Below are 95,751 nucleotides of genomic sequence, written 5' to 3'. Positions count from 1 at the left end.
CCGACAAAAATACCGACACTCGCATAACCTCCCTCGCGGAAGATTTGGAGCATCTGGTTTTCTGCGACCGCGGCAACCAGACCGTGTGGCCGTTCGCTGCGGTGACACCCCTCTAGGCGGGGTTCGCAGAACCGTCAAACGCAAATTTCAGTTTTGTGGCAATTTTCTCGGCTCCGCGCGTTTAGGACGCCCTTGAGCGGCGAACCCCAGCCTTCACGACGCTGGAGAAAAGTACGATTTTCCCGGGGCTTGTTGTTATGGATGTCGATCCAACGAAGCCTCCCGTTTCAAGACATCGCCTTAATTCGTTGTGAAGGCACATATCGCTACATGACCGACACGATGGATCCTGCGACTCCCGCCCCCCTGCCTACTCCCGTTTCCGCGCTCGTGTCCGCGCCGATATCGGCGGCCGTGCCCGCCGGCGATCAGTCCTCGTTTGCGGTGCAGGTCCGCAGTGCACTGATCTGGCGATCGGGCAGTCAGATCGTCGCGCAGCTGGTGCAGTGGAGTGCCACCTTCCTGGTGATCCGGATCCTTGCCCCCGCGGATTACGGTCTGTTCGCGATGTGCCAGGTGATCCTGACCTTCATGGCGATGCTCAACGGCTATGGGCTGGCAAGCGGGCTTATCCAGCAGAAGGAGATCAGCCACCGCGAAGTACGCCAGCTTTTCGGGATGCTGATCGTGCTCAACGTGGCGCTGGCGATCGCGCAGCTTTCGCTCGCGCCGCTCGCAGCCGCGTATTACCGCCAGCCGATCGTCGGCGACATGCTGCGCGTCCAGGCACTGTTGTATCTGACGACGCCGTTCATCGCGCTGCCCTACGCGTTGCTCTCGCGTGCGATGGATTTCCGCCATCAGGCCAAGGCCAACATTACCGCGTCGATCGCCTCCGCAAGTGCGGCGTTGGGCGGCGCGCTCTACGGGCTCGGCGTGTGGACGTTGGTGATTGCGCCGGTTGTGCTGTTCAGCGTGCGGGGAGCGATGATGACGTGGTCGGCGCGCTCGCTGGTCTGGCCGAGTTTCGACTTTCGCGGTGCCGGCACGATCGCGCGCTATGGCGGGGTGATGGCGGCGAGCCAGCTGTTCTGGTTCCTGCAAAGCCAGGCCGACGTGTTCATCGCCGGGCGCAGCTTCTCCCCGCATATGCTCGGCATCTACACCACGAGCCTGTTCCTGACGCAGATCTTCGTCTCGAAGTTCGTGCCCCCGCTGAACGAGGTCGCGTTCTCGGCCTATGCCCGGATGCAGCACGACCCCGACGCGATCGGCCGGGCATTCGAACGCGGCGTGCGGATGGTGATGATCGTGGCGATGCCGTTCTACATGGGGCTGGCGGCGACCTCCGAACCGCTCGTACTGACGATGCTGGGCGAGAAATGGCGCGAGACGGCACCCGTCGTCCACCTGCTGGCGCTCGCAATGCCGTTCATGACGTTGCAGGTGTTGTTCACGCCGGCATCGGATGCGCGTGGCCGGCCCGGGGTCGGCGTGCGCAACGGCGCGACCGGGGCCGTCATTCTGGCGATCGCGTTCCTGATCGGTGTGCAGTGGGGACCGACCGGGATGGCGATCGCCTGGATCGCCGCCTATCCCTTGTATCTGGCGATCAGCGCTTGGCGGACGTTGCCGGTGATCGGCGTGCGTGCCCGGGATGTAGCCTCCGCGGTCGCATCGCCGGTGTTCGCCGGAATCGCGATGGCGCTGGTGGTCGGACTGGTCGACCGCACCCTGCCGCCGCTCGACGCGCCCTGGCGGCTGGCGATCCTCGTGCCGATCGGCGTCGTGGTCTATGCCGGCTGGATGCTGATCTTCGCCCGCGCGACGATCCGCGAGGTAATCGCGATCGCCCGGAAGCAGCCGCTTCCCGCCTGATCGGGCGCGCTTACGCTACGCCGACTGGATATATTCGCGCATCGCCGCAGCGTCGGCCTCGATCCGGTCGATCCGGTATTTGACGAGATCGCCGATCGACACGAAGCCGACCAAAGTGTCGCCGTCGATCACCGGCAGATGACGAATCCGGCGCTGCGTCATCAGCGACAGCGCACCGATCGCCGATTCGTTGGAGCCGATCGATTTCACCGCGGTCGTCATCACGTCGCCGATCCGACGATCCAGCGCGGCGGCGCCATCGGCCTGCAGGCAGTGAATCACGTCGCGTTCGGAAAATATCCCGACCACCCGGCCGTTCTCGATCACCGGCGCTGCGCCGATCCGCTTCTCCGCAAGCAGCGCCACCGCGCCCGCCACCGTCGAATCGGGATGCAGCGACTGGACGTCCGCTGCCCCTTTGCCGTTCAGGATTGCCGCGATCGTCATCTTCGCCTCTCCATCGCCCGCGTCTTGGTCGCGTGTGGATTGAAGAAACCATGTTTGCGCGGCAATGGGAAGCAATGAGCGATACGCCCCCCGGCCTGGACGACCCGGACTATGCCGCCTTTGCCTGGGCGCGGTTCCGCGGGATCATGGCGTGGATGACGCTGGCCGCCGCAATCCTCGTCGCCGCGATCATCGTCGCTATGGCGCATATCCAGGGGCCGCTTCACCTGGTGACGATGCTCGCGGTGATCGGCGGAGTCGGCGGATCGGTGATGATGGCCGGCCTGCTGATGGGGTTGGCGTTTCTGAGTTCGGGCAGCGGCCATGACGAGGATGTGACCCGGATCGACTGACGGGGCCGGCGTTGAGATTGCTGCCCCCCTTCGGGCGAGGGCTCGGGCTGGGGTGAGCACGCGCTCTCGACCGGTGCGGACGTGGGTGGCGCGAGCCCACCCCCGGCCCCCTCCCGCAAGCGGGCGGGGGAGACGAGAGGCATTGCGCGCGTCCTCCGATCAATGACGCTCTTCAAAGAAAAAAGGCCGGCACCGCGCGAAGCGATACCGACCCTTTTCTTCAGCTATCGGCCGATGCCAGTGCGAGGTTTAGCCCGCCTGCACCTCATCCGGCACTGCGCGAACGCGGCGGCGGCGGGGCTTTTCCTCGGCGGCGGTATTGCTCGGTGCCGAGTCGGGCGCGGGCGAAGGCGCGACCGTTGCCGAGATTCCGAGCGACGGCGGCAGGCGATCCGCGTCGAACGCGGCCGGTGCGGCATTGTCATCGGTCGTCGGCGCATCGAGGCTCCGGTCGCGGCGTGGTCGACCACGGCCACGGCGCGGCGGCTCGTCGGTAGCGGGCGCGACGGTTTCGACGGCTGCGGCCTGCTGTGCGTCGGCCGAGTCGTTCGCCGTCTCAATCACCGGTCGCTGCGCGTCTGCATCCGGGTTCGCGCCGCTCTCGCCAGCCTGCGCCGCGTTGGCACGCGGGGTACGACGGATCGTCTCACGCTGTGACGCGTCGCGCGTATCGCCACGCGGCTCGCGCTGTTGCGTTTCACGGGGCTGGCTGTCCCGAGCCTGATTGTCCCGAGCCTGCGCTTCACGGGCCTGGCCCTGCTCTTCACCATTCTGGTCGTCGCGTGGCTGATTGCGCTGCTGGTTCCGCTGCGAATCCCCGCGAACGCGGTCCTCGCGCTGGCCTTCGCTGCGGGGACCCTCGTTACGCTGACCTTCGTAGCGGTTGTTCTCGTACCGCGGGCGCTCTTCGCGCTGCGGCCGGTCCTCGCGGTTCTGGTTGTCGCGGCTTTGGTTGTCGCGGCTTTGGTTGTCGCGGCTCTGGCCCTCACGATTCTGGCCCTCACGATGCTGACGGGGCGCGTTCTGGTACTGGCCGTTCTGCTGGCCGCCATTCTGTTCGGCCCGGTTCTGATCTGGCGCACCCTGCTGCTCGCCCGAACGGATCGGCTCGCCCTCGTCGCCGTAATCGTCGTCGCCGTCGAGATCGAAGGGCTGCTGGCGGCGCGGCTGCTGCTGCGCCTGGGGCTGGCTCTCTTCGAAGCGGGCGCGGGTTTCGCTCAGGACGCGGAAATAATGGTCCGCGAACTGGAGGTAATATTCGATGTTGACGCGGTCGCCCTGCATCTGCGCGTCGCGCGCGAGATTCTTGTACTTCTCGTACAGCTGGCTCGCGTTGCCGCGCGCGCGGCTGTCGATGCGGTTGCCGGTGTCGCGACCGTTCTGGCCGCCGCCGCCACCCTGGCGTTGACCGCCACCGCCACCACCGCCGCCATTATTATTGTTGCCACGACCGCGACGGCGGCCGGCTTGCCGGTTGTTGATCAAGCTTGTGTCCTCAGTCGTCGAACCAAAATCTGGTCGTGCTCCGAAATGCGGTGCAAACCCCCCGCCGCGCAGCGATGATCCGTTCGAGATCGCTGGTCGGACTTCCCAGGGTCGCCGGACTGCAGCGACTTCAAGGCGAAGGATGCGGGTCAACGCTCAAAACCGACCAATATGTCGAGAGTGCGTGCCCCTGCCCACGTGATAGCGGCCCCGAAGGGCTTACTACAAGCGAAATGTACGTATTCGCGCCATATTCTTCAAGGCGCGGCTTTGGTGGCGACGAGCGTGCGGGGGTTGCCGCCGTAGTCGTGGTGGAGCGCGACGCGAAGACCTTGGGCTTCGAGCAGCGCCGTGACGGGCGCGCCTTGGGTCGATCCGATCTCGATCACCGCTGCGCCACCGGGGGCGATCAGCGCGGGGAGTTGTGCGGCGAGAATGCGGTAGTCGTCGAGCCCGTCGCGGCCGGCGAACAGAGCGGCGTGCGGTTCGTGATCGTGGACTTCGCGCGGGAGCGTCTCGTCGGTGGCGATGTAGGGCGGATTGGCGAGGATCAGGTCGAACTGGCCCGAGATGGCGCTGGCCCAGCTACCGCGGACGAAATGGGTGCGGTCGGTCATGCCGAGGGTTGCGGCGTTAGCTCGGGCGTAGCTGAGCGCTTGGGGGGAATAGTCGACGCCGAGGCCTTCGGCGGGCCATTCGTCGAGGGCAGCGAGGAGCAGCGTGCCGGGTCCGGTGCCGAGGTCGAGCACGGTGGCTGGGGCACGGCCGGCGAAGTGCGCCTGGGCGGCGATCAGGAGCGTTTCGCTGTCGGCGCGGGGGACCAGCGCGCCGGGGCCGATGGCGAGGTCGATCGACCAGAAGCCGCGGGTGCCGGTGATGTAGGCGATCGGCTCGTGGTCGAGGCGGCGTTCGACTAGCGCGGGGAAGGTGTCGGGGACGGTGTAGCGCGTCGGGTCGAGGAGGATGGCGTTGCGCTCGACGCCGAGTGCGTGCGCCATGAGGAGTTCCGCGTCGAGGCGCGGGGTGGCGGAGAAGGCGAACTGCGCGGCGGCGGTGGCGATGGCTGCGCTGACTGCTCCCCTTCCGCTTGCGGGAGGGGTCGGGGGAGGGGCGATCACCGGGCGGTGGCGTTTGTGGAGCGCCCCTCCCCTAACCCCTCCCGCAAGCGGAAGGGGGATGCCGTCGCGGCTGGGGCGGGCTCAGCCATCCAGCTGCGCCAGGCGGTCGGCCTCGTCCTGCGCGACCAGTGCGCCGATCAGTTCGTCCATCTCGCCCGCGACGATCTCCGGCAGGCGGTGGAGCGTCAGGTTGATACGATGATCGGTCACGCGGCCTTGCGGGAAATTATACGTCCGGATCCGCTCCGAGCGATCGCCGGAGCCGACCATCGACTTGCGCGCACCCGCCCGCTCGGCATGCAGCCGGTCGCGCTCCGCCTCGTACAGCCGGGTCCGCAGCACGCGGAGGGCCTTGGCCTTGTTCTTGTGCTGCGACTTCTCGTCCTGCTGGATCACCGTCAGCCCGGTCGGGATATGGACGATCCGCACCGCGCTGTCGGTGGTGTTGACCGACTGGCCGCCGGGGCCCGACGAGCGATAGACGTCGATGCGCAGGTCCTTGTCGTCGATCTTGACGTCGACCTCCTCCGCCTCGGGCAGCACCGCGACGGTCGCCGCCGAGGTGTGGATCCGCCCGCCAGCCTCGGTGGTGGGCACGCGCTGGACGCGGTGGACGCCGCTTTCGAACTTGAGTTTGGCGAACACGCCCTGGCCGGTGACGCTGGCGACGACTTCCTTGAAGCCGCCCGCGTCGGACGACGAGCCGGAAATCATCTCGACCCGCCAGCCCTGCGACTCGGCATAGCGCTGGTACATCCGGAACAGGTCGCCCGCGAACAGCGCCGCCTCGTCGCCACCAGTGCCGGCGCGGATCTCGAGCATCGCCGCGCGCTCGTCGGCAGCATCGCGCGGCAACAGCGCGAGCGCCAGCTTGCGGTCCGCGGTTTCGAGCAGCGTGCGGTTCTCGTGCAGCTCCTCGGACGCCATCGCGCGGAGTTCGTCATCGGCATCGTCGGCCATGAACGCGAGGCTCTCCGCCTCCTGCCGCAACCGGCGCACCTCGGTGGCGGCCTGCGCGACGGGTTCGAGCTCGGCATATTCCTTCGACACCGCGACGAAGCGGTCGGAAGGGAGATCGCCGGTCGACATGAGCGCTTGAAGCTCGTCACGCCGCGCCTCGATCGCGCGGATGCGGTCGGGGGAGATCTGGGTCATGCTTCAGCCACCACACCCGTCATCCCAGCGAAAGCTGGGATCTCATTGGGGCGGGTGCTGCGTCCGCCAACCGGGGTATCCCAGCTTTCGCTGGGATGACGGGTGGGGGGCGAGCCGGCAGACGGGGCGACGTTCAACGCAGCGCCTCCGCCAGATCGGCGAACGCGACCTCGGCTTGCGTTCCTGCGCCGAGCGTCTTTACCGCCGCCACGCCCTTGGCGAGTTCGTCGTCGCCGATGATGATCGCGAACCGCGCGCCGAGCGCATCCGCCTTCGCCATCCGCGCCTTCATCTTGCCCTTGAACGCCATTTCGACCGCCACGCCCGCGCGCCGGAGATCCGCGACGATACCGGTTGCGCGCGTTTCGGCTTCGGCACCCATGGGTACGACGACCGCGTCGATCGTGGCCGCCGTCGGCTCTTCCAGCAACATAGCCAGACGCTCGACACCCGCGGCCCAACCTACGCCGGCCGTCTCAGGCCCTCCAAGCGAGCCGATCAACCCGTCGTACCGGCCGCCCGCGAGCACAGTTCCCTGCGAGCCCAACCGATCGGTCACGAATTCGAACGCGGTGTGGCGGTAGTAATCGAGGCCGCGGACGAGGCGCGCGTTGCGCTCCCACGCGACGCCGGCCGCATCGAGCCCGGCGGTCACCGCCTCGAAGAACGCGCGTGCCTCGTCCGTCAGGTACGCGTCGATGTCCGGCGCGCTGTCGGCGATCGGGCGGTCGCGCGGGTCCTTCGAATCGAGAATCCGCATCGGATTCTTCTCGAGCCGGGTCAGGCTGTCCTCGGAAAGCTCACCGCGATGCGCCTCGAAATGCGCGACCAGCGCCTCGCGCCAAGCCTCGCGCGTCGCCGCGTCGCCCAGCGTGTTGAGCTGCAGCGTCACGCCCTCGGAAATCCCGAGTTCGCGGAGCAACTGGTCCGCCAGCACGAGCAGCTCGACGTCCGCTGCCGGTTCCGCGGCACCGATCACCTCGGCATCGATCTGGTGGAACTGGCGGAAGCGTCCCTTTTGCGGGCGTTCGTAGCGGAATACCGGGCCGCTGGTGGTGAGCTTCAGCGGTGCGAACTGCTGCCAGCCTTCGGTCAGGTACGCGCGCGCGATGCCGGCGGTGAACTCCGGGCGGAGCGTGAGCGAATCCCCACCGCGATCCTCGAACGTGTACATTTCCTTCGACACGACGTCGGTCGTCTCACCCAGCGAGCGCGCGAACACCGCGGTCGATTCGAACACCGGGATATCAACGCGCTGGAAGCAATACAGCGCCCGCACGCGTTCGAAGGTGGCGAGGACGTGCGCGAAGCGGCGCTGCTCGTCGCCGAAAATGTCCTGGGTGCCTCGGATGCGGCGCGGGGTTTCTATTCTTGCCATGATGCGCGCGTATCTAGGCGACGTCCTCCCGAAGCGCTAGCGCTGTGGCATGAGCAATCCCGCCGGATCCGACCGGGCCAGATATTGGGGCCTGGGCCAGCGCATCGCGCCGCCGCGCTTCATCCTGTTCGGCCTGGTCTTCGCGGTCGGGCTGGCGGTGCTGATCCCGATGCTCGGCCTCGGTCGCGGCACGATGGCGGCGTTCGACATCGCCGCGCTCGTCTTCCTGATCGCGGTCTCGACGCTATTCCGCCACGCCACCGCCGATCGCATGCGCCGCGCCGCCGACGAGAACGATGCCAATCGTGGGGTATTGCTCGCGTTCAGCGTGACGATCCTGCTGGTCATCCTGGTCGCCGTAGCAAAGGAATTGCAGGGCAAGACCGACATGCTCGCGATCGTCCTCGCGGTGATGACGCTGGTGTTCGCGTGGCTGTTCTCGAACATGATCTACACACTGCACTACGCGCACCAATATTACAGCGACGCGGGCGAGGACGGCGGTACTGAGGGCGAAGACGCTAAAGGCCTCGACTTCCCCAAGTGCGACGAGCCCGATTACTGGGACTTCGCCTATTTCGCGTTCACGCTCGGCATGACGTTCCAGACCTCGGACATCGACATCACGTCGCGCCGCGTGCGCAAGACCGCGCTGGGCCAGTGCATGGCGGCGTTCGTGTTCAACATCGGCGTGCTGGCGTTCACGATCAACGTGCTCGGAAGCCGGTGAGCGCTACCCGCCGGGTTACTTCGCCGTCCACTTCCCCATCCAGCCGAGCACCTCGCCATACCATTGCCGCGAGTTCTTCGGCTTCAAGACCCAGTGGTTCTCGCCCGGGTTGACCAGCAACCGCGACGGAATCCCGCGCCGCTGCAGCGCGGTGAACGCCGCCAGCCCTTGCGTGTACGGAATGCGGAAGTCCTTCTCGCCGGTGATCACCAGCATCGGCGTCTTCCACTTCGCCACGTAGTTGACCGGGTTCCATTTCTCGAATGCCTGCGGGTCCTCGTAATAGGCCTTCCCGCCATGCTCCCACTCGTCGAACCAGAGCTCCTCGGTCTCGTACGCCATCGCGCGCGCGTCGAACACGCCGTCATGCTGGACGATGCACTTGAAGCGATCGGGCCACTGCCCCTCGAACCAGTTCATCATATAGCCGCCGTACGACGCACCGAGCGCGCAGGCATTGTCGGCATCGAGCGACGCGAACTTGTCGGTCGCGGCCTTCAGCCCCTTTTGCAGATCCTCGAGCGGCCAGCCGCCCCAATTGCTGCTGATCGCGTCGGTGAAGCCCTGCCCGTAGCCGGTCGACCCGTGAAAATCGACCGCGACCAGGCCATAGCCTGCGCCCGCGAACACCGCGGGGTTCCAGCGATACGACCAGCTGTTGTTGCTCGAACCCTGCGGTCCGCCGTGGACCATGTACGCGATCGGCACTTTCCCCGCGGCTCCAAACGGCTTCACCGCATAGCCCCAGACGGTGTCGGCGTTCGCGCCCTTGAAGTTGAACCGCGTGACGGTCGGCATGTCGATCCCGGCGAGCTTCGTCGCGTTGACCTGGGTTAGGCGCTGCGGCGCACCAGTGCCCGCGACGCGGTAGAAATCGGCGGGTGCGGTGAGGCTGTCGATCGCCACCACAGGCCCACGCGGGGTAATCGCAACCGCGCTGACATGGCCCTCCTGGGTCAGCCGCGTGACCGCGCCGCTGGCCGCGTCAACGCGGAACAGCGGGGTTTCCTGCGTGTCGTCCGCCGTCACGTAGAGCGACTTCGAGTCGGGCGCCCACGCAATCGAGCCGACCGACCGGTCCCAGCGCTCGGTCAGCGAGACCGTCTTGCCGCTGGCGATGTCGCGCAGCGTCAGAACCTGGCGATCCGCCTCGAACCCGGGCCGCCGCATCGCGAAATAGGCGAGCATGCGGCCATCGGGCGATACCGTCGGGAGGTTGTCGGTCGCCTTGTTGGCGGCGGTGAGGTTGACCGGTGCGGTCGAGCCGTCCGCAGGCACCGAGAAGATGTCGAGATTGGTCGACAGCGCCTCGATCCGGCCAGCCTCGCGCATCGCGAAATAGACGGTGCGGCCGTCCGGGCTCCACGAGACTTCCTCGCCGCCACCGAACGGCTTGGACGGCGCATCGCCGACCAGCGCACCGACCAGCGGAACGCCGTTGCCGGTCGCGCCTGCGGGGGTCAGCGGCAGGACGAACAGCTGCGAGCGCGTGCCGTCCGCCCACGTATCCCAATGTCGTACGAACAGTTGGTCGTAGGTCCGCCCGGCCCCAGCGTTCGGGTCCTTCTTCACCATCGCCGGTTCGAGGCTCGGCGCACCCGGCGTGCGATCCGCCCAGACGAGCATCTTGTCGCCGGTCGGAGCAACCTTGAAGCCGCTGAACCCGCCCTTGAAAGCGGTCAGCTTGCGCGGCGTGCCGCCGGTGACGGGCACCGACCAGACCGCATCCTCGCCGCCCTTGTCGGACGTGAAATACACCGTGCTGCCGACGATCTGCGGGTCGTTCTCGTTGACCTGCGGATCGGCGAGCAGCTTCACCGGCGCGGCGCCGGGCTTGCTCAGGTCGAGCCGCCAGAGATCGAAGCGCCCCTTGTCGGCGGCAAGATCGGTTTCGCGCTGCGCCCAGACGAGCCAGCGCCCGTCCTGCGACGCAGTCGGCGCGCCGACGCGGCTGAGCATCGTCACGTCGTCGATGGTGAGTTGCCGGGCGGCGGCAGGAACACTCGCAAGGGCGAGCACGGCAAGGCTGGCGGAGAGCATGATCTTCATGGGCCGCTTGATAGAACGCATGCGGGAGCGCGCGCAATCGCCGGGATCTGGCCGGGGCTTGTTTAGCCGGGCCGCGGTTGAAGAGGTTGCCCTAACGCCATCCAGCCACCAGTTTGCGACATCCACCGGTTCGCCCCCCGGCCTCTGCCTGGGTGATGGAATCGTTGGAACGCCATTTTGCGATCGGTGTTCGTGCATGACCCCGCTAGGTCCGCTCCATGCCCCTCAAACACTCCTTCCCCCCGATCGTTTCGCCCGATGCCCGCCTTCTCGTCCTGGGCAGTCTGCCCGGCGACCGCTCGCTCGCCGCACAGCGCTATTACGCGCATCCCCAGAACCAGTTCTGGCAGTTGCTGTCGCCGGTCGTGGGACGCGACCTCGTCGCGCTCGCCTATGACGATCGCCTCGCCGTGCTGCGCGAGCATCGGGTCGCGCTTTGGGACGTGATCGGATCGGCCAGCCGCCCAGGCAGCACCGACGCCGCGATCAACGATATCAAGGGCAACGACATCGCCGGCCTCGTCGCGACACTCCCTCACCTGCGCGCGATCGCGTTCAACGGGGGCACGGCGCTGAAACAGGGCATGAAGCTGTTAGGCCGCGATTTTATCGGACCGGAGATCGTCGCGCTCCCCTCCAGCAGCCCGCTTCACACCGTCGGCATCGCCGCAAAGCAGCCCGCCTGGAGCGCACTCGCCGCGTTCCTGCTAGGCCCGCCCGCCTAGCGCCCCAGCCGAGACGCAGGACCACCCTTTACGACCCCATGGTCCCCGCCTTCCGCCACGGCTTTGCCGACCCGATCTGCACCGCACGAGCGACACGGCCAAGGGGCGCAATGCTTCGGCGCGACGAGCAACCACGGCTGGCTTAACCCCGTGCTCTCCGGCAAGGGCAGCGGATGTCGATCGAAAGCTTCATCGCCCAATACGGCCTTGCCGCGATCTTCCTCGGCGCCGCGTTCGAGGGCGAGACCAGCGTCGTCACCGGCGGCTTGCTGGCCCACCAGCATATGCTGCCGCTGGCCGGCAGCGCGGCGGCGGCGGTGGCCGGATCCTTCTTCGCCGACCAGCTCTTCTTCTTCGCCGGTCGCCGTTACCGCGATACCAAGCTGGTCCGCCGGATCGCCGAGAAACCGACCTTCGCCAAGGCGCTCGACACGCTCGATCGCCATCCGACCCTATTCATTCTCAGCTTCCGCTTCCTCTACGGCCTGCGCACCATAAGTCCGATCGCGGTCGGGACCTCGCATGTTCCCGCACGCACCTTCGTGGTGCTCAATGCGATTTCCGCGCTGGTGTGGGGCGTGCTCTTCACAGGGATCGGCTATGTGTTCGGCGACGGCCTGATCGCTCTGGTCGACCGGATCATGCCACGACAGAAGCTGCTCGGCGTCGCGATCCTGATCGCCGTCATCGCCCTGGTGATCGCCTGCGTCCGGTTCTGGCGCGGGCGGCACGCGCGGAAAACCGCTTCGGGTCAGGCGCGCGCGAACGCCGCGGCATCCTCCACAGTCGATCGATCCGGACGAACGCCCGTATAAAGCACGAACTGCTCCAGCGCCTGCAACGTAGCAACCTCCGCCCCGGTGATGACGCGCTTGCCTGCCGCACGCGCCGCGGCGAGGAACGGCGTCTCGACGGGTAGCGCCACGACGTCGAATGCCACCTCGCACCCCGCGATCGACTGCGCGTCGAACGCCAGCACGTCGGCGTCCGCACCGGCCATGCCGAGCGGCGTCACGTTGACCAGCAGGGGTGCCCCCGCCGCGTCGGGCTCGGCGGCCCAGTCATAGCCATGCGTCTCTGCGAGCGCGCGCCCTGCCCCCTCGTTGCGGGCGACGATCGTTCCGTTCGCAAACCCGGCATCGTGCAACGCCGTCGCCACCGCCTTCGCCATTCCGCCCGATCCGCGCAGGATGAAGCGCATCGCCGGATCGATGTCGTGCGATCCGAGCAAAAGCCGGACGGCCGTATAATCGGTGTTGAACCCGGTCAGCACGCCCACGCCGTCAGCACGATCGTTAACGATCGTATTGACGCTGCTTATCGCCCGCGCCGACGGATCGAGCACGTCGAGCATCGGGATCACCGCCTCCTTGAACGGCATCGACACCGCGCACCCACGAATGGCGAGCGCGCGAATACCGCCGACCGCGCCGGCCAGATCGTCGGTCGTGAACGCCTTGTAGACGTAATCGAGTCCGAGCACCTCGTAGAGGCGGTTTTGGAACCGCGATCCAAAATTGCCGGGCCGCGCCGCCAGCGACATGCAAAGGCGGGTTTCGCGGCCGATCGGAGGCTTGACGCCCACCTGCTTCACATTCGTCAATTGAGATCGTTCTCGCTGATCACGACGATCTCCTGATCCGGGTCGCGGGCGAGCGCAACCACGCCGAGGCCGGCGATCTCGTCAGCGTGTCGCTTGAAAAGCGCCACGGCATCGCCTTCCGGCGCGACCGTGCTCAGCGCTTCGAGCACGTCATATTGCACCGCGAACTGATACCGCTCGTCGCTCACTTCGCCTTCGAACTCGACTTGGCGCAGGTCGCTATTGTCCTCGACGGTCTTCAGATCGATGTCCAACCGGTCTTCGGCCATGCCTATGCACTCCTTGATAGATGGCCGTTAAGCGCGGTTGAACGCTCGATGTTCCGCGATCAGACGTCGAGATTGGCAACGTTGAGCGCGTTGTCCTGGATGAACTCGCGGCGGGGTTCGACGACTTCGCCCATCAGCTGGGTGAAGATCTCGTTCGCACTCTCGGCGTTCAAAGCCGTCACGCGAAGCATCGAGCGTACGGTCGGATCGAGCGTGGTCTCCCAGAGCTGTTCGGCGTTCATCTCGCCGAGACCCTTGTAACGCTGGATCGCGAGACCCTTGCGGCCGGCGGTCAGGATCGCGTCGAGCAGGTGGCTCGGGCGCGACACCTGGGTCGAGCCGCGGGTCGCGACGACCGCGGTGGCGGAGCCGATCACGCCGGCTTCAGGTTCTGCACCCTCTTCAGCCGCCGTCTCGACTTCCGGTTCGTCCGCCTGCGTCGCCTTGCTGACGGGGACAAGGTTCGAGGTCTGCGCGTAGCTCTCGGCCTGTTCGCCCGATAGCGCGTGGAGTTTGCGCGCTTCGGCGGACACCAAGAAGCTCGCTTCGATGATGTGGTGATCGGTGACACCGCGCCACGCGCGCTGGAAGTGGATGCCGCCGTCTTCGGTCAGCACCGCGGTCCAGCGGGCATCGCCGTCATCGAGTTCGAGACGACGCGTCACGGTTTCGAGACCCGAGGTGCGGTCCTCGACCGATGCCTCGGGATCGAACACGCCGCCGAGCGCCAATGCCTCGATCATCCCGGCGTCGTAGCGCTTGGGGACGTAGCGCATCAGCGTCCGCATCCGGCGCGCGTGATCGACCAGGTCCTTGAGCTTTTCGCCGGTGCGCGTGCCGGCCGGACCTTCGAGGACCATCGTCGAGACACCCGCATCGACCAGATACTCGTCGAGCGCGGCGTCGTCCTTCAGGTACATTTCGGACCGGCCCTTGGTCGCTTTGTACAGCGGTGGCTGGGCGATGTAGAGGTACCCGCCCTCGATGATCTTGGGCATGTGGCGATAGAACAGCGTCAGCAGCAGCGTGCGGATATGCGCGCCGTCGACGTCTGCGTCGGTCATGATGACGATCTTGTGGTAGCGCAGCTTGTCCGCGTTGAAGTCGTCGCGGATGCCGGTGCCCATCGCGGTGATGAGCGTGCCGATCTCGCGGCTCGACAGCATGCGGTCTTCGCGCGCGCGCTCGGTGTTCAGGATCTTGCCGCGTAGGGGAAGGATCGCCTGGAAGTGGCGATCGCGGCCCTGCTTGGCCGAGCCGCCGGCCGAGTCACCCTCGACCAGGAACAGCTCGGACTTGGCGGGATCGCGCTCCTGACAGTCGGCGAGCTTGCCGGGCAGCGAGGCGATGTCCATCACGCCCTTGCGCCGCGTCAGTTCGCGGGCGCGCTTGGCCGCCTCGCGCGCGGCGGCGGCGTCGATGATCTTGGCGACGATCGCCTTGCCGTGCGCGGGGTTCTCTTCCAGCCACTCCGCCATCTTGTCGGCCATCAGGCTTTCCAAGGGCTGACGGACTTCGGACGAGACGAGCTTGTCCTTGGTCTGGCTGCTGAACTTCGGATCGGGCAGCTTGACCGAGACGATTGCGGTGAGGCCCTCGCGCATGTCGTCGCCGGTGAGCTGGACCTTTTCCTTCTTCAACATGCCGGATTTCTCGGCATAGTTGTTAAGCGTGCGGGTCAGCGCGGCGCGGAATGCGGCCATGTGCGTGCCGCCGTCGCGCTGCGGAATGTTGTTCGTGAAGGCGAGGACGTTCTCGTAATACGAGTCGTTCCACTGGAGCGCGACGTCCATCGTGACGTCGTCGCGCGTGCCAGTGATCGCGACCGGCTCGGGCATCAACGGCACCTTGGCGCGATCGAGATACTTCACGAACGCGGCGATGCCGCCCTCGTAATAGAGCTCGACGGTCTTCATCTCCTCGTGCCGGGCGTCGGAGAGAAACAGGCGGACGCCCGAGTTGAGGAACGCCAGTTCGCGGTAGCGATGTTCGAGCTTGTCGAAGTCGAAATCGGTGATCTTGAAGGTGGCGGGCGACGGGAAGAAGGTGACGCGCGTGCCCTTCTGGCCCTCGGCCGCGTCGCCGACGATCTTGAGCGGCATCACCGCGTCGCCGAACGCGAAGCGCATGTAATGCTCCTTGCCGTCGCGCCAGATCGTCAGGTCGAGCCACTCGCTGAGCGCGTTGACGACCGAGACGCCGACGCCGTGCAGGCCGCCCGAGACCTTGTACGCATTCTCGTCGTTGGTGTTCTCGAACTTACCGCCGGCGTGGAGCTGGGTCATGATGACCTCGGCTGCGGACACGCCTTCCTCGGTGTGGATGCCGGTCGGGATGCCGCGACCGTTGTCGGTAACGCTGACCGAACCGTCGGCGTTGAGGACGATGTCGATCCGGTCGCAATGCCCGGCGAGCGCCTCGTCGATCGCGTTGTCGCTGACCTCGAACACCATGTGGTGGAGGCCCGACCCGTCGTCGGTATCGCCGATATACATGCCGGGGCGCTTGCGGACCGCGTCGAGGCCCTTGAGGACCTTGATCGAGTCCGCGCCGTAATCGCCCATGTTCGGGACGTTGGGATTATTGGTTTCGGGGTTGGATGCCATGACAAGTATATAGGCACGCAGGGGCCGAAACGGAAGCGAAATGGCCTGCGCGGTGGCGGGGTGGGCGGCGAGCGAAGTGCAGGAAGTGCCGACGCAGGGAGCGTTTTGGCGTGGCTGTGGCGTTCGGGTGTCGGGGGTGTGGGCTTCGAGGGGGTTCGGATCACCATGCAAAGAGGATGACAGGGTCAGGCCGTGCAGGACGACGGCTCGGGCGAACCCGTCACCGCCGATGCACCACCCCGGCGAAGGCGGGGCCCAGATGGAAGGGTCGCGGTAACGACCGACTGCAATTCGCTATCGACGTCCTCCAACTGGGCCCCGGCCTTCGCCGGGGTGGTGGCCAGCGCGGTGGTGGCCGAAGTCCCTCTCCCCTTGGGGAGAGTGAGGGAGGAGTCGCAGGCGACGGAAGGGTGAAGGGGAGTTGGGGCGCGCTCCCGAGCCTCACGCCCCTCACCCTTCCCACCGCAAGGGCGGCGGGCCCCTTCCCTCTCCCCGGCGGGGAGAGGGAGGCCGGCCTCAGAAACGGTCGGCGCGCTGGCCGAGTAGGGTCACTTCGACACGCCGATTGAGGCGCATCCCCGCGGCCGTCGCATTCGTCGCGACCGGGTCGCGCTCGCCGTGGCCGACGACGCTAAAGCGGGCGCGGACGACGTCCATGTCGTCGAACGCCTGGCGAACGCTCGCCGCGCGGCGCTCGGACAGGTCCTGGTTATGCGCGTCGGTACCGCGCGAATCGGTGAAGCCGTCGATCGACACGCGGACGCCGGGGTTGGCGCGCAAATAGCGGGCGAGCGGGCGCAGTTTCTCGATCGCGCCGGGACGCAGCACGGCGCTGTCGGTGCGGAACAGCACGTCCTCCTGCAGCGTCAGCGTGGCGCCGCGCGGGGTCTGGCGGAAGCCGTAGTTGCGCATCGCACCGCGATCCCAGGTGGTCACGGTCTCAACCACCGTGGTCCCGCCGCGGCCGCCGCGATAGCCGCGCGGGTCGCGGCCATAGGCGTCCCAGTCGAACCGGTCGCGACGCGGGCCGGCAAGCCGTGTGAATTCGCGGTTGGCGTCGTCGGCTTCCTGGCGGTTGATCCGGCCGTCGCCGTTCGCGTCGAAGTTCGGCATCACGAACGCACGACCGCGTGGCGTATTGCGCAGCTCGGGGAACAGGATCGGCACGCCGGCGCCGACCAGCCGATACCCAGGCCGGGTCCAGGGCGCCGTGCGCGGGTCGAAGCGTGCCTGGCCCTGCGCCAGCGCAGGCGCGACGGTCGCGGTGGCCATCAGGATACCGAGGGCGGCGCGGGCAAGTTTATGGGACATCGTGAACTCTCCGTGATCTTCGATGGGACGGGCTCTGCCCGCGGCCGCTTGAACGCACAGTGACCTCGATCGACAGCCTGTGTTCAGCCGAAGATTATCTTTTTCTTTCAGTGGTTAGCGTGGCCGAGCGCGATGCGCGTCGCGCCGCTGCCGATCGCGTCGAACAGCGCATCTTCGGTGCCGGTCATCCACACCTGCCCGCGTCCCGATAGCCGCTCGAACAATGCCGCGCGTCGGGCCGGATCGAGATGTGCGGCGACCTCGTCGAGCAGCAGCACCGGCGACTGGCCGGTCCGCTCCGCCACCAGTTCGGCATGCGCGAGGACGATGCCGAGGAGGAGCGCCTTCTGTTCGCCGGTCGACGCGAGCGAGGCTGCGCGCGCCTTGTCGAGATGCGTTACCGCTAGGTCGACGCGGTGGGGTCCGCTGAGCGTGCGACCGGCGGCGGCATCGCGCGCGCGGCCTTGCGCGAGGTCGGCTTGGAGGCAGGTGGTGTCGCCGGCCCAGCCTTCGAGCGTCAGGCCGGCGCGGGGAAACGGGCCGTCGTCCTGATGCGCGAGCCTCGTGCCGAGCAGCGCGACGGTCGCGCGCCGGGCAGCATCGACCGCGTCGCCGTGCTCGGCCATCTGCGCTTCGAGCGCGGAGAGCCAGTCGCCATCGGGGCGGCCTTCGTCGGCGAGCAGGCGGTTGCGCGCGCGCATCGCCGCGTCGTAGCGGGCGGCGTGGTGCGCGTGGGCGGGGGCGAGGGCCAGCGTGAGGCGGTCGAGAAAGCCCCGGCGTTCGCCGGCGGGGGCGACGAAGAGGCGGTCCATCGCCGGGGTGAGCCAGAGGATCGTGAGCCACTCGGCGAGCGCGTTGGCGGTGGTGGTTGCGCCCTGGATGCGGACGATGCGGCGCTCGGGGGCGGAGGCCAGCGTGCCGGTTGCGACGTCGACTTCGGCGGCGGCTTCCTTCTCCCCTTCCGCTTGCGGGAGGGGGCGGGGGAGGGGCGCGTTTTCCTCGACGCCGGACGCCAGTACGTACGTCGCGCCCTCCCCTGACCCCTCCCGCAAGCGGGAGGGGAATTCGGTGGCGCCCTGCCGCTCGCGTTGTGGGGACAAGGTCGCCGCGACGCCGAAGCCGCCCGCCCCGCCCTGCCTCGCCATCTCGCCGAGAGCCGCTCTCCGCAGCCCGCGGCCGGGCGCGAGCAGCGACACCGCCTCCAGGATATTCGTCTTGCCAGCGCCGTTCTCGCCGGTCAGCACGACGAACCCTGAACTCGGCTGAAGCGTCAGGTCAGCATGGTTGCGGAAATCGGTAAGGACCAGGCGCGACAGCATTGCCCCGGCCTTAGAGCAGTTTCGAAAGAGATTGCATCGCCCTTTTCCGTTCGGCCTGAGCGAAGTCGAAGGGCGCGGCTCAAGCTACGGTGCTTCGACTTCGCTCAGCACGAACGGGGTGGGGCATCGATCTGACCACGCCCCGTTAGCGACACGCCCAGTCCGTTATCAAGCATCGCGTCAGGCGGCGATCCGCTCCGGCGCGATCACGGGTGCAGCCGTCGCGGTCGCCGCCTTCTGCATGCTGAGATACGATGCGAGTTCCGGGCCGAGTTCGCGCTGCGCCCGCAGATAGGCGACCGGCGTGACGATGCCGAGCCGTGAGCGCGCGGCCTCCAGCGGTTCGTGGAGCAGTTCGAGATAATCCTCGCCGGAAATCCACTTCGCTTTGCGCCCATTGCGATAGCCTTCCCAGACCGCCTTCGCGAACAGCTTGCTCCCCGTAACACGCATGCTCTTCAGCGCTGCGGCGGAACCGATCAGCGCCCAGCCGAGCCCGCCGACCTGCGCATAGCTGAACGCGACCAGCGCCGCTTCGCCCATGCTCTCGTCCGCCTTGTAGCCGGTCAGCACGTGCCAGATATCGTGCGTATCGCGGACCCGCCGGCCGAACCACGCATAGGGATGCGCCAGATCGTCCTCGGACGGCACGAGCCGCGAGACCTCGACCAGCCCGTCCGCGGAATAGCCCGTCGTCTCGAGGAAAGTGCGATACGCTGCGCCGACCGTGCCGGGCGCGAAGCTCGCGACGAACGCGGGATCGGAGAAACGCTGCGCTAGTTCGACGCGGTCATAGGCGATCCGCCCGCCTTGCTCGGTGGCGATCAGTCGCGCGTAATTCATCGGTGCATTACCGACGTTCAGCGCGCGCATGATCCGGAACACCTGCGTCGTGTCGTCACCGTTCGCGAGCAATTTCTTGATCGCATCGAACGCCGTACGCCAATCGCGACGACCGATCGTACCGGGAAACGGAGGAAGCTTCGCCATCGAGTCGACTCCTTACTGACATTGTTGTTAGTACTGGAGCCAATCCTTGCGGTCAAGCCGGCAGTAGAGCGACAACCTCCACACCATTGTGGCGCGCCGCGCCGGCCAATTGCCTGTCGAACGTCGCGAGGCCCAGCGCTTGGTCGACCACGATCGCCAGATGCAGGGCATCACCTGATCGCAGGCCCTTTGGTGGCGATGAGACGAGTCGCTGCGCGTCGACAAAATGGCCAGTTTCGACCGGTATCGACGATAGCGACGTAAGCAGCACCGCCGCAGCCCGTGTGACTTTTGCATGAGTGACGTCGTCAAGCTCACCAAGCCGACGCTTCAGCGCAAGCGCGCCGGCTAACTCGGTGCCGACCCATGCGCTGGCGAATAGCGCACCCGCCGATTGTTCGCGCATCCAAAGATCCGCGACGATGCTGTGGGTTTCTGGGACTAGGAGGGCGACAAGCAGCGACGTGTCACAATAGATCATGACGGCGCATTTCCTCGACCGTCATGCTGCTATTGATGCCCCCGGCGTGATTGACCGTCGTCGCGCGCAACGCCCTCAGCGCATCGAAATCGATGGGCTGGCGGGGTGGCAGAGGTGGCGCCGCTGGCGTGACGCAGGCGAAGTACTGGCCGTCACGCATGATCTGCACGGCCTCGCCAGCTTCGAGCCGGTCGATCAACGTGTCCAGCTCGTCTTTCAGATCCGCGATATTGATCGAGTCCATGATCCGGCTCCTGCCTGCCGCCCCGCTATACCACGGCGCGACAGGCAGACCGAATCACACCCGCATCGGCATCAGCACGTACAGCGCGGGCGACTTGTCGTTCTCGCGGATCAGCGTCGGGGCGGCGGCGTCGGCGAGGTGCACTTCGACCATGTCGCCGTCGATCTGCGCGAGGATGTCCATCAGATAGCGGCTGTTGAAGCCGATCTCGAACGGGAGCGCGACGTAATCACCGGGGACTTCCTCAGCCGCGGTGCCATTCTCTGGCGAGGTCACCGACAGCGTGATCTTGTCGCGGTCGAGTGCCATCTTCACGGCGCGCGTCTTCTCCGTCGCGATCGTGGAGACGCGGTCGACGCCTTCCATGAAGCTCTTCGGGTCGATCTTGAGGATCTTGTCGTTGCCGGTCGGGATCACGCGGCTGTAATCGGGGAAGGTACCGTCGATCAGCTTCGAGGTCAGGATCGCCTGGCCCAAGTCGAATCGGATCTTGGTCGGCGACAGCGACACGCCGACCGAGCCGTCGACCTCGTCGAGCAGTTTGCGCAACTCGCCGATGCACTTCCGGGGCACGATCACGTCGGGCATCGATTCGGCACCCTCGGGCCGCGGCAGCGTGACGCGCGCGAGGCGGTGGCCGTCGGTCGCAGCGGCCTTCAGCACCGGGTTCGAGCTGTCGCCGTCCGCCACGTGCAGGAAGATACCGTTGAGGTAATAGCGCGTCTCTTCGGTCGAGATCGCGAAGCGCGTCTTGTCGATGATCTGCTTGAGCGTCTCGGCGGGCAGTTCGAACTGGGTCGGCAGTTCGCCCTCGGCGATCACCGGGAAATCGTCGCGCGGCAGCGTGCCGAGCGAGAAGCGCGCACGGCCTGCGACGATGCTCATCCGGCCTTCCGACGCGGCGAGCTGGACCTGCGAGCCCTCGGGGAGCTTGCGCGCGATGTCGAACAGCGTGTGCGCGGACACGGTGGTCGCGCCGGGCTGGTCGACCGCGGCGGCGATCGATTCGTTGATCTGGAGATCAAGATCGGTCGCCATCAGCTTCAGCGTGCCCTCGGCGGTCGCCTCGATCAGCACGTTCGACAGAATGGGGATGGTGTTGCGCCGCTCCACCACGGACTGGACATGGCTCAGCCCCTTGAGGAGCGTTGCGCGTTCGATCGTCGCCTTCATCAAAATTCCCCCCGCCACCACAGCCGGACTCGGGGCTGGGGGCAATCCGCAGATGGCTTACCCAACAACAAAGGGTCGGAGCAAGCGCCCCGACCCTTCTTTGATCACGGTAAACGTCGCGTTAAAACGCGCGCACCGTTTCGATCAGAAGCGGAAGCCGTAGCTGGCGACTACCTGGTGACGATCCGTATCGACGTCGAATCGGCCGCTGGTGCCGCCGGTCGCATAGTCGATGTTGCTGCGCTCGTACTTCGAATAGCGATATTCGAGCTTGGCATAGCTGTTCGGACCAACCGCGTGCTCGGCACCGGCACCAACGCGCCAGCCGTCGAGATTGAAATCGGTGTCGGTCGTCTGGTTGGTGTCGCCGGCGAGCACGTTCAGCTTGGCATTGGTGTAGCCGCCCTTGACGTACAGCATCGTCGTCGGAGCGACGACATAGCCCGCGCGCGCGCCGACATAGATATCGCGGCCCTGCTTGACGCGGCCGAAGCCGAAGTCGCTGGTATAGTCGTTGCGGTCGCTCTTCGAGGTCGAGCCGGTCAGTTCGGCCTCAGCCCCGAGCACGACGTTGTTCGACATGGCGATGTCGTAGCCGATGCCGCCGCCGTACAGCAGGCCATCGATCTTCTGGTCGTCGCGCCCGTTGTTGTTGGACACGCTGCTGCCGGCGCCGGTGTGGTCGTAGCCGAGCGTGGCCTCGACGCGGGGGCCGGTGAAGGTCGGGTTGGTCTGCGCGAGAGCGGGTGCTGCGACGGCTGTCGTGGCGAGCAGCGAGACGGCGATAAGCGTACGCATTGGGGTTACTCCTTACTATCTGGGCACCCCAAAACGCGGGGTGGACCGCTCCAATGGACCAACCGCCCGAGCGTTGCATGAACCCCAGATAAACGCGGAAATCCGTTGCTTTTGCGCCACAGGGGGTTGAAACGCGGGCTATGATTCCAAGCCAACGGCAGGGTGAAGCGGACGCCCGTTCAAGCGATACTCCGGCCCCGCGCAAGGGGCGTGATTTCGTCGCACGGCACGGCGAAACCGTGTTCAACGCGGCGCACCGGTTGCAAGGGGATGCCGCGCATACACCGTTGACGCGCGCGGGCTTTGCTCAGGCGGACGAGCTTGGTCGGGCGTTGCGCGGATTGCTGGGGGCGAAGCCGGCGCTGACATTGTGGGCGTCGCCGACCGGGCGGGCACTGCAGACGCTGGCGGTGATCTGCGAACATCTGGAGCTCGATTGGCATGACGTGCGGACCGATCCGCGGTTGGTCGAGATCGACATGGGGTCCTGGGGCGGACGCTATTACGCGGACGTGATCGACGAGGTCGGGCCGGTGATGCTGCCGGGCGGTACGTTGAAGCCTGCGCCGGACGGCGAGACGTATCCGCAAATCGCGGCGCGCGTTGGTGGCTGGCTGGCCGATACCGCGGAGGATCCGGGCGACCGTTTGGTGATCATGCACGGCATTTCCAGCCGGGTGATGCTGGGCGTGATGACGGGCGCGCCGGTCGATCCGCTGCTGGGCGCGCCGGTTGCGACAGGCCTGCCGCAGGGATCGGTGACGCTGGTCGAGAACGGCCGCGCGACCGTGCCGCATCTCGGTACCGGTTTCGCCCCGGCGTGAGATTGGCGACTCTGCTGATCCTCGCGATCGCGGTTCCGGCATCGGCGCGCGAGACGATCGGCATCTACAAGGGCTGGGGTGCTTTTCGCGACGCGGCACCCGAGCGCTGTTACGCGATCGCGCGGCCGGTGATGGCGGGTGGCCGGTCGAGCGGTTTCGCGAGCATCGCGACCTGGCCGAAGCGCGGTCTAAGGGCCTCGCTCCACATCCGTCTCAGCCGCGAACGTGATCGATCCGCGGGGGTGACGCTGACGATCGGCGAACGACGATTCGCGTTGGTGGCGAACGGGCTGGATGCCTGGGCGAGCGATGCGCCGAGCGACCGCGCGATCGTCGCGGCGCTGCGATCGGGGCGGAGCACGAGCGTCGAGGCGGTCGGTGTCGGGGGGCGACCGTTTGCGGATGTGTATGCGCTGTCCGGGGCGGCGACGGCGATCGATGCGGCCGCGCTGGCGTGTAGCGGAGGCTGAACTGTAGGCATTCGCCCTCACTCAGTACCACCACCCCGGCGGAGGCCGGGGCCCAATTGGGGGACGGGTGTAACGACGCTCAGTCCTCCGTTGCGACGACCTTTCCAATTGGGCCCCGGCCTTCGCCGGGGTGGTGGTTATTTTGGGTGACGTTCGGCCTGACTGCGCCGACTCTGCCCCCCCTCCCCGCAGCCAGTAGAAAAATCAGCAGAATTCCGCTAAGGGCCGCGCCATGCAGACCGCCGCGAACCTCATGCCTATTCCGGGGCACATCGATCCCGTGCCCGTTCCCCGCAGCTTCGTGCCGCGCAGCGACGGGCGGATCGACCTGCTCGGGCTGTCGCTCGCCGATCTGCGGATGGCGTTGGAGACGTCGCAGCTCGAGGAGAAGCAGGCCAAGCTGCGCGCCAAGCAGCTGTGGCACTGGATCTACAACCGCGGCGCGACCGAGTTCTCGGCGATGACCGACATCTCGAAGACGATGCACCCGTGGCTCGAGCAGCGCTTCGTGATCAGCCGGCCCAACGTGGTCGAGGCGCAGGTGTCGACCGACGGGACGCGGAAATGGCTGCTGCGATCGGATGACGCGCAGGATTACGAGATGGTGTTCATCCCGGACGCGGATCGCGGCACGTTGTGCGTGTCGAGCCAGGTCGGCTGCACGCTCAACTGCACCTTCTGTCACACCGGCACGATGCGGCTGGTACGCAATCTGACGCCCGCCGAAATCGTCGGTCAGGTGATGCTCGCGCGCGACTCGTTGGGCGAATGGCCGAGCCAGCCGGAAGGCCGCATGCTCACCAACATCGTGATGATGGGGATGGGCGAGCCGCTGTATAATTTCGAGAATGTCCGCGATGCGCTGAAGCTGGTGATGGACGGCGCAGGGCTGGCGCTCAGCCGTCGGCGGATCACTCTGTCGACGTCGGGCGTGGTGCCGATGATGGCGCGCGCGGGGGCCGAGATCGGCGTGAACCTGGCCGTGTCGCTGCATGCGGTGACCAAGGAGGTGCGCGACGAGATCGTGCCGCTCAACCGGAAATACGGCATCGAGGAATTGTTGCAGGCGTGCGCGGATTATCCCGGCACGAACAACGCGCGGCGGATCACGTTCGAGTACGTGATGCTGAAGGACAAGAACGACTCCGACGACGACGCGCGCGAACTCGTGCGGTTGCTGCGGAAATACGAGCTGCCGGCGAAGGTGAACCTCATTCCGTTCAATCCGTGGCCGGGTGCGCAATACGAGTGCTCGACGCCCGAGCGGATCAAGTCGTTCTCCAGCATCGTGTTTGGTGCAGGGATCTCCGCGCCGGTGCGGACGCCGCGCGGGCGCGACATCGATGCGGCGTGCGGCCAGCTGAAGACCGCGTCGGAGAAGAAGAGCCGGGCGCAGATTGATCGCGAGGCCGCCGCCGAGTCCGACGCTTTTGCTTGAGTGGAGTGCGGTTGCGCTGGCGGCAGGGGCGGGCGTTCTCGGCGGTGCGATGAATGCGCTGGCGGGCGGCGGGAGCTTCGCGACGATGCCGACGCTGATCGGGCTCGGCGTGCCCTCGACCTTCGCCAACGCGACCAGCAACGTCTCGCTTCAGCCCGGTGCGATGGCGAGTGCGTGGGCGTATCGGCATGGGCTTCAGCCGATCTCGGGCGTCGGCATGCGAACGATGGCGGGGGTCACCTTCGTCGGCGGCCTGGTCGGCAGCCTGTTGCTGGTGGCGACATCGGCGCGCGCGTTCGACCTGATCGTGCCGTGGCTATTGCTGTTCGCGACGCTGGCGATCGCGTTCGGGACTCGGGCGTCGTTGTGGCTCAGGTCGAGGGTCGAGATCGGGCCGAAGTCGCTGGTCGGGGTGCAGGCGCTGCTGGGGATTTACGGCGGCTATTTCGGGGGCGGAGTCGGGCTGATGCTGACCGCGGCGTGGGGGCTGTTGTCGGGCGCGACACCAGCGACGCTCGCGCCGCCGCGGACGCTGATGCTGGCGGTCGCGAACCTTGCCGCGACGATCATCTTCATCGCGACCGGGATGGTGGTGTGGGCGCTGTGCGTGCCGATGCTGATCGGCGGGATCGTCGGCGGGCATTACGGGGCGAAGCTGGGGTTGTTGCTGTCGCCGCAGGTTATCCGGGTGTGGACGCTGCTGGTGACCATCGCGACGACTATGGTGTTCTTTTACAGGGCCTATGCCTGACACATTATGGTTCCCCGCGAAGGCGGGGACCCAGTCTGGGCACCCGCCTTCGCGGGTGAACACTCTTGGTTTGGCATTACACATCGCCAAAAGAAGCCGTCACCCCGGCGAAAGCTGGGGTCTCGTGCGGCAAGGGCGCGCTCCGTTACCGGGAGATCCCAGCTTTCGCTGAGATGACGACTTTGGGGCGCGGACGGATCTAAGCGTCACCCCGGCCCCAGCCAGACCCAATGTCCGTCACCCCGGCGAAAGCTGGGGTCTCGTGCGGCAGGGGCGCGCTCCGTTACCGGGAGATCCTAGCTTTCGCTGGGATGACGGACTTTGAGGTGATGACGGACATTGGGGGAGTTACCCCGGCCGGCGCATCTTAAAGAGTGCATCTTCGGTGATCTCGAAATAATCGGCCGGGCCGCCGCCGCGCAGGATCGGGTTCGCACGTGCCGTCTGGTAGACGCCGTCCTCGAGCATCGCGGAGTCGATGTGAATCGCGACCGCCTCGCCGAGCACAAGCCACTGGTCGAGCTCTCGGCCGTCCTTGGTTTCGAGGCGGATCAGCTGAGTCAGCTTGCATTCGAACTGGGCGCGAGACTCTGCCACGCGGGGCGGCTTCACGTGGGTCGACGCGGCCATCTCCAACCCGGCCAGCGCGAACTCGTCGACATCGGCGGCGACGTTGGCAGCGGTCGTGTTCATCGCCTCGCTCAGGTCGCGCGAGACGAGGTTCCAGACGAACTCGCCGGTCGCCTCGATATTGGCGACGCTGTCCTTCCAGCCCATCGACGAGAAGCCGATCAGCGGCGGGCTGTAGTTGAACAGGTTGAAGAACGAATAGGGCGCAAGGTTGGCGACGCCGTTCGCCGACACCGTGCTGACCCAGCCGATCGGCCGCGGCGCGACGATTCCGTTGAGCGGATCGTGCGGCAGGCGGTGGCCATTCGCGGGTTCGTAAGAATGCCATTCGGTCATAGGCTTATCCCTGCTATTGAGCGCTTCGACAGGCTAGAGCGAAGACCGAGCATGAACGATCCCACTGTTACCCCCCATACCGTCATGGCCGTCAAGCGCCACACACTGGCGACGCGCGTCTGGCACTGGGTGACGGTGGTGACGATGTTCATCATGATCGGCAGCGGGATCGGCATATTGAAGGCGCATCCGCGACTCTATTGGGGCAGATACGGCGCGAATTTCGATACCGCCTGGACGACGCTGGACCAGTGGCCGGGCTGGGTGGTGACGTTGCTCAACCTGCTGACGATCCCGGCGAGCTACAACCTTGCGATCTCGCGGCGCTGGCACCTGTTGTTCGCGCTCGTCCTCTCGTTCGCGCTGCTCGGGTTCATGATCGTCAGCCTGATCAACCGCCATTTCCAGCGCGACCTTCGTGTCCGCGCTGCCGAGCTGTCGCCGCGCGAGGTGGCGCATGACGTGAAGGAGCATCTCGCCTTCCGCTTCCACGATCCGAAGCGGCCGGGCGCGTACAATATCCTCCAGAAGCTGTCGTACGTGGCGACGATCTTCGTGCTGATCCCGGTGATGATCCTGACCGGGCTGGCCATGTCGCCCAACATGGACGCCGCGTGGCCGTGGTTGCTCGAGATTTTCGGCGGGCGGCAGTCGGCGCGCTCGATCCACTTTATTGCCGCCACCGGACTGGTGCTGTTCATCATCGCCCATCTCGCGCTGGTCATTCTCGCCGGCGCCTGGAACGAGGTTCGGTCGATGATCACCGGACGCTGGGCAGTGCCGGAGGACGTCGCATGAGTTCGTTGATTACCCGCCGCGCGCTGGTTGCCGGCGCGACGATCGGCACGGGCGCGCTGCTGACCGGGTGCGACAAGATCGCCGCGAACCCCGAGGCGCGCAAAATCCTGTTCATGGGAGAGGACATGAACCGCGGGCTGCAGCGCGCGCTGACCAACCGTAACGCGCTCGTCCCTGAGTTCAGCCCTGCGCAGATGTCGCCGATCTTCCGATCGAACGGTACGCGCGATCCGGGTACGCCCGGGTACACCGCGATGGTCGCGAACAATTTCGCGGACTATCGCCTGAAGGTCGGCGGGCTGGTCGATCGGCCGTTGTCGGTGACGTTGCCGCAACTCCGCCAGATGCCGTCGCGCACGCAGATCACGCGCCACGACTGCGTCGAGGGGTGGAGCGCGATCGGTAAATGGCGTGGGCCGAAGCTTGGCGCACTGCTCAGCGCCGCCGGGTTGCAGAGCACCGCGCGCTACATCGTCTTCACCTGCGCGGACCTGTATCGCGGCACGCCCTATTACGAGTCGATCGACCTGATCGACGCGTTCCACCCCCAGACGATCCTGGCCTGGGCGCTCAACGATCGCGTACTCGACGTTGCGCACGGCGCGCCCGTCCGACTGAGAGTCGAACGACAGCTGGGCTACAAGCATGCGAAATACGTCATGGCGATCGATGCGGTGGCCAGCCTCGCCGGAATCGGCAAGGGCAAGGGCGGCTATTGGGAAGATAACGTGGATTATGATTGGTACGCGGGAATCTAAGCCGCCGCGGGGGTAGCGCAATTCCGTACCAGTCATTAGCTAAAGCGACATGGCTCTTTTCGATCGTTTCCTGGCCCGGCAGGTTAAAACCGGCGAACTCACGCTCATCCACGCGGACGGCACGACCAAGCATTTCGGCAAGCCCGACCCAGCCTATAACCCGGTCACGATCCGGCTGACCCAACCCGGCGTCGCCGGCGCGATCGTCCGCCACCCGGCGCTCGGCGCAGCAGAGGCGTTCATGGACGGGCGCCTCGCTATCGACCGCGGCGACATTCGCGATCTGGTCAACCTGCTCAAGGGCAACAGCCCGTGGGAGCGTGGCGGCGGGCTCAATCCGTCGCTGCCGATCAAGCTGCTCGACAAGGTCGTCCACCGCGTCGACCGGGTGAACATGGCGCGCCGATCGAAGAAGAACGTCGCGCATCACTATGATCTGTCGGACCGGCTGTACGATCTGTTCCTCGACGCCGACCGGCAATATTCGTGCGCGTATTTCACCGATCCGGGCAACAGCCTCGAACAGGCGCAGTCGGACAAGAAGGCGCATATCGCTGCCAAGCTGGCGATCCAGCCGGGGATGCGCGTGCTCGACATCGGCTGTGGCTGGGGCGGGATGGCCCTGTATTTGCACGCGAAGACCGGTGCCGAAGTGCTCGGCGTGACGCTGTCCGAAGAGCAGCTGAAGGTGGCCCGCCGTCGGGCCGAGGAGGCCGGCGTCGCCGACAAGGTGAAGTTCGAACTGATCGACTATCGCGCGCTGACCGGGACATTCGACCGGATCGTGTCGGTCGGCATGTTCGAGCATGTCGGCCCCGCGCATTACAAGGCGTTCTTCCGCAAATGCCGCGATCTTCTGACCGAGGACGGCGTAATGCTGCTTCACACGATCGGCCGGATGGGGGGGCCTGGCGTTACCGACACCTTCACGACGAAATACATCTTCCCGGGCGGGTATAATCCGGCGCTGTCGGAGATCGTGCGCGGGTATGAGGGACTGAAGTTCTTTCCGACCGATATCGAGGTGCTGCGCGTGCATTACGCGCTGACGATCGATCACTGGTATGATCGGACCGTGGCCGCGAAGGATGCGATCGTCGCGTTGTACGACGAGCGATTCTACCGGATGTGGACGTTCTACCTTGCGGGCGCCGCGGCAGCGTTCCGGACCGGGGGGATGGTCAACTACCAGATCCAGCTGTCGAAGAGCCGGATGACCCTGCCGCTGACGCGCGATTACATGATCGAGGGGGAGCGGGCTTTGCGGGAGGGGTGACGTGGGTATGGCGGGGGGGGCGAGTCCCCCCGCCAATTTTGCTCGTTCCCCCGCGCAGGCGGGGGCCCAGGGTTACGCTAGACTGCGGTACTTAGCTGGGCTCCCGCGTCCGCGGGAGAACGAGGTTTGTGCCGAGGCGGCTTAGCGTGGCCCCTGCACTTCTGCTTTGGCAGCAGCGCGCTCGTCGCCGCCGATCTTGCCGTCCTTGTTAGCGTCGTACTTCGCGAACGTCGCCGCGAGCAGCGCCTGCGCCTCGGCCTGCGTCACCTTGCCGTCCTTGTTCTTGTCCGCACTCGTGAACCAGAGGTCCGCGAGGCGCTTGGCATGGACCGGATCCGGACGGCCCGGCCCGACCTTCATGTTGCCGATCCGCGCCTGCACTTCCGCGCGGGTCAGGACGCCGTCCTTGTTGGTGTCCGACGCGGCGAATTCGGTCTTGAACTTGGCCGAGGCGGACGCGCGGGTTTCCTGCGCGAGCGCCGGGGTCGCGAGACCCGCGAGAACGAGAACGGTGAGCGTTTGGCGTAGCACGGTTGCGTAAACTCCAGAGGATTTGCGGCGCGGATAGACCGGTTCGGTTGTACGCGCCATGAACGCCATAGTTGCAGGCGCCGGTTGCATGGATGCCCCCCAGCGCATAGGGGCGCGGGCATTGGATATTGCCGAAGGACTCTGCCCGTGACCGATCAGATCAAACGTGTGGTGCTAGCCTATTCCGGTGGCCTGGATACCAGCGTGATCCTGAAATGGCTCCAGCAGACGTACAAGTGCGAAGTGGTGACCTTCACCGCCGATCTCGGCCAGGGCGAAGAGCTCGAGCCGGCGCGCGCCAAGGCCGAGATGATGGGCGTGAAGCCCGAGCACATCTTCGTCGACGACCTGCGCGAGGAGTTCGTGCGCGACTACGTGTTCCCGATGATGCGGTCGAACGCGCTGTACGAGGGGCTGTACCTGCTCGGCACGTCGATCGCGCGGCCGCTGATCGCCAAGCGCCAGATCGAGATCGCCAAAATGGTCGGTGCCGACGCGGTCAGCCACGGCGCGACCGGCAAGGGCAACGACCAGGTCCGTTTCGAGCTTGGCTATTACGCGCTGTCGCCCGACATCAAGGTCATCGCCCCGTGGCGCGAATGGGATCTCACCAGCCGCACCAAGCTGATCGAGTTCGCGGAAGCGCATCAGATCCCGGTCAGCAAGGACAAGCGCGGCGAGTCGCCCTTCTCGACCGATGCCAACATGCTGCACACCTCGTCCGAGGGTAAGGTCCTCGAGAACCCGTGGGACGAGGTCCCCGACTATGTCTATTCGCGCACCGTGAACCCCGAGGACGCGCCCGACGCGCCGGAATACATCACGATCGATTTCGAGCGCGGCGACGGCATCGCGATCAACGGCGAGGGCATGTCTCCCGCGACCTTGCTGTCGACGCTCAACGACTATGGCCGCCGTCACGGGATCGGTCGTCTCGATCTGGTCGAGAACCGCTTCGTCGGCATGAAGAGCCGCGGCATGTACGAGACGCCCGGTGGCACGATCTATCAGCTCGCACACCGCGGCATCGAGCAGCTGACGCTCGATCGCGGCGCCGCGCATCTGAAGGACGAGCTGGCGCCGCGGTACGCCGAGCTGCTCTACAACGGCTTCTGGTTCAGCCCCGAGCGCGAGATGCTGCAGGCGGCGATCGATCACAGCCAGGAGAAGGTGTCGGGCACGGTTCGACTCAAGCTCTACAAGGGCGGCGTGTACGTGGTCGGCCGGAAGTCGCCGAACTCGCTCTATTCGGAGAAGGTCGTGACGTTCGAGGACGACCAGGGCGCGTACGACCAGCGCGATGCGGAAGGCTTTATCAAGTTGAACGCGCTGCGGCTGCGGTTGCTTGCGAAGCGCGACCGGTAACTACGATCGGTTAACCATGCGGCGCTACAGCCGCATGGGTGGACCGCGAACGCCTTGACCTGATTTCCGATCTCGCGATCGCCGTCCTGTTGGCGTTCGTTCTGGGACTGGCGTGGAGCATCGGCGACTGGTCCTCGCTTTCGGCGTTACGGCTGCCCGATACCGACGACGTCATGCGCCTCCAGCAGGTCCGCGACTGGCTTGGCGGGCAATCGTGGAGCGATCTGACCCAATACCGACTAGGTGCTGGCGTGCCGATGCACTGGTCGCGCGTTGCCGATCTGGGCCCCGCCCTACTAATCACCACCGCGGCGCCGCTGCTTGGAACGCATCGCGCCGAGGTGCTCGCCGTCACCCTCTGGCCGATCCTGCTGTTCGCCGGCGCGTTGCTGTTGGTAGGTCGGATCACCCGCCACCTCGACCCCGATGCAGGGCGCACCGCGATGGTCATCGCGGCGATCGCATATCCGGCGACGACGATCTTCGTACCCGGTCGCATCGACCATCACGGCCTGCAACTCGTGCTCCTTCTCGGCGCCACGCTGGCCGCGATCGGAAAGCCGACATTCCGTAACGGCGCGATCACCGGGGCACTTGCCGCGACCAGCCTCGTCATCGGCATGGAGACGATGCCGTTCTTTGCGGTGCTCGGTGCCGCGGCGCTGCTCGCCTGGGCGCGTGCGGAAAGCAAGGGCGAAGCGCGGATCCTCGGTCTGGGTGTCGGGACGCTGACCGGGCTCGGTATCGGCATTGCGGGGTTCGCCAGTCGACAATGGCGCTATCCTGCCTGCGACGGATTTACCCAGCAGGCCGCGACTGGCTTGGCGATCATGGCAATCGTTCCGTTAGCGATCGCGGTGCTGGGACGGCATATAATATCGGTCCGAGTCAGGCTGGCAATCGCCGCCACCCTGTTTCTCGGAGCGCTCGGCGTCATCCGGCTGCAGTCTCCCGCGTGCGGATCGCCCTATGGGCAGGTTCCTATACTGTTGCGCCGCTTGTGGCTCGATCACGTCGGAGAGGCGCAATCGATCGTCACGGCGTCATTCGGCGTGGCGTTCGGGTATTTCGGAGTCATGCTCGCGGGGGTCGCGGCCTCAGCGTGGCTGGTGCGTCGGCGACCCGGTCGCAACGCGGTCCTGCTGCTCGCGCTTCAGTGCACCGCCGTCGCGATCGCCGCAGTGCAGCTTCGCGGTGCCTATACCGGCGCGATGCTCGGCGCGCCCGCGCTGGCCATCATGATCGGCGCGGCACGGCGGCGCGGTGTTCTCACGCTGGTACCGGCATGGATTCTCTCAACCGGCATGCTCTACCCTATCGCGGCCGAGGTATTCCTGCCGTCGCCGCGAAAGCCCTCTCCAAGCGCGTCGACCTGCACCTCGCCTCCAGCGATAGCTGCGCTCGACCACCTTTCGCCCGGCATGGTGATGGCACCGATCGACGTCGCCCCCTGGGGTATCGCCGCCACCCCGCATGCCTTCGTGGCCGGCCCCTATCACCGCAACACCGCAGGAAATGTCGCAATGTACCGGTTCTTTCTCGGCCGCAGCGGCCAAGCGCGAGCAATCGCAGATCGATGGAAGGTCCGTTACGTGGTCTATTGCGACAGTGATTTCGACGCCATCCAGCCCGCTCCTGACAGCATGGCGCAGGATCTGGCGTCGCGCAAGACTCCAGCATGGCTCAAGCCGCTGGATTCTCCCGGCAACAGGATATTCGAGGTCGTCCCGTGACCGACACGCTCGCACGAACCGACGTGGGGCACGACATCCGTTCCACCACGCTCTCCGGCGCAGCACGGCAAGGCTGGTGGACGACGCGTGGGTTCGCGGTACTCGCGGTGCTCGCCGCGCTGATTCCCATGCTGTGGCCGGCAATCCCACCGCTGACCGACGTGCCCGGCCACATCGGTCGCTACCGGATCCTCGCGGACGCAGGCACCGGTCCGCTGGCGCAGCATTACGACGTACGCTGGGCGCTGATCGGCAACCTCGGCGTCGACCTGCTGGTCATGGCCTTGCATCCTCTGCTCGATGTCGAGCCCGCGGCTCGGCTGGTGATCGGCGTGATCCCGGCGATGACCGTCGCGGCGATGCTGTGGATCGCCTATGAAGCGCACGGCCGCATCCCGGCGATGGCGGGCTTCGCGCTGCCACTCGCCTATAGCTACCCGTTCCAGCTTGGGTTCGTGAATTTCTGCCTTGGTGCGGCGATGGCGCTGGCAGGTCTCGCCTGGTGGATCCGGCTGGCGCGAACGCGACCGATCTGGGTGCGTATAATAGTGTTCGTGCCGTATGCCGGGCTGACTTGGCTATGCCACAGCTTCGGCTGGGCGATGCTCGGATTATTCGTAATCGGCGCGGAATGGTCATTGCGTATGCGACGCGGTGAGCCCTGGATCGAGGCGGCCTTCGCGGCCGGCCTGATGGCGTTGCCGATGGCATGGCCACTCCTGATCATGCTCGGCAGTGGCAGCGATCGGCTGGCAGGCGATACCGGCAAGTGGTTCCGCTGGAGCGCCAAGGCGCAATGGCTCGTGTCGATGCTGCGCGAACGTTGGAAGGTGTACGACATCGCTGGCGTCGTACTGATCGTCTGCGCGGTGTGGACCGCAGTCCGCTCGCCACGCATGCAGTTCATAGGAGTGCTTGGCATTCCGGCGCTGTTCGGTCTGATAACCTTCGTGATGCTACCGCTGATGTTCCAGGGCGGGGCCGGAGTCGATATGCGGATGCTGCCTTACGCGGCGGCGCTTGCGGTGCTGGCAATCCGCATCGAGCCGGATCACGATGCGCTTGCGCGGCGGGCCGCGGCGATCGGCGCCGCGTTTTTCGCGGTCAGGATTGCTACGACGACGATCACGTTCATCCTTTTCAGTCAAGGCCAGTCCCGCGCGCTGCAAGCGCTGAACGCCATCCCGCGCGCCGCTGCCGTCCTGGTATTGGTGAACGAGCCGAACATGACGTCCTGGTTCAACCCCCGCCTCACGCACATCGCCGGTCTGGCGGTGGCGCGGCGTGAGGCTTTCGACAACGAACAATGGGCGCTCGCGGGTCAGCAACTGATCCACCCGCGCCATCCCGATGCCGCACCATTCGATCGCGATCCGTCCCAGATCGTCCATCCACCGGGAACCGAGGACCAGACCATCGACTTCGACAAAGCGATACGCGCCTTCGATCGCTGCACGTTCCAACGGGTTTGGACGATCGGCTTCCCGGTCGGACGGGCACAGTCGGCCGACCTCGTCCCGATCTGGTCCGATGGAAGATCCGCGGTCTATTCCGTCGCATTCGATCATGCAGGGTGCTTGTCGAAGGGCCCCATGCGGCGCTAGGCGTCGACGATGACGCGGGGGCAGAGCACGGAACTTCACTGGTGGCAGACGCGCGGCTTCGTCTTCGCGGTGGCGCTGGCGTCGATCATACCGTTGCTGTGGCCGGAGATCCCGCCGCTGGTCGATCTGCCGGGCCACATGGGCCGCTACCGCGTCCAGTTGGCGATCGGCGAAAATCCCTGGCTTTCGCAGTGGTATAACTTCCGCTGGCAGATGATCGGCAATCTCGGCATCGACCTGTTGATCGAACCGCTCGCGCCGATCTTCGGGTTGCAGCTGGCGGTGAAGCTGATCGTGATGGCGATCCCGGCGCTCACCGTGACCGGGCTGCTGTGGATCGCGCGCGAGGTGCATGGGCGAATCCCGGCGACCGCGTTGTTCGCGCTCCCGCTCGCCTACAGCTATCCGTTCCAGTTCGGGTTCGTGAACTTCGCATTGGCGATGGCGATCGCGCTCAACCTGTTCGCGCTGTGGCTGCGGATGGGGCGGCTCGGGCGGACCAAGCTGCGTACTGCGATCTTCATCCCCGTCTCGTGCCTGTTGTGGCTGTGCCATACGTTTGGCTGGGGCGTGCTGGGCGTGCTCGCCTTCTCCGCCGAACTGATCCGCCAGCACGACATCCGCCGCGACAGCGATCCCAAAAGCTGGGCACATGGCTGGTTCAGGGCGTTCGTCCAGGCCGGGCTGAACTGCGTGCCGCTCGCGCTGCCGATGGTGATGATGGTGGTGTGGCGCTCGGGCGATCATGTCGGCGGCAAGACGCAGGACTGGTTCAACTGGCGCTGGAAGATGAACTGGATCACGATGGTCCTGCGCGATCGGTGGATGGCGTTCGACATCGCGTCGGTGACGGTGCTGTTCGTGATCCTGTTCCGCGGCGTGCGCGACCAGACGATCGAATATTCGCGCAACCTGGGGCTGTCGGCGCTGTTTCTCGCAGGCGTATACGTGCTGTTGCCGCGGATCGTGTTCGGGTCGGCCTATGCGGACATGCGGCTCGCGCCGTTCGTGCTGGCGATCGCGGTGATCGCGCTGCGGCCGCGGCATGGGCTGTCGTTGCGGGGCGCTGCCGTGCTGGCGGTGCTGGGCTTTGCGTTCTTCGGCGTGCGGCTGGCGGGGACGACGGTCAGCTACCTGATGTACGATCGCAGCTACGACCAGGCGATCGCAGCGATCGATACGGTGCCAGAGCGGTCTCGCGTGGTGTCGTTCGTCGGGCGGCGGTGTCGCGACGACTGGGCGTATTCGCGGCTCGAGCATGTGCCGGCGCTGCTGCTCGAGCGGCGCCTCGCCTTTACCAACGATCAATGGTCGATGGCCGGCGCGCAGCTGCTGACGACGAACTACGCGGCGGCGCGCGGGTTCGCGCATGATCCGTCGGAGATCGTCAGCGACATCAAGTGCCGTGGCCAGTTCTGGCGGCCGATCTCGATGGCGCTGGAGAAATTCCCGCGCGAGGCGTTCGATTACGTCTGGCTGATCCACCCGCCGAAGTTCGATCCGGCGCTGGTCGGCGACCTGACGCTGATCCGGCGAGACGAAACGAGCTTGCTCTACCGCGTCAACCGGGGGCCTTTGGTCCAGCCGGCGGCTCGCCCCGCCGGAACGGAGTAAGCTCGCCGAGATACTCCTGCTGCTCCGCGACGGCTTCGCGTTCACGGACGAGATAGTCGGCGATCGCGCGACGGAAGCTCGGGTCGGGGATGTAGTGCGCGGAATAGGTCGCGACGGGCGCATAGCCGCGCGCGAGCTTGTGCTCGCCCTGCGCGCCCGCCTCGACGGTCTTCAAACCCCGCGCGATGGCGGCGTCGATCGCCTGATAATAGCAGAGTTCGAAATGGAGGAACGGCACCTCCTCGGTCGCGCCCCAGTAACGGCCGTAGAGCGTGTCCGCGCCGATCAGGTTGAGCGCGCCGGCGATGGGAATGCCGTCCCGCTCGGCGAGGATCAGCAGGATCTGGTCGCCCATCGTCTCGCCGATCTGGTCGAAGAACGCGCGTGTCAGATAGGGCTGACCCCATTTGCGGGCGCCGGTGTCCTGGTAGAAGACCCAGAACGCGTCCCAATGCGCGGGCGTGATCTCGGCGCCGGTGAGGTGGCGGATCGTCAGGCCTTCGACCGCGGCCGCGCGCTCCTTGCGGATCGCCTTGCGCTTGCGGCTGGCGAGCACGGCGAGGAAATCGTCGAAACTCGCATACCCGTCGTTCTTCCAGTGGAACTGCGTGCCCTGGCGGATCAGCCAGCCGGCGGACTCGAACAGCGCCACCTCGTCGGGGTCGATGAAGGTCGCATGCGCGGAAGATAGCCCGCTCTGGTCGGTCACTGCTTCCAGCGCGGCGATCAGCGCAGGGGCCTGGTCGCGGTCGCGGAGGAGGAGGCGCGGGCCCGGCACCGGGCTGAACGGTGCGGCGATCTGGAGCTTGGGGTAATATTGCCCCCCTGCCCGCTCCCAGGCGTCGGCCCAGCCCTGATCGAACACGTATTCGCCCTGGCTGTGGCTCTTGGCGTAAGCTGGCGCGATCCCCGCTGGTTTGCCGTCGGGGCCGTCGACCACGATCGGCAGCGCCTGCCACCCTGAACGGCCCCCGACGCTTTTCGAGGCTTCGAGCGCGGAGAGGAACGCGTGGCCGACGAACGGGTTGGCGGTGCCGGAGCACGCGTCCCAGTCCTCGGCCGCGATCGAGGTGACGCCTTGGGCGATACGGGCTGTGACGGCGTTCATTGCCGCTTAGGTAGAGACGCAGAGACGCGCCTCCAAGGGCCATAGGTGGAGACGCGCAAGCGCGCCTCCAAGGAGCTTAGGCGGAAACCTGCACGATCGCGTCGATCTCGACCGCGGCGCCGAGCGGGAGGACGGGGACGCCGACCGCCGAGCGTGCGTGCTTGCCGGCATCGCCGAACAGCGCGACCATCAGGTCCGACGCGCCGTTGGCGACCTTGGGCTGATCGGTGAAGTCGCCGGTCGAGTTGACGAACACGCCGAGCTTCACGATCCGCTCGACTCGGCCGAGCGTGCCGAGCGCCGCCTTCATCTGTGCGACGAGCATGAGTGCGCAGAGCTTGGCGGCCTCCTGTGCGTCTTCGAGCGAGACACCGTCGCCCACGCGGCCGGTGACCAGGGCGCCGTCCTTGAACGGCAACTGACCCGAGATGTGGAGCATGCCGTTCGCCAGCACGGTCGGGACGTAGGACGCCACGGGTGCGGCAGCCTGCGGAAGGGTGAGGCCCAGCTCTTCGAGCTTGCGGTCGATACGATCGGTCATGGGGGTGGTATCACCACAGCGGTGGGGGATGGGTCAAGTGCATGGGGCATGCCCACCCCCTATCCTCCCCTGCAAGGGGAGGTGGCAGCGCTTAGCGCTGACGGAGGGGTGATCCCGTTCTCGATAGCGCGATACCCCTCCGTCGCTTCGCGCCACCTCCCCTTGCAGGGGAGGATCGAGAGGTCAGGCGCCAGCCGGCAAACCCGCTTCGAACCGCGCGGCGATCCAGTCCGCCGCGTCGCGCCAGTCGTCGATCCGCGCGTGTGCCTCGGGCGCCTTCGGCACGTTCACCGCCAACGTCGGCTCGGAGACCATGTGCAACCTGTGCACCCCCGGCGCGTGCTTCGCGACCGACTCGTGATGCACCGCCAGATCGTCGACGAACACCGTTACCGGCGACCCATATTCCGCGACCAGCCGCGATACCGGCGTGCCCTTGCCGCCCTGGTTGCACTCGACCCGGTGGGCGATGCCGAACTTCGCCAGCTGCTCGATTCGCGGCAGGCGACATTCGTCCTGGAGGTTGGTGAGGATGACGATATCCGCCACCTGCGCCAGCCGCTCGAGCGCCTCGACCGCATGCGGCACCAGCGTCTGGCGGTGCATCTCGCCCGGAAAGAACTCCCCCAGCATCGCCCACATGTCCTCGCGCGACGGCGGCGGCCCGCCATCGCGTCGCGTCATCGCGGTCGAGAAATCGCCGTGCTGGATCGCAAAGTCGATGTCGTGGCGCTCGTCGAGCCAGACACCGAAATGCTTGACCATGTGCAGCAGCACCTCGTCGCAATCGCTGATCAGCAATGGCCTCATGCTTCCAGCTCCCTACGGGCGCGGACCAGCGCCTCGGGTTTCACGCCGAGCGATTCGGCGCAGGCGATCAGATCCGGCTCATGGTTTTCGAGGAAGCCCAGCGCCGCGGACAGCACCGTCGGGTCGCTCGCCCTTGCGCGGAGATCGTGCGGCTCCAGACCGGTCACCGACAACAGCCGCATCGCGCGGTCGGGCTCAACCAGGGTCCAGACCAAAGCGCGCAGGGCGAGCGCTTCGGCGTCTTCGTTTGAATCGCGGTCGCGCATTGCCTATCGTGCCTTCTTTCCGGATAAGGTGTGGCGGTGACAAAGAAGGTGCTCGTTGTCGAGGACAACGAACTGAACCTCAAACTATTCTGCGATCTGCTGCGTGCGCACCAGTTCTCGGTCGAACCCGTGCGCGACGGCCGCGACGCGGTTGCGCGGGCGCGGGATTTCACCCCCGACCTGATCATCATGGACATCCAGATGCCGCACGTCACCGGCTATGAGATCATCCTCGAACTGAAGGCGGACGACGCGTTGCGCGCGATCCCGGTGATGGCGGTAACGGCCTATGCCGGGCGCGAGGACGAGGAGCGGATCCGGGCGGCTGGCGCGGATTCATATGTGTCGAAGCCGATCAGCCTGGCGCGGTTCATGGATGCGGTCGGGGCTTTGATCTGAAGACAGCCTCCCTTGCGTTGCCGATTTACCCCCGCCCCACACCGTCACCCCAGCGAAAGCTGGGGTCTCCCCGATACGGGCGCGCCCTCGCGGCGGGAGATCCCAGCTTTCGCTGGGATGACGAAGTCGGGAACGACGACCAGCACAAACGCCAAAAGCCGCGGAGTTACCCGCGGCTTTCCGGACCTTCGCAATCGGTCGGTGGCCAGAGCCACCAGCCAGATTACTTGATCTTGGCTTCCTTGAACTCGACATGCTTGCGCACGACGGGATCGTACTTCGAAAAGGAGAGCTTCTCCGTCTTCGTACGGGGATTCTTCTTGGTGACGTAGAAGAAGCCGGTGTCAGCGGTGCTGAGCAGCTTGATCTTTACGGTGGTCGGCTTGGCCATGAGCCCAATTCCTATGGCTTGAAAATGCGAAAGCGGCGAACTGACGCCGCCGCTCCATCAAGGGCGGCGCATGGCGGACGCGTACGACGAAGTCAAGCTTTACGCCCTTCGAGGAGGCCAACATACCGCATTTAACCCGCTATTCACTACCCAAGGCGCTATATACCCGCAGAGAACAGGAGCGGGGATCATGGGGCAGGCGCTGAGACTCACCGAGATCGATCGAATCGACGCCATGATCGCGGTGAAGGCCGATCTCGCCGCGCGAATCGCCGCGATCGACGTCCGGGCGCCCTATTCCCGCCCCTGCGACATCGCCACGGAGATCGATGCGATCCGCGTGATCGCGCACAGCAACGGGCTCAACCCGGCGGTCACCGTCGCGCACTTCGTCGATTCGGCGCTGTCCCGCGGCGAGCACGGCGCGCTGGTGCATGGTTGGCTGGCGATCCTGCGCGATGCAGTCGGCTGCGAGCGGCAGGACGTCCAGGCGTGCCATGCCTTCGCCGCCGCCTGTTCGGTGCGTCTTGCGGGATAATCCATGGACGCCTTGATGGCGGCATTCGTCGCGGCCGCGCTGGCGCAGGTCGGCGACCGGACCGCGTGGCTCGCCGCGATCCTGGCGGACCGGTACGCCAAGCCGGGACTGGTGATCCTGATGGCCGCGGTCGCGTTGCTTGCAGCGAGCGGCCTGGCGGCGACGCTCGGCGCGGTGATCGGACCGAAGCTCGCGCCCAACGCACAGCAACTGATGCTTGCGCTCGCGCTGCTATTGCAGGGCGGCAGGTCGTTCTTTCCCGCTAAGGCACCCGAACGCCTGACCGGCTGGAAGATCGGCGCGCTCGCCACCACCGTACTTGGCCTCTTCATTCTCGCATTCGGCGACGGCGTACAGTTCATCGTGCTGACGCTCGCCGCGCGCTCGCCCGTCCCGGCGCTCGCCGCGATCGGCGCGACGATCGGCTCGCTCGTCGTGATCGTCCCCGCTGCGCTGATGGGCGAGGCGGCGTGGCTGAAACTCCCGTTGAGGCCGCTGCGCATCGCCATCGGCATCGTGTTCCTGATCTTCGGGATCGTCCTCGCCCTCGGCGCGCTGCGGCTCGTTTGACCTGAGGAGCATTTTCGCGTTCGGATCGTTTACGCAACGATCTTCAAAACCGGAGCTAGCCATGGCCGACATCAACCCCGCCCTCGACACGCCCACCGACCTGCCGAGCAACAGCACCAAGTCGGTCGCCGACGCGCTGAACGCCGCGCTCGCCGATTGCTACGCGCTGTATCTCAAGACCAAGAACTTCCACTGGCACATGTCGGGGCCGCATTTCCGCGATTACCATTTGCTGCTCGACGACCAGTCCGCTCAGATCATCGGCGTGACCGACGCGATCGCCGAGCGCGTCCGCAAGACGGGTAATACGACGCTGCGCTCGATCGGCGATATCTCGCGGCATCAGACGATCGCCGACAACGACATGGCGTTCGTCGGCCCGACCGAGATGCTCGCCGAACTGCGCGAGGACAATCTGAAACTCGTCGAGCAGTTCCGTGTCGTCAAGGACGCCGCCGACGCCGCCAAGGACAACGCCACCAGCGGCATTGTCGACGAATGGACCGACCATGCCGAAGAACGCGCATGGTTCCTGTTCGAAGCCAGCCGCAAGGCCTGATCGTTACAGCCGAGGAACAATCCGGTCGCCGGGCCGGTTGAGAGACCTTACTGAAAACTGGAGGCCGCCATGCTGAAGCTCGCAATCACCTTTCTCGTTATCGGCGCCGTTCTCGCGCTGCTCGGCTTCGGCGGCATCGGCGGCGCGTTCATCGGGATCGCCAAGATCCTGTTCTTCATCGCGATCGCGCTGTTCGTGATCTTCCTCGTGCTCGGCCTGCTCGCGGGCAAGGGGATAAAGAACGCGATCGACTGACGCGCTTACCGCTCGCGACTCGCCAAGCGGCGCCAATCATGTAGCCTCTGCCGGAAACGGTGGAGGCTATATGCATTTCTGGATCCCGATCCTCGCGCTCGCCGCCTTGCCGGCCTCGTCCCTCGCCGGCGTTCCGGACGAGACGCGGTCCGCCGCCCCCGGAGTCGCACCGCCGGCCGCGAGCATCGAATCGCTCGCATGGCTGGAGGGAAGCTGGCACGGGCCCGGTCTCGGCGGCGATGCCACAGAGGTTTATGCAGCGCCCGAAGCCGGTCAGATCACAGGACATTTTACACAGACGCAGAAGGGTAAGGTCGCCTTTTACGAACTGATCCAGATCGTCCCCGTCGGCAGATCGCTGGCCTATCGCCTGCGTCATTTCAACGCCGACCTGACCGGCTGGGAAGACAAGTTGGGTAAGCCAGAGAGCTTCCCGCTCGTCGCGCTGGAGAAGGATGCGGTCCATTTCGATGGGCTGACGATGCGCCGACTCGGGCCCAACCGCATCGACGTCTGGGTACGGATCGACGGCAAGGCGCCGCGCGAGGTTCTTTTCAGCTACACGCGCACGCGGTGAAGATGGGCGCGGTGAAGATCGGCGCGGTGAAGGGGTGGGGGGAGCGGCGGCGGCTTCCCGTGCGTTGAACGACGATGCACGCATTCGCCGCCCTGCTCGACTCGCTCACCTACACCCGGTCGCGCAATGCCAAATTGAAGCTGATCGCGGATTATCTGCGCGCGACGCCTGACCCGGACCGCGGCTGGGCGATGGCGGCACTGACCGGCGATCTCGATCTCAAGGGCGTGAAGTCGGCCGTGATCCGCGGCTTGATCGAGGAACGCGTCGATCCGGTGCTGTTCCGGATGAGCCGCGATTATGTCGGCGATACTGCCGAGACGGTGGCGCTGCTCTGGCCGGAGCCGACGATTCCGGTCGATCCCGCCCCTTTGTCGATCACCGATGTCGTCGAGCGGCTCGCAGCGTTGTCGCGTGCGGATGCCCCCGGTGCACTCGCGGACATGCTCGACCGGTCCGATGCCGAAGAGCGGTTCGCGCTGCTCAAAATGGCGACAGGCGCGCTGCGGATCGGTGTGTCGGCGCGGCTGGCGAAGACCGCGCTGGCGGACGCGTTCGGACTCGACGTCGATGCGGTCGAAGAAGTCTGGCACGGCCTCGACGCGCCCTATGCCAGCCTGTTCGCCTGGGCGGAGGGCACGGGCGCGCAGCCGACCCCCGCCGACGTCCCGGTGTTCCGGCCGTTCATGCTGGCACATGGCCTCGAAGACCTCCGCGTCGATCTCACCGACTATGCTGCCGAGTGGAAATGGGACGGCATCCGCGTGCAGATCGTGCATGTCGCGGGCGAAACGCGTCTCTACAGCCGCACCGGCGACGACGTGACGGGCAGCTTTCCCGAGATCGCCGCCGCGTTTCGGACGCCGGGCACGGTCGACGGCGAGCTGCTGGTGAAGGGCGAGCATCAGGGCGGCACGCTGGAGGATGGCGGCGGTGCGGCGAGCTTCAACGCGTTGCAGCAGCGGCTCGGGCGCAAGACGGTGTCGGCGAAGATGCTGGCCGAATATCCCGCGTTCGTCCGGCTCTACGACCTCCTACTCGATGGTCAGGAAGATCTGCGGACGCTGCCCTGGACCGAGCGGCGCAAGCGGCTCGAGGCGTTCGTGCCGCAGCTCGATCCCGAGCGGTTCGATCTGAGCCTGGTGATCGAGGCGGACGACTTCACCGCGCTGGAGGCGATCCGCGCCACCGCGCGCGACGCGGCGATCGAGGGCGTCATGCTCAAGCGCCGCGACTCGCCCTATGTCGGCGGACGACGCGCGGGGCTCTGGTATAAATGGAAGCGCGATCCGCTGACCGCCGATTGCGTGATGATGTACGCGCAACGCGGTTCCGGGCGCCGCTCTTCCTATTATTCGGACTATACCTTCGGCTGCTGGACCGAGGACGGCGAGTTGCTCCCCGTCGGCAAAGCCTATTCCGGGATCACCGACGAAGAGCTGAAAATGCTCGACAGCTTCGTCCGCAACCATACGCAGAATCGGTTCGGCCCGGTGCGCGAGGTGGAGAAGACGCTGGTGCTGGAGATCGCGTTCGATTCACTCCACGATTCGAAGCGGCACAAATCAGGCGTGGCGATGCGCTTCCCACGGATCGCGCGAATCCGGACGGACAAGCCCGCGGCGGAGGCGGACCGGATCGAGACGCTGAAGCGGATGATTACGTAATCCGCGCGTCATCGAAGCACGCGGCATGGTCGGGCTATCACGCGCGATCCTGCCACGCGTAAGGATGGTCCGGTGAAAAGTTCGAAGCACCCCCGCACGGCAGCGGCACGACGCTGGCGGCGCGGCGCGTGGGTGACGGGCATCCTGTCGGCAATTGTCGTGCTGTTCGTCTATCTCGCGGGCTATTTCGATCGCGATCCGGTGCATGTGTATCCGGCTATCGGCGTCCGGTCGTCGGGAGCACCGTCGATCGCGGTCGTCAATTTCTCGGGCGACATGGGGCTGCGGTTCCTGCTCGGCGCGTCGACCTCGCGGGGACTGACCCAGCACGGCATCCCGGTCGTCGGGATCACGACGCCAGCCTTGTTCGCGAGCACCCGCACGCGCGAACAGCTGGATGCGATCGTCGCGGACGGAGTTCGAACGGCACTGGCGCGGACCGGTGCTAAGCGGGTCGTAGTCATGGGCCAGTCCTACGGCGCCGACATAGTCCAGACCGGGCTGGCGGACCTGCCTCCGTCGTTGCGCGCGAGGGTCGCGGCGATCGTGTTGATCCTGCCGGGAAACACGGTCTTCTACCGCGCCGATCCCTCCGGGCTTCTCTACGATCACGGAACGCCGGACAGCATGGGGGCGACAACCGGCAACCGACTGACCTGGGCGCCGCTGACGTGCATCTATGGGATCGAGGAGACCGACAGCCTGTGTCCGCTGCTGACGATAGCGAACGCGCGGAAGGTCGGAATGCCGGGCGGCCACAACATCCGCCACGATGCGGACGGGTTGCTGGCGCACGTGCTGGGGGCGATACGGGCGGTGGCGCCGGTGGCTGGGCAGGGAGTTTAGGGTGGGGTGCCACGGACCTGATCTCGGGCACATTACTGCAAGTCCCGTTACTCAAGTTCCGTCACACCGAATTCCGTCATCCCAGCGAAAGCTGGGATATCATCGTGTAGGCCACGGCACCCGCCAAACAAGGATACCCCAGCTTTCGCTGGGGTGACGAATGGGGGCGGTGTGACGATTGGCCGTTGAAATGACACGCATAGGCTGGACGAAACGGCAGCAGATGACGGGCGAGAAGGGTGGGTAAAGGATCTCGCGCCCCCCGAGAGCGTCTAGTGTCGAGACGCCCTACCGCTCAGCGCGAGGCGGGAGCGATCTTTATCTCGAACAGCGTCGGCCAGTATTTGCCCGTCACGAACAGCCGGTCTGCCTTCGCATCCCAGGCAATACCGTTGAGCACCGCCTCGGGGTCTGTCGCCGCGATCTCTGCGACCAGCGGGCGCAGGTCGATCACCGCGGTCGCCTTGCCGGTCTTCGGATCGATGCGGACCAGGAAGCCGGTGTGCCAGACGTTCGCCAGCAGCGCGCCGTGAACATATTCGAGCTCGTTGATGTCGCGTAACGGTCGACCGTCGATCGTCACCGCGACGCGCTTGCGTTCTGCCAGTGTCAGCGGGTCGCGGAAGATGATATCGGCGCTGCCATCGGACTGGAGCAGCGACACACCGTCGCTCGTCAGCCCCCAGCCTTCACCGGTGTACCGGTTCTGTCCCTTGGGTTTTAGCGTGCGAACGTCCCAGCGGTGGGCGATGCCGTCGTGCCAGGTGAGGCTGACGAGCTCGTCCTTCCACAGCGCTAGGCCTTCGCCGAACTGCGCGGGGTCGATACGCGCCTTCGCCAGGATCTTGCCGTCCTTGAGCGACACGCGGCGCACGTCGGATTGGCGTTCCTGGCCGGTGCTCTCGTAGAGCGCGCCGTCGTGCCAGAGCAGCCCCTCGGTGAACGCGGTGCGGTCGTGCGGGTAGCGCGCGACGATCGTCGCCGACAGGACCGGCACGCCCGGTTGCGCAGGCGCTCCAGAAACGAGAACGGCCGGCCCCGCCAAAGCGAGACCGGCCGCAATCAATATCCTACCGAACACGGTCGGATCAGTCAGCTGGATCAGCCGCCTGCGCTCAGGTTCACCGCTGCGTACTTGCCGCGACGATCGACCTCGAGCTCGAACTCGAGCTTGTCGCCCTCGTTCAGCGTCGCCATGCCGGCGCGTTCCACGGCCGAGATGTGGACGAATGCGTCAGGCTGTCCGTCGTCGCGCTGGATGAAGCCGAAGCCCTTCATCGCGTTGAAGAACTTGACCGTACCGGTCGCCTTCTCGCCGGTAAGCTGACGCTGTGCGCCACCTGCACCACCGTCACGGTCGCCACCACGGGGCGCGCCCGGGCCGGCATCACGGTCACGCGGCGGGCCGCGATCGGTGACGGCCATCGGCTCGCCGTCGATCTTCAGGTCGGTCGCCGAGATACGGCCACCGCGGTCGACGAGCGTAAAGCCGAGCGGCTGACCCTCGGCGAGAGCGACCATGCCGGCCTGCTCGACAGCGCTGATGTGGACGAACACGTCCTCGCCGCCGTCATCGCGAACGACGAAGCCGAAGCCCTTCTGTGCGTTGAAGAACTTTACGACGCCCGTGCCTTCGCCGACCACCTGGGGAGGCATGCCGCGACCACCGCCGCCGCCGCCACCGCCCGAGAAGCCGCCGCCACCGCCGCCGCCGCGGTAACCACCGCCGCCGCCGCCGCTGCCGCCACCGAAGCTGCTGCCGCCGCCGTAGCTGCTGCCACCGCCGCCACCGTAGCTCGAGCCACCGCCGCCGCCGCCATAGCTGCTGCCGCCGCCGAACCGGTCGCCGCCGCCACCAAAGCTGCTGCCGCCGCCGAACTCGTTGTCGCCGCCGCCGAAGCTGTCGCGCTTATCGCGGCCACGCCCGCCACGGTTCCCGCGGCCACCTTTATCGAAACCCATAAGCTCTGTTCGTCTTCCCGGTTCGCCCGCAAATTTCTCAAAACCCTTGTGCCGGACGACGAACGCAGGTTTTCCAGCGCGAAACCTTTTGCGCCTTGAGGGGACCCTTAGCGCAAAATACAAGCCGTCGCGAATAGATTCTGATCCGAAGACGCCTGATTTGGATCGATACTGGCGCAAGTGTCGCTCGCGAGCCACGACTCGTCGCAAGGGCGCCATGCAAGCCATCTTATCGCCCGATTCGGCGCCGCAGCCCAATATAGGGCCATTGAGCGTTGCGCCGCGGACCGCTACGGCCACCGTCATGACAGTTCATCTCCATGAAGGCGACATCCCCGCCGATCTGTTCGCGGCCGGTGCCGCGATCGCCGTCGATACCGAGACGATGGGGCTCATCACCCCGCGCGACCGGCTGTGCCTGGTCCAGTTGTCGGACGGCGGCCCGGACGAGCATCTCGTCCGCTTCGCCGCGGGCGCGGGCTATGACGCGCCCAATTTGAAGGCGCTGCTGGCCGACCCGGCGCGCGTGAAACTCTATCATTTCGGCCGATTCGATATCGCCGCGGTCCAGCATTATCTCGGTGTGGTCGCCGCGCCGGTCTATTGCACCAAGATCGCCTCGCGGCTGGTGCGGACGTACACCGATCGCCACGGCCTGAAGGAACTGGTCCGCGAACTGCTCGGCCAGGATATCTCGAAGCAGCAACAATCGTCAGACTGGGGCAGCCCCGAACTGTCCGACGCGCAGAAAGATTATGCGGCGTCGGACGTGCGCTTTCTCCACCGGCTGCGCACCGAACTCGACAAGCGCCTGATTCGCGAGGGCCGGATGGAACTCGCGCAGGCCTGCTTCGACTTCCTGCCGACTCGCGCCGCACTCGATCTTGCCGGCTGGCCCGAGATCGATATCTTCGCCCACGCATGACCCAGATGCCGGCGCCCTCCCCGACTGCTCGCCGTGCACGCACCGCACGGCAGGATTGGGCCGCGCCCGGTGGCAGCCACGATCGTTTCGTGGCGATCGCCCGCGTCGCGCTGCCGACCGCGATCGGCGTGCTGGCGGCGTTCCTGGTGATGGCGCCGCTGACCGCGGGCGGCGACGTGTCGTTCCTGCTCGACAAGAACAAGGTCGAGGTCGCGCAGGAGAGGATGAAGATCCAGGCGGCACGCTATCGCGGCGAGGACAGCAAGGGCCAGTCCTTCACCCTCGACGCGAAGTCCGCGATCCAGAAGAGCTCGGCCGAGCCGATCGTCCAGCTCAACCAGCTCGCGGCACAAATCCAGCTCACCGACGGCCCCGCCAACATCAAGGCGAACACCGGCCGCTACGACATGGACACCGAGAAGGTGCAGCTGTTCGGCCCGCTCAACGCCACCGCGGCGGGCGGCTACGACCTGAAGACGACCAACGCGACGATCGACATGAAGGCACGCACGCTCGAAAGCGGCGGTGCTGCGACCGGCACCGTCCAGCAGGGGACCTTCAGCGCCAACAAGCTGCGCGCCAACCTCGAGGAGCGTACCGTTACGCTTGACGGCAATGCCCGCTTGCGGATCATCCCCAGAGGGCCGAAATAGCCGCCATGCGCGCTTCCCCTATCTTCGCCGGTCGGATCCTCATCGGGATAACCGCCGTCCTGCTCTCCACGACCGCGGTCGCGCAGCAGTCGCACAATTCCAACGCCCCGATCGATTTCGGCGCGGATCATATCGAGCTTCAGGACAAGGCGAACCGCGCCATCCTGTCGGGCAACGTCGCGGTCAAGCAGGCCGAGATGACGCTCAATTCGGCGCGAATGACGGTCGCCTATACCGGCCAGGTGATCGGCGGAAACCCGCAAGTCTCGCGGCTCGACGCGTCGGGCGGCGTGATCGTCAAGCGTCCCGACCAGACGGCGCGCAGCCAGTACGCGATCTACGACCTCAACCGCCGCGTCATCACGATGCTCGGCGCGGTCACGCTGACGCAGGCGGGCAACACCGTGAACGGCGGGCGCCTGACGATGAACCTCGACACCGGCCGTTCGGTGATCGACGGATCGTCGGTCGCCGGGGGCAGCGCCGCGGGATCGGCCGCGAGCGGTGGCACGGTCAAGCAGACCGGCGGCCGCGTGACCGGCACCTTCTCGGTCCCCAAGCGCAACTGACGCGCAAGCGTACCGCAGGGGCTTCCCTCCGGCGGCGCGCTCATGCATGTTTCCTGCCAAACCCCCGAGGTTCGGCGACATCATCAACGCCGAGCGTTCGGCGACTGACTTTTGCGAGGGCCTGATCCCATGGACGCCACCACGCTGCCCCCGATCGAGGACGTAGAGCCGATTTCCGAGCCGCCGGTGAGCAACGGGCTGCAGGTCGTCTCGATCGCGAAGTCTTACGACAAGCGCGTCGTGCTGACCGACGTGTCGGTGTCGGTCGGACGCGGCGAAGTGGTCGGGCTGCTCGGCCCGAACGGCGCGGGCAAGACGACCTGCTTCTATTCGGTGATGGGCTTGGTGAAGCCCGATTCGGGCCGCATCATGCTCGACGGCGAGGACATCACGAAGCTGCCGATGTACCGGCGCGCGATCCTCGGCCTCGGCTACCTGCCGCAGGAAACGTCGATCTTCCGCGGGCTGACGATCGAGAAGAACATCCTCACCGTGCTGGAGCTGTCCGAGCCCGACAAGGCGGCGCGCCAGCGGAAGCTCGACACGCTGCTCGAGGAATTCGGGCTGACCCGGCTCCGTGCGGCCCCGGCGATGGCGCTGTCGGGCGGCGAGCGGCGGCGCGCGGAAATCGCCCGCGCGCTCGCGGCGGATCCGTCGATCATGCTGCTCGACGAGCCGTTCGCGGGCATCGACCCGATCTCGATCGCCGACATCCGCGATCTGGTGAAGGACCTCAAGCGCCGCGACATCGGCGTGCTGATCACCGACCACAACGTCCGCGAGACGCTGGAAATCGTCGACCGCGCGTACATCATCTATGATGGCCGGGTGCTGTTCTCGGGTTCGCCCGCGGAACTGGTTGCGGATGCCAACGTGCGACGGTTGTATCTCGGCGAAGGCTTCTCGCTTTAGGTTTATGCCGCCCTCCCCCGCCCACAGTCCCACTCCCCCCGTCATCCCAGCGAAAGCTGGGATCTCCCGGTGAGAGCGCGCGCCCTAGCCGCGGGAGACCCCAGCTTTAGCTGGGGTGACGGTATCTGTTGGGGTAGCCTGGCATGAGCCTCGCCCCTCGCCTGGACATCCGCCAGTCGCAATCGCTGGTGATGACCCCGCAGCTCCAGCAGGCGATCAAGCTGCTGGCGCTGTCGAACCTCGAGATCGAGGGGTTCATCGCCGAGGAAGTCGAGCGCAATCCGCTCCTCGAAGCGAGTGCAGCCGAAGATAACGACGCCCCCGACCGCGAACCCGCCCCCGAAGTCCGCGACGAACGCGTCGCCGCCGACGAACTCGTCGCGGGCACCGGCGCCGGCGACGAACCGACGCTCGACGTCGACTATGCCACTGAAAGCCACCAGCAGGACAGCGTCGCCGACGGCGGCAGCGGGATGGACGGCGCACTGTCGATGACCGGCGCGAGCGCGGGCGGTGTCGGCGGCAAGGACGGCCCCGATCTCGACGCGTTCGCTGATACCAGCCTCAGCCTCGCGGACCATCTCCTCGCGCAGGCCGGTCCCGCGATCCCCCGCGAGGATGCGTTCATCGCCGCGCACCTGATCGATCAGATCGACGAGGCGGGCTATCTCACCGTGTCGCTGCTCGACATCGCCAACAGGCTCGGCGTGCCGCTGGTCCGTGTCGAGGCCGTGCTGGCGACGATCCAGACCTTCGACCCGACCGGCGTCGGCGCGCGCGATCTTGCCGAATGCCTGACGCTGCAGGCGAAGGAAGCCGATCGCTACGACCCCTGCATGGCGTTGTTGATCGACAATCTCGACCTGCTCGCGCGTGGCGAGCTGACCCGATTGAAGCGGATTTGCGACGTCGACGACGAGGACATGGCCGACATGATCCGCGAACTGCGCGGCTATGATCCGAAGCCCGGCTGTCGCTATGGCGGCGAGCCCGCGCAGTCGGTGACGCCCGACCTGTTCGTCGCGCGTACGAAAGCCGGCTGGGCGATCGAGATCAACGCCACCACGCTACCCCGCGTGCTGGTCAATCGCAGCTATTACACCGAGCTGTCCGGCGGGCAGCAGGACAAGGCGTCGAAGGCGTGGCTGAGCGATTGCCTCGCCAGCGCGAACTGGCTGGTGAAGGCGCTCGATCAGCGCCAGCGGACGATCATCAAGGTCGCGACCGAGATCGTGAAGCAGCAGGAGGCGTTCTTCCTGAAGGGCGTCGCGCATCTCCGCCCGCTGACGCTGCGCCAGGTGGCGGACGCGATCGAGATGCACGAATCGACCGTCAGCCGCGTGACGAGCAACAAATACGTCTCGTGCGCGCGCGGGCTTTACGAGCTCAAATACTTCTTCACGAGCGCGATCCAGTCGGCGGACGGCGGCGAGGCGGTGTCGGCACAGGCGGTGAAGTCCGCGATCCGCGCGCTGATCGATACCGAGGGCGCGAAAATCCTGTCGGATGACACTCTGGTCGAGTTGCTGAACGCGAAGGGGTTCGACATCGCGCGGCGGACGGTGGCGAAATACCGCGAGGCGCTGGGGATAGGAAGTTCGGTGCAACGCCGCCGGGCGAAGGCGCTGGAAGGGGTGCGGTAGCTCGCTGCCCCTGCGGTAAAAGACCGCAGATCGCCGTCCCCGCTAATCCTCCCCCGCCAGGGGGAGGTGGCTGGCCCTTGCCAGACGGAGGGGGAGGTAAGGAGCCACTTCCGTTCCGTGTCCTCCCCCTCCGTCGCCTTCGGCGCCACCTCCCCCTTGCGGGGGAGGATTAGAAGGGGTCAGTTCGGCACCTGCCCCGAACCCTCCGCACCCGACACGCTCGCCCCACCTGGCGGCGTCGCACTCCGCGCCTCGCCGACCGCCTGATCGTACCAGCGCGCCAGATCCGCCTTCATCTGGTGCAGCGCCTCGGGGTTGAGATACGTCATGTGCCCCGCGGGATAGTAGCGAAACGCCAAATTCCGCTGCCGCGCGGGATCGAGCATCATGTGGTTCAGATCGTTCTCGGTCCCGAAGAACGGCGTCGCCATGTCGTAATAGCCGTTCATCGACAGCACGTTGAGATACGGATTCTCGCGCATTGCCGCGGCCAGATCGACCGCGGTGTTGGGGTTGTTCTGCGACTGGCCGCCACGACCCGGCGCGTCGTGCTTCCAGTTCCACGTCCAGCCCGGCGCGTCGCGTGCGCTGAGGCGATACGGCATCTCGGTCTTGTAGCCGAGCGTGTGCGTCACGTAATCGTTGAACGTCGCGATGAACGCGCCGGCGATCGCGGTGTCCGACGCGTCGGTCTCGGGTCGCTCGCCCGCCGCATCGCTGTCGACGCCGGTATAGCGCGAATCGAACCGGCCGAGCGTGAGGCGCTGATCGCGGAGCAGCTCCTTCTGGAAGCGGGCGAGATCGATGCGGAGGTTGGCGCGCTTGATGAAGTCGGGCGAGATCCCGATCAGCTGGCTCATCCGGGTGGCGACCGCGTCGCGCTCTGCGTCCGAGATCGTCTGCCCCTTCGACAGCGCCGCCGCGTATGGCCCGGTCGCGAACGCGCGCGCCTCGGCGACCGTCGTGGCAACGTCGGCGGGGCGGTTCTGCAGGCGGTTGTGGTACCACGCGCTCGCCGCATAGCTCGGCAGATAGTTGAGATAGATCTGGTCGAGCCCCGGCTGGCGATACCCATAGTTCATGATCGACGACAGCAGCACGACGCCGTTCAGCGCCATCCCGCGATCCTGCAACTGATACGCGAGCGCGCCCGAGCGCGTCGTCCCATAGCTCTCGCCGAACAGGAACTTCGGACTGTTCCAGCGGCCGTATTTGGTGGCGTAGCGCAGGATACCCTTGGCGAATGCATCGGCATCCTCGTCGACGCCGTAGAAGGCGGACGGCTTGGTGTCGCCGAGCGGTCGCGAATAGCCGGTGCCGACCGCGTCGATGAACACCATGTCGGTCTTGTCGAGCAGCGTGTCGGGGTTGGGCCCGAAGTCGTACGGCGCGGGCCTGATGTATTCGGGATTGGCGGTGCGCAGCCGGACCGGCGCGAACGAGCCCATGTGCAGCCAGAAACTGGGCGACCCCGGCCCGCCATTGTAGAAGAACGTCACCGGCCGCTTGGTGCCGGGCTTCACCCCGTCGAGCGTATAGCCGGTGTAGAACAGGCTGGCCGTCGGCTTGCCCTCGGTATCGCGCAAGGTCAGCGTGCCGACGGTCGCGGTGTAGCCGAGCGACTTGCCGCCGACCGTGACGCGGCCCTTCGTCTTGACCTCCTGCTCGGCGACCGGCGCGTTGGCGTAGTCCGCCTCCGCCTCGGCCTTCATCCGCTCCGCGTTGGTCTCAGCCTTGTCCTTTTTCGGCGCGTCCTGCGCCATGGCGGTGGTCGAGAGCGCTAGCAGTAACAGAGCGGCGAACTTGGTCGAACGGGCCACGGATCATCCTTGCGACAGGGGCAATGTCCTATCCTGCCGCAGCCTCCACAAAGCGCAAGGCCTCAGTCGTCCTCGTCCTCGAACCCGACCAGCGCCAGCGCGCGCGCCTTGATCTGGCGGGTCATGCACCAGTGGACCAGCGCATCCTCGCGGCCGTGCGTGACCCATACTTCCTGCGGGGCGATCTCGGTCAGCGTCGTGGTCAGTTCGTCCCAGTCGGCATGATCGCTGAGGATCAACGGGAGCTCGACGTTCTTCTGCCGCGCGCGACCCCTCACCCGCATCCAGCCGCTCGCCATCGCGGTGATCGGATCGGGCAGCCGCCGCGACCAGCGATCGTTGAGCGCACCCGGCGGGCACATCACGACATGCCCCGCCATGTCTGCCTTCTTCGCGTCGGCGACCGGCAGGAGTTCGCCGAGCCTCACGCCGTGCTCTGCGTACAGGTCGCACAGCTTTTGCAGTGCGCCGTGGATATAGATCGGGGCGGTATGCCCGCGCTCGCGCAGTTCGGCGATCACGCGTTGCGCCTTGCCGAGCGCATAGGCGCCGACGACGACGCAGCGGTCGGGGTTGGCGTGCAAAGCGGCGATCAGCTTGTCGATCTCGTCGCCGGTGTCGGGGTGGCGGAACACCGGCAGGCCGAAGGTGGCCTCGGTGATGAAGACATCGCATTTGACGGGTTCGAACGGCGTGCAGGTCGGGTCTGCTCGGCGCTTGTAATCGCCCGAGACGACGATCCGCTCGCCGCGATAGTCGAGCACGATCTGCGCCGAGCCGAGCACGTGGCCGGCGGGGACGAAGCCGATATCGACCTCTCCCATCCGGATCGTCTCGCCGTACGCGACCGGATGGCCGGCTTGCGGACCGTAGCGCGCGTCCATGATCGCGAGCGTTTCAGGGGTGGCCCAGACCGCCGCGTGACCCCCGCGCGCGTGATCGGCATGGCCGTGCGTGACGAGTGCCTTCGCGGTCGGGATCGAGGGGTCGATCCAGGCGTCGATCGGCTTGACGAGGATGCCGTGCGGATGCGGTTCGAGCCAGTCGCCGAGTTTTGCCATGCGGGGGTAACGCGTGACGCGGGGGTGCGGTGCCGTGAACCTCGGCCTGCGCGTGTGCCGTGACCCATGGTCCCCGTCATGCCGGACTGGTTCCGGCATCCACGCCTCCGCACGATCGAGAGCAGTGAGGTCGCGGAACGGTGGGCCCCGGAACGGGTCCGGGGTGACGGAGTGTTGGTGGGGTCTGTCATTCCCCTGTTCAGGACAAGCCGGAGTCGATGTCGCGGCGCGCGTTGGCAGCGACCGATCGATCCTCCCCCGCCAGGGGGAGGTGGCACCGCAGGTGACGGAGGGGGAGGACACGGAACGGCGGTTACCCTTGCCTCCCCCTCCGTCTGGCAAGCGCCAGCCACCCCCCCCTGGCGGGGGAGGATCGTAAGTCCTTGCTTTACCGCCGCCCGCCGACCTTGATCGTCGCCAAAATCGCGTCCATCCGCGCCGCCGCCACCGCCTGGGGCGGCGCAAGCCGGCCGGCTGGTGCGGCCGCCTTCACCGCATAGGTGATCCGGTCGATCGCATAGCAGGCGCCGTTGATGACGCTGCGGAAGTTAGTCGCGTTGACCTGCTGGCTCATGCCGGCGTCACCGTTGGTGTAGACCGTCCAGCGGTGGCCGCCGAGCATCCGGTTGGGAAGCCGCCTGGCATGGCCGGCAACCAGACCCTCGGTACCACATTTGGCGACCACACCCGCGCTCCGGCTGAAGCCGACCTGGATCATCTCGGTCACCTGCCCCTGGCCGTCGGTCGGTTTGGCGACCTGCCAGAAGCGGACGATGCCGACGCCGCGGCCGACCGGCGTCCCGTCCCACATCTGGCGCCAGCCGCTGTTCAGCAGCGCGCGGCCGGCGAAGTTGCGCGTCGGGAGGACGCTCGACGGATGCGAGAGGCGGACCATGCCGCCGCCGCCGACGAACGACTTGTTGGCGGCAGTGGCATTGGCGAACGGCAGGAGTGCGAGCAACGGTAGCGGCAGGAGATAACGAAAAAGCGACACCGATCGTCTTTCACAACAGAGCTTTAGCCAAAGTGGCGGTCGTTCCGCACGCGGTCCATAGCGGTGCGGCGCGACGCCCCCATATGACGACGATGCGTGAACAGGCCGTGAGCGACCTTCCCCTTCCCTTGGAAAACTGGTTCGCGTCGCGCGATTGGCGGCCGCGGCGGCATCAGCGCGAGATGCTGGCGGAAGGGCGCGCGGGGCATCATGCGCTGCTGGTGGCGGCGACCGGCGCGGGAAAGACGCTCGCCGGGTTTTTGCCGACGCTCGCCGAACTGATCGAGGCGCCCACTACCGGCCTGCACACGCTATACGTCTCACCATTGAAGGCGCTGGCGGTCGACGTGCAGCGCAACCTGCTGACACCGATCGACGAGATGGGCGTCGATATCCGCGTCGAGACGCGCACCGGCGACACGCCCTCCGACCGGAAGGCGCGGCAGCGGATCAAGCCGCCACAGATCCTGCTGACGACTCCTGAATCGCTTTCGCTGCTGCTCAGCTACCCCGACAGCATCACGATGTTCGAAAACCTCCACACGATCGTCGTCGACGAGGTGCACGCGTTCGCGACCGGCAAGCGCGGCGACCTGTTGTCGCTCTGCATGGCGCGGTTGCAGACGATCTCGCCGGGGATGCGTCGCGTCGCGCTGTCGGCGACGGTCGCGGATGCGGACGGCTATCGCGCGTGGCTCGCGCCCGACGGCGATATCGAGCAGGTTGCGATGGTGCGCGGCGAGCCCGGCGCGGATCCGAACATCGCGATCCTGCTGCCCGAGGGGCGCGTGCCGTGGTCCGGCCATTCGGGCCGCTATGCCGCCGCGCAGGTGATGGCCGAGATCGAGGCGCACGAGACCTCGATCGTGTTCTGCAACACGCGCAGCCTCGCCGAACTCATCTTCCAGGACCTGTGGAAGGTGAACGCGAACAACCTGCCGATCGGCGTCCACCACGGCAGCCTCGCGAAAGAGGCGCGGCGGAAAGTCGAGAACGCGATGGCCGAGGGGAAACTCCGCGCGCTGGTCGCGACGTCCAGCCTCGATCTCGGCGTCGACTGGGGCAATGTCGACTGCGTGATCCAGATGGGCGCGCCAAAGGGGTCGTCGCGGCTGTTGCAGCGGATCGGACGTGCCAACCACCGGCTTGATGAATCGTCTCAAGCGATCGTCGTGCCCGGCAACCGTTTCGAATATCTCGAGGCGCGCGCGGCGCTCGACGCGGTCGAGGCGGGCGAACTCGATGCGGACATCTTCCGTGTCGGCGCGCTCGACGTGCTGGCGCAGCACGTGATGGCGTGCGCCTGCGCGGCGCCGTTTCGCGAGGCGGATCTGCTCGACGAGATCCGCTCTGCACTCCCCTATTCCGCGCTGCCGACCGAGACGTTCGAGCGCGTGCTCCACTTCATCAGCGACGGCGGCTATTCGCTGAAGGCGTATGACCGGTTCAAGCGCCTGACCAAGGATGCGGACGGGACGTGGCGCGTCAGCCACCCCAAGTTCATCGGCCAGCACCGGCTGAACGCTGGGATCATCGTCGAGGCGACGATGCTGAACGTGCGGTTCGGCAATGGCCGCGTGCTGGGCCGGGTCGAGGAGGCGTTCGCGGCGCAGCTGAGCCACGGCGACACGTTCTTCTTCGCGGGGCTGAGCCTCGAGGTGATGAAGATCGATCTCGAGGATCTGGTCGTCCGCGCGACGTCGAAGCCCGCGCGGATCCCGACCTATGGCGGCAGCCGGATGCCACTGTCGACCAACCTCGCCGACCGCGTCCGCGGGTTCCTCGCGCATCCCGGCGACTGGGCGCGCTTCCCCGACGACGTGCGCGAATGGCTGGAGATGCAGGCGTATCGATCGGTGATGCCCGAGCCGGGGCAATTGCTGGTCGAGACGTTCCCGCGCGAGGGGCGGCATTACATGGTCGCGTACAGTTTCGAGGGGTGGAACGCGCACCAGTCGCTCGGCATGCTGATCACGCGGCGGATGGAGACGCAGGGGCTGAAGCCGCTGGGCTTCGTCGCGAATGATTATGCGCTGGCGGTGTACGGGCTGGAGAAGATTACCGATCCTGCCGCGCTGTTCTCGGCGGATATTCTCGAACACGAGTTCGTCGAGTGGGTGCAGCAATCGCATTTGCTCAAACGCGCGTTTCGCGAGGTCGCGGTGATCGGCGGGCTGGTCGAGCGCCAGCATCCGGGCAAGCGCAAGACCGGCAAGCAGGTGACGTTTTCGACCGACCTGATTTACGACGTGCTGCGCAAATACGAGCCGACGCATCTGTTGCTGGAGGCGGCCTGGGCGGATGCGCGCGCGCGGATGACCGATGTCGGGCGGTTGGCGTCGTTGCTCGATCGCGCGGCGGCGACGATGGTGCATGTCGATCTGGAGCGGGTCACGCCGCTCGCGGTACCGGTGCTGACGCTGATCGGCCGGGAGAAGGTGGCGACGAACAGCTCGGACGATGCGCTGCTGATCGAGGCGGAGGCGATGATCGCCGACGCGATGCGGCCGGATTGAGCCCCTTCCCGTTCGTCATCCTGACGAAAGTCAGGATCCAGAGCCACTAAGGACTACGTCTGTTACCCTGGATCCTGACTTTCGTCAGGATGACGGGAGTTGTTGTGAAGGCCATCGTACAAATAGGCCGTTGCGCACCCGTTGGATCAGGCGCAGCATTTGCAGCATGCACAGGTGGCTAGCCCCTCTATTGCTGGGCATCGCCGCCCAGGCCGGGGCTCAGGACGCAGCGTTCCCGAGGCCCAATGCTGCACCCTCTCCCAGTGCAGCATCCGCAGCAGAACCCGACCCCGCCACGCTCCTGTTCGTCGAAGACGAAACCCGAATGACCGTGCCGGTAACGATCGCCGGCGCCGGCCCCTTCCCCTTCGTCGTCGACACCGGCGCGCAGCGTACCGTCATCTCGCGCGAACTTGCCGCCACGCTCGGCCTCGCTCCCGGCCGGACCGTGCGCGTCACCGGCATGACCGGATCGGACAGCATCGGCACCGTCGTCATCCCCTCGTTGAAGGTCAGCGTGATCGGGAGCGCCCCGATCGAGGCGCCCGCGATCAGCGCGATCAATCTCGGCGCGCGCGGACTGCTCGGGATCGACACGTTGCAGGATCACGCGGTGACGATCGACTTCGACACCAAGACGATGACCGTCACCCCCTCGCGCAGACGACAGCGCCGCGAACGCACAGGTCCCGACGAGATCGTCATCAGAGCGCGAAGCCTGTTCGGGCAACTCGTCGTCACCGACGCGTACTGCAACGGCATCCGTATCCGCGTGATCCTCGACACCGGCACCTCGGTCAGCATGGCCAATGGTGCGCTCCGCCGACGAGTCACGCGCAAACTCGGCAGCGCGGCGCGCTCGCAACCGGTGTCGCTGACCGGCGTCACCGGCGAAACCGTGGTCGCCGACTACACCACGATCGACCGGGTCTCGATCGGCAACCTGACGCTCGGCGACCTGCCCGTCGCATTCACCGCCGTCGACGCGCCGCCGTTCCGCCAGTTCGGCTTGTCCGAGCGCCCGGCGATGCTGCTCGGGATGGACGTGCTGCAACTGTTCCGCCGCGTCGACATCGACTTCGCCAACCGCGAGGTCCGGCTTGCTCTGCCCCGCGGAACACGCCGGCGCTGAGAGCCGCGGGGCCGAGGTTGCGTCGGCGCGCGTTCGCTGCAACTCTCCCGATCGAAACGAAAAGGGGACGACGATGCGCGCGACTGGCTGGCTACTCACGGCGGCGATTCTGACGACACCATTCTCGGCGCAGGCGCAGACGCGGCCCGACCAGAAGGCGTTCCTGGGGCTCTACAAGGAACTGGTCGAGACCAACACGACACTGTCCGCCGGCAGTTGCACGCAGGCCGCGGCGCAGATCGGTGCGCGGCTGAAGACGGCGGGCTATGCCGATGCCGACATCACCTATTTCTCGGTGCCCGAGCATCCCAAGGATGGCGGGCTGGTCGCGGTGCTGAAGGGCTCGGACGCGGCGCTCAAGCCGATGCTGCTGCTCGCACATCTCGACGTGGTCGAGGCCAAGCGCGAGGATTGGGTGCGCGATCCGTTCAAGCTGATCGAGGAAGGCGGCTATTATTACGCGCGCGGTACCGTCGACGACAAGGCGCAGGCGGCGATCTGGTCCGATGCGATGATCCGCTTCAAGACCGGTGGGTACCAGCCCAAGCGGACGATCAAGCTCGCGCTGACCTGCGGCGAGGAGACGACGTTTGCGTGGAACGGCGCGCAGTATCTGGCGAAGGCGAAGCCCGATCTGATCGCAGCCGAGTTCGCGCTGAACGAGGGCGGCGGCGGGCGGCTCGACGACACTGGCAAGCGCCAGTTGCTCGCGATCCAGGTCGGCGAGAAGGCCGCGCAGAACTACACGTTCCTCAGCACCAACCCCGGCGGGCACAGCTCGCAGCCGACGCCGGAGAACGCGATCTACGAGCTCGCCGACGCCGTGAAGGCGGTGCAGGGGTATGAGTTTCCGGTGAAGTTCACCGACACGACCAAGGCGTTCTTCGCGGCGAGCGCGAAGGCGATGCCGGGCGAGATGGGCAGCGCGATCACGCGGTTGATCGCCAATCCCGAGGACAAGGCGGCGGATGCGATCGTCAGCCGCGACAAGGCAATGCACTCGACCTTGCGGACGACGTGCGTGGCGACGCTACTGAACGCGGGCCATGCGGAGAACGCATTGCCGCAGCGCGCGACGGCGAACATCAACTGCCGGATCTTTCCGGGCGAGACGGTGGAGGGCACGCTGGCCAAGCTGAAGGAACTGGCCGGCGCGAAGGTCACGGTGACCGCCAACCAGCCGGTCCGCCCGACCGCGATCCCGCCGACGCTCGATCCGAAGATCATGGGGCCAGTGACGAAGGTTGCGGCGAAGCACTTCCCCGGCATCCCGATCCTGCCGATGATGTCGACCGGCGCCACCGACGGCATCTTCTTCGAAGCGATCGGGATCCCGGTCTACGGCGTACCCGGTGTGTTCATCGACAAGGACATGGGCGGGATTCACGGCCTGAACGAACGCATCCGGGTCACGTCACTCTACGACGGCCGCGACTACCTCTTCGATTTGGTGAAGGCGTTCGCAGGTTGATGTCTCATGTCCCTCTCCCCTCCGGGGAGAGGGAGGGAGGAGCCGCAGGCGACGGAAGGGAGAGGGGTAGTTGGGACGAGGTCCCGAGCCTCACTCCCCTCTCCCTTCCCACCCGGCTTCGCCGTGCGGGCCCCTTCCCTCTCCCCGAAGGGGCAAGGGAGTTTAGACGGTGACCTGCTCGCCCAACTCTAGCACCTTGCCCGGCGGGATCTTCAGGAAGTCGGTCGGGTCGCTGGCGTTGCGTTGCAGGAACAGGAAGATCCGGTCCTGCCAGGGCGGCATGCCCTTCTCCGCATCGGGCTTCAGCGTGTTGCGGCCGATGAAGAACGAGGTGCGCATCGGATCGAGCCCGAGCTGCTCGGTCTTATTGCCGACCCCCAGATCGCGCGGCACGTCGGGCGATTCCATGAAGCCATAGGTGAGCACGACGATCGAGAAATTGGTGTCGACCCGCTCGACCTTCGCGCGCGCGGACTCGTCGACGAACGGGCGGTCGGCGGTGCGGATGCTGACGATCAGGTTGCGCTCGTGGAGCACCTTGTTGTGCTTGAGGTTGTGCAGCAGCGCGCCCGGCGTCGCATGCGGGTTCGCGGTCAGGAACACCGCGGTCCCCGACACGCGCTCGGGCGGGCGCTTCTCCAGCGCGGCGGCGAGGTCGCTGAGCGGGATGCTCTGACGCTTCTCGAACGCGCTGACGATCTTCTTGCCGCGCACCCAGGTGAAGATGATCAGCCCGATCGACGCGGCGATGACGAGCGGCACCCAGCCCCCCTCGATCACGCGGAGGATGTTCGCGCCGAAGAAGATCAGGTCGAGCGTCAGGAACGGCAGGATCGCCGCGAGCGCGAGCGGCCGCGACCAGTTCCAGCGATGACGGACGACGATATACGCGAGCAAGGTGGTGACGACCATCGTCCCGGTCACCGCGATGCCGTACGCGGCGGCAATCGCCGACGAGGTCTTGAACTGGATCACCAGCACCAGCACGCCGATCAGCAACAGCCAGTTGATTGCGGGGAGATAGATCTGGCCGGCGAACACCGCGGAGGTCTGGCGGATGCGCAGCCGCGGGAGCAGCCCGAGCTGGATAGCCTGCTGCGTGAGCGAGAACGCGCCGGTGATGACCGCCTGGCTGGCGATCACCGTCGCGAAGCCCGCGAGGATGATCAGCGCGGGGCGCAGCGATTCGGGCGCCATCAGGAAGAACCAGTCCTGATTGACGAAGGGGATGCCCTGCCTTGCTGCGTCCTCGAGCTTGGCGAGCGCGAACGCGCCCTGCCCGAGATAGTTGAGCGCGAGCGCCGGGAAGACGAGGAAGAACCAGCCGATGCGGATCGGCAGCTTGCCGAAATGGCCCATGTCCGCGGTCAGCGCCTCGGCCCCGGTGACGGTGAGGAACACCGCGCCGAGCACGAACAGCCCGGTGACGCCGTGGCTCGCGAGGAACGAGATACCGTAGGTCGGCAGGAACACGCGGACGATCGAGGGCTCGTCGGCGATGTGCCAGATGCCCAGCGCCCCGATCGCGACGAACCAGACGATGCAGACCGGGCCGAACAGCTTCGACACCTGCGCCGTCCCGCGCGCCTGGATCATGAACAGCGCGATCAGGATTCCGATCGTCAGCGCGCGGACGACGCCCTCGTTGAAGATATGCGCCGCGCTCGGGATCGTCCTGAGGCCTTCCATCGCGGAGAGCACCGACAGCGCGGGCGTGATGATTGCGTCGCCGTAGAACAAAGACGCGCCCGCCGCGCCGAGCACGATCGCGATCTTCGAGCGCATGCCGAGCGCGCGACGGGCGAGCGCAGCCAGCGCCAGCACGCCGCCCTCGCCCTGGTTGTCGGCGCGCATCAGGAAGATGACGTATTTGACCGTGACGACGAGGAACAGCGACCAGAGCGCGAGACTGAGCACACCGAGGATCTCGCTCGGATCGATGCCGCCGGCGGACGACTGGCCCAAGGCCTCACGAAAGGCATAGAGCGGACTGGTGCCGATATCACCGAACACCACGCCGATCGCGCCGACGGTCAGCGCAGCCAGCGCCGGGTGCGGATGCAGATGCGCTGCGGACATATCGGCGGGCGCGCAGACCTGCGCCGCCACGCCGCCGGCGGGCGGTTGATGGACTGCGGCAGTTTGCGGTGTTCCGGCTTCGGACGACATGGCGCGAAAAGCGCTCCTCATGAAGGGACGGCGCGCTTTACGCCGATTGCGGACATGCGCAAGTCCTGCTCGTCGCGGCGGATGTCCGCTTGATTCGCCGCGGCGGGGGCGGCATGGCGGGCGAATGGTTCCCTTTTCGTTCGGCGGACATGCGCTTCTGGCGTTGCCACAAGGCGCACTGTTCTGGCCGGAGCGGCGCGCGCTGCTGGTCGCCGACCTGCATTTCGAGAAGGCGAGCTGGTTCGCGGGTCGGGGGCAGATGTTGCCGCCTTATGATTCGATCGCGACCTTGGCCGATCTCACCGCGCTGGTCACGGCGACGGGTGCGCGCGAAGTCTGGTGCCTGGGCGATAGCTTCCACGACAGCGACGGGTGTGCTCGGTTGCCGCAGCGGGCGCAGGACATGCTGCGGGCGATGACCGATACCACGCGCTGGACGTGGATCACGGGCAATCACGATCCGGCGATCCTCGATCGGTGTGGCGGAGATGTCGTGGACGAGGTGGTCGTCGATGGGCTGGTGCTGCGGCACGAGGCGGACCGGACGGAGACGCGGCCGGAATTGTCGGGGCATTTCCATCCGAAGCTGCGATTGCGGGTGCGGGGGAAATCGGTCGCGCGGCGGTGTTTCGTAGCGACGGCGACGAAGCTGATATTGCCAGCGTTCGGGTCGCTGACCGGCGGGCTGGATGTCGACCATCCGGAGATCGTTCGCGCGGTGGGCGTTGGCGCAGAGGCGATGGTGCCGGTGGCGGACCGGATGCTGCGGTTCCCGGTGGCGGCTTAGAGTCCCAGTAGCGGCTTAGAGCTCTTCGGTCCTTGTTCGCGCCTCACTAACCCCTACCGTCACCCCAGCGGAAGCTGGGGTCTCCCTCGTGGCTCGGGACATCCGCCAAACCGGGATATTCCAGCTTTCGCTGGAATGACGGGCTTGGGGTGGGCGTCTTCTTAAGCCTTTCGCTTCAGCTTAAGCCTATCGCCTCAGTTCGAGATCGTCGGGAACGCCGCGCGGAACGCAGCCACCTTGGGCTTGTCCCACATCACGATGTACGGATGCGTCGGGTTCCGGTCGTAGAAATTCTGATGATACGCTTCGGCCGGATAGAACGTCCCCGTCTCCAGCTTCGTCACGATCGGTCCGGAGAACGCGCGCGTCGCGCCGAGCTGCGCGATGTACGACCGCGCCACCTGCGCCTGCGCTGGCGACTGCGGGAAGATCGCTGAACGATAACTGGTACCGCTGTCCGGGCCCTGACGGTTCAAGGTCGTCGGGTCATGCGCGATCGAGAAATAGACGCGGAGCAGCGTGCCGTAGCTGACGATCCGCGGGTCATAGGCAATCTTGATCGCCTCGGCATGACGAGTCGTCTCGGCCGCCACTTGGTCGTAGGTCGCGGTCGCCTTGGTGCCGCCGGCATAGCCGGTCGTGACCGCCTTCACGCCCTTCACATGCTCGAACACCGCCTCCATCGTCCAGAAACAGCCGCCGGCGAGTACCGCGGTCTGGATGCCGGGCGTCGCGGGCAGGTCGGTCTTGACGGCGGGGATGACGACGGCGCGGGCGCCCTGCGCGGTGCCGGTGGACATGAATGCACCGGCGATACCGACGGCGGCGAGCGTGGCGAGGAGCGGCTTTTTCATGTGTAGATACATGGGGTTGCCGCGATCGTTCGCCAAGACGCGCGCAAGATTAGCGGCTCGTGGACGCGCTGTGTTCGAAATGGCTGGCGAAGGTCTGGCGCGCCTCTGCGGGCTGGAGCGCGAGCAAGCCGATGGCGCCGAGGACGAAACCGCCGCTGAACTGCCAGAAGAAACTCGACTTTACGATGCTGCGCATGATGCGATCCCAATGAAACCAAGTGACGACACCGACCGGTGGGCCGGTGTCAGCTACGTACCGGCATGTCGTAGAGATGCCGGACAACCACAATGTCGTTTTTAGAAACTCTCGATTAACGCGCCGTGGCCGATGCGTTCATCGTGCAGCAGGGATCGCCCGGCAGGATTGCCGGGAGATGTCGCCGCGTGTCTCGAATGTTGCGCGAACCTTGCGATCCTCCCCCGCAAGGGGGGGGTGGCTGGCACTTGCCAGACGAAGGGGGAGGTCAGCGACGACCGCTGTTCCGTATCCGCCCCCTCCGTCGCTTCGCGCCCCCCCCCCTGGCGGGGGAGGATCGTTTGTCACTTCAGCGCGGCGCAGGCCGTCTGGATGCGCGTGCACGCCTCGCGGAGCAGCGCGTCGGACGTCGCATAGCTGATCCGGAACGCGGGGCTGAGACCGAACGCGGCGCCCTGCACGACCGCCACCTTGGCGTCGTCGAGCAGATAACCGACCATCGCCTCGTCGGTGTCGATCAGGCGGCCGTTTGGCGTCGTCTTGCCGATCAGCTCGGCGAAGGACGGATAGACGTAGAACGCACCCTCGGGCGTCGGGCAGTGCATGCCGTCGATCTCGTTGAGCATCTTGACCACGAGATCGCGACGGCCCTGGAACGCGGTGTTGCGCTCGGCGAGGAACGACTGGTCGCCGTTGAGCGCCGCTACCGCCGCTGCCTGCGCGATCGAGCACGGGTTCGAGGTCGACTGCGACTGGAGCTTGGCCATCGCCTTGATCAGCCACGCCGCACCGCCGGCATAGCCGATCCGCCAGCCGGTCATCGCATAGGCCTTCGAGCAGCCGTTGACGGTCAGCGTACGCTCGAACAGCTCGGGGCAGGCCTCGGCGATGGTCGCGAACTTGAAACCGTCATAGACGATGTGCTCGTACATATCGTCGGCGAAGATCCACACGTGCGGATGCTTCGCCAGCACCGCGCCGAGCGCCTTCAGTTCGTCGATCGTGTAGCCGGCCCCGGTCGGGTTCGATGGCGAGTTGAGGATCACCCACTTGGTCTTCGGCGTGATCGCGGCGTCGAGCGCGGCCGGATCGAGCTTGTAGCTGACCTCCGGGCCCGCCTTGACGATGACGGGGACGCCGCCCGCAAACTGGACGACATCGGGATAGCTCACCCAGTACGGCGCGGGGATGACGACCTCATCGCCCGGATCGATCGTCGCGACCATCGCGTTGAACAGGGTGTGCTTGCCGCCGACGTTCACGCTGATCTGGTCGGTGGTGTACGTCAGCCCGTTGTCGCGCGCGAACTTGGCGACGATCGCCTGCTTCAGCTCGATCGTGCCGTCGACGTTGGTGTATTTGGTCTTGCCGTCGCGGATCGCCTGGATCGCGGCCTCTTTGACGAAGTCCGGCGTGTCGAAATCGGGTTCGCCCGCACCGAGGCCGATCACATCGACGCCTGCGCGCTTCAGTTCGAGGACGCGGCTGGTGATCGCGAGCGTCGGCGAAGGGCTGATGCGACCGAGCGCGGCGGATGCGTGCATGATGGAACCTTTGCGGTTGTCCGCAGTTTCGGGCCGCGGAATTCGCGCGGGCTATACGCTCCGCTTAGCCGAATTCGCAACCGTAACGATGGCCGGAATCAACCCGCGAACCGCATTTCCGACGCAGAATCCGCCTGCGAGGTCCGCGCGGGTGACCTGAGCCTCGATGGCCCGGCCCGAATCGAGGAGTTCGGCGCGGAAGATGCCCGGGAGCAGACCATTCCGTAGCGGCGGCGTCACAAGGAGTGTTTCACGCTGGACGAACAGCGAGGTGAAGCTGCCTTCTGTGAGGAAGCCGTCCGCGTCCTCGAACAGTACCTCGAACGTGCCGGCCGCGTGGCGCGCATCGTCGTAGAAGCCGCGCGCGGACGTCTTGTGACGCAGGCGGAAGTCGGCGGCGGCGACCGGCAAGGGGACGATCGTAACAGTCGCCTGCGCGGGGGACTGCGGCAGTGGCGCGGATTCGATCGCGATCGCCCCCGACGGGCTCAGCAACAGGCGGATGCGGCGGGGTCCGCGCAACCGGAAGGTCGCCGCCTGCAGCTCGTTGCGCGCAGTATGGCGGTCGAAGGTGAAGCCGAGCGCCTCGGCACTCTCCTTCATCCGCGCGAGATGCGCTTCGAGGCGGGTCAGGCCTTCGTCGGAATCGAACGCCATCGTCTCGATCAGGTCGAAGGGGCGCTGGCCCGCGTTGACGAACGCGCCCTTGGCGTGGCATTCCGCCCATTCCGCGTCCGCGTCGCTGTCGGCGACGATCCCCGAGCCGAGACTCATCATCGCCGCGCCGTCCCTGATGGCGAGCGTACGGATCGCGACGTTGAAGATCGCGTCGCCGTTCGGATCGAGGCGGCCGATCGCGCCAGTGTAGATGCTGCGGACGCGCGCGTGCTCGACCTCGGCGATGACCTCCATCGCGCGCTGTTTGGGCGCGCCGGTGATCGATCCGCACGGGAACAGCGCGGTCAGCACGTCGACCGCGTCGCAATCGGGTTTTAGCGTCGCGGTGACGGTCGAGGTCATCTGGTGGACGGTCGGATAGGTCTCGACAGTGAATAGGTCGGGGACCGCGACCTTTGTGGCGACGCGCGACAGGTCGTTGCGCATCAGGTCCACGATCATGAGGTTTTCGGCGCGCTGTTTGGGGTCGGCCGCCAGTGCCTCGGCGAGTGCGCGATCGGCGTCGGGCGTTTCGCCTCGCTGCGCGGTGCCCTTCATCGGGCGGCAGGTGAGCGTGTCGCCGTCGAGCGCGAAGAAGAGTTCGGGCGACAGCGACAGGAAGCGCGTCTCGCCGGTGTCGATCAGCGCGCCATAGCCCGCCTTCGCCTGCCGCCGCAGCCGGGCGTACAGCGCGAGCGGATCGCCGACGAAGGGCACGCTGGCGGCGAAGGTGAGGTTCGCCTGGTAGATGTCGCCCGCCGCGATCAGGTCGAGCACGCGCGACAGGCTCGCGTCGTAGGTTTCGCGGTCGATCAGCGGCTTGGGAGCGCCGGTCCACGCGCCGGCGGGGTCGGGGAGCAACGCGGCGACGTCTTCGGGCGCTATCGTCTTGTAGTCGGCGAACAGGCCGAACCAGAGCAGCGGCCCCTCGGCGCGGACGTCGATTGGCTTCGAGGAGAGTGCGGCGCCGGCTTCGTAGGTGAGGTATCCGGCAGCGTGCAGTCCTTCCGCGCGGGCATCTCTCAACGCGTCGAGCGCCGGGCGTACCTCGGCGAGCGTATCGGCGCGGACGATCCGGACCGGGTCGCGGTACAATCGTGCAGGAGCGCCCCCCACGCGGGCGTCATCGAGCAAAACGAAGGGCGCAGTCCACATCGCCGCGACTGTTGCACGGGGCATGGGGCAAACCGCAAGCGGCGATTGCTCCGACCGACGCGCTATCCTATTTCGGGGCCATGACAAATCCACCACTCCGCGCTGCGATCGTGCCGGTTACGCCGATCCAGCAGAACTGCACGATCCTCTGGTGCACCGCGACGATGAAGGCCGCGGTGATCGATCCGGGTGGCGACCTGCCACGGATCATGGCGGCGGTCGAACAGGCGGGGGTGACGGTCGAGAAGATCCTGCTGACGCACGGCCATATCGATCATGCCGGTGGTGCCAAGCGGCTGTCGAACGATCTCGGCGTGCCGATCGAGGGCCCGCACGAGGCGGATCGCTTCTGGTTGCAGCGGCTCGATCAGGACGGGCCGAAATACGGGATTTCCGGCGTGAATTTCGAGCCGGACCGGTGGTTGGTCGAGGGCGATACGGTGTCGGTCGGGGACCTCGTTCTCGACGTGTACGAGACGCCGGGGCATACCGAGGGTCACGTGATATTCCACCACGCGCCGTCGAAGTTCGCGCAGGTTGGGGACGTGTTGTTCCAGGGGTCGGTCGGGCGTTCGGACATGCCTGGGGGGAACCATCAGACGCTGGTGAAGTCGATCGTCGAGAAATTGTGGCCGCTGGGGAGCGATACGAGCTTCATCCCGGGGCATGGGCCGGCGAGCACATTCGCGCATGAACGGGCGACGAATATGTTCGTGAGCGATCGAGCTTTGGCGGCGTAACGTCCGCTCGCGGCACTATCCGTTCCCCCGCGAAGGCGGGGGTCCAGGATACCAAGCGATAGCGCCCGTAACCCTGGGCTCCCGCCTTCGCGGGAGAACGAGACAAGATAGAAGCGCGACCGAGACGTTACTCCACCCCGGCAAAGGCCGGGGCCCAACTGGAAAGGTTGCAGTAACGGAGCGCGGCCGACGCCAAACTTCGTCCCCCAATTGGGCCCCGGCCTTCGCCGGGGTGGTTGCGGGGGGGGGGGGGGCGCCTACTTCCGCTCGCCCGCCGTCTCAGCCCGCACCGACTTGAACTCCGACCCGTCGCGCCATTCGGGCCACGCCCGGCTGTTCGCCAGATTCGTGCCGATCGTCTGGAACAGCCCGACGTCCTGCGCCGCACCGCGGAAGTCCCAGTCCGCGCCCCAGGCGTCGCAGGTCTGGTGATAGCATTTCATATAGCCGTCGAGCCAAGCCTGCCCCGCGGTTCGGCCGCCCTTGACCAGGTCGGGCGCGCCGCTGATCGCCATCAGCAGCAGCGTCGGCACGCCGCGTCGCGCGACCGAGAAATGATCGGCGCGGTAGAACAGCCCGCGTTCAGGAAGGGCTTCGGGGGTTACGACGCGGCCTTGGGCCTTTGCAGCGTCACCCAGCATATCCTCGAGATTGTTCTGCCCTGCCCCGACGAGCATGACGTCCTTTGCAGGGCCAGCCGTCTGGAGGATGTCGAGCGTCAGGTTGGCGACCGTCTTCGCCGCCGGATAGACCGGGTTCACCGCATAGGTTTCCGACCCTAGCAACCCGCGCTCCTCGCCGCTCCACAGCGCGAAGACGAGGCTGCGGTCGGTCCGCGGCGCCTTGGCGAAGGTGCGTGCGAGTTCGAGCACACCCGCCACGCCGAGCCCGTCGTCGTTCGCGCCGGGTCGGATCGTCCGTCCCTGCGCGTCGGGCGCGCCGATGCCGTACGCGTCCCAGTGCGCGCCGAACATAACCACTTCGTCCGCGTGCTTGGTGCCCGGCAGCTTGGCCAGCACGTTCTGGCTTACGGCGGTGTCATGCTTCACCGGCAGGTCGGTGGTGAACGCCTGCTTCAGCGCGACCGGGCGGAAATCGCTCCGCCGCGCCGCTTTGCGCATCGCTGCCAGATCAAGGCCTGAGGCTGCGAACAACCGAGTCGCCGCGCCACCCTCGAGCCAGCCTTGCAGCATCACCCGCGATTCGGGGTCTTTTCGCACAATGTCGTAATTCTCGCCGGCCGGGGCGGTCACCGTGCTCCAGCCATAGCCCGCCCCCGGCGTGTCGTGGACGATCAGCGCCGCCACCGCACCACGTCGCGCGGCTTCCTCGTATTTGTACGTCCAGCGGCCGTAATAGGTCATCCGGCGGTCGCCGAACTTGCCCTTCGCATCGTCGCCCGCGACCGCTTCGAAATCGGGATCGTTGACGAGGAACACCGCGACCTTGCCCGTCAGGTCGAGCCCCTTGAAGTCGTCCCAGCCGCGCTCGGGCGCGCTGACGCCGTAGCCGACGAACACCATCGGCGCGCCCGCGATGGCGACGCGATCGACGCCACGGACGGTACTGAGATAGACGTCACGCCCCTGCACCAGCGCGGTATCGCCAGCGCGGACAGTGCCAGAACCCATCCGGGTGTGGACGAGCGGGACGGGCTGCGTCCAGTTGCCGTTCGGCCCGCCGGGCTGTGCCTTCATCGCCTTGAACTGCGCGATCAGCCAGGCGATCGTCTTGCTCTCACCCGGCGTACCTGGCGCCCGCCCCTCGAACGCATCGGAGGCCAGCGTTTTCACATCAGCAGACAATCGCTCGGGCGAGACCTGCGCCACGGCAGGGCATGCCGCCAAAAGGGCCACGGCGGGAAGGAAGCGAAGCGCGCTCATGCCCGGCCACCCGACGGCACGACCTGAAAGGTCTTGGCGGCCGGTACGCTGTTAGCCTGATACGCGATCGTCAGCGCCCAGCCTGCGAGCAGCGCAAGCACCGCCCACGTGCCGAGGATTCCGCCGGCGCGCGGCACGCTCGATGTCGCGCGGTCCATCCCGAATGCATGCGCAACGCGCGCGATCACGAACACGACGCCCGCGATCCACAGCCACATCGTCGATCCGCCGGCGAGTTCGATCAATCCCAGCAGGATCAGGATGAACGGCGCATATTCGGTGAAGTTCGCATGCGCGCGCATCCGCCCCTGCAACAGCGCATTGCCGTTATCGCCCAGCAGCACCTTGTCCTTCACCCGGATCGGCACGATTCGGAAAGCGAGCCACAGATTGACGACGGCCGCGGCCGCTGCGATCGTCAGTGTCACGGGTAATATCACGGCGTTGCCCCTCGTTCAGTGTCGGACCGGGTCCTGCCACTCGCGCCCAATGGTTGCAACGCGGGGGCGAAAGCTTGCAACGCGGGACGAAATCGCTATAGCCCCACGCTTCGCGAGCGTCAGGCCGCATGGGTTGCTTCAGGCGGCCGGCATTCATGTCGGTTGCCGAGTTCCGTGTCCGGGCGTACTCGGAGCCCCGACCTTTAGATTGAACAAGGTGCCGAAATGGCCGTCCCCAAAAGAAAAACCTCGCCCTCCAAGCGCGGCATGCGCCGTGGCCACGACTCGCTCACGATCGCGTCGTTCCAGGAATGCCCGAACTGCGGCGAACTGAAGCGCCCGCACAACCTCTGCGGCTCGTGCGGCCATTACAATGGTCGTGAAATCCTCTCGGTCGAGGGTTGAGGTCCAAAGCCTCTAGCTTGAACGAAGGATAGGCAATGCCCGACAGCGGCTGGATCGCGGTCGACGCGATGGGTGGCGATGACGGGCTGGCAGTGATGCTCGCCGGTGTTGCGCTCGCGCGTCATCAATTCGAGGGTATGCGCTTCCTGCTGGTCGGCGACGAAGCTGCGATTCGCGAGGGGCTCAAGGCTCATCCGAACCTGTCGCAGCATTCGGAGATCGTCCACGCGCCGGAAGTCGTTGGGTCGAGCGAAAAGCCGACCCAGGCGATTCGCCGCGCAAAGAAGACCTCGATGGGCGTCGCGATCGACCTGGTGAAACAGGGTCGCGCCGCCGCCGCAGTGTCGTCGGGCAATACCGGCGCGCTGATGGCGATGGCGAAGCTGTCGTTGCGGATGCTGCCCGGGATCGACCGGCCGGCACTCGCGGCGCGTCTGCCGACGCTGGGCGATACCGACATGGTCATGCTCGACCTCGGCGCGAACACCGAGTGCGATGCGCGAAACCTTGTCCAGTTCGCAATCATGGGCGCCGCCTATGCGCGCACCGCACTCGACATCCCGCATCCTCGTGTGGCGCTGCTAAATATCGGCAGCGAAGACATGAAGGGCACGGACGAGATCCGCGATGCAGCCGCGCAATTGCGGGCGACCCCAGCGGTCGACATGCAGTTCAACGGCTTCATCGAGGGCGACCGACTGTCGCGCGGCGAAGTCGACGTGGTCGTGTGCGACGGCTTCTCGGGCAACATCGCGCTGAAGACCGCCGAGGGCACCGCGCGATTCGTCGCCGACCTGCTCAAGCGCGCGTTCCGCAGTTCGGTCCGCTCGAAACTCGGCTTCCTGATCTCACGCCCCGCGACCGAATTGCTGCGCGATCACCTCGATCCCAACAATCACAACGGCGCGGTATTCCTTGGCCTCAACGGCATCGTCGTGAAGAGTCACGGTGGCGCGACCGATCGCGGCGTCGCGACCGCGATCGGCAATGCCGCCAAGATGGTCCGCAACGATCTGATCCGGCGCATCGCCGACGATCTCGGCAGCGTGGAGAAGGCGGCATGATCCGTTCGGTCGTCATCGGTACCGGCTCCGCCCTGCCCGCGCGTCGCGTCTCGAATGCGGAACTCGCGGAACAGGTCGACACCAGCGACGAGTGGATCGTCGAGCGCACCGGCATCCGCTTCCGCCACATCGCCGGCGAAGGCGAGACGACCGCAACGCTCGCCGCCGACGCGTGCCGCGCCGCTTTGGCCGCAGCCGGGATCGAGGCGCAGAGCATCGACCTGATCGTGCTCGCCACCGCGACCCCCGACCAGACCTTCCCGTCGAGCGCCACCAAGGTGCAGGCGATGCTCGGGATCGACGACTGCGTCGCGTTCGACGTCGCCGCGGTCTGCTCGGGCTTCCTCTACGCGGTGCAGGTGGTGGACAGCATGATCCGCAGCGGCGTCGCCAAGCGCGCGCTGGTGATCGGCGCCGAGACGTTCAGCCGCATCCTCGACTGGGAAGACCGGACGACCTGCGTGCTGTTCGGCGACGGCGCCGGCGCGATCGTGCTGGAGGCGCAGGACACCGCCGATGAAGGCGGTCGCGGCATTCTCACGACCAAGCTGCACGCCGATGGCCGGCACAACGAACTTCTCTATGTCGACGGCGGCGTCTCGACGACCGGCACCGTCGGCAAGCTTCGCATGAAGGGTCGCGAGGTGTTCCGCCATGCGGTCACCAACCTAGCCTCGGTGATGACCGAGTCGCTGGCGATGGCCGGGCTCGACGCGGATCAGGTCGACTGGGTCGTGCCGCATCAGGCGAACGCCCGCATCCTCGATGCGACCGCGCGGAAGTTGGGGCTCGCCCCTGCCAAAGTCGTGGTCACCGTCGACCAGCACGCGAACACGTCGGCCGCCTCCGTACCGCTGGCTTTGGACGTCGCGGTCCGCGATGGACGCATCCAGCAGGGGCAGATCGTCGTGCTCGAGGCGATGGGCGGCGGTTTTACCTGGGGCGCCGCGGTTATCCGGTTCTAATTCTGGCGAAAATCTCGATTCGCTTGTAGAACAAAACTTCTTCCGGTCCCCTTCGCGCTTGTGTAGGAGGTTCGCCGAGTGTGGGAGCTTGATGAACATGACGACGGGTACTTTGACACGGGCCGATCTGGCTGAATCTCTCCACAAGGAAGTCGGGCTGTCGCGCTCGGATTCCTCGAAGATCGTCGAGCAGATCCTTGCCGAAATGTGTGGCGCGCTGTCGCAGGGTGAAAACGTTAAGATCTCCGGGTTCGGGACGTTCGTGCTGCGCGACAAGGGTGAGCGCATCGGCCGCAACCCCAAGACCGGGATCGAAGTGCCGATCGCACCGCGCCGCGTGTTGACGTTCCGCGCAAGCCAGATGATGCGGGAACGCATCGTCGGTGCCGACTGACGCCCGACATGCCTGATGCCGACGACGCACGGCCCGATGCCGGGGGGCAAAAGGCCAGTGCGGCGTTTCGGACGATCGGCGAACTGTCGCGCGACCTGGCGTTGCCGCAGCATATACTGCGCTATTGGGAGACGCGGTTCCCGCAACTCCGCCCCCTGCAACGTGCAGGCAACCGGCGCTATTACCGCGCCGAGGACGTCGCGCTGGTCCGCCGGATCGACCAGTATCTCAATCGTGAAGGCTATACCGTCCGCGGCGTCCAGCAGCTGCTGGCGGGGGAGAAGTCCGGTGCCAGGATACCGGGGCCTAGCGAGATCGTCGCGACCGCAGAGTCGCCGATGACCGCCCTGCGGGCGATCCGCGATATGCTCGCCGAAGCTTTGGCCGCGGACTAACATTCCACGTCACCCCGGGCTTGTTCCGGGGTCCACCGTGCCGCGCACTCACGTCTCTCGATTGTGCCGAACCGTGGATGCCGGAACGAGCCCGGCATGACGGGGGGCTTAGCGCTCGCGCGTGGCAGCGAACCGGATCTTCGCATAGCGCTCGGCGATATAGTTCACTTCCCACGCGCTTTTGGCGAGGAAGACGGGGTTGCCGTCGCGATCCTTGGCCATCGCGCCGCGGTTGATCTCGGCGAAGGTCTTGAGTTCCAGCGGGTCTTCCGCGGAAATCCAGCGGGCGGTCTCGTACGGCGCGGGTTCGAGCCCGGCGGCGACCTTGTACTCCGCGTCGAGCCGCGAGAGCAGCACTTCGAGCTGCAATTGTCCGACCACGCCGATGATCCAGTTCGAGCCGATGTCGGGGTAGAACACCTGTGTCACCCCCTCCTCGGCCATGTCGTCGAGCGCTTTGCGCAACTGCTTGGTCTTGGTGAAGTCCTTGAGCACGACGCGGCGCAGGATTTCGGGCGCGAAGTTGGGTAGGCCGGTGAAGCGGATCGCCGCCTTTTCGCTGAGCGTGTCGCCGACCCGGAGCGTGCCGTGGTTGGGGATGCCGATGATGTCGCCGGGGAATGCCTCGTCCGCCAGTTCGCGGTTCTGCGCGAAGAACAGGATTGGCGAATGGACCGCGATCGGCTTGCCGTGGCCGGTGGGCGTGAGCTTCATGCCGCGCTTGAAGACGCCGGAGCATAGCCGCATGAACGCGATACGGTCGCGGTGGTTGGGGTCCATGTTGGCCTGCACCTTGAACACGAAGCCGGTGACTTCGGGCTCGTCCGGCGAGATGGGCGCGGGCTCGGCGGGTTGCGCGCGCGGTGGCGGGGCGTAGTCGGCGAGCGCACCGATCAGTTCGGCGACACCGAAGTCCTTGAGAGCCGAGCCGAAATAGACGGGGGTCAAGTTGCCCGCGCGGTACGCCTCGGGGTCGAAGCTCGAATAGCCGCCTTGGGCGAGTTCGGCCTCGTCGTTCAGGCGGATCATCGCTTCGGGGCTGAGGATCTTGGCGAGTTCGGGATCGTCGATGCCGGTGAACGGGATCGCCTTGCCCATGAACTCGCGGCTGTCGCCTTCGGGGCGGCTCAGCGTGTTGGCGTAGAGATCGTACACGCCTTCGAATTCACCGCCCATGCCGACCGGCCAGCTCATCGGGCAGACGTCGAGCTGGAGCATCTCGGCCACCTCGTCGAGCAGCGAGAACGGGTCGCGCCCCTCGCGATCGACCTTGTTGACGAAGGTGATGATCGGCACGTTGCGCAGGCGACAGACCTCGAACAGCTTTCGCGTCTGCGGCTCGATGCCCTTGGCGGCGTCGATCACCATGACGGCCGAGTCGACTGCCGTGAGCGTGCGGTAGGTGTCCTCGGAGAAGTCCTCGTGGCCCGGCGTGTCGAGCAGGTTGAAGGTGATCCCCTGGCGCTCGAACGTCATCACCGACGAGGTGACCGAGATCCCGCGCTGCTGCTCGATCTTCATCCAGTCGGAACGGGCGCGGCGGGTCTGGCCGCGCGCCTTGACCTCGCCGGCGAGATGGATCGCGCCGCCGAAATAGAGGAGCTTCTCGGTGAGCGTGGTCTTGCCGGCGTCGGGATGCGAGATGATCGCGAAGGTGCGGCGGGGGAATTGGGTCATGGCGTGGGTCCGGTGAGCCGAGTCTGGGCTCGGGAAGAAGGGTGGGCCGGGTCAACGGCGGTCATGGCGCTGCTCTTGGCAGATGCAGGGCGCGGAGGACAGAGGGGCGGCCTTCACAGCACCGAGTTTAGGATAGAGTTTCACCACGATGCCCTCCCCCGCCAGGGGGAGGTGGCACCGAAGGTGACGGAGGGGGAGGACACGGAACGTAAGGTTTCCCTTACCTCCCCCTCCGTCTGGCGAACGCCAGCCACCTCCCTCTGGCGGGGGAGGATCGCAGAGTCTGATGCATTTGGTTCAAACGGTGGCGGGCACCAGCGTCACGCTCATGGTGATGCGCTTCGTGTCGCCCGCAGCCACCTCGAACACGCCGGGTTTGTCGCGGTAGTCGCCGGTATAGCCTTCGGGGTCGGCGATGCCGTGCCACGGCTCGACGCAGACATAGGCCGCGCCGGGCTTGGTCCAGATGCCGAGCTTTGGCGTGTCGGGGAAGGCGATCCGCAACTGCGGGCCGGTCTTGGCGCCGTAGGTCACGGAGTCGGAATGAATCGGGTCCCAGACCAGCGCATCGTTGGCGAAGAGTTCGTCGCGGAGGGCAATCACGCGGTCCTCTACCGGCGAGGAGCGCCCGTCGATGGCGATCTGGCCGTCTGGGCTGATTGCCTTGAGCTTGCCGGGTTCGTCGGCGTCGAACGTGATGCGGTGGTCAGCGCGCGGCTTGCCGTAGGGGAGCGGCCAGGCGAAGGCGGGGTGGAAGCCGAAGCTCGCCGGCATCGCCGCGTCGGTGCGGTTGTGGATGCGCGCCTCGATTCCGAGCGTCGCGCCGTCGAGCGTGAAGACGATGTCGAGGGCGAACGCGAAGGGGTAGGCGGCGCGCGTCTCTTCGCTGTCGGTGAGGCGGAAGGTGGCGGAGGTTTCGGTCTGCGCGATGACGTCGAAGGTCGAGTGGCGTGCGAAGCCGTGCTTCTGCATCGGGTAGGATTTGCCGTCGAGCCGGATCACGCCTTCGTTGACGACGCCGACGACGGGGAAGAGGATCGGCGCATGGCCGGTCCAATAGGCCGGGTCGGCGTTGGTCATCAGCTCACGGCCGTCGGCGTCGTGGAGGTGCGTGAGTTCTGCGCCGTGCGGGTTGATCTGCGCGGTGAGGTGGTCGTTGGCGATGGTGATCAGATCGGTCATGGGGTTCCTTCCGTGGGCCTCAAACGCGCGAGGCTTTAAAACGCTCACCGCCATTCCACCCCGGCGGAGGCCGGGGCCCAATTGGGAAACGTCGCCAACCACGCGCATCGCTGCGTTACGCTGGCCTTTCCACTTGGGCCCCGGCCTTCGCCGGGGTGGTGTTTGGGGGGAGCGTTATCCCCTCAGGCTCGCGCCCTGCTTGGCTGCCGCTGCGACCACCTTGTCGGCGATCGCCTTGATTTCTTCGTCGGTGAAGCTTTTCGCGGTCGGTTGCAGGACGATCTCGACCGCGACCGACTTGTGGCCGTCCTCGACCCCCTGCCCGGTGAACACGTCGAACACGCGCGCCGAGACGATCGCGACCTTGTCTGCGCCCTTGACCGCGCGGACGAGCGTGTCGGTGGCGAGCGCTGCCGGCACGAGGAACGCGAAGTCGCGGCGGACGGCTTGCAGCGCTGGCGGCGTGTAGGCCGGGCGGGCGAAGCCGGTCGCGCGCTTGGGCGGGATCGCATCGAGGTAGACTTCTACCGCGGCGACTGCACCGTCGAGGTCGAACGCCTTCAGCACCGACGGGTGGAGCATACCGAAGCTCGCCAGCACCGTCTTCGGCCCGAGGCGGAGCGTGCCCGACTGGCCGGGATGCCAAGCGTCGCCAGCCTCCCCCATCACCTGCAAATTGTCTACGGGTGCGCCAGAGCCTGCGAGCAAAGCCAAGGCTTCGGCCTTCGCGTCGTACGCGTCGAAGCTTGCCGCCTTGCCGTCGCGCCAACCGCGTGGCCGGCGGTCGCCTGCAAGGACCACACCCAGAGTGGGGCGCTCGGCGTCGGCCAGATAGCGGCGGCCGATCTCGAACAGGCGGACGCTCTGCTGGCCGCGCTTAAGGTTGCGGCCGGTCGCGGCGAGCAGGCCGGGGAGCAGCGAGGGGCGCATGACCTTCAGGTCTTCGCTGATCGGGTTGCCGAGCGTCCAGGCGCCGCCGCCGAACGGGGCGGCTTCGGCGTCGGAGAGGAAGCTCCAGGTTACCGCTTCGTCGAGGCCTCGGGCTGCGGCTGCGCGGCGTGCCCTACGTTCGAGCTTCTGCTCGGGCGTGGCGGTCGGCTTGGCGACACCGGGCATGCGGGGGAGCGGTGTCGAGGGGATCGAGTCGATCCCTTCGATGCGGACGACTTCCTCGACGAGGTCGGCGGGGCCGTCGACGTCGCGGCGCCAAGTTGGGATCGTGACCGGCCATTTGCCCTCGATCGTCGAGAACAGCGCGTCGCTGAACGCATCAGCCGACTTGATCGCGCCGATCGTGAAGCCGAGCGACAACAGCGTACGCGCCTGGCGTTCGGGGGCGACGTGGAGGCCACCGAGGTCTGCGCAGAGGCGCGGATCATAGTGGATCACGCGGGGTTCGAGCGGGGGTTCGCCCGAGCGGGTGACCTCGCTGGCCGTGCCGCCGCAGATGTGGAGGACGAGCGCGGTGGCGATCGCGAGGCCGTCATCGAGGAACGCCGGGTCGACGCCGCGTTCGAACCGGCTGCGCGCGTCGGAGGTGAGGGTCAGCTTCTGGCCGGTCCGGGCGATGTGGTCCGGATCGAAATAGGCGCATTCGATCAGCACGTCGGTGGTGTCCGCGGAGACGCCCGAATGCTCGCCGCCCATGATGCCGCCGATGTCGTGCACGGCCGCGTCGTCGGCGATGACGGTCATGGTTTCGTCGAGCGTGTAGGTCTTGCCGTTGAGGGCGACGACCTGCTCGCCGGGCTTGGCCTTGCGCGCGACGAGGCCGCTGGAGAGCTTCGCGCGGTCGTAGACGTGAAGCGGGCGGCCGAGGTCGATCATCAGATAGTTGGTGATGTCGACGAGCGCGGAAATTGGCTTCTGGCCGATCGCGATGAGGCTGCGGCGCATCCACTCGGGGGATTCGCCGTTGGTCACGCCGGTGACGGTTTGGGCGAAGAAGGCGGGGCAGCCTTCTGGGTCGTCGGTGCGGACGTCGGGTCCGGATCCGGTCCTTGCTCCATCGTTGCCGCGAGGGCGGGGATCGAGTTCGCCGTCTACCCCTGCCGCACCTTGGGTCCCGGCGTCCGCCGGGATGACGGAGGGGGTGGGGATGACGGACTGGGGGGGAATGACCAGCGGGGTGAGCGTGCCGAGGCCTGCCGCCGCGAGGTCTCGGGCGATGCCGCGGACGCCCATGCAGTCCTGGCGGTTGGGGGTGATCGCGACGTCGATGACGGGGTCGGTGAGACCGGCATAGTCTGGGTAGGCAGTGCCGATCGGGGCGTCGGCGGGGAGTTCGATGATGCCGTCGTGATCTTCACCGAGCTCCAATTCGCGCGTCGAGCACATCATGCCGTTGGATTCGACGCCGCGGATGCTGGCGAGCTTGAGCGTCACGTCGAGGCCGGGGACGTAGGCGCCGGGTGCGCCGAACACGCCGACCAGGCCGGCGCGGGCGTTAGGCGCGCCGCAGACGACCTGCAGCGGACCGTTGCCGGCGTCGACCGACAGGATCTGGAGCTTGTCGGCCTGCGGGTGGCGTTCGGCGCTGAGCACCTTGGCGATCTTGAACGCGGCGAGCTTTTCGCCGGGGTTCTCGACGCCTTCGACTTCGAGGCCGATGCGGGTGAGGGCCTCGACGATCTGGTCTAGCGTGGCTTCAGTTTCGAGGTGCTGCTTGAGCCAACTGAGGGTGAACTTCATGACCAGGCTTCCGTCATATAAGATACTGCCGTCACCCCAGCGGAAGCTGGGGTCTTTGCGGGGCTGTTGCTGCGCTCGCCAACGGGGAGACCCCAGCTTTCGCTGGGGTGACGGTCGTTGGTTTGGGTGCAGTGGCGGGACGGGCCCGCGTGCCGATAGACCACGCTCATGCCCCCACGCCTCCGCTCAGGGTCGGCACGTCGAGGCTCGAAAAGCCGTAATGCTTGAGCCAGCGGATATCGCCGTCGAAGAACGGGCGGAGGTCATCCATGCCGTATTTGAGCATCGCGAGGCGGTCGATGCCGCAGCCAAATGCGAAGCCCTGCCATTCGTCGGGGTCGAGCCCGCAGGCTTCGATCACCTTGCGGTGGACCATCCCCGAGCCGAGGATCTCGAGCCAGCCATCGGGTTCGGCGCCGCCGACGACTCGCTTGCCCTTCACGAGGGTGTAGCCGACGTCGATCTCGACCGAGGGCTCGGTGAACGGGAAGTAGCTGGGGCGCAGGCGGAGCACGATGTCGTCGCGCTCGAAGAACGCCTTTACGAAGGTCTCGAGCGTCCATTTCAGGTGGCCGAGCGTGATGCCCTTGTCGATCACGAGGCCCTCGACTTGGTGGAACATCGGCGTGTGCGTCGCGTCGGAGTCCGAGCGGTAGGTGCGGCCGGGGGCGATGATGCGGATGGGCGGCTTCTGCGACAACATCGTGCGGATCTGGACCGGCGAGGTGTGCGTGCGGAGCAGCGAGAAGGTGGTCTTCTCGTCGGCGGTGCCGGCGGTCTTCGCGTCGATCCCCTGCTGGAGGTAGAAGGTGTCGTGCATCGCGCGCGCGGGGTGCGTCTCGGGGATGTTGAGCGCGGTGAAATTGTGCCAGTCGGTCTCGATCTCGGGACCGGTCGCGACCGCGAAACCCAGGTCTGCGAAGATCTCGGCGAGTTCGTCCATGACCTGGCTGACCGGGTGGATCGTGCCGGCGGGCGTGGCGTCCGCGGGGAGCGTCATGTCGAGCGTTTCGCTGGCGAGGCGCGCGTCGAGTGCGGCGCGTTCGAGTGTTGCCTTGCGCTCGGCGATGCCGTTGGCGACAGCTTCGCGGAGGCCCTGGATTTGCGGGCCTTGAACGAGGCGTTCTTCGGGCGTCATCTTGCCGAGCGTCTTCAGGAGCACGGTGATCGTGCCCTGTTTGCCGAGCGCCTCGACCCGGCACGCATCGAGCGCATCGAGCCCGGATGCGGCGGCGATCGCCGTCAGCATGTGGTCGCGCATCTGGTTCAGGTCTTCGGTCACGTCATACTCCCAGGGTGGGTTCGGGCAGGCGGGGCAGCCCGAGGCCGATACCCAGATCGTCCCAATTTTCGTTGCGCGCTTCGATCAGTTCGACCTTCCACGCTCTTCGCCATTCCTTCAGCCGCTTCTCGCGAACGATCGCGGCCTCCATCGTGTCGAACATCTCGTAATAAGCGAGACGCTTGATGCCGTACCGGCGAGTGAAGCCGGGGATCAACCCCTCTCGGTGCTGAACCAGCCTTGCGAGCAAGTTTGAGGTGACGCCGATGTAGAGCGTGCCGTGGCGGCGGGAGTGGAGGATGTAGACGCACGGCTGAAAGGTTTCGCGCATTTTCGTGCTCCCCTTTTGCCGCGTGCCAGATCTTTTGATCCACCGTTAACTTCCCGTCATCCCGGCGGACGCCGGGACCCACGGTAGCGGGCGGGCGATGGTAGCACGTTATCGCCGGGTCCGCCGCAACCGTGGGTCCCGGCGTTCGCCGGGATGACGGATGGGGTTTGGGGACTACGGAATTTGGGGAGCTTGGGAGCTTGGGAGTTTGGGAGTTTGGGAAGGTTCTGAAACTTTCGGCGCTAGGGCGTTCACTCCGCACCAAACGCAGAAAGGGCGCCGGTGGTCTCCCACCGACGCCCTCCCGAAACTCACCTCAGTCGCGGATTACGCGGCCTGGGGCAGTGCCGCCTTCACCTGTGCGACGATGGCGCTGAATGCAGCGCCCTCGTGCATGGCGATGTCGGCCAGGACCTTGCGGTCGAGTTCGATCCCCGCAAGCTTCACGCCGTGCATGAACTGCGAGTAGGTCAGACCCTCGGCGCGGACGCCGGCGTTGATGCGCTGGATCCAGAGGCCACGGAACGTGCGCTTCTTAACCTTGCGGTCGCGATAGGCGTACTGTCCGGCCTTCTCGACGGCCTGACGGGCGATGCGGATGGTGTTCTTGCGACGGCCATAATAGCCCTTCGCCTGAACCAAAATACGCTTGTGCTTGGCGCGGGTGGTAACACCCCGTTTTACGCGTGCCATTGTCTAATTCCTTCTCAGCTCAACGCAGGCCGTAAGGCGCCCAGGCCTTGACCGCTGCGGTATCGGCCTTCGACAGCAGCTTGGTGCCGCGGTTCTGACGGATGTACTTGCCGTTGTGATGCGCCAGACGGTGACGCTTGCCGGCGACGCCGTGCTTGAGCAGGCCGGTGGCGGTGAGCTTGAAGCGTTTCTTGACGCCGCTCTTGGTCTTCAGCTTGGGCATTTTTATCCTTTCGGTTACGAAGGAGGACGCTGAAATCGCCGCGGCAGCCCACACTGGCCGGGCGATTCGTCGAACGCGTTCCCTTCGAGGAAGCGGGCGCACTATCCGCATTGGTCGCAAATATCAACCGTCGCGGACCCCGCATTGTGGAACTCGCGCGATTGCCATGCGATAGGGCTTGCATGGACGCCAGCCCGACGCCGCCGATCGACGCCCCCTCCCCGGCTCCCGCGCCGGCGCCGATTGCGGTCGAGACCCGAAAACGGCGCAAGCGGCGGATCATCCGCAACATCCTGCTCGGGATCGTCGCGGTCATCGTCGCGATCTGGCTGGTGCTGTATATCACCAAGGGGCGCTTCCTGAAGCATCCGTTCGAGCGGGTCGTCGGCTCGCTCACCCACCGGACGCTGACCGTGCGCGGGGATTTCCAGCTCTATTTCGCGCCGTTCCGGATCAAGCTGTACGCGGAGAACTTCACGCTCTCGAACCCCGATTGGGCGAGCCGGCCGAACCTGTTCCGCGCGGACAAGCTCGACACGCGGATCGCGCCCCTGTCGCTGATCTTCGGCAAGCGGCGGCTCTACTGGCTCGATCTCGTCAACGGCGACGTCGATCTGGAGTGGAACAGGGCGCACACCGCGAATAGCTGGACGTTCTCGGAGAAGAAGGGGGGCAAGCCGCTCGATTTTCCGCGGATCGACGTCGCGACGGTGACCGGCACGTCGGTGCGCTATCTGGATCCGCGGATGCGGATCGTCGCGGACCTCAATATCGCCGACATCCGATCGGTCGATGCGACGATCGGCCGTGCCGTGGGGGTGACAGGCAGAGGGCAGCTGCGCGAGACGCCGTTCACGCTGACCGCGCAACTCCTGTCGCCGGATGCGACCGCCAATCGGGGGCAGAACAGGCTGGTCGCGCGGGCGCGGGCGGCGGGCAACGTGATCGACGTCGCGGGGACGCTGCCGAGTATCGCCGATGTCGAGAACGTGCCGCTGGCGGTTACCGCGCGCGGCGCCAACCTGTCGACGCTGCTCGGCATCATCGATGTCGCGATCCCGAACACGCGGAAATACAAGCTGCGCGCGCAACTCATCAAACAGGGTGACGAGTACGCCTTCACGCATCTGCGCGGTGTGGCGGGCCGGACCGATCTCGCCGGCAAGCTGACGATCCTCCATGGCGATCGTATCCATCTCGATTCGGTGCTCACGACCAAGAGCCTCGACATCATCGATGCAGCGCCGTTCATCGGCTTCAATCCCGACATCGTCGAGACGCGCGGCGCGGTGGCGGCGGCGGCGGCGACGGGCGCCGCACCGCAGCGCCTGTTGCCCGACGGGAATCTGCCGGTCGAGACGATGCAGATCTTCGATGCCGACCTGAAATGGACGATCGGCACGGTGAAGTCGAAGAACATTCCGATCTCCAACGTTGACCTGACGCTGGATCTCGAGCGCGGCCGCCTCGCGTTGTCACCGCTGACCTTCTCGATGGCCCGCGGGAACGTGGCCTCGGACGTCATCTTCGATACGCGCGCGCGACCCAGCGCGGTGTCCTATGACATTCGTCTCGCGCCGACGCCACTGGGCCAGCTGCTCAAGGGCTATGGGCTGACCGAGGCCGGGACGACCGGGACCGTCAAGGGTCGAATCAAGCTCGACGGACGTGGTGACTCGATCCACGACTCACTCGCATCGTCGCGGGGGCGGATCGCGTTCGTGCTGCCATCGGGGGCGCTGTCGGTCCGCAACGTGCAGCTCGCCGAACTCGACATCGGCACGTTCGCGCAGCGGATGTTCCAGGGGAAGCTCGACGAGCCGGTGCAGATGAACTGCGGGTTGGTCGGCTTTACCGTCCGCGGCGGTGTCGCGGCAGCGGATCCGATCCTGATCGACACGCGCAAGAACGTCATCGTCGGGCGCGGCGGGTTCAGCTTCCGCAACGAGGCGGTCGACCTCGCGTTTCGCGCGGATTCGAAGAAGTTCAGCCTGTTCGCGGGGCAGTCGCCGGTGAGTGTCGGCGGGATGTTCGCCGCGCCGAAGCTGCAGGTAATCTCGAAGGACCTGCTGGTGCGCGCCGGCAGCGGGCTCGGCTTGGCACTGGTGGCGACGCCGGTGGCGGGTATCCTGGCGTTCGTCGATGTGGGCGATGCGAAGTCGACTGCGTGCGGACCGGTGCTGGCAGGGGCGACCGCGGCGGCGCAGCGGACGACCAAGGGCGAGGCGCGCGATGATGTCGGCCGTGGGACGACGGCCAAGGCCGAGGACGGGAAGCCGACCCGCTCCGAGGGCAAGGCACAGCGGAAGAAGTTTCTGGGGATTTTCTGAGGGCGCGGGGGCGAACCGTGCGGTCCCTTCCCTAGCTCGCTCATCCTGGCGTCAGGCGGGCGCCGTTGCCGATGGTTGGGGGCGCGTAGATGGCTAGCGTTCCGCGTCCATGGGTCCCGGCGTCCGCCGGGATGACGGATGGGGGGTGAGCGGGTCTTGGCGGTATATATGCGGGGGACTGGTGGGAACCACGTTCGTCTGAACCGAGCCCGCCGCTTGGGTTGGGTCGACGTACTTGCGACTTAATTCCTAACCAAGGCTGTGTCTCCAGCACAACACTCACCCCGTCACCCCGGCGGACGCCGGGGCCCATGGTTGGGTCCGCTCAGACGGCTAGCGCTCCGTCTCCGTGGGTCCCGGCGTCCGCCGGGATGACGGACTAAGGTGCGAGTAGGAGGCGAAGTGGTTTATGCGCTTCTGCTCCCCTCCCGCCTGCGGGAGGGGTCGGGGGAGGGGATCGCCTCGCATGCCGGACGCCGGTACGTACGTCGCGCCCTCCCCTAGCACCTCCCGCCGGCGGGAGGGGACCCCCTATCCGTGGTCGTGGCCGTCATGCGCACCATGATCGTGGCCATCCTGCACCCGGTGCATCGCCTCGAGCACGTCGTCCATGCGCGCGGGGTCGCCGATCGCCAGCACATGGCCTTCGCTTGCCGCGGTCAGCGGGTCGCCGTTCCAGTCGCACATCATGCCGCCGGCGCCTTCGACCACCGGGACCAAGGCGGCGAAGTCGTAGAGTTTCAGACCGGATTCACAGACAACATCGAGATGGCCGCTCGCGAGCAGGCCGTAATTGTAGCAGTCGCCGCCATAGACGGGCCCCTGCCGCGGGTTGCCGCCAGAGATCGCCGCGACCAGCGCCAAATACGGCTGCACATCGCCGTCCTCGAAGAGATGCGGGCTGGTGGTGGCGATCGTCGCGCCGGCAAGTTCGCGGCAGGCGCGCGTTCGGACCGGCACGCCGTTGAGCGTCGTCGGCCGCCCGGCGACGCCGACCCAGCGTTCGCGCTGAACCGGTTGATCGATGATCCCAAGCACCGGCCAGCCGTCCTCGACGAGTGCGATCAAGGTCCCGAAGATCGCGCGCCCGACGGTGAAGCTGCGCGTGCCGTCGATCGGGTCGAGCACCCATTTGCGATTCGTCACGCCGGCCTTCTCGCCGAACTCCTCGCCGACGATGCCGTCGCCCGAGCGCTCCGCATCGAGCAGGCGGCGCATCGCCGATTCGGCCTCGCGGTCGGCACGCGTGACGGGAGACTGGTCGTCCTTGATCTCGACGCCGTGCTCATGGCGGAAATACGGTCGGATGACGTGGCCCGCAGCATCCGCGAGGCGGTGCGCGAGATCGATATCGGCTTGGGTTACTGGCATGGCCCCTGCCTATCGGTCGCAGCCGCAGGGAGCAATGGACGGAACGCCTGCGTCGGCGTAGGTCGTTGCAATCCAACCGGAGTATCGTCCATGCGCCTCGTCCAGACTCTCGCCGCCGCCGCCCTCCTTGCCGCAACGCCCGCGTTCGCCGCGCTCGCGCCCGGCGCCAGGGCACCCGACTTCACCACGCGTGGCGCGATCGCCGGCAAGGTGTTCACGGTCCACCTCGCCGAGCAGCTCAAAAAGGGCCCGGTCGTGCTGTATTTCTTCCCGGCGGCCTATACCGGCGGCTGCAACGCCGAAGCGCATGCGTTCGCCGAGGCGATCCCGGCATTCACCAAGGCGGGTGGCACGGTGATCGGCATGTCGGCCGACAACGTCGAGACGCTCAGCAAATTCTCGGCCGAGAAGTGCGCGGGCAAGTTCGCGGTCGCCAGCGCCGGCCCGAAGGTCGTCACGGGCTATGACGTCGCGCTCGGCAAGCAGATTGCGGGCCGCGACGTGACCAAGCGCACCAGCTACGTCATCGCCAAGGACGGCCGCATCGCATTCGTCCATGACGACATGAACCCTGCCGAGCACGTCGCGACGACGCTCGCCGCGGTCCAGAAGCTGACCGGCAAGTAAGCGATCGGCTGCCGACGTCTCGATCACCGGATTAGACGGTTCGGCCGTCGCAGGCCTTCCGTCCCGCGCAGCCCGTCACCGAACCGGCAATTATTTGCCGTTTCGGTGACTTAATCCTAACGCTTTCGGGTTTATTGGGGACTGCGAGAACTCGGGGGACGAGATGCGCGACGTAAAGGCGGCCAGATCTATGGCCGGATCATTGCCGAACGATACGATATTCGAGCGGATCGGCAGGTTCCTTCACGCGCAGAAACTCAGCGCCGATCCGGCACATTACGCTTTTGCCTATGCCGTATTGTCGGCGCCGGAAAGCGAGCTGGCCCAAGCCGTACGGCAGCAGACCGACCTGGGTATCAGGTTGACGAGACAGGACATCGAACGGCTCGGGGGGCGGGCGGTAGAGGGACCTCCCCTCGACCTGTCCCGCACCGATCCCGATGCCCGGGGCATGGCCAGCGCCAGTCTCGACATGCAGGCCGACACGGCGATCGCGCTCGTCATCGAGACGCAGCAACAGGTCGATGGATTCGCGCAGATCGTGCGGACGATACAGGCGGAAACCGAAGATTTCGGCCACAACCTGGCGCAGAGGGCTGCGGCGATCACGCATCTGGCCGAGCTCGACGAGATCACCCGAATCACGAGCTCGATGATCGCGCGGATTCATGACAGCGAAGTGCGGCTTGCGCTGGCGACTGCGGAAACGAATGCGCTACGCACCAAGCTGGCCGAGGCACGGGATACGGCAAGACGCGATGTCCTGACCGGCTTGCCCAACCGACGCGCCTTCGAGGAGGCCTTTGCCGCACGCGATCTGAACGCGGGGCCTTATTGCCTGGCGGTCTGCGACATCGACCGGTTCAAACATATCAACGACGCCCACGGCCACGGTGTCGGCGACCGCGTGCTAATCGCGATCGGGCAAGCCCTGGCGGCCGAGTGTGCGCCCCATTTGGTGGTACGCCATGGCGGCGAGGAATTCGCCGTGCTGCTCGGTGGATCGAGCCTGGCCGATGCGGCGGCCCTGCTCGATTCGGTCCGCGCGGTGGTCGGCGCCAAGCGGTTCCGCAATCGAGAAACCGATACCCCGCTGGGCGTCATCACGTTTTCCGCGGGCGTGACCGCAATCCATGCCGACGAGCCTGCCGAAATGGCCTTTCTGCGGGCCGACCGCCTGCTGTACGCCGCCAAAGAACAAGGGCGCGATCGGATCTGTGCAGGCTGATCCCATAAGTTGGCGGATTATACGACCATTTCGCGGCTTACTTTGCCACCTTGTGGGCCGGCTCACCCGAAGACCCAGCAAAGTCAAAGGTTTAAAGAACTGGCACGCGTCATGCAGTTCATTCGATATCGGCGCCCGGATGGTCCGGCGCCCGAATATCGAAGGAAATTTCCATGTCGTTCCGCTTTGAAACCGCCCAGCGTATCGCCGTCTCGTTCGTCGGTGCGCTTGTCTTCGGCGCGATCGCCGTAAGCTCTGCCGTACCGATCATCCCGATCGCCTGATCCTCTTGTCACGGAGCGCCATCATGGGACGCAGCATTCTCATCGGGCTTGCCGCCTTTTCGACCACGGTCCTGTTGATCGTCACGCATACCGGCGCGGCGCTGGCCTGACGCAACCGGAACAGCGTCGTGTATCCGCGGCCGACGACCGCACCGAATTACGCCAGCGCGCCCGAACCGACCGGACCAACCGGCGCCTCCTCATCACGCGAGTAGGTTCCGATCAGCAGCCCAGCCGCCAAGACATGGCCGGCAATGGCGTCGATCACAGCCGAGCGTCCGGGTGTCGGACCGACATCCGCTGCATCCGCGTCGATCGCAAACAGCTGAAATGCGTAGCGATGTTCGCCGTGTCCGCTCGGGGGATCCGGCGGTAGCCAGCCTTCGCGGAGATAGGAGTTTCGACCGACGTCGCGCCCGACGGCGTCACGCTCTCCATCGGCCGCGATCGCCCCCTCGGCAAGGTGACCGGCATCGGCTTCGAGGCCCCAGACGATCGCGTGGACGAGAGGCTGTGGTGCCGGTGCGTCGGCATCCTCGACGATCAGCACCATGCGCGCGGTCCCGACCGGCGGTTCGCTCCAGACCAGCGGCGGCGATACGCCGTCCCCGTCGGTCGTGAAACGTGGCGGCATCCGACCCTCGTGCGCGAACGCCGGGCTGGTCAGGTCGAGCGTTTCGAACCGGTCGCCAAGCTGGACGATGGCAAGCTTGTCGGTTCCGGCACGCAGCCCGCTCATCGCATGGCCAAGCCAGGCCGGGATATGTTCGAGCATCGCTTATCCTTCCGAAGGACAGGTTTCGGCACGGCGGACGGGTGCGGCGCCATCATACCAGTCGCTACGCGTGCCCATCTTCGCTGCATCATGGTAGCATACCTGCGTCCGCCCACGCTGACTGTCGACGATCACCGTCCAGTTGTGATCGCCGCAATTATGCTCCTCGCAGCCCCAGGCCGCGACGCGCTCGCCGATCTTGAAAACCGGCGTTTCGGGGCCGGAGCGACCGCGTATCGTCTCGCGCAGTTTCGCATCGCCGACCGCGGTGACGAGCCCGGATGCGACATCGGTGCGGTCGTAGAAATCGACGCCACCCACCGCATCATGCGGATATTTGCCGACATAGGCGGTGATCGGCGTCGTCTGCGCTTGCCCGGGGAGCGGCGTCGGCGCGCGCGTCTGCGGCGGCGTGAAGTTGCTCGCGGCGAGCGTGTCGGTCGGTTCGTCCGTCTTGCCGCAGCCGCTCAGCACCGGGAGGGCAAGCACTGGGAGGGCAAGAACCGCGATCATTACCATCGTCTTCATGCGCATTCCTCTTCTGGTCGATCAACGCATCGGCCTTGTCGGGGGTTGCGTCGAGCAGGATCGCGACCATTTCGAGGACATGCCGGATCTGCCCCGCTTCGTTGCCGTACAGGACGACATGTACCCGCGGGCGCTCGCCGAACTGCACGCCGGTGCGAAACGCAGCCACTGGATGTGGTTCATCTTCCCGCAGATCGCGGGTCTAGGGCAGAGCATGATGGCGCGGACCTATGCGATCGTCGACGCGAACGAGGCGCGGGCGTATCTGGCGCATCCGGTGCTAGCGCCGCGTCTGGTCGAAGCGACCAAAGCCGTGACCGCCGCGCAGGGCTCGGCCGCGACGATCCTCGGCGATATCGATGCGGTGAAGTTGCGGTCGTCGATGACGCTGTTCGCGGCTGTCGCCGACGATCCGGCGCCGTTCCGCGCGGCGCTGGATCGCTTTTTCGATGGGGAGGACGATCGGGCGACGCTGGACCTGCTCGGGGCGAGTCGGACATGAGTCGCTAGCGATAAGAGGGGCGTATCGTCGGCAAAAGGTGTAGCATGGCGGCGGGGCCTTCCGCTCCATGAGGTGTGGTCATGGCCAAGAGCCAGAAGAAATCGAGCAAGGAAGTTCGCAAACCCAAGGCCGAAAAAGCGCCCAAGGCGAATGCGTCCAATCCGACCACGAAGGGCAAGCCCGTCGAGATGACGACGCTCAACTGAATACCCCCCTTCCCCTCCCTTTCAGGGACGGGGAAGCCGAGGGCCTAGTCCAGCGCGGCCCGGATCGCGGCGGCAGCGATGAACGGTGCGCCCGCGACCAGCACGAGGCTGACCGCGGCGAGCAGTTTTATCGCGCCTGCGCCGCCCGCCGGATCGAGCGAGCCGGCGCCGAAGATCAGTAGCGGCACCGCGAGCGGGAGCATCACCAGTCCGGTGACCGCACCGCCGCCGCGCACGCCGGCGACCAGCGCGCTGGTGACGACCGCGAGGGCCGCGAGACCCGGCGTGCCGATGAGCAAGCCGATCTCGACGCGGAGCAGCGTGTCGCCCGAGAGGTTGAGCAGCCCCGCGGCGATGGCCGCGGCAAGCATCAGCGGCGGGCCGAAGCCCAGCCAGTGCGCGATCGTCTTGGCCACCGCGACCGCCGTCATCGACAGCCCGCGCACCGCGAACTGATCGAACACGCCGGACTCCAGATCGGGGCCGATCAAGCGCTCGACCGGGAGCAGGGCAGCCAGCAATGCCGCGGTCCAGATCACGCCGCCGCCGATCTTGGCGAGCAGCGCGGCGTCGGGGCCGATCGCGAACGGGAACAGCGTCGCCACCAGCAGGAAGAACGCGACGACCAGGGTCGCGCCGCCGCTCGATACGCTGCGGCGAAGATCGCGGCGGATCAGCGCGATCACAGCGCGATCTCCCGCGCGCCCGGCAGCGACAGCGGGAGATGCGTGGCGACCAGCGCGATGCCGCCGCTTGACCGATGTCGGGCGATCAGCGCTTCGAGCCGCGTGACCGAGGCCAGGTCGAGCCCGTTGGCGGGCTCGTCGAGCAGCCAGACCGGCGCGTCGGTCGCGGCGACGCGGGCGATCGAGGCGCGGCGGCGTTGGCCGGTGGACAGGAGTCGGACGGGAATGTCGGCCAGTGCTTCGAGATCGAGCGCCTTTACCGCGCGCGTAATACGCTCTTCCGGGTCTGGCGCGCGGTCGAGGGTCGCCCAGAAGCGCAGCGCGGCGACGAGCGTGCGGTCGATGTCGAGCGCGCTCGCTTCGGTGAGGAGCGCCTTGTCCGCCTTACAGGTCACGGCCCCTTCGAACGGTGCGAGCAGGCCGGCGGCGATGCGGATCAGGCTCGACTTGCCGATACCGTTGGGCCCGGTGACGATCGCGGCATCGCCGGGACCGAGATCAAACGAGACGTTTGAAAAGAGCATTCTTCCGCCCCGCACGCACGCGACGTCGCGAAACGTGAGGGTCACGGAGCGGAGTCTTCCGCCGCGTCTTCAAGCGCGTGCATGTCGTCGTCGCTGAGGCCGAAATGATGGCCGATCTCGTGGATCGTGACGTGCGCGACGAGATCGTCGAGACGGACGCCGGTCTCGATCCACTCCTCCAGGATCGCGCGGCGGTACAGGACGATGCGGTCGGGCATCGTGGCGGTATCCATCGACGATTTCTCGCCGAGCGGACGGCCGTGGTACAGCCCCGACAGATCGAGCGGGTGCTCGAGGCCGAGCGCGGCGAGCGTCTCGTCGTCGGCATACTCCTCGACCGCAAAGACGATGTCGCCGAGATGGACCGCGAACTGTTCGGGCAGCCTGGCGATCGTCGCACGCGCGATCGCCTCGATCGCGTCGGCGTCCGGTGCTTCTCCGCGCGCCTCTGCCCGTATTGCTGCTTGCCCGCTCATGCTGCCAGCCATAGTCGTTGCCCGAGGATAGCGGCAAGGGACACGCGAATGATCGAAGCGCTGAACGAGACCGAGCGGGCCGAGGCGCTCGATGGGCTCGACGAGTGGGATTACGACGACGCGCGCGATGCGATCACGCGGACGATCGTGTTCGCCGATTTCGTCGAGGCGTTCGGCTTCATGGCGCAGGTCGCGCTGATCGCCGAGCGCGCGAACCACCATCCGGAATGGAAGAACGTCTGGAACCGGGTGGAGATATTGCTGACGACGCATGATGCGGGCGGCCTTTCCCCACGCGATATCGAGATGGCCGAAGCGATCGACGCGATCGTCGGCGACGCCTGAGTCTCCTGTAATCCTCTCCCGCCAGGGGGAGGTGGCGCCGAAGGCGACGGAGGGGAAGGACACGGAGCGCGGGTTTACCTTACCTCCCCCTCCGTCTGGCAAGCGCCAGCCACCTCCCCCTGGCGGGGGAGGAAACAACAAATGTCACTCCCGCGTCATGCTGCGCCGCATGCGCTTGCGTAAGGATCCCGGCATCCAGCGTGCCGCAAACGCCATGCGGTGGGCGGTCTTGCCGACATAGGTGTGGACCTTATCGCCGTGGACTGCGGCCCAGGCGGCGTCCGCGACCTTGTCGACGCCAGTCAGTTCGAGCCCCGCGCCCGTCACCGTCTCGCGGATCGAGTGGTTGCTTCCCCCCGCACCCGAATCGAGCAACGGCGTGTCGATAAAGCTCGGCACGATGCTGCGCACCTTGATGCCGTCCACCGCCCATTCGCCGTCGAGCGCCTCGGTGATCGCGCGCACCCCGAACTTGGTTGCCGAATAGGGAGCGAGGCCGGACGAGCCGTAGATCGCCGACGCGGAGGCGGTGTTGAGCAGGCACGATCCCGGCGTGCGCTTGAGATAGGCATAGCCGATCCGCGCGCCGTTCAAGGCGCCGACCAGGTTGATCGCGATCACGCGGTCGATCTCGGCGAAGTCGGTCTCCGCGAGCGGGCCGCCCGAGCCGATCCCGGCATTGTTGAACAGCACGTCGAGGCGCCCGCCAGTGGTCGCGACGAACGCGTCGAGGCAGGCCACCCACGCATCGCGGTCGCGCACGTCCATCTGGTAGGTGGTCGCCATGCCGGCGGGTAACAGCGCGGCGGTTTCGGCGAGGCCGGCAACGTTGACGTCCGCCAGGCCGACACGCCAGCCCTTCCGCGCGAACAGCTGCGCGGTGGCCCGACCGATCCCCGATCCGCCGCCGGTGATGAAAATGCTCTGCTCGGTCATGACGCCTCTCTCTATGATTTGATTTTCCGGTATGTTTCCCGCATCCTGCGGACAGATGCCAGACAATTCCCCCGCGCTCGCTTTCGAACGCGTCACCAAATCCTACGGGTCGACGATCGCGGTCGATGCGGTCTCGTTGGCGATCGCGGGCGGCAGCTTCGTCGCGCTGGTCGGGACGTCGGGATCGGGCAAGTCGACGCTGCTCAAGACGATCAACCGGCTGGTCGAGCCGAGCGAGGGCCGCGTGACGATCGATGGCGCGGATGTCGCCGCTGAGTCCGCGCCCGAATTGCGCCGACGGATCGGCTATGTCTTCCAGAATATCGGCCTGTTCCCGCACATGACGATCGCCGAGAATATCGCGATCGGCCTGCGGATCGCGGGACGCCGCGACGAAGCCGTGGTGGATGAGTTGCTGGACCTGGTCGACCTGCCGCGCGACGTCGCCACCCGGATGCCGGACGCACTATCGGGCGGCCAGCGCCAGCGCGTCGGCATCGCCCGCGCGCTCGCACCCGGCGCGAAATTGCTGCTGCTCGACGAGGCGTTCGGGGCGCTCGATCCGGTGACGCGCGACGCGCTCGGCACGCGGATCCGCGAACTGCATGACCGGCTCGGGCTGACGACGATCCTCGTCACCCACGACATGGCGGAGGCGCTGTTGCTCGCCGATCGCGTGCTGGTGATGAAGGCGGGGCGGATCGTCGCCGATGCGACCCCGGCCGAGCTGGTCGCGGGCAAAGGTGGCGACGACGCGCAGGCGCTGGTGCAGGTGCCGCGCGCGCAGGCCGAACGCCTTCAGGCGCTGGTCGCTTGAGCGCGTTTCTCGAAGCCCTCGGCCGCGTGCCGCCGTTGCTCGCCGCGCATGTCCTGTTGTCGGCATCGGCGCTGCTGCTGGGGATCGCGATCAGCCTGCCGCTGGGAATCTGGTCCGCGCGCAATGCGACCGTTGCGCGCGTCTCGCTCGGGTTTGCCAGCCTCGTCCAGACGATCCCGAGCCTTGCGCTGCTCGCCCTGTTCTATCCGCTGCTGCTGAGCCTGTCCGCGCTGGTCGGCGGCGGGATCCCGGCGCTCGGCTTCCTGCCGTCGCTGATCGCATTGACGTTGTACGCGCTGCTACCGATCATCAGGAATGCGGTGGCGGGGCTGCACGGGATCGACCCGGCGGTGATCCAGGCGGCCGATGCGGTCGGCATGACGCCCGCGCAGAAGCTGCGGCTGGTCGAGGCACCGCTGGTCGCGCCGGTGCTGATCGCGGGCATTCGAACCGCGGCGGTGTGGACGATCGGTGCGGCGACATTGTCGACCACCGTGGGCCAGCCGAGCCTTGGCGACATGATCTTTGCCGGGCTCCAGACGCAGAACTGGGCGCTGGTCCTTGCCGGTTGCGTGTCGGCGGCGGCGCTGGCGCTGGCGGTCGACGCGCTGATCGGCGGGATCGAATACGGCATCCGCGCGCGGCGGCGCTGGCTGTGGATCGCATGCACCGCGGTGCTGGTGGCGGGGACTGCGGTGGCGACGGCGCCGCTGTGGCCGAGGGGCGGCGGCGACCGGACGGTGGTGGTCGGTGCGAAGAATTTCTCCGAGCAATATATCCTCGCGCGGCTGATCGGCGATCGGCTCGAGCGTGCCGGCTATACCGTGCAGTACCGCGATGGGCTGGGCTCGGCGGTGGTCTTCGGCGCGCTCTCGACCGGGGATATCGACGTGTATGTCGATTATGCCGGGACGATCTGGGCGAACGAGATGAAGCGCCGCGACGTGCCGGAACGCGCGCCGATGGTCGCGGCGATCGGCGACTGGGCGACGCGCGAACACGGCGTCGGGCTGGTCGGGTCGCTCGGGTTCGAGAATGCCTATGCGTTCGCGATGACGTCGGACGCGGCCAAGGCCAAGGGGATCGCCAGCCTGGACGATCTGGCGAAGGCCTCCTCGAGCATGACGCTGGGCAGCGATCTGGAGTTTCTCGAACGCCCCGAATGGGCGGCGGTGAAGCGCGCCTATCCGTTGCGGTTCGCCAAGACGACGCCGTACAGCCCGACCTTCATGTATCGCGCTTTGGAGAGCGGCAATGTCGACGTGATCTCGGCGTTTTCGTCGGATGGACGGATCGCGGCGGATCGGCTGACGGTGCTCAGCGATCCGCGGCGGGCAATTCCCGGCTATGATGCGATCATGATGGTGGCACCGAAGCGAGCTGGGGATACGAAGTTCGTGGGTGCGCTCAAGCCGCTGGTCGGGCGGATCCCGGTAGAGGCGATGCGCGCGGCGAACTATCAGGTCGATCGTGATGCGGACAAGCAGACGCCCGAGGCGGCGGCGCGGTGGCTGGCGGCGAAGGTCGGGCTTTAACTGCCCTCGCCCCGCCTCTCCGAATACCCTCCAAGTTCACCATCGTCATCCCCGCGAAGGCGGGGATCCATAGGGGCTGAGGGGTCTGATAAAATCGCCAGGCTCCGTGCCTATGGGTCCCCGCGTCCGCGGGGATGACGGATAATGTTTGTCGGGGGCGAGGGAATCTTAGAAGAACAGCTTGCGGATGCTGAGGCGGACGGTGCGGCCTAGCGGGTCGAGGTAATCCGGCTGGTAGTTGTTCGGCGTCGCGCCGGTCGCGTCGGTCACGCGCTGGCGGGTGTTGAGCACGTTCTCTACCGAGAAGCTCACGCGCATGCCGCGCAGCCACGGGTGCGCCTTCACCCATTCGAGGCGTTGGCCGAGGTCGGCGAACAGACGGAGATTGGCGGTCGCGAGGCCGCCGAAGTTGAGCGTTTCCGGTGCGGC

General features: G+C 66.4%; 97 protein-coding genes (1 of these 97 cut by a window edge). 47 read left to right on the top strand and 50 right to left on the bottom strand.

Going from position 1 to position 95,751, the window contains the following annotated elements; genetic code table 11:
• The first annotated feature begins 330 nt into the window (after positions 1-330).
• Entirely contained in the window at positions 331-1,878 is a 1,548-nt protein-coding gene (locus tag U1737_RS18020) for a lipopolysaccharide biosynthesis protein (RefSeq protein ID WP_332797725.1), read from the top strand.
• A gap of 15 nt (positions 1,879-1,893) precedes the next feature.
• Here the strand turns inward: U1737_RS18020 and U1737_RS18015 are convergent, their stop codons facing one another.
• Complete coding sequence (locus U1737_RS18015; RefSeq protein ID WP_248524648.1) at positions 1,894-2,325, bottom strand: CBS domain-containing protein; 432 nt, start codon at positions 2,323-2,325, stop codon at positions 1,894-1,896.
• 74 nt (positions 2,326-2,399) lie between these two features.
• On the opposite strand from U1737_RS18015, the gene U1737_RS18010 reads away from it, so the two are divergent.
• A complete protein-coding gene (locus tag U1737_RS18010) occupies positions 2,400-2,678 on the top strand; it encodes a hypothetical protein (RefSeq protein ID WP_332797724.1) in 279 nt (92 codons plus the stop codon).
• Between the two features lie 249 nt (positions 2,679-2,927).
• Here the strand turns inward: U1737_RS18010 and U1737_RS18005 are convergent, their stop codons facing one another.
• From U1737_RS18005 to hisS, 4 genes are all read right to left on the bottom strand, one after another.
• Complete coding sequence (locus U1737_RS18005; protein WP_332797723.1) at positions 2,928-4,163, bottom strand: DUF4167 domain-containing protein; 1,236 nt, start codon at positions 4,161-4,163, stop codon at positions 2,928-2,930.
• 257 nt (positions 4,164-4,420) lie between these two features.
• Positions 4,421-5,281, bottom strand: a complete 861-nt coding sequence (gene prmC / locus U1737_RS18000) for a peptide chain release factor N(5)-glutamine methyltransferase (protein WP_332797722.1) — start codon at positions 5,279-5,281, stop codon at positions 4,421-4,423.
• Between the two features lie 81 nt (positions 5,282-5,362).
• Positions 5,363-6,436 (bottom strand): peptide chain release factor 1, encoded by a 1,074-nt coding sequence (prfA, locus tag U1737_RS17995; RefSeq protein WP_056066153.1) that lies wholly within the window; start codon positions 6,434-6,436, stop codon positions 5,363-5,365.
• 133 nt (positions 6,437-6,569) lie between these two features.
• Positions 6,570-7,814, bottom strand: a complete 1,245-nt coding sequence (hisS, locus tag U1737_RS17990) for a histidine--tRNA ligase (protein ID WP_332797721.1) — start codon at positions 7,812-7,814, stop codon at positions 6,570-6,572.
• 49 nt (positions 7,815-7,863) lie between these two features.
• On the opposite strand from hisS, the gene U1737_RS17985 reads away from it, so the two are divergent.
• Positions 7,864-8,544, top strand: coding sequence for a DUF1345 domain-containing protein (locus U1737_RS17985; protein WP_332797720.1), 681 nt, complete (start codon positions 7,864-7,866; stop codon positions 8,542-8,544).
• Between the two features lie 15 nt (positions 8,545-8,559).
• Here the strand turns inward: U1737_RS17985 and U1737_RS17980 are convergent, their stop codons facing one another.
• Entirely contained in the window at positions 8,560-10,593 is a 2,034-nt protein-coding gene (locus U1737_RS17980) for a S9 family peptidase (RefSeq protein ID WP_332797719.1), read from the bottom strand.
• A gap of 218 nt (positions 10,594-10,811) precedes the next feature.
• On the opposite strand from U1737_RS17980, the gene U1737_RS17975 reads away from it, so the two are divergent.
• Positions 10,812-11,318 carry a DNA-deoxyinosine glycosylase gene (locus U1737_RS17975; protein ID WP_248524641.1) on the top strand — a complete coding sequence of 169 codons (507 nt, stop codon included), beginning with the start codon at positions 10,812-10,814 and terminating at the stop codon, positions 11,316-11,318.
• Between the two features lie 173 nt (positions 11,319-11,491).
• On the top strand, positions 11,492-12,133 hold the full coding sequence (locus U1737_RS17970) for a DedA family protein (protein ID WP_332797718.1): 642 nt from the start codon (positions 11,492-11,494) through the stop codon (positions 12,131-12,133).
• Here U1737_RS17970 and U1737_RS17965 read toward each other — a convergent pair.
• The 10 genes from U1737_RS17965 to U1737_RS17920 all read right to left on the bottom strand — a co-directional run bounded on the left by U1737_RS17965 (position 12,070) and on the right by U1737_RS17920 (position 22,112).
• Complete coding sequence (locus U1737_RS17965) at positions 12,070-12,903, bottom strand: shikimate 5-dehydrogenase (RefSeq protein WP_332797729.1); 834 nt, start codon at positions 12,901-12,903, stop codon at positions 12,070-12,072. The genes U1737_RS17970 and U1737_RS17965 overlap by 64 nt on opposite strands.
• A gap of 14 nt (positions 12,904-12,917) precedes the next feature.
• The gene (locus U1737_RS17960; RefSeq protein WP_332797717.1) at positions 12,918-13,190 is read right to left on the bottom strand and encodes a hypothetical protein; all 273 of its coding nucleotides are present in this window, start codon (positions 13,188-13,190) and stop codon (positions 12,918-12,920) included.
• Between the two features lie 59 nt (positions 13,191-13,249).
• Entirely contained in the window at positions 13,250-15,796 is a 2,547-nt protein-coding gene (gyrB, locus tag U1737_RS17955) for a DNA topoisomerase (ATP-hydrolyzing) subunit B (protein ID WP_332797716.1), read from the bottom strand.
• A 516-nt stretch (positions 15,797-16,312) separates the two neighbouring features.
• Positions 16,313-17,107 (bottom strand): OmpA family protein, encoded by a 795-nt coding sequence (locus tag U1737_RS17950; RefSeq protein ID WP_332797715.1) that lies wholly within the window; start codon positions 17,105-17,107, stop codon positions 16,313-16,315.
• A 107-nt stretch (positions 17,108-17,214) separates the two neighbouring features.
• Positions 17,215-18,426: a DNA replication/repair protein RecF gene (locus tag U1737_RS17945; RefSeq protein WP_332797714.1), complete on the bottom strand. Its 1,212-nt coding sequence runs from the start codon at positions 18,424-18,426 to the stop codon at positions 17,215-17,217.
• Between the two features lie 180 nt (positions 18,427-18,606).
• Positions 18,607-19,416 (bottom strand): Coq4 family protein, encoded by an 810-nt coding sequence (locus U1737_RS17940; protein WP_332797713.1) that lies wholly within the window; start codon positions 19,414-19,416, stop codon positions 18,607-18,609.
• 52 nt (positions 19,417-19,468) lie between these two features.
• Positions 19,469-19,897 (bottom strand): type II toxin-antitoxin system VapC family toxin, encoded by a 429-nt coding sequence (locus U1737_RS17935; protein WP_332797712.1) that lies wholly within the window; start codon positions 19,895-19,897, stop codon positions 19,469-19,471.
• On the bottom strand, positions 19,884-20,141 hold the full coding sequence (locus tag U1737_RS17930; RefSeq protein ID WP_248524631.1) for a type II toxin-antitoxin system Phd/YefM family antitoxin: 258 nt from the start codon (positions 20,139-20,141) through the stop codon (positions 19,884-19,886). The genes U1737_RS17935 and U1737_RS17930 overlap by 14 nt, the downstream gene beginning before the upstream one ends.
• A gap of 54 nt (positions 20,142-20,195) precedes the next feature.
• On the bottom strand, positions 20,196-21,314 hold the full coding sequence (gene dnaN / locus U1737_RS17925) for a DNA polymerase III subunit beta (protein ID WP_056017955.1): 1,119 nt from the start codon (positions 21,312-21,314) through the stop codon (positions 20,196-20,198).
• A gap of 144 nt (positions 21,315-21,458) precedes the next feature.
• Positions 21,459-22,112, bottom strand: a complete 654-nt coding sequence (locus tag U1737_RS17920) for an outer membrane protein (protein WP_248524630.1) — start codon at positions 22,110-22,112, stop codon at positions 21,459-21,461.
• A 140-nt stretch (positions 22,113-22,252) separates the two neighbouring features.
• On the opposite strand from U1737_RS17920, the gene U1737_RS17915 reads away from it, so the two are divergent.
• The 4 genes from U1737_RS17915 to U1737_RS17900 all read left to right on the top strand — a co-directional run bounded on the left by U1737_RS17915 (position 22,253) and on the right by U1737_RS17900 (position 25,595).
• On the top strand, positions 22,253-22,936 hold the full coding sequence (locus U1737_RS17915) for a histidine phosphatase family protein (RefSeq protein ID WP_248524629.1): 684 nt from the start codon (positions 22,253-22,255) through the stop codon (positions 22,934-22,936).
• The gene (locus tag U1737_RS17910; RefSeq protein WP_248524628.1) at positions 22,933-23,406 is read left to right on the top strand and encodes an invasion associated locus B family protein; all 474 of its coding nucleotides are present in this window, start codon (positions 22,933-22,935) and stop codon (positions 23,404-23,406) included. Before U1737_RS17915 ends, U1737_RS17910 begins: the two co-directional genes overlap by 4 nt.
• Positions 23,407-23,638: 232 nt before the next feature.
• Positions 23,639-24,844 carry a dual-specificity RNA methyltransferase RlmN gene (gene rlmN / locus U1737_RS17905; protein ID WP_056061442.1) on the top strand — a complete coding sequence of 402 codons (1,206 nt, stop codon included), beginning with the start codon at positions 23,639-23,641 and terminating at the stop codon, positions 24,842-24,844.
• Positions 24,837-25,595 carry a sulfite exporter TauE/SafE family protein gene (locus tag U1737_RS17900; RefSeq protein ID WP_248524626.1) on the top strand — a complete coding sequence of 253 codons (759 nt, stop codon included), beginning with the start codon at positions 24,837-24,839 and terminating at the stop codon, positions 25,593-25,595. The genes rlmN and U1737_RS17900 overlap by 8 nt, the downstream gene beginning before the upstream one ends.
• A gap of 348 nt (positions 25,596-25,943) precedes the next feature.
• Here the strand turns inward: U1737_RS17900 and U1737_RS17895 are convergent, their stop codons facing one another.
• Positions 25,944-26,561 carry a flavin reductase family protein gene (locus U1737_RS17895; protein WP_332797711.1) on the bottom strand — a complete coding sequence of 206 codons (618 nt, stop codon included), beginning with the start codon at positions 26,559-26,561 and terminating at the stop codon, positions 25,944-25,946.
• Positions 26,562-26,612: 51 nt separating this feature from the next.
• Here U1737_RS17895 and U1737_RS17890 point away from each other — a divergent pair, with 51 nt between their 5' ends.
• From U1737_RS17890 to U1737_RS17880, 3 genes are read left to right on the top strand one after another with little or no spacing between them, the layout of a single operon-like run.
• Positions 26,613-27,359, top strand: a complete 747-nt coding sequence (locus U1737_RS17890; protein WP_248524623.1) for a cytochrome b/b6 domain-containing protein — start codon at positions 26,613-26,615, stop codon at positions 27,357-27,359.
• Positions 27,356-28,117, top strand: coding sequence for a molybdopterin-dependent oxidoreductase (locus U1737_RS17885; RefSeq protein WP_248524622.1), 762 nt, complete (start codon positions 27,356-27,358; stop codon positions 28,115-28,117). Before U1737_RS17890 ends, U1737_RS17885 begins: the two co-directional genes overlap by 4 nt.
• A 49-nt stretch (positions 28,118-28,166) precedes the next feature.
• Positions 28,167-29,393 carry an SAM-dependent methyltransferase gene (locus U1737_RS17880; RefSeq protein WP_248524621.1) on the top strand — a complete coding sequence of 409 codons (1,227 nt, stop codon included), beginning with the start codon at positions 28,167-28,169 and terminating at the stop codon, positions 29,391-29,393.
• A 141-nt stretch (positions 29,394-29,534) separates the two neighbouring features.
• Here U1737_RS17880 and U1737_RS17875 read toward each other — a convergent pair whose 3' ends face one another.
• Complete coding sequence (locus tag U1737_RS17875; protein WP_248524620.1) at positions 29,535-29,984, bottom strand: EF-hand domain-containing protein; 450 nt, start codon at positions 29,982-29,984, stop codon at positions 29,535-29,537.
• Positions 29,985-30,071: 87 nt separating this feature from the next.
• Between U1737_RS17875 and U1737_RS17870 the strand changes: the two genes are divergently transcribed.
• Genes U1737_RS17870 through U1737_RS17855 form a run of 4 tightly spaced genes read left to right on the top strand, consistent with a single transcriptional unit; the run spans position 30,072 to position 36,240 of the window.
• Complete coding sequence (locus tag U1737_RS17870) at positions 30,072-31,289, top strand: argininosuccinate synthase (protein ID WP_332797710.1); 1,218 nt, start codon at positions 30,072-30,074, stop codon at positions 31,287-31,289.
• A gap of 38 nt (positions 31,290-31,327) precedes the next feature.
• Entirely contained in the window at positions 31,328-33,022 is a 1,695-nt protein-coding gene (locus U1737_RS17865) for a hypothetical protein (protein WP_332797709.1), read from the top strand.
• Positions 33,019-34,626 carry a hypothetical protein gene (locus U1737_RS17860; RefSeq protein WP_332797708.1) on the top strand — a complete coding sequence of 536 codons (1,608 nt, stop codon included), beginning with the start codon at positions 33,019-33,021 and terminating at the stop codon, positions 34,624-34,626. Before U1737_RS17865 ends, U1737_RS17860 begins: the two co-directional genes overlap by 4 nt.
• Before the next feature lie 9 nt (positions 34,627-34,635).
• Positions 34,636-36,240 (top strand): hypothetical protein, encoded by a 1,605-nt coding sequence (locus tag U1737_RS17855; RefSeq protein ID WP_332797707.1) that lies wholly within the window; start codon positions 34,636-34,638, stop codon positions 36,238-36,240.
• On the opposite strand, the gene U1737_RS17850 is transcribed toward U1737_RS17855, so the two are convergent.
• The 4 genes from U1737_RS17850 to U1737_RS17835 all read right to left on the bottom strand — a co-directional run bounded on the left by U1737_RS17850 (position 36,188) and on the right by U1737_RS17835 (position 38,965).
• On the bottom strand, positions 36,188-37,348 hold the full coding sequence (locus tag U1737_RS17850; protein ID WP_332797706.1) for a GNAT family N-acetyltransferase: 1,161 nt from the start codon (positions 37,346-37,348) through the stop codon (positions 36,188-36,190). The two genes, U1737_RS17855 and U1737_RS17850, sit on opposite strands and share 53 nt — an antisense overlap.
• Positions 37,349-37,424: 76 nt before the next feature.
• Positions 37,425-37,889: a RidA family protein gene (locus U1737_RS17845; protein ID WP_107963944.1), complete on the bottom strand. Its 465-nt coding sequence runs from the start codon at positions 37,887-37,889 to the stop codon at positions 37,425-37,427.
• A gap of 183 nt (positions 37,890-38,072) precedes the next feature.
• Complete coding sequence (locus U1737_RS17840; RefSeq protein ID WP_332797705.1) at positions 38,073-38,699, bottom strand: HAD family hydrolase; 627 nt, start codon at positions 38,697-38,699, stop codon at positions 38,073-38,075.
• A complete protein-coding gene (locus U1737_RS17835) occupies positions 38,696-38,965 on the bottom strand; it encodes a DUF3572 domain-containing protein (RefSeq protein ID WP_332797704.1) in 270 nt (89 codons plus the stop codon). The genes U1737_RS17840 and U1737_RS17835 overlap by 4 nt, the downstream gene beginning before the upstream one ends.
• A 36-nt stretch (positions 38,966-39,001) precedes the next feature.
• Between U1737_RS17835 and U1737_RS17830 the strand changes: the two genes are divergently transcribed.
• Positions 39,002-39,364 (top strand): response regulator, encoded by a 363-nt coding sequence (locus tag U1737_RS17830; RefSeq protein WP_332797703.1) that lies wholly within the window; start codon positions 39,002-39,004, stop codon positions 39,362-39,364.
• Positions 39,365-39,587: 223 nt separating this feature from the next.
• Here U1737_RS17830 and rpmG read toward each other — a convergent pair whose 3' ends face one another.
• On the bottom strand, positions 39,588-39,755 hold the full coding sequence (gene rpmG, locus U1737_RS17825) for a 50S ribosomal protein L33 (RefSeq protein WP_055881863.1): 168 nt from the start codon (positions 39,753-39,755) through the stop codon (positions 39,588-39,590).
• Between the two features lie 190 nt (positions 39,756-39,945).
• Here rpmG and U1737_RS17820 point away from each other — a divergent pair, with 190 nt between their 5' ends.
• From U1737_RS17820 to U1737_RS17790, 7 genes are all read left to right on the top strand, one after another.
• Positions 39,946-40,293, top strand: a complete 348-nt coding sequence (locus tag U1737_RS17820; protein WP_248524606.1) for a hypothetical protein — start codon at positions 39,946-39,948, stop codon at positions 40,291-40,293.
• A gap of 3 nt (positions 40,294-40,296) precedes the next feature.
• Positions 40,297-40,863, top strand: a complete 567-nt coding sequence (locus U1737_RS17815; RefSeq protein WP_332797702.1) for a TMEM165/GDT1 family protein — start codon at positions 40,297-40,299, stop codon at positions 40,861-40,863.
• A gap of 61 nt (positions 40,864-40,924) precedes the next feature.
• A complete protein-coding gene (locus U1737_RS17810) occupies positions 40,925-41,422 on the top strand; it encodes a Dps family protein (protein WP_332797701.1) in 498 nt (165 codons plus the stop codon).
• Between the two features lie 69 nt (positions 41,423-41,491).
• Positions 41,492-41,677: a DUF1328 family protein gene (locus U1737_RS17805; RefSeq protein ID WP_055881870.1), complete on the top strand. Its 186-nt coding sequence runs from the start codon at positions 41,492-41,494 to the stop codon at positions 41,675-41,677.
• Positions 41,678-41,747: 70 nt separating this feature from the next.
• Positions 41,748-42,254 carry a DUF6265 family protein gene (locus tag U1737_RS17800; protein ID WP_332797700.1) on the top strand — a complete coding sequence of 169 codons (507 nt, stop codon included), beginning with the start codon at positions 41,748-41,750 and terminating at the stop codon, positions 42,252-42,254.
• Between the two features lie 74 nt (positions 42,255-42,328).
• Positions 42,329-43,921 (top strand): cisplatin damage response ATP-dependent DNA ligase, encoded by a 1,593-nt coding sequence (locus U1737_RS17795; protein WP_332797699.1) that lies wholly within the window; start codon positions 42,329-42,331, stop codon positions 43,919-43,921.
• Positions 43,922-43,993: 72 nt separating this feature from the next.
• Positions 43,994-44,767 (top strand): AcvB/VirJ family lysyl-phosphatidylglycerol hydrolase, encoded by a 774-nt coding sequence (locus tag U1737_RS17790; protein ID WP_332797698.1) that lies wholly within the window; start codon positions 43,994-43,996, stop codon positions 44,765-44,767.
• A 295-nt stretch (positions 44,768-45,062) separates the two neighbouring features.
• Here the strand turns inward: U1737_RS17790 and U1737_RS17785 are convergent, their stop codons facing one another.
• Positions 45,063-45,833, bottom strand: coding sequence for a glutaminyl-peptide cyclotransferase (locus U1737_RS17785; protein ID WP_332797697.1), 771 nt, complete (start codon positions 45,831-45,833; stop codon positions 45,063-45,065).
• A gap of 35 nt (positions 45,834-45,868) precedes the next feature.
• Complete coding sequence (locus U1737_RS17780; protein ID WP_332797696.1) at positions 45,869-46,729, bottom strand: cold-shock protein; 861 nt, start codon at positions 46,727-46,729, stop codon at positions 45,869-45,871.
• A 304-nt stretch (positions 46,730-47,033) separates the two neighbouring features.
• Between U1737_RS17780 and U1737_RS17775 the strand changes: the two genes are divergently transcribed.
• The 5 genes from U1737_RS17775 (at position 47,034) to rpoN (ending at position 51,431) form a co-directional block, all read left to right on the top strand.
• A complete protein-coding gene (locus U1737_RS17775) occupies positions 47,034-47,654 on the top strand; it encodes a ribonuclease D (RefSeq protein WP_332797695.1) in 621 nt (206 codons plus the stop codon).
• Positions 47,651-48,307: an LPS export ABC transporter periplasmic protein LptC gene (gene lptC / locus U1737_RS17770; RefSeq protein WP_332797694.1), complete on the top strand. Its 657-nt coding sequence runs from the start codon at positions 47,651-47,653 to the stop codon at positions 48,305-48,307. The genes U1737_RS17775 and lptC overlap by 4 nt, the downstream gene beginning before the upstream one ends.
• Positions 48,308-48,312: 5 nt before the next feature.
• The gene (locus U1737_RS17765; RefSeq protein ID WP_332797693.1) at positions 48,313-48,876 is read left to right on the top strand and encodes an LptA/OstA family protein; all 564 of its coding nucleotides are present in this window, start codon (positions 48,313-48,315) and stop codon (positions 48,874-48,876) included.
• A 129-nt stretch (positions 48,877-49,005) separates the two neighbouring features.
• Positions 49,006-49,788, top strand: a complete 783-nt coding sequence (gene lptB, locus U1737_RS17760; RefSeq protein ID WP_187502235.1) for an LPS export ABC transporter ATP-binding protein — start codon at positions 49,006-49,008, stop codon at positions 49,786-49,788.
• Between the two features lie 143 nt (positions 49,789-49,931).
• A complete protein-coding gene (gene rpoN, locus U1737_RS17755; RefSeq protein WP_332797692.1) occupies positions 49,932-51,431 on the top strand; it encodes an RNA polymerase factor sigma-54 in 1,500 nt (499 codons plus the stop codon).
• A 179-nt stretch (positions 51,432-51,610) separates the two neighbouring features.
• Here the strand turns inward: rpoN and U1737_RS17750 are convergent, their stop codons facing one another.
• From U1737_RS17750 to U1737_RS17740, 3 genes are all read right to left on the bottom strand, one after another.
• Positions 51,611-53,194 carry a S10 family peptidase gene (locus U1737_RS17750; protein WP_332797728.1) on the bottom strand — a complete coding sequence of 528 codons (1,584 nt, stop codon included), beginning with the start codon at positions 53,192-53,194 and terminating at the stop codon, positions 51,611-51,613.
• Between the two features lie 119 nt (positions 53,195-53,313).
• Positions 53,314-54,312, bottom strand: coding sequence for a ligase-associated DNA damage response exonuclease (locus tag U1737_RS17745; protein WP_332797691.1), 999 nt, complete (start codon positions 54,310-54,312; stop codon positions 53,314-53,316).
• Between the two features lie 388 nt (positions 54,313-54,700).
• Entirely contained in the window at positions 54,701-55,306 is a 606-nt protein-coding gene (locus tag U1737_RS17740; protein ID WP_332797690.1) for a hypothetical protein, read from the bottom strand.
• Between the two features lie 107 nt (positions 55,307-55,413).
• Between U1737_RS17740 and U1737_RS17735 the strand changes: the two genes are divergently transcribed.
• The 3 genes from U1737_RS17735 (at position 55,414) to U1737_RS17725 (ending at position 60,425) form a co-directional block, all read left to right on the top strand.
• The gene (locus U1737_RS17735) at positions 55,414-57,822 is read left to right on the top strand and encodes a ligase-associated DNA damage response DEXH box helicase (protein WP_332797689.1); all 2,409 of its coding nucleotides are present in this window, start codon (positions 55,414-55,416) and stop codon (positions 57,820-57,822) included.
• Positions 57,823-58,147: 325 nt separating this feature from the next.
• Positions 58,148-58,954 carry an aspartyl protease family protein gene (locus U1737_RS17730; protein ID WP_332797688.1) on the top strand — a complete coding sequence of 269 codons (807 nt, stop codon included), beginning with the start codon at positions 58,148-58,150 and terminating at the stop codon, positions 58,952-58,954.
• A 73-nt stretch (positions 58,955-59,027) separates the two neighbouring features.
• Positions 59,028-60,425, top strand: a complete 1,398-nt coding sequence (locus U1737_RS17725) for a M20/M25/M40 family metallo-hydrolase (RefSeq protein ID WP_248524578.1) — start codon at positions 59,028-59,030, stop codon at positions 60,423-60,425.
• Positions 60,426-60,587: 162 nt separating this feature from the next.
• On the opposite strand, the gene U1737_RS17720 is transcribed toward U1737_RS17725, so the two are convergent.
• Entirely contained in the window at positions 60,588-62,504 is a 1,917-nt protein-coding gene (locus U1737_RS17720; protein WP_332797727.1) for a potassium transporter Kup, read from the bottom strand.
• A 214-nt stretch (positions 62,505-62,718) separates the two neighbouring features.
• Here U1737_RS17720 and pdeM point away from each other — a divergent pair, with 214 nt between their 5' ends.
• Positions 62,719-63,381: a ligase-associated DNA damage response endonuclease PdeM gene (gene pdeM, locus U1737_RS17715; protein ID WP_248524576.1), complete on the top strand. Its 663-nt coding sequence runs from the start codon at positions 62,719-62,721 to the stop codon at positions 63,379-63,381.
• A gap of 194 nt (positions 63,382-63,575) precedes the next feature.
• On the opposite strand, the gene msrA is transcribed toward pdeM, so the two are convergent.
• From msrA to pabB, 4 genes are all read right to left on the bottom strand, one after another.
• Positions 63,576-64,235, bottom strand: coding sequence for a peptide-methionine (S)-S-oxide reductase MsrA (gene msrA, locus U1737_RS17710; protein ID WP_332797687.1), 660 nt, complete (start codon positions 64,233-64,235; stop codon positions 63,576-63,578).
• A 49-nt stretch (positions 64,236-64,284) separates the two neighbouring features.
• Positions 64,285-64,431: a hypothetical protein gene (locus U1737_RS17705; RefSeq protein ID WP_248524572.1), complete on the bottom strand. Its 147-nt coding sequence runs from the start codon at positions 64,429-64,431 to the stop codon at positions 64,285-64,287.
• Positions 64,432-64,775: 344 nt separating this feature from the next.
• Positions 64,776-65,975, bottom strand: a complete 1,200-nt coding sequence (locus U1737_RS17700; RefSeq protein ID WP_332797686.1) for a pyridoxal phosphate-dependent aminotransferase — start codon at positions 65,973-65,975, stop codon at positions 64,776-64,778.
• Between the two features lie 51 nt (positions 65,976-66,026).
• The gene (gene pabB, locus U1737_RS17695; protein WP_332797685.1) at positions 66,027-67,811 is read right to left on the bottom strand and encodes an aminodeoxychorismate synthase component I; all 1,785 of its coding nucleotides are present in this window, start codon (positions 67,809-67,811) and stop codon (positions 66,027-66,029) included.
• A gap of 56 nt (positions 67,812-67,867) precedes the next feature.
• Here pabB and U1737_RS17690 point away from each other — a divergent pair, with 56 nt between their 5' ends.
• On the top strand, positions 67,868-68,527 hold the full coding sequence (locus U1737_RS17690) for an MBL fold metallo-hydrolase (protein ID WP_248524570.1): 660 nt from the start codon (positions 67,868-67,870) through the stop codon (positions 68,525-68,527).
• Between the two features lie 257 nt (positions 68,528-68,784).
• Here the strand turns inward: U1737_RS17690 and U1737_RS17685 are convergent, their stop codons facing one another.
• A complete protein-coding gene (locus tag U1737_RS17685; protein WP_332797684.1) occupies positions 68,785-70,410 on the bottom strand; it encodes a M28 family metallopeptidase in 1,626 nt (541 codons plus the stop codon).
• Positions 70,407-70,850, bottom strand: coding sequence for an MAPEG family protein (locus tag U1737_RS17680; RefSeq protein ID WP_248524567.1), 444 nt, complete (start codon positions 70,848-70,850; stop codon positions 70,407-70,409). The genes U1737_RS17685 and U1737_RS17680 overlap by 4 nt, the downstream gene beginning before the upstream one ends.
• Positions 70,851-71,075: 225 nt before the next feature.
• Between U1737_RS17680 and rpmF the strand changes: the two genes are divergently transcribed.
• The 5 genes from rpmF to U1737_RS17655 all read left to right on the top strand — a co-directional run bounded on the left by rpmF (position 71,076) and on the right by U1737_RS17655 (position 74,073).
• On the top strand, positions 71,076-71,255 hold the full coding sequence (gene rpmF, locus U1737_RS17675; RefSeq protein WP_128455117.1) for a 50S ribosomal protein L32: 180 nt from the start codon (positions 71,076-71,078) through the stop codon (positions 71,253-71,255).
• 35 nt (positions 71,256-71,290) lie between these two features.
• Positions 71,291-72,319, top strand: coding sequence for a phosphate acyltransferase PlsX (gene plsX, locus U1737_RS17670; protein WP_248524566.1), 1,029 nt, complete (start codon positions 71,291-71,293; stop codon positions 72,317-72,319).
• Complete coding sequence (locus U1737_RS17665) at positions 72,316-73,284, top strand: beta-ketoacyl-ACP synthase III (protein ID WP_332797683.1); 969 nt, start codon at positions 72,316-72,318, stop codon at positions 73,282-73,284. Before plsX ends, U1737_RS17665 begins: the two co-directional genes overlap by 4 nt.
• A 91-nt stretch (positions 73,285-73,375) precedes the next feature.
• Complete coding sequence (locus tag U1737_RS17660; RefSeq protein ID WP_432715106.1) at positions 73,376-73,678, top strand: integration host factor subunit alpha; 303 nt, start codon at positions 73,376-73,378, stop codon at positions 73,676-73,678.
• Between the two features lie 8 nt (positions 73,679-73,686).
• Positions 73,687-74,073 (top strand): MerR family transcriptional regulator, encoded by a 387-nt coding sequence (locus U1737_RS17655; protein ID WP_332797682.1) that lies wholly within the window; start codon positions 73,687-73,689, stop codon positions 74,071-74,073.
• A 108-nt stretch (positions 74,074-74,181) separates the two neighbouring features.
• On the opposite strand, the gene U1737_RS17650 is transcribed toward U1737_RS17655, so the two are convergent.
• From U1737_RS17650 to rpmI, 7 genes are all read right to left on the bottom strand, one after another.
• Positions 74,182-75,750, bottom strand: coding sequence for a peptide chain release factor 3 (locus tag U1737_RS17650; protein WP_332797681.1), 1,569 nt, complete (start codon positions 75,748-75,750; stop codon positions 74,182-74,184).
• 297 nt (positions 75,751-76,047) lie between these two features.
• Positions 76,048-76,932: an aldose 1-epimerase family protein gene (locus U1737_RS17645; protein ID WP_332797680.1), complete on the bottom strand. Its 885-nt coding sequence runs from the start codon at positions 76,930-76,932 to the stop codon at positions 76,048-76,050.
• Positions 76,933-77,106: 174 nt separating this feature from the next.
• Complete coding sequence (pheT, locus tag U1737_RS17640) at positions 77,107-79,623, bottom strand: phenylalanine--tRNA ligase subunit beta (RefSeq protein WP_332797679.1); 2,517 nt, start codon at positions 79,621-79,623, stop codon at positions 77,107-77,109.
• A gap of 166 nt (positions 79,624-79,789) precedes the next feature.
• Positions 79,790-80,884: a phenylalanine--tRNA ligase subunit alpha gene (gene pheS / locus U1737_RS17635; RefSeq protein WP_443027155.1), complete on the bottom strand. Its 1,095-nt coding sequence runs from the start codon at positions 80,882-80,884 to the stop codon at positions 79,790-79,792.
• 22 nt (positions 80,885-80,906) lie between these two features.
• Positions 80,907-81,236, bottom strand: coding sequence for a GIY-YIG nuclease family protein (locus tag U1737_RS17630; RefSeq protein ID WP_248524557.1), 330 nt, complete (start codon positions 81,234-81,236; stop codon positions 80,907-80,909).
• Between the two features lie 327 nt (positions 81,237-81,563).
• The gene (gene rplT, locus U1737_RS17625) at positions 81,564-81,929 is read right to left on the bottom strand and encodes a 50S ribosomal protein L20 (protein ID WP_056054375.1); all 366 of its coding nucleotides are present in this window, start codon (positions 81,927-81,929) and stop codon (positions 81,564-81,566) included.
• Positions 81,930-81,948: 19 nt separating this feature from the next.
• Positions 81,949-82,152 (bottom strand): 50S ribosomal protein L35, encoded by a 204-nt coding sequence (gene rpmI, locus U1737_RS17620; RefSeq protein WP_031395289.1) that lies wholly within the window; start codon positions 82,150-82,152, stop codon positions 81,949-81,951.
• A gap of 182 nt (positions 82,153-82,334) precedes the next feature.
• On the opposite strand from rpmI, the gene U1737_RS17615 reads away from it, so the two are divergent.
• Positions 82,335-84,482 (top strand): AsmA family protein, encoded by a 2,148-nt coding sequence (locus tag U1737_RS17615; protein ID WP_332797677.1) that lies wholly within the window; start codon positions 82,335-82,337, stop codon positions 84,480-84,482.
• A 531-nt stretch (positions 84,483-85,013) separates the two neighbouring features.
• Here the strand turns inward: U1737_RS17615 and U1737_RS17610 are convergent.
• A complete protein-coding gene (locus U1737_RS17610) occupies positions 85,014-85,853 on the bottom strand; it encodes an inositol monophosphatase family protein (RefSeq protein ID WP_248524555.1) in 840 nt (279 codons plus the stop codon).
• Positions 85,854-85,943: 90 nt separating this feature from the next.
• Between U1737_RS17610 and U1737_RS17605 the strand changes: the two genes are divergently transcribed.
• Positions 85,944-86,480, top strand: coding sequence for a peroxiredoxin (locus U1737_RS17605; RefSeq protein WP_248524554.1), 537 nt, complete (start codon positions 85,944-85,946; stop codon positions 86,478-86,480).
• A 298-nt stretch (positions 86,481-86,778) separates the two neighbouring features.
• Positions 86,779-87,708: a GGDEF domain-containing protein gene (locus U1737_RS17600; protein WP_332797676.1), complete on the top strand. Its 930-nt coding sequence runs from the start codon at positions 86,779-86,781 to the stop codon at positions 87,706-87,708.
• A 441-nt stretch (positions 87,709-88,149) separates the two neighbouring features.
• On the opposite strand, the gene U1737_RS17595 is transcribed toward U1737_RS17600, so the two are convergent.
• Both U1737_RS17595 and U1737_RS17590 read right to left on the bottom strand, forming a co-directional pair.
• The gene (locus tag U1737_RS17595) at positions 88,150-88,767 is read right to left on the bottom strand and encodes a YbhB/YbcL family Raf kinase inhibitor-like protein (protein WP_332797675.1); all 618 of its coding nucleotides are present in this window, start codon (positions 88,765-88,767) and stop codon (positions 88,150-88,152) included.
• Between the two features lie 3 nt (positions 88,768-88,770).
• Positions 88,771-89,295 (bottom strand): Ivy family c-type lysozyme inhibitor, encoded by a 525-nt coding sequence (locus U1737_RS17590; RefSeq protein ID WP_332797674.1) that lies wholly within the window; start codon positions 89,293-89,295, stop codon positions 88,771-88,773.
• A gap of 79 nt (positions 89,296-89,374) precedes the next feature.
• Here U1737_RS17590 and U1737_RS17585 point away from each other — a divergent pair, with 79 nt between their 5' ends.
• A complete protein-coding gene (locus U1737_RS17585; RefSeq protein ID WP_332797726.1) occupies positions 89,375-89,797 on the top strand; it encodes a DUF1810 domain-containing protein in 423 nt (140 codons plus the stop codon).
• 80 nt (positions 89,798-89,877) lie between these two features.
• Entirely contained in the window at positions 89,878-90,003 is a 126-nt protein-coding gene (locus U1737_RS17580; protein WP_259457500.1) for a hypothetical protein, read from the top strand.
• A 44-nt stretch (positions 90,004-90,047) separates the two neighbouring features.
• Here U1737_RS17580 and U1737_RS17575 read toward each other — a convergent pair whose 3' ends face one another.
• The 3 genes from U1737_RS17575 to U1737_RS17565 are packed head-to-tail and all read right to left on the bottom strand — an operon-like array spanning position 90,048 to position 91,689.
• Positions 90,048-90,689, bottom strand: a complete 642-nt coding sequence (locus U1737_RS17575) for a heme exporter protein CcmB (RefSeq protein ID WP_332797673.1) — start codon at positions 90,687-90,689, stop codon at positions 90,048-90,050.
• The gene (gene ccmA, locus U1737_RS17570; RefSeq protein ID WP_248524549.1) at positions 90,686-91,213 is read right to left on the bottom strand and encodes a heme ABC exporter ATP-binding protein CcmA; all 528 of its coding nucleotides are present in this window, start codon (positions 91,211-91,213) and stop codon (positions 90,686-90,688) included. The genes U1737_RS17575 and ccmA overlap by 4 nt, the downstream gene beginning before the upstream one ends.
• A gap of 41 nt (positions 91,214-91,254) precedes the next feature.
• Entirely contained in the window at positions 91,255-91,689 is a 435-nt protein-coding gene (locus U1737_RS17565) for a metallopeptidase family protein (protein ID WP_443027153.1), read from the bottom strand.
• 48 nt (positions 91,690-91,737) lie between these two features.
• Between U1737_RS17565 and U1737_RS17560 the strand changes: the two genes are divergently transcribed.
• On the top strand, positions 91,738-92,034 hold the full coding sequence (locus U1737_RS17560; protein WP_128453864.1) for a 4a-hydroxytetrahydrobiopterin dehydratase: 297 nt from the start codon (positions 91,738-91,740) through the stop codon (positions 92,032-92,034).
• 144 nt (positions 92,035-92,178) lie between these two features.
• On the opposite strand, the gene U1737_RS17555 is transcribed toward U1737_RS17560, so the two are convergent.
• Positions 92,179-92,970, bottom strand: a complete 792-nt coding sequence (locus tag U1737_RS17555; protein ID WP_248524547.1) for an SDR family oxidoreductase — start codon at positions 92,968-92,970, stop codon at positions 92,179-92,181.
• Between the two features lie 55 nt (positions 92,971-93,025).
• Here U1737_RS17555 and U1737_RS17550 point away from each other — a divergent pair, with 55 nt between their 5' ends.
• Together U1737_RS17550 and U1737_RS17545 are read left to right on the top strand one after the other, a co-directional pair.
• The gene (locus U1737_RS17550) at positions 93,026-93,787 is read left to right on the top strand and encodes an ATP-binding cassette domain-containing protein (protein WP_332797671.1); all 762 of its coding nucleotides are present in this window, start codon (positions 93,026-93,028) and stop codon (positions 93,785-93,787) included.
• Positions 93,784-95,322: an ABC transporter permease/substrate-binding protein gene (locus tag U1737_RS17545; protein WP_332797670.1), complete on the top strand. Its 1,539-nt coding sequence runs from the start codon at positions 93,784-93,786 to the stop codon at positions 95,320-95,322. Before U1737_RS17550 ends, U1737_RS17545 begins: the two co-directional genes overlap by 4 nt.
• 168 nt (positions 95,323-95,490) lie before the next feature.
• Here U1737_RS17545 and U1737_RS17540 read toward each other — a convergent pair whose 3' ends face one another.
• Positions 95,491-95,751, bottom strand: the final stretch of a protein-coding gene (locus tag U1737_RS17540; RefSeq protein WP_332797669.1) for a TonB-dependent receptor. It continues 2,352 nt past the right edge of the window; the window shows 261 of its 2,613 coding nt (coding positions 2,353-2,613); its start codon lies off the right edge, out of view — the gene reads right to left on this strand; its stop codon occupies positions 95,491-95,493.

It is taken from the genome of Sphingomonas fucosidasi, assembly GCF_036663855.1.
Taxonomy (GTDB): Bacteria; Pseudomonadota; Alphaproteobacteria; order Sphingomonadales; family Sphingomonadaceae; genus Sphingomonas; species Sphingomonas faeni_B.
Note: the sequence above shows the minus strand (reverse complement) of the source record. Positions and strands in the feature narration are given on the sequence as shown.

Bases quoted from the DNA above. Each gene is read 5' to 3' on its own strand.
- U1737_RS18020 (WP_332797725.1), top strand. From the start codon at position 331: ATGACCGACACGATGGATCCTGCGACTCCCGCCCCCCTGCCTACTCCC.
- U1737_RS18015 (WP_248524648.1), bottom strand. From the start codon at position 2,325: ATGACGATCGCGGCAATCCTGAACGGCAAAGGGGCAGCGGACGTCCAG.
- U1737_RS18010 (WP_332797724.1), top strand. From the start codon at position 2,400: ATGAGCGATACGCCCCCCGGCCTGGACGACCCGGACTATGCCGCCTTT.
- prfA (WP_056066153.1), bottom strand. From the start codon at position 6,436: ATGACCCAGATCTCCCCCGACCGCATCCGCGCGATCGAGGCGCGGCGT.
- hisS (WP_332797721.1), bottom strand. From the start codon at position 7,814: ATGGCAAGAATAGAAACCCCGCGCCGCATCCGAGGCACCCAGGACATT.
- U1737_RS17985 (WP_332797720.1), top strand. From the start codon at position 7,864: ATGAGCAATCCCGCCGGATCCGACCGGGCCAGATATTGGGGCCTGGGC.
- U1737_RS17980 (WP_332797719.1), bottom strand. From the start codon at position 10,593: ATGAAGATCATGCTCTCCGCCAGCCTTGCCGTGCTCGCCCTTGCGAGT.
- U1737_RS17975 (WP_248524641.1), top strand. From the start codon at position 10,812: ATGCCCCTCAAACACTCCTTCCCCCCGATCGTTTCGCCCGATGCCCGC.
- U1737_RS17970 (WP_332797718.1), top strand. From the start codon at position 11,492: ATGTCGATCGAAAGCTTCATCGCCCAATACGGCCTTGCCGCGATCTTC.
- U1737_RS17960 (WP_332797717.1), bottom strand. From the start codon at position 13,190: ATGGCCGAAGACCGGTTGGACATCGATCTGAAGACCGTCGAGGACAAT.
- gyrB (WP_332797716.1), bottom strand. From the start codon at position 15,796: ATGGCATCCAACCCCGAAACCAATAATCCCAACGTCCCGAACATGGGC.
- U1737_RS17950 (WP_332797715.1), bottom strand. From the start codon at position 17,107: ATGTCCCATAAACTTGCCCGCGCCGCCCTCGGTATCCTGATGGCCACC.
- U1737_RS17945 (WP_332797714.1), bottom strand. From the start codon at position 18,426: ATGCTGTCGCGCCTGGTCCTTACCGATTTCCGCAACCATGCTGACCTG.
- U1737_RS17940 (WP_332797713.1), bottom strand. From the start codon at position 19,416: ATGGCGAAGCTTCCTCCGTTTCCCGGTACGATCGGTCGTCGCGATTGG.
- U1737_RS17935 (WP_332797712.1), bottom strand. From the start codon at position 19,897: ATGATCTATTGTGACACGTCGCTGCTTGTCGCCCTCCTAGTCCCAGAA.
- U1737_RS17930 (WP_248524631.1), bottom strand. From the start codon at position 20,141: ATGGACTCGATCAATATCGCGGATCTGAAAGACGAGCTGGACACGTTG.
- dnaN (WP_056017955.1), bottom strand. From the start codon at position 21,314: ATGAAGGCGACGATCGAACGCGCAACGCTCCTCAAGGGGCTGAGCCAT.
- U1737_RS17920 (WP_248524630.1), bottom strand. From the start codon at position 22,112: ATGCGTACGCTTATCGCCGTCTCGCTGCTCGCCACGACAGCCGTCGCA.
- U1737_RS17915 (WP_248524629.1), top strand. From the start codon at position 22,253: ATGATTCCAAGCCAACGGCAGGGTGAAGCGGACGCCCGTTCAAGCGAT.
- rlmN (WP_056061442.1), top strand. From the start codon at position 23,639: ATGCAGACCGCCGCGAACCTCATGCCTATTCCGGGGCACATCGATCCC.
- U1737_RS17895 (WP_332797711.1), bottom strand. From the start codon at position 26,561: ATGACCGAATGGCATTCTTACGAACCCGCGAATGGCCACCGCCTGCCG.
- U1737_RS17890 (WP_248524623.1), top strand. From the start codon at position 26,613: ATGAACGATCCCACTGTTACCCCCCATACCGTCATGGCCGTCAAGCGC.
- U1737_RS17885 (WP_248524622.1), top strand. From the start codon at position 27,356: ATGAGTTCGTTGATTACCCGCCGCGCGCTGGTTGCCGGCGCGACGATC.
- U1737_RS17880 (WP_248524621.1), top strand. From the start codon at position 28,167: ATGGCTCTTTTCGATCGTTTCCTGGCCCGGCAGGTTAAAACCGGCGAA.
- U1737_RS17875 (WP_248524620.1), bottom strand. From the start codon at position 29,984: ATGGCGCGTACAACCGAACCGGTCTATCCGCGCCGCAAATCCTCTGGA.
- U1737_RS17855 (WP_332797707.1), top strand. From the start codon at position 34,636: ATGACGCGGGGGCAGAGCACGGAACTTCACTGGTGGCAGACGCGCGGC.
- U1737_RS17850 (WP_332797706.1), bottom strand. From the start codon at position 37,348: ATGAACGCCGTCACAGCCCGTATCGCCCAAGGCGTCACCTCGATCGCG.
- U1737_RS17845 (WP_107963944.1), bottom strand. From the start codon at position 37,889: ATGACCGATCGTATCGACCGCAAGCTCGAAGAGCTGGGCCTCACCCTT.
- U1737_RS17840 (WP_332797705.1), bottom strand. From the start codon at position 38,699: ATGAGGCCATTGCTGATCAGCGATTGCGACGAGGTGCTGCTGCACATG.
- U1737_RS17835 (WP_332797704.1), bottom strand. From the start codon at position 38,965: ATGCGCGACCGCGATTCAAACGAAGACGCCGAAGCGCTCGCCCTGCGC.
- rpmG (WP_055881863.1), bottom strand. From the start codon at position 39,755: ATGGCCAAGCCGACCACCGTAAAGATCAAGCTGCTCAGCACCGCTGAC.
- U1737_RS17820 (WP_248524606.1), top strand. From the start codon at position 39,946: ATGGGGCAGGCGCTGAGACTCACCGAGATCGATCGAATCGACGCCATG.
- U1737_RS17815 (WP_332797702.1), top strand. From the start codon at position 40,297: ATGGACGCCTTGATGGCGGCATTCGTCGCGGCCGCGCTGGCGCAGGTC.
- U1737_RS17810 (WP_332797701.1), top strand. From the start codon at position 40,925: ATGGCCGACATCAACCCCGCCCTCGACACGCCCACCGACCTGCCGAGC.
- U1737_RS17805 (WP_055881870.1), top strand. From the start codon at position 41,492: ATGCTGAAGCTCGCAATCACCTTTCTCGTTATCGGCGCCGTTCTCGCG.
- U1737_RS17800 (WP_332797700.1), top strand. From the start codon at position 41,748: ATGCATTTCTGGATCCCGATCCTCGCGCTCGCCGCCTTGCCGGCCTCG.
- U1737_RS17795 (WP_332797699.1), top strand. From the start codon at position 42,329: ATGCACGCATTCGCCGCCCTGCTCGACTCGCTCACCTACACCCGGTCG.
- U1737_RS17780 (WP_332797696.1), bottom strand. From the start codon at position 46,729: ATGGGTTTCGATAAAGGTGGCCGCGGGAACCGTGGCGGGCGTGGCCGC.
- U1737_RS17775 (WP_332797695.1), top strand. From the start codon at position 47,034: ATGACAGTTCATCTCCATGAAGGCGACATCCCCGCCGATCTGTTCGCG.
- lptC (WP_332797694.1), top strand. From the start codon at position 47,651: ATGACCCAGATGCCGGCGCCCTCCCCGACTGCTCGCCGTGCACGCACC.
- U1737_RS17765 (WP_332797693.1), top strand. From the start codon at position 48,313: ATGCGCGCTTCCCCTATCTTCGCCGGTCGGATCCTCATCGGGATAACC.
- lptB (WP_187502235.1), top strand. From the start codon at position 49,006: ATGGACGCCACCACGCTGCCCCCGATCGAGGACGTAGAGCCGATTTCC.
- rpoN (WP_332797692.1), top strand. From the start codon at position 49,932: ATGAGCCTCGCCCCTCGCCTGGACATCCGCCAGTCGCAATCGCTGGTG.
- U1737_RS17750 (WP_332797728.1), bottom strand. From the start codon at position 53,194: ATGGCGCAGGACGCGCCGAAAAAGGACAAGGCTGAGACCAACGCGGAG.
- U1737_RS17745 (WP_332797691.1), bottom strand. From the start codon at position 54,312: ATGGCAAAACTCGGCGACTGGCTCGAACCGCATCCGCACGGCATCCTC.
- U1737_RS17730 (WP_332797688.1), top strand. From the start codon at position 58,148: ATGACCGTGCCGGTAACGATCGCCGGCGCCGGCCCCTTCCCCTTCGTC.
- U1737_RS17725 (WP_248524578.1), top strand. From the start codon at position 59,028: ATGCGCGCGACTGGCTGGCTACTCACGGCGGCGATTCTGACGACACCA.
- U1737_RS17720 (WP_332797727.1), bottom strand. From the start codon at position 62,504: ATGTCCGCAGCGCATCTGCATCCGCACCCGGCGCTGGCTGCGCTGACC.
- pdeM (WP_248524576.1), top strand. From the start codon at position 62,719: ATGGTTCCCTTTTCGTTCGGCGGACATGCGCTTCTGGCGTTGCCACAA.
- msrA (WP_332797687.1), bottom strand. From the start codon at position 64,235: ATGAAAAAGCCGCTCCTCGCCACGCTCGCCGCCGTCGGTATCGCCGGT.
- U1737_RS17705 (WP_248524572.1), bottom strand. From the start codon at position 64,431: ATGCGCAGCATCGTAAAGTCGAGTTTCTTCTGGCAGTTCAGCGGCGGT.
- U1737_RS17700 (WP_332797686.1), bottom strand. From the start codon at position 65,975: ATGCACGCATCCGCCGCGCTCGGTCGCATCAGCCCTTCGCCGACGCTC.
- pabB (WP_332797685.1), bottom strand. From the start codon at position 67,811: ATGCCCCGTGCAACAGTCGCGGCGATGTGGACTGCGCCCTTCGTTTTG.
- U1737_RS17690 (WP_248524570.1), top strand. From the start codon at position 67,868: ATGACAAATCCACCACTCCGCGCTGCGATCGTGCCGGTTACGCCGATC.
- U1737_RS17685 (WP_332797684.1), bottom strand. From the start codon at position 70,410: ATGAGCGCGCTTCGCTTCCTTCCCGCCGTGGCCCTTTTGGCGGCATGC.
- rpmF (WP_128455117.1), top strand. From the start codon at position 71,076: ATGGCCGTCCCCAAAAGAAAAACCTCGCCCTCCAAGCGCGGCATGCGC.
- plsX (WP_248524566.1), top strand. From the start codon at position 71,291: ATGCCCGACAGCGGCTGGATCGCGGTCGACGCGATGGGTGGCGATGAC.
- U1737_RS17665 (WP_332797683.1), top strand. From the start codon at position 72,316: ATGATCCGTTCGGTCGTCATCGGTACCGGCTCCGCCCTGCCCGCGCGT.
- U1737_RS17660 (WP_432715106.1), top strand. From the start codon at position 73,376: ATGAACATGACGACGGGTACTTTGACACGGGCCGATCTGGCTGAATCT.
- U1737_RS17655 (WP_332797682.1), top strand. From the start codon at position 73,687: ATGCCTGATGCCGACGACGCACGGCCCGATGCCGGGGGGCAAAAGGCC.
- U1737_RS17650 (WP_332797681.1), bottom strand. From the start codon at position 75,750: ATGACCCAATTCCCCCGCCGCACCTTCGCGATCATCTCGCATCCCGAC.
- U1737_RS17645 (WP_332797680.1), bottom strand. From the start codon at position 76,932: ATGACCGATCTGATCACCATCGCCAACGACCACCTCACCGCGCAGATC.
- pheT (WP_332797679.1), bottom strand. From the start codon at position 79,623: ATGAAGTTCACCCTCAGTTGGCTCAAGCAGCACCTCGAAACTGAAGCC.
- pheS (WP_443027155.1), bottom strand. From the start codon at position 80,884: ATGCGCGACCACATGCTGACGGCGATCGCCGCCGCATCCGGGCTCGAT.
- U1737_RS17630 (WP_248524557.1), bottom strand. From the start codon at position 81,236: ATGCGCGAAACCTTTCAGCCGTGCGTCTACATCCTCCACTCCCGCCGC.
- rplT (WP_056054375.1), bottom strand. From the start codon at position 81,929: ATGGCACGCGTAAAACGGGGTGTTACCACCCGCGCCAAGCACAAGCGT.
- rpmI (WP_031395289.1), bottom strand. From the start codon at position 82,152: ATGCCCAAGCTGAAGACCAAGAGCGGCGTCAAGAAACGCTTCAAGCTC.
- U1737_RS17615 (WP_332797677.1), top strand. From the start codon at position 82,335: ATGGACGCCAGCCCGACGCCGCCGATCGACGCCCCCTCCCCGGCTCCC.
- U1737_RS17610 (WP_248524555.1), bottom strand. From the start codon at position 85,853: ATGCCAGTAACCCAAGCCGATATCGATCTCGCGCACCGCCTCGCGGAT.
- U1737_RS17605 (WP_248524554.1), top strand. From the start codon at position 85,944: ATGCGCCTCGTCCAGACTCTCGCCGCCGCCGCCCTCCTTGCCGCAACG.
- U1737_RS17595 (WP_332797675.1), bottom strand. From the start codon at position 88,767: ATGCTCGAACATATCCCGGCCTGGCTTGGCCATGCGATGAGCGGGCTG.
- U1737_RS17590 (WP_332797674.1), bottom strand. From the start codon at position 89,295: ATGAAGACGATGGTAATGATCGCGGTTCTTGCCCTCCCAGTGCTTGCC.
- U1737_RS17585 (WP_332797726.1), top strand. From the start codon at position 89,375: ATGCCGGATCTGCCCCGCTTCGTTGCCGTACAGGACGACATGTACCCG.
- U1737_RS17580 (WP_259457500.1), top strand. From the start codon at position 89,878: ATGGCCAAGAGCCAGAAGAAATCGAGCAAGGAAGTTCGCAAACCCAAG.
- ccmA (WP_248524549.1), bottom strand. From the start codon at position 91,213: ATGCTCTTTTCAAACGTCTCGTTTGATCTCGGTCCCGGCGATGCCGCG.
- U1737_RS17565 (WP_443027153.1), bottom strand. From the start codon at position 91,689: ATGAGCGGGCAAGCAGCAATACGGGCAGAGGCGCGCGGAGAAGCACCG.
- U1737_RS17560 (WP_128453864.1), top strand. From the start codon at position 91,738: ATGATCGAAGCGCTGAACGAGACCGAGCGGGCCGAGGCGCTCGATGGG.
- U1737_RS17555 (WP_248524547.1), bottom strand. From the start codon at position 92,970: ATGACCGAGCAGAGCATTTTCATCACCGGCGGCGGATCGGGGATCGGT.
- U1737_RS17550 (WP_332797671.1), top strand. From the start codon at position 93,026: ATGCCAGACAATTCCCCCGCGCTCGCTTTCGAACGCGTCACCAAATCC.